General features: G+C 31.4%; 113 protein-coding genes, 1 tRNA gene and 1 riboswitch (2 of these 115 cut by a window edge). Of the genes, 53 read left to right on the top strand and 61 right to left on the bottom strand.

Features of this window, described 5'->3' with window-relative positions; translation table 11 throughout:
- The 3 genes from ACU4C5_RS00990 to ACU4C5_RS00980 form a co-directional block, all read right to left on the bottom strand.
- Positions 1-1,631, bottom strand: partial view of a 3-hydroxyacyl-CoA dehydrogenase NAD-binding domain-containing protein gene (locus ACU4C5_RS00990; RefSeq protein WP_446845189.1) — the 5' portion only. Its footprint begins 778 nt before the window's first position; the window shows 1,631 of its 2,409 coding nt (coding positions 1-1,631); its start codon is at positions 1,629-1,631; the stop codon falls past the left edge of the window.
- A 1-nt stretch (position 1,632) separates the two neighbouring features.
- Positions 1,633-2,088 carry a MarR family winged helix-turn-helix transcriptional regulator gene (locus ACU4C5_RS00985; protein WP_446845188.1) on the bottom strand — a complete coding sequence of 152 codons (456 nt, stop codon included), beginning with the start codon at positions 2,086-2,088 and terminating at the stop codon, positions 1,633-1,635.
- A gap of 125 nt (positions 2,089-2,213) precedes the next feature.
- A complete protein-coding gene (locus ACU4C5_RS00980; protein ID WP_446845187.1) occupies positions 2,214-3,983 on the bottom strand; it encodes an AMP-dependent synthetase/ligase in 1,770 nt (589 codons plus the stop codon).
- Positions 3,984-4,396: 413 nt separating this feature from the next.
- Here ACU4C5_RS00980 and ACU4C5_RS00975 point away from each other — a divergent pair, with 413 nt between their 5' ends.
- Together ACU4C5_RS00975 and ACU4C5_RS00970 are read left to right on the top strand one after the other, a co-directional pair.
- The gene (locus ACU4C5_RS00975; RefSeq protein WP_446845186.1) at positions 4,397-4,960 is read left to right on the top strand and encodes a hypothetical protein; all 564 of its coding nucleotides are present in this window, start codon (positions 4,397-4,399) and stop codon (positions 4,958-4,960) included.
- Positions 4,951-5,406 (top strand): hypothetical protein, encoded by a 456-nt coding sequence (locus ACU4C5_RS00970; RefSeq protein WP_446845185.1) that lies wholly within the window; start codon positions 4,951-4,953, stop codon positions 5,404-5,406. The genes ACU4C5_RS00975 and ACU4C5_RS00970 overlap by 10 nt, the downstream gene beginning before the upstream one ends.
- Before the next feature lie 87 nt (positions 5,407-5,493).
- Here the strand turns inward: ACU4C5_RS00970 and purL are convergent, their stop codons facing one another.
- The 3 genes from purL to ACU4C5_RS00955 form a co-directional block, all read right to left on the bottom strand.
- Entirely contained in the window at positions 5,494-9,180 is a 3,687-nt protein-coding gene (purL, locus tag ACU4C5_RS00965; protein ID WP_446845184.1) for a phosphoribosylformylglycinamidine synthase, read from the bottom strand.
- 157 nt (positions 9,181-9,337) lie between these two features.
- The gene (locus ACU4C5_RS00960) at positions 9,338-10,393 is read right to left on the bottom strand and encodes an endonuclease (RefSeq protein WP_446845183.1); all 1,056 of its coding nucleotides are present in this window, start codon (positions 10,391-10,393) and stop codon (positions 9,338-9,340) included.
- Between the two features lie 16 nt (positions 10,394-10,409).
- Positions 10,410-11,621, bottom strand: coding sequence for an RsmB/NOP family class I SAM-dependent RNA methyltransferase (locus ACU4C5_RS00955; protein ID WP_446845181.1), 1,212 nt, complete (start codon positions 11,619-11,621; stop codon positions 10,410-10,412).
- Between the two features lie 77 nt (positions 11,622-11,698).
- Between ACU4C5_RS00955 and ACU4C5_RS00950 the strand changes: the two genes are divergently transcribed.
- The 9 genes from ACU4C5_RS00950 (at position 11,699) to ACU4C5_RS00910 (ending at position 17,997) form a co-directional block, all read left to right on the top strand.
- Positions 11,699-12,277, top strand: coding sequence for an RNA polymerase sigma factor (locus ACU4C5_RS00950; RefSeq protein ID WP_446845180.1), 579 nt, complete (start codon positions 11,699-11,701; stop codon positions 12,275-12,277).
- Positions 12,278-12,318: 41 nt separating this feature from the next.
- Positions 12,319-12,642 (top strand): hypothetical protein, encoded by a 324-nt coding sequence (locus ACU4C5_RS00945; protein WP_446845179.1) that lies wholly within the window; start codon positions 12,319-12,321, stop codon positions 12,640-12,642.
- 7 nt (positions 12,643-12,649) lie between these two features.
- On the top strand, positions 12,650-13,153 hold the full coding sequence (locus tag ACU4C5_RS00940; RefSeq protein ID WP_446845178.1) for a Spy/CpxP family protein refolding chaperone: 504 nt from the start codon (positions 12,650-12,652) through the stop codon (positions 13,151-13,153).
- Positions 13,154-13,286: 133 nt separating this feature from the next.
- On the top strand, positions 13,287-13,580 hold the full coding sequence (locus tag ACU4C5_RS00935) for an EF-hand domain-containing protein (RefSeq protein WP_446845177.1): 294 nt from the start codon (positions 13,287-13,289) through the stop codon (positions 13,578-13,580).
- Between the two features lie 73 nt (positions 13,581-13,653).
- Positions 13,654-14,742 (top strand): YHYH protein, encoded by a 1,089-nt coding sequence (locus ACU4C5_RS00930; protein WP_446845176.1) that lies wholly within the window; start codon positions 13,654-13,656, stop codon positions 14,740-14,742.
- Between the two features lie 80 nt (positions 14,743-14,822).
- On the top strand, positions 14,823-15,575 hold the full coding sequence (locus ACU4C5_RS00925; RefSeq protein WP_446845175.1) for a YHYH protein: 753 nt from the start codon (positions 14,823-14,825) through the stop codon (positions 15,573-15,575).
- A 6-nt stretch (positions 15,576-15,581) separates the two neighbouring features.
- Positions 15,582-16,199 (top strand): toxin-antitoxin system YwqK family antitoxin, encoded by a 618-nt coding sequence (locus ACU4C5_RS00920; RefSeq protein WP_446845174.1) that lies wholly within the window; start codon positions 15,582-15,584, stop codon positions 16,197-16,199.
- A complete protein-coding gene (locus ACU4C5_RS00915; protein ID WP_446845173.1) occupies positions 16,177-16,872 on the top strand; it encodes an SCO family protein in 696 nt (231 codons plus the stop codon). The genes ACU4C5_RS00920 and ACU4C5_RS00915 overlap by 23 nt, the downstream gene beginning before the upstream one ends.
- A gap of 81 nt (positions 16,873-16,953) precedes the next feature.
- Positions 16,954-17,997 carry a WD40/YVTN/BNR-like repeat-containing protein gene (locus ACU4C5_RS00910; protein WP_446845172.1) on the top strand — a complete coding sequence of 348 codons (1,044 nt, stop codon included), beginning with the start codon at positions 16,954-16,956 and terminating at the stop codon, positions 17,995-17,997.
- A gap of 39 nt (positions 17,998-18,036) precedes the next feature.
- Here ACU4C5_RS00910 and ACU4C5_RS00905 read toward each other — a convergent pair whose 3' ends face one another.
- The 7 genes from ACU4C5_RS00905 to ACU4C5_RS00875 all read right to left on the bottom strand — a co-directional run bounded on the left by ACU4C5_RS00905 (position 18,037) and on the right by ACU4C5_RS00875 (position 24,911).
- Positions 18,037-18,483 (bottom strand): sensor of ECF-type sigma factor, encoded by a 447-nt coding sequence (locus ACU4C5_RS00905; protein WP_446845171.1) that lies wholly within the window; start codon positions 18,481-18,483, stop codon positions 18,037-18,039.
- Positions 18,483-18,986, bottom strand: coding sequence for a hypothetical protein (locus ACU4C5_RS00900; protein WP_446845170.1), 504 nt, complete (start codon positions 18,984-18,986; stop codon positions 18,483-18,485). The genes ACU4C5_RS00905 and ACU4C5_RS00900 overlap by 1 nt, the downstream gene beginning before the upstream one ends.
- A 32-nt stretch (positions 18,987-19,018) precedes the next feature.
- Positions 19,019-19,561 carry an RNA polymerase sigma factor gene (locus ACU4C5_RS00895; RefSeq protein ID WP_446845168.1) on the bottom strand — a complete coding sequence of 181 codons (543 nt, stop codon included), beginning with the start codon at positions 19,559-19,561 and terminating at the stop codon, positions 19,019-19,021.
- Between the two features lie 208 nt (positions 19,562-19,769).
- Entirely contained in the window at positions 19,770-21,596 is a 1,827-nt protein-coding gene (locus ACU4C5_RS00890) for an ABC transporter ATP-binding protein (RefSeq protein ID WP_446845167.1), read from the bottom strand.
- A complete protein-coding gene (locus ACU4C5_RS00885) occupies positions 21,596-23,323 on the bottom strand; it encodes a phospho-sugar mutase (RefSeq protein WP_446845166.1) in 1,728 nt (575 codons plus the stop codon). The genes ACU4C5_RS00890 and ACU4C5_RS00885 overlap by 1 nt, the downstream gene beginning before the upstream one ends.
- A gap of 62 nt (positions 23,324-23,385) precedes the next feature.
- Positions 23,386-24,333 carry a glycosyltransferase family 2 protein gene (locus ACU4C5_RS00880; RefSeq protein ID WP_446845165.1) on the bottom strand — a complete coding sequence of 316 codons (948 nt, stop codon included), beginning with the start codon at positions 24,331-24,333 and terminating at the stop codon, positions 23,386-23,388.
- Between the two features lie 44 nt (positions 24,334-24,377).
- Positions 24,378-24,911 (bottom strand): DUF4199 domain-containing protein, encoded by a 534-nt coding sequence (locus ACU4C5_RS00875; protein WP_446845164.1) that lies wholly within the window; start codon positions 24,909-24,911, stop codon positions 24,378-24,380.
- 161 nt (positions 24,912-25,072) lie between these two features.
- Here ACU4C5_RS00875 and ACU4C5_RS00870 point away from each other — a divergent pair, with 161 nt between their 5' ends.
- Both ACU4C5_RS00870 and ACU4C5_RS00865 read left to right on the top strand, forming a co-directional pair.
- Positions 25,073-25,324 carry a type B 50S ribosomal protein L31 gene (locus tag ACU4C5_RS00870; protein ID WP_446845163.1) on the top strand — a complete coding sequence of 84 codons (252 nt, stop codon included), beginning with the start codon at positions 25,073-25,075 and terminating at the stop codon, positions 25,322-25,324.
- A 136-nt stretch (positions 25,325-25,460) separates the two neighbouring features.
- Positions 25,461-26,636, top strand: coding sequence for a GlmU family protein (locus ACU4C5_RS00865; protein ID WP_446845162.1), 1,176 nt, complete (start codon positions 25,461-25,463; stop codon positions 26,634-26,636).
- On the opposite strand, the gene ACU4C5_RS00860 is transcribed toward ACU4C5_RS00865, so the two are convergent.
- Genes ACU4C5_RS00860 through ACU4C5_RS00850 form a run of 3 tightly spaced genes read right to left on the bottom strand, consistent with a single transcriptional unit; the run spans position 26,633 to position 31,137 of the window.
- On the bottom strand, positions 26,633-28,252 hold the full coding sequence (locus ACU4C5_RS00860) for an ABC transporter substrate-binding protein (protein WP_446845161.1): 1,620 nt from the start codon (positions 28,250-28,252) through the stop codon (positions 26,633-26,635). The two genes, ACU4C5_RS00865 and ACU4C5_RS00860, sit on opposite strands and share 4 nt — an antisense overlap.
- Entirely contained in the window at positions 28,228-29,976 is a 1,749-nt protein-coding gene (locus ACU4C5_RS00855; protein ID WP_446845160.1) for a hypothetical protein, read from the bottom strand. Before ACU4C5_RS00855 ends, ACU4C5_RS00860 begins: the two co-directional genes overlap by 25 nt.
- Positions 29,977-29,985: 9 nt before the next feature.
- Positions 29,986-31,137 (bottom strand): ATP-binding cassette domain-containing protein, encoded by a 1,152-nt coding sequence (locus ACU4C5_RS00850; RefSeq protein ID WP_446845159.1) that lies wholly within the window; start codon positions 31,135-31,137, stop codon positions 29,986-29,988.
- A 209-nt stretch (positions 31,138-31,346) separates the two neighbouring features.
- Here ACU4C5_RS00850 and mtaB point away from each other — a divergent pair, with 209 nt between their 5' ends.
- Entirely contained in the window at positions 31,347-32,657 is a 1,311-nt protein-coding gene (gene mtaB / locus ACU4C5_RS00845; RefSeq protein ID WP_446845158.1) for a tRNA (N(6)-L-threonylcarbamoyladenosine(37)-C(2))-methylthiotransferase MtaB, read from the top strand.
- Between the two features lie 128 nt (positions 32,658-32,785).
- Positions 32,786-33,286 carry a hypothetical protein gene (locus ACU4C5_RS00840; RefSeq protein WP_446845157.1) on the top strand — a complete coding sequence of 167 codons (501 nt, stop codon included), beginning with the start codon at positions 32,786-32,788 and terminating at the stop codon, positions 33,284-33,286.
- 58 nt (positions 33,287-33,344) lie between these two features.
- Here the strand turns inward: ACU4C5_RS00840 and ACU4C5_RS00835 are convergent, their stop codons facing one another.
- Complete coding sequence (locus ACU4C5_RS00835; protein WP_446845156.1) at positions 33,345-33,644, bottom strand: N-acetyltransferase; 300 nt, start codon at positions 33,642-33,644, stop codon at positions 33,345-33,347.
- Between the two features lie 207 nt (positions 33,645-33,851).
- Here ACU4C5_RS00835 and ACU4C5_RS00830 point away from each other — a divergent pair, with 207 nt between their 5' ends.
- Positions 33,852-34,514, top strand: a complete 663-nt coding sequence (locus ACU4C5_RS00830; RefSeq protein WP_446845155.1) for an alpha/beta hydrolase family protein — start codon at positions 33,852-33,854, stop codon at positions 34,512-34,514.
- A gap of 51 nt (positions 34,515-34,565) precedes the next feature.
- On the top strand, positions 34,566-35,507 hold the full coding sequence (locus ACU4C5_RS00825; RefSeq protein WP_446845154.1) for a lytic transglycosylase domain-containing protein: 942 nt from the start codon (positions 34,566-34,568) through the stop codon (positions 35,505-35,507).
- Positions 35,508-35,589: 82 nt separating this feature from the next.
- Here the strand turns inward: ACU4C5_RS00825 and ACU4C5_RS00820 are convergent, their stop codons facing one another.
- Positions 35,590-36,153: a DUF2892 domain-containing protein gene (locus ACU4C5_RS00820; protein WP_446845153.1), complete on the bottom strand. Its 564-nt coding sequence runs from the start codon at positions 36,151-36,153 to the stop codon at positions 35,590-35,592.
- Positions 36,154-36,341: 188 nt separating this feature from the next.
- Here ACU4C5_RS00820 and rpmH point away from each other — a divergent pair, with 188 nt between their 5' ends.
- The 5 genes from rpmH to ACU4C5_RS00795 all read left to right on the top strand — a co-directional run bounded on the left by rpmH (position 36,342) and on the right by ACU4C5_RS00795 (position 41,299).
- Entirely contained in the window at positions 36,342-36,503 is a 162-nt protein-coding gene (gene rpmH, locus ACU4C5_RS00815) for a 50S ribosomal protein L34 (protein WP_446845152.1), read from the top strand.
- Between the two features lie 117 nt (positions 36,504-36,620).
- Positions 36,621-39,473, top strand: a complete 2,853-nt coding sequence (carB, locus tag ACU4C5_RS00810; RefSeq protein ID WP_446845151.1) for a carbamoyl-phosphate synthase large subunit — start codon at positions 36,621-36,623, stop codon at positions 39,471-39,473.
- Between the two features lie 129 nt (positions 39,474-39,602).
- Positions 39,603-40,073, top strand: a complete 471-nt coding sequence (locus ACU4C5_RS00805; RefSeq protein ID WP_446845150.1) for an ankyrin repeat domain-containing protein — start codon at positions 39,603-39,605, stop codon at positions 40,071-40,073.
- A gap of 12 nt (positions 40,074-40,085) precedes the next feature.
- Positions 40,086-40,877 carry a T9SS type A sorting domain-containing protein gene (locus tag ACU4C5_RS00800; RefSeq protein ID WP_446845149.1) on the top strand — a complete coding sequence of 264 codons (792 nt, stop codon included), beginning with the start codon at positions 40,086-40,088 and terminating at the stop codon, positions 40,875-40,877.
- 113 nt (positions 40,878-40,990) lie between these two features.
- Positions 40,991-41,299 carry a T9SS type A sorting domain-containing protein gene (locus ACU4C5_RS00795; protein ID WP_446845148.1) on the top strand — a complete coding sequence of 103 codons (309 nt, stop codon included), beginning with the start codon at positions 40,991-40,993 and terminating at the stop codon, positions 41,297-41,299.
- Positions 41,300-41,303: 4 nt separating this feature from the next.
- On the opposite strand, the gene ACU4C5_RS00790 is transcribed toward ACU4C5_RS00795, so the two are convergent.
- The 6 genes from ACU4C5_RS00790 to ACU4C5_RS00765 form a co-directional block, all read right to left on the bottom strand.
- The gene (locus tag ACU4C5_RS00790; RefSeq protein WP_446845147.1) at positions 41,304-41,858 is read right to left on the bottom strand and encodes an acyl-CoA thioesterase; all 555 of its coding nucleotides are present in this window, start codon (positions 41,856-41,858) and stop codon (positions 41,304-41,306) included.
- A 6-nt stretch (positions 41,859-41,864) separates the two neighbouring features.
- Positions 41,865-42,218 carry a DUF8785 domain-containing protein gene (locus ACU4C5_RS00785; protein WP_446845146.1) on the bottom strand — a complete coding sequence of 118 codons (354 nt, stop codon included), beginning with the start codon at positions 42,216-42,218 and terminating at the stop codon, positions 41,865-41,867.
- 17 nt (positions 42,219-42,235) lie between these two features.
- Positions 42,236-43,621, bottom strand: a complete 1,386-nt coding sequence (locus ACU4C5_RS00780) for a DNA recombination protein RmuC (RefSeq protein WP_446845145.1) — start codon at positions 43,619-43,621, stop codon at positions 42,236-42,238.
- Between the two features lie 88 nt (positions 43,622-43,709).
- A complete protein-coding gene (locus ACU4C5_RS00775) occupies positions 43,710-44,504 on the bottom strand; it encodes an ABC transporter ATP-binding protein (RefSeq protein WP_446845144.1) in 795 nt (264 codons plus the stop codon).
- The gene (locus ACU4C5_RS00770) at positions 44,504-45,532 is read right to left on the bottom strand and encodes a FecCD family ABC transporter permease (protein WP_446845143.1); all 1,029 of its coding nucleotides are present in this window, start codon (positions 45,530-45,532) and stop codon (positions 44,504-44,506) included. Before ACU4C5_RS00770 ends, ACU4C5_RS00775 begins: the two co-directional genes overlap by 1 nt.
- Positions 45,533-46,675, bottom strand: a complete 1,143-nt coding sequence (locus ACU4C5_RS00765) for an ABC transporter substrate-binding protein (RefSeq protein WP_446845142.1) — start codon at positions 46,673-46,675, stop codon at positions 45,533-45,535.
- 69 nt (positions 46,676-46,744) lie between these two features.
- A riboswitch (cobalamin riboswitch) is annotated at positions 46,745-46,942 on the top strand.
- A 28-nt stretch (positions 46,943-46,970) separates the two neighbouring features.
- On the opposite strand from ACU4C5_RS00765, the gene ACU4C5_RS00760 reads away from it, so the two are divergent.
- Positions 46,971-48,821 carry a TonB-dependent receptor plug domain-containing protein gene (locus ACU4C5_RS00760; protein WP_446845141.1) on the top strand — a complete coding sequence of 617 codons (1,851 nt, stop codon included), beginning with the start codon at positions 46,971-46,973 and terminating at the stop codon, positions 48,819-48,821.
- Positions 48,822-48,833: 12 nt separating this feature from the next.
- A complete protein-coding gene (locus ACU4C5_RS00755) occupies positions 48,834-49,889 on the top strand; it encodes a YncE family protein (RefSeq protein ID WP_446845139.1) in 1,056 nt (351 codons plus the stop codon).
- A gap of 93 nt (positions 49,890-49,982) precedes the next feature.
- On the opposite strand, the gene ACU4C5_RS00750 is transcribed toward ACU4C5_RS00755, so the two are convergent.
- A complete protein-coding gene (locus ACU4C5_RS00750; protein WP_446845138.1) occupies positions 49,983-51,440 on the bottom strand; it encodes a GFO_1087 family putative carboxy terminal peptidase in 1,458 nt (485 codons plus the stop codon).
- A 158-nt stretch (positions 51,441-51,598) separates the two neighbouring features.
- Between ACU4C5_RS00750 and ACU4C5_RS00745 the strand changes: the two genes are divergently transcribed.
- The 4 genes from ACU4C5_RS00745 to ACU4C5_RS00730 are packed head-to-tail and all read left to right on the top strand — an operon-like array spanning position 51,599 to position 53,720.
- Positions 51,599-52,108, top strand: coding sequence for a GFO_1088 family ECF-type sigma factor (locus tag ACU4C5_RS00745; protein WP_446845137.1), 510 nt, complete (start codon positions 51,599-51,601; stop codon positions 52,106-52,108).
- Positions 52,095-52,577 (top strand): PG0215 family putative anti-sigma factor, encoded by a 483-nt coding sequence (locus ACU4C5_RS00740; RefSeq protein ID WP_446845136.1) that lies wholly within the window; start codon positions 52,095-52,097, stop codon positions 52,575-52,577. Before ACU4C5_RS00745 ends, ACU4C5_RS00740 begins: the two co-directional genes overlap by 14 nt.
- A 22-nt stretch (positions 52,578-52,599) precedes the next feature.
- Positions 52,600-53,169 carry a GFO_1090 family protein gene (locus ACU4C5_RS00735; RefSeq protein WP_446845135.1) on the top strand — a complete coding sequence of 190 codons (570 nt, stop codon included), beginning with the start codon at positions 52,600-52,602 and terminating at the stop codon, positions 53,167-53,169.
- A gap of 5 nt (positions 53,170-53,174) precedes the next feature.
- Positions 53,175-53,720, top strand: coding sequence for a GFO_1091 family lipoprotein (locus ACU4C5_RS00730; RefSeq protein WP_446845134.1), 546 nt, complete (start codon positions 53,175-53,177; stop codon positions 53,718-53,720).
- A 247-nt stretch (positions 53,721-53,967) separates the two neighbouring features.
- Here ACU4C5_RS00730 and purB read toward each other — a convergent pair whose 3' ends face one another.
- Positions 53,968-55,311, bottom strand: coding sequence for an adenylosuccinate lyase (gene purB, locus ACU4C5_RS00725; RefSeq protein WP_446846414.1), 1,344 nt, complete (start codon positions 55,309-55,311; stop codon positions 53,968-53,970).
- Positions 55,312-55,388: 77 nt separating this feature from the next.
- Positions 55,389-56,000: an adenylosuccinate lyase gene (locus ACU4C5_RS00720; RefSeq protein WP_446845133.1), complete on the bottom strand. Its 612-nt coding sequence runs from the start codon at positions 55,998-56,000 to the stop codon at positions 55,389-55,391.
- Positions 56,001-56,062: 62 nt separating this feature from the next.
- Between ACU4C5_RS00720 and ACU4C5_RS00715 the strand changes: the two genes are divergently transcribed.
- Positions 56,063-57,280 (top strand): glycosyltransferase, encoded by a 1,218-nt coding sequence (locus tag ACU4C5_RS00715; protein ID WP_446845132.1) that lies wholly within the window; start codon positions 56,063-56,065, stop codon positions 57,278-57,280.
- A gap of 14 nt (positions 57,281-57,294) precedes the next feature.
- Here the strand turns inward: ACU4C5_RS00715 and scpA are convergent, their stop codons facing one another.
- From scpA to udk, 5 genes are read right to left on the bottom strand one after another with little or no spacing between them, the layout of a single operon-like run.
- A complete protein-coding gene (scpA, locus tag ACU4C5_RS00710; RefSeq protein ID WP_446845131.1) occupies positions 57,295-59,418 on the bottom strand; it encodes a methylmalonyl-CoA mutase in 2,124 nt (707 codons plus the stop codon).
- A gap of 43 nt (positions 59,419-59,461) precedes the next feature.
- On the bottom strand, positions 59,462-60,058 hold the full coding sequence (locus tag ACU4C5_RS00705; RefSeq protein WP_446845130.1) for a hypothetical protein: 597 nt from the start codon (positions 60,056-60,058) through the stop codon (positions 59,462-59,464).
- Positions 60,059-60,062: 4 nt separating this feature from the next.
- Positions 60,063-61,424 carry a methylmalonyl-CoA mutase subunit beta gene (locus ACU4C5_RS00700; RefSeq protein ID WP_446845129.1) on the bottom strand — a complete coding sequence of 454 codons (1,362 nt, stop codon included), beginning with the start codon at positions 61,422-61,424 and terminating at the stop codon, positions 60,063-60,065.
- A complete protein-coding gene (locus tag ACU4C5_RS00695; protein WP_446845128.1) occupies positions 61,417-61,740 on the bottom strand; it encodes an FtsB family cell division protein in 324 nt (107 codons plus the stop codon). Before ACU4C5_RS00695 ends, ACU4C5_RS00700 begins: the two co-directional genes overlap by 8 nt.
- Positions 61,741-62,349 carry a uridine kinase gene (gene udk / locus ACU4C5_RS00690; RefSeq protein WP_446845127.1) on the bottom strand — a complete coding sequence of 203 codons (609 nt, stop codon included), beginning with the start codon at positions 62,347-62,349 and terminating at the stop codon, positions 61,741-61,743.
- A 346-nt stretch (positions 62,350-62,695) separates the two neighbouring features.
- On the opposite strand from udk, the gene ACU4C5_RS00685 reads away from it, so the two are divergent.
- The 5 genes from ACU4C5_RS00685 (at position 62,696) to ACU4C5_RS00665 (ending at position 65,891) form a co-directional block, all read left to right on the top strand.
- Positions 62,696-62,773: transfer RNA gene (locus tag ACU4C5_RS00685), tRNA-Pro, on the top strand.
- A 145-nt stretch (positions 62,774-62,918) separates the two neighbouring features.
- The gene (locus ACU4C5_RS00680) at positions 62,919-63,353 is read left to right on the top strand and encodes an RrF2 family transcriptional regulator (RefSeq protein WP_446845126.1); all 435 of its coding nucleotides are present in this window, start codon (positions 62,919-62,921) and stop codon (positions 63,351-63,353) included.
- Positions 63,354-63,411: 58 nt separating this feature from the next.
- Positions 63,412-64,131, top strand: coding sequence for an iron-sulfur cluster repair di-iron protein (ric, locus tag ACU4C5_RS00675; RefSeq protein ID WP_446845125.1), 720 nt, complete (start codon positions 63,412-63,414; stop codon positions 64,129-64,131).
- Positions 64,132-64,246: 115 nt separating this feature from the next.
- The gene (locus ACU4C5_RS00670; RefSeq protein ID WP_446845124.1) at positions 64,247-65,458 is read left to right on the top strand and encodes a hypothetical protein; all 1,212 of its coding nucleotides are present in this window, start codon (positions 64,247-64,249) and stop codon (positions 65,456-65,458) included.
- The gene (locus ACU4C5_RS00665) at positions 65,430-65,891 is read left to right on the top strand and encodes a hemerythrin domain-containing protein (protein WP_446845123.1); all 462 of its coding nucleotides are present in this window, start codon (positions 65,430-65,432) and stop codon (positions 65,889-65,891) included. Before ACU4C5_RS00670 ends, ACU4C5_RS00665 begins: the two co-directional genes overlap by 29 nt.
- 9 nt (positions 65,892-65,900) lie before the next feature.
- Here the strand turns inward: ACU4C5_RS00665 and ACU4C5_RS00660 are convergent, their stop codons facing one another.
- From ACU4C5_RS00660 to nirK, 4 genes are read right to left on the bottom strand one after another with little or no spacing between them, the layout of a single operon-like run.
- Positions 65,901-66,341, bottom strand: a complete 441-nt coding sequence (locus tag ACU4C5_RS00660; protein WP_446845121.1) for a hypothetical protein — start codon at positions 66,339-66,341, stop codon at positions 65,901-65,903.
- 51 nt (positions 66,342-66,392) lie between these two features.
- A complete protein-coding gene (locus tag ACU4C5_RS00655; protein ID WP_446845120.1) occupies positions 66,393-67,094 on the bottom strand; it encodes an SCO family protein in 702 nt (233 codons plus the stop codon).
- 3 nt (positions 67,095-67,097) lie between these two features.
- A complete protein-coding gene (locus tag ACU4C5_RS00650; protein WP_446845119.1) occupies positions 67,098-67,871 on the bottom strand; it encodes a formylglycine-generating enzyme family protein in 774 nt (257 codons plus the stop codon).
- 11 nt (positions 67,872-67,882) lie between these two features.
- Positions 67,883-69,325: a copper-containing nitrite reductase gene (gene nirK / locus ACU4C5_RS00645; protein WP_446845118.1), complete on the bottom strand. Its 1,443-nt coding sequence runs from the start codon at positions 69,323-69,325 to the stop codon at positions 67,883-67,885.
- A gap of 358 nt (positions 69,326-69,683) precedes the next feature.
- Here nirK and ACU4C5_RS00640 point away from each other — a divergent pair, with 358 nt between their 5' ends.
- The 4 genes from ACU4C5_RS00640 to ACU4C5_RS00625 all read left to right on the top strand — a co-directional run bounded on the left by ACU4C5_RS00640 (position 69,684) and on the right by ACU4C5_RS00625 (position 71,240).
- Positions 69,684-70,112: an FKBP-type peptidyl-prolyl cis-trans isomerase gene (locus ACU4C5_RS00640; RefSeq protein ID WP_446845117.1), complete on the top strand. Its 429-nt coding sequence runs from the start codon at positions 69,684-69,686 to the stop codon at positions 70,110-70,112.
- A 185-nt stretch (positions 70,113-70,297) separates the two neighbouring features.
- Positions 70,298-70,627, top strand: a complete 330-nt coding sequence (locus ACU4C5_RS00635; RefSeq protein ID WP_446845116.1) for a YtxH domain-containing protein — start codon at positions 70,298-70,300, stop codon at positions 70,625-70,627.
- Between the two features lie 3 nt (positions 70,628-70,630).
- Complete coding sequence (locus ACU4C5_RS00630) at positions 70,631-70,981, top strand: hypothetical protein (RefSeq protein ID WP_446845115.1); 351 nt, start codon at positions 70,631-70,633, stop codon at positions 70,979-70,981.
- 55 nt (positions 70,982-71,036) lie between these two features.
- Positions 71,037-71,240, top strand: coding sequence for a DUF6327 family protein (locus ACU4C5_RS00625; RefSeq protein WP_446845114.1), 204 nt, complete (start codon positions 71,037-71,039; stop codon positions 71,238-71,240).
- A 1-nt stretch (position 71,241) separates the two neighbouring features.
- On the opposite strand, the gene ACU4C5_RS00620 is transcribed toward ACU4C5_RS00625, so the two are convergent.
- Positions 71,242-72,606 carry an NAD-dependent succinate-semialdehyde dehydrogenase gene (locus tag ACU4C5_RS00620; protein ID WP_446845113.1) on the bottom strand — a complete coding sequence of 455 codons (1,365 nt, stop codon included), beginning with the start codon at positions 72,604-72,606 and terminating at the stop codon, positions 71,242-71,244.
- A 165-nt stretch (positions 72,607-72,771) separates the two neighbouring features.
- Between ACU4C5_RS00620 and trxB the strand changes: the two genes are divergently transcribed.
- On the top strand, positions 72,772-73,752 hold the full coding sequence (gene trxB, locus ACU4C5_RS00615) for a thioredoxin-disulfide reductase (protein WP_446845112.1): 981 nt from the start codon (positions 72,772-72,774) through the stop codon (positions 73,750-73,752).
- Between the two features lie 69 nt (positions 73,753-73,821).
- Here the strand turns inward: trxB and ACU4C5_RS00610 are convergent, their stop codons facing one another.
- The 5 genes from ACU4C5_RS00610 to ACU4C5_RS00590 all read right to left on the bottom strand — a co-directional run bounded on the left by ACU4C5_RS00610 (position 73,822) and on the right by ACU4C5_RS00590 (position 78,205).
- The gene (locus ACU4C5_RS00610) at positions 73,822-74,652 is read right to left on the bottom strand and encodes a GIN domain-containing protein (RefSeq protein ID WP_446845111.1); all 831 of its coding nucleotides are present in this window, start codon (positions 74,650-74,652) and stop codon (positions 73,822-73,824) included.
- Positions 74,653-74,760: 108 nt separating this feature from the next.
- Positions 74,761-75,489, bottom strand: coding sequence for a head GIN domain-containing protein (locus tag ACU4C5_RS00605; protein ID WP_446845110.1), 729 nt, complete (start codon positions 75,487-75,489; stop codon positions 74,761-74,763).
- Positions 75,490-75,589: 100 nt separating this feature from the next.
- Positions 75,590-77,368 carry a PspC domain-containing protein gene (locus ACU4C5_RS00600; protein WP_446845109.1) on the bottom strand — a complete coding sequence of 593 codons (1,779 nt, stop codon included), beginning with the start codon at positions 77,366-77,368 and terminating at the stop codon, positions 75,590-75,592.
- Positions 77,361-77,705, bottom strand: coding sequence for a PadR family transcriptional regulator (locus tag ACU4C5_RS00595; protein WP_446845108.1), 345 nt, complete (start codon positions 77,703-77,705; stop codon positions 77,361-77,363). Before ACU4C5_RS00595 ends, ACU4C5_RS00600 begins: the two co-directional genes overlap by 8 nt.
- 53 nt (positions 77,706-77,758) lie before the next feature.
- Positions 77,759-78,205: a DUF4870 domain-containing protein gene (locus ACU4C5_RS00590; RefSeq protein WP_446845107.1), complete on the bottom strand. Its 447-nt coding sequence runs from the start codon at positions 78,203-78,205 to the stop codon at positions 77,759-77,761.
- Positions 78,206-78,360: 155 nt separating this feature from the next.
- On the opposite strand from ACU4C5_RS00590, the gene ACU4C5_RS00585 reads away from it, so the two are divergent.
- From ACU4C5_RS00585 to ACU4C5_RS00570, 4 genes are all read left to right on the top strand, one after another.
- Positions 78,361-78,816, top strand: a complete 456-nt coding sequence (locus ACU4C5_RS00585; protein ID WP_446846413.1) for a DUF4442 domain-containing protein — start codon at positions 78,361-78,363, stop codon at positions 78,814-78,816.
- Positions 78,817-78,880: 64 nt separating this feature from the next.
- Positions 78,881-79,678, top strand: a complete 798-nt coding sequence (locus ACU4C5_RS00580; RefSeq protein ID WP_446845106.1) for a TIGR00266 family protein — start codon at positions 78,881-78,883, stop codon at positions 79,676-79,678.
- A 253-nt stretch (positions 79,679-79,931) separates the two neighbouring features.
- Positions 79,932-81,341 (top strand): T9SS type A sorting domain-containing protein, encoded by a 1,410-nt coding sequence (locus tag ACU4C5_RS00575; protein ID WP_446845105.1) that lies wholly within the window; start codon positions 79,932-79,934, stop codon positions 81,339-81,341.
- A 152-nt stretch (positions 81,342-81,493) separates the two neighbouring features.
- A complete protein-coding gene (locus ACU4C5_RS00570; RefSeq protein ID WP_446845104.1) occupies positions 81,494-81,691 on the top strand; it encodes a hypothetical protein in 198 nt (65 codons plus the stop codon).
- 60 nt (positions 81,692-81,751) lie between these two features.
- Here ACU4C5_RS00570 and ACU4C5_RS00565 read toward each other — a convergent pair whose 3' ends face one another.
- From ACU4C5_RS00565 to ACU4C5_RS00540, 6 genes are all read right to left on the bottom strand, one after another.
- A complete protein-coding gene (locus ACU4C5_RS00565; RefSeq protein ID WP_446845103.1) occupies positions 81,752-82,774 on the bottom strand; it encodes a cytochrome-c peroxidase in 1,023 nt (340 codons plus the stop codon).
- 68 nt (positions 82,775-82,842) lie between these two features.
- A complete protein-coding gene (locus tag ACU4C5_RS00560) occupies positions 82,843-83,649 on the bottom strand; it encodes an MbnP family protein (protein WP_446845102.1) in 807 nt (268 codons plus the stop codon).
- A gap of 26 nt (positions 83,650-83,675) precedes the next feature.
- Positions 83,676-85,661, bottom strand: coding sequence for a TonB-dependent receptor plug domain-containing protein (locus ACU4C5_RS00555; protein ID WP_446845101.1), 1,986 nt, complete (start codon positions 85,659-85,661; stop codon positions 83,676-83,678).
- Positions 85,662-85,665: 4 nt separating this feature from the next.
- Positions 85,666-86,589, bottom strand: coding sequence for a hypothetical protein (locus ACU4C5_RS00550; RefSeq protein ID WP_446845100.1), 924 nt, complete (start codon positions 86,587-86,589; stop codon positions 85,666-85,668).
- A 302-nt stretch (positions 86,590-86,891) separates the two neighbouring features.
- Positions 86,892-87,257: a hypothetical protein gene (locus tag ACU4C5_RS00545; protein WP_446845099.1), complete on the bottom strand. Its 366-nt coding sequence runs from the start codon at positions 87,255-87,257 to the stop codon at positions 86,892-86,894.
- 232 nt (positions 87,258-87,489) lie between these two features.
- A complete protein-coding gene (locus ACU4C5_RS00540) occupies positions 87,490-88,434 on the bottom strand; it encodes a LysR substrate-binding domain-containing protein (protein ID WP_446845098.1) in 945 nt (314 codons plus the stop codon).
- A 105-nt stretch (positions 88,435-88,539) separates the two neighbouring features.
- Between ACU4C5_RS00540 and ACU4C5_RS00535 the strand changes: the two genes are divergently transcribed.
- The gene (locus ACU4C5_RS00535; RefSeq protein WP_446845097.1) at positions 88,540-89,019 is read left to right on the top strand and encodes a Dps family protein; all 480 of its coding nucleotides are present in this window, start codon (positions 88,540-88,542) and stop codon (positions 89,017-89,019) included.
- 67 nt (positions 89,020-89,086) lie between these two features.
- On the opposite strand, the gene ACU4C5_RS00530 is transcribed toward ACU4C5_RS00535, so the two are convergent.
- The 6 genes from ACU4C5_RS00530 to ACU4C5_RS00505 are packed head-to-tail and all read right to left on the bottom strand — an operon-like array spanning position 89,087 to position 95,239.
- Complete coding sequence (locus ACU4C5_RS00530; RefSeq protein WP_446845096.1) at positions 89,087-90,418, bottom strand: DUF58 domain-containing protein; 1,332 nt, start codon at positions 90,416-90,418, stop codon at positions 89,087-89,089.
- A gap of 28 nt (positions 90,419-90,446) precedes the next feature.
- Positions 90,447-91,433: an AAA family ATPase gene (locus tag ACU4C5_RS00525; protein ID WP_446845095.1), complete on the bottom strand. Its 987-nt coding sequence runs from the start codon at positions 91,431-91,433 to the stop codon at positions 90,447-90,449.
- Positions 91,412-92,638 carry a DUF4350 domain-containing protein gene (locus ACU4C5_RS00520; RefSeq protein WP_446845094.1) on the bottom strand — a complete coding sequence of 409 codons (1,227 nt, stop codon included), beginning with the start codon at positions 92,636-92,638 and terminating at the stop codon, positions 91,412-91,414. The genes ACU4C5_RS00525 and ACU4C5_RS00520 overlap by 22 nt, the downstream gene beginning before the upstream one ends.
- On the bottom strand, positions 92,635-93,369 hold the full coding sequence (locus ACU4C5_RS00515; RefSeq protein WP_446845093.1) for a DUF4129 domain-containing protein: 735 nt from the start codon (positions 93,367-93,369) through the stop codon (positions 92,635-92,637). The genes ACU4C5_RS00520 and ACU4C5_RS00515 overlap by 4 nt, the downstream gene beginning before the upstream one ends.
- Position 93,370: 1 nt before the next feature.
- Positions 93,371-94,252 (bottom strand): hypothetical protein, encoded by an 882-nt coding sequence (locus ACU4C5_RS00510; protein WP_446845092.1) that lies wholly within the window; start codon positions 94,250-94,252, stop codon positions 93,371-93,373.
- A 9-nt stretch (positions 94,253-94,261) separates the two neighbouring features.
- Positions 94,262-95,239, bottom strand: a complete 978-nt coding sequence (locus tag ACU4C5_RS00505; protein ID WP_446845091.1) for a stage II sporulation protein M — start codon at positions 95,237-95,239, stop codon at positions 94,262-94,264.
- A gap of 36 nt (positions 95,240-95,275) precedes the next feature.
- On the opposite strand from ACU4C5_RS00505, the gene ACU4C5_RS00500 reads away from it, so the two are divergent.
- The gene (locus ACU4C5_RS00500) at positions 95,276-95,992 is read left to right on the top strand and encodes an RDD family protein (RefSeq protein WP_446845090.1); all 717 of its coding nucleotides are present in this window, start codon (positions 95,276-95,278) and stop codon (positions 95,990-95,992) included.
- Positions 95,993-96,036: 44 nt separating this feature from the next.
- Positions 96,037-96,642 carry a trimeric intracellular cation channel family protein gene (locus tag ACU4C5_RS00495; RefSeq protein WP_446845089.1) on the top strand — a complete coding sequence of 202 codons (606 nt, stop codon included), beginning with the start codon at positions 96,037-96,039 and terminating at the stop codon, positions 96,640-96,642.
- A 51-nt stretch (positions 96,643-96,693) separates the two neighbouring features.
- Here ACU4C5_RS00495 and ACU4C5_RS00490 read toward each other — a convergent pair whose 3' ends face one another.
- Both ACU4C5_RS00490 and ACU4C5_RS00485 read right to left on the bottom strand, forming a co-directional pair.
- Positions 96,694-98,850, bottom strand: a complete 2,157-nt coding sequence (locus tag ACU4C5_RS00490) for a M3 family metallopeptidase (protein WP_446845088.1) — start codon at positions 98,848-98,850, stop codon at positions 96,694-96,696.
- A 60-nt stretch (positions 98,851-98,910) separates the two neighbouring features.
- Entirely contained in the window at positions 98,911-99,621 is a 711-nt protein-coding gene (locus ACU4C5_RS00485) for a peptidylprolyl isomerase (protein WP_446845087.1), read from the bottom strand.
- A gap of 1 nt (position 99,622) precedes the next feature.
- Between ACU4C5_RS00485 and ACU4C5_RS00480 the strand changes: the two genes are divergently transcribed.
- From ACU4C5_RS00480 to ACU4C5_RS00470, 3 genes are read left to right on the top strand one after another with little or no spacing between them, the layout of a single operon-like run.
- Complete coding sequence (locus tag ACU4C5_RS00480) at positions 99,623-100,264, top strand: NUDIX hydrolase (RefSeq protein ID WP_446845086.1); 642 nt, start codon at positions 99,623-99,625, stop codon at positions 100,262-100,264.
- Positions 100,265-100,308: 44 nt separating this feature from the next.
- Positions 100,309-101,106: a lysophospholipid acyltransferase family protein gene (locus ACU4C5_RS00475; protein ID WP_446845085.1), complete on the top strand. Its 798-nt coding sequence runs from the start codon at positions 100,309-100,311 to the stop codon at positions 101,104-101,106.
- 50 nt (positions 101,107-101,156) lie between these two features.
- A complete protein-coding gene (locus ACU4C5_RS00470; protein ID WP_446845084.1) occupies positions 101,157-101,600 on the top strand; it encodes a hypothetical protein in 444 nt (147 codons plus the stop codon).
- Between the two features lie 24 nt (positions 101,601-101,624).
- On the opposite strand, the gene ACU4C5_RS00465 is transcribed toward ACU4C5_RS00470, so the two are convergent.
- Entirely contained in the window at positions 101,625-102,260 is a 636-nt protein-coding gene (locus tag ACU4C5_RS00465) for a DUF8845 family protein (RefSeq protein WP_446845083.1), read from the bottom strand.
- 4 nt (positions 102,261-102,264) lie between these two features.
- Positions 102,265-102,759, bottom strand: coding sequence for an RNA polymerase sigma factor (locus ACU4C5_RS00460; protein ID WP_446845082.1), 495 nt, complete (start codon positions 102,757-102,759; stop codon positions 102,265-102,267).
- 136 nt (positions 102,760-102,895) lie between these two features.
- Here ACU4C5_RS00460 and ACU4C5_RS00455 point away from each other — a divergent pair, with 136 nt between their 5' ends.
- Positions 102,896-104,167, top strand: coding sequence for an NAD(P)/FAD-dependent oxidoreductase (locus ACU4C5_RS00455; RefSeq protein ID WP_446845081.1), 1,272 nt, complete (start codon positions 102,896-102,898; stop codon positions 104,165-104,167).
- A gap of 93 nt (positions 104,168-104,260) precedes the next feature.
- Here the strand turns inward: ACU4C5_RS00455 and ACU4C5_RS00450 are convergent, their stop codons facing one another.
- Complete coding sequence (locus ACU4C5_RS00450; RefSeq protein WP_446845080.1) at positions 104,261-109,660, bottom strand: DUF8693 domain-containing protein; 5,400 nt, start codon at positions 109,658-109,660, stop codon at positions 104,261-104,263.
- Between the two features lie 356 nt (positions 109,661-110,016).
- Between ACU4C5_RS00450 and ACU4C5_RS00445 the strand changes: the two genes are divergently transcribed.
- Positions 110,017-110,355 carry a tRNA-binding protein gene (locus tag ACU4C5_RS00445; protein WP_446845078.1) on the top strand — a complete coding sequence of 113 codons (339 nt, stop codon included), beginning with the start codon at positions 110,017-110,019 and terminating at the stop codon, positions 110,353-110,355.
- Between the two features lie 76 nt (positions 110,356-110,431).
- Here ACU4C5_RS00445 and ACU4C5_RS00440 read toward each other — a convergent pair whose 3' ends face one another.
- Together ACU4C5_RS00440 and ACU4C5_RS00435 are read right to left on the bottom strand one after the other, a co-directional pair.
- Complete coding sequence (locus tag ACU4C5_RS00440; RefSeq protein ID WP_446845077.1) at positions 110,432-110,830, bottom strand: PUR family DNA/RNA-binding protein; 399 nt, start codon at positions 110,828-110,830, stop codon at positions 110,432-110,434.
- An 83-nt stretch (positions 110,831-110,913) separates the two neighbouring features.
- A complete protein-coding gene (locus tag ACU4C5_RS00435) occupies positions 110,914-112,674 on the bottom strand; it encodes an ABC transporter ATP-binding protein (RefSeq protein ID WP_446845076.1) in 1,761 nt (586 codons plus the stop codon).
- A 134-nt stretch (positions 112,675-112,808) separates the two neighbouring features.
- Here ACU4C5_RS00435 and ACU4C5_RS00430 point away from each other — a divergent pair, with 134 nt between their 5' ends.
- On the top strand, positions 112,809-113,912 hold the full coding sequence (locus ACU4C5_RS00430; protein WP_446845075.1) for a Glu/Leu/Phe/Val family dehydrogenase: 1,104 nt from the start codon (positions 112,809-112,811) through the stop codon (positions 113,910-113,912).
- A gap of 470 nt (positions 113,913-114,382) precedes the next feature.
- A protein-coding gene (locus ACU4C5_RS00425; RefSeq protein WP_446845074.1) for a hypothetical protein crosses the window boundary here: on the top strand, positions 114,383-115,343 show its 5' portion. Its footprint extends 221 nt past the window's final position; 961 of the gene's 1,182 nt are visible here — the first part of the coding sequence; the start codon lies at positions 114,383-114,385; its stop codon lies beyond the right edge, outside the window.

Genomic DNA, 115,343 nt, shown 5'->3' with positions numbered 1-115,343 from the left:
CCAACAGAGAAATTTGCGGCTTGGTTACCAACTACTAATCCTGCAAAATCCTTTTCGGCTAAATCAATAGCTTTATTTAATCCTGCTAAAACATCTCCACCAATGGTGTTCATTTTAGATTGAAATTCTAGGTTAAGGATACCGTCACCAATGTCTTCAATAACAACTCCTGAGTTTTTAAACACTTCGTTTGTTTTTCTGATATTATCTAAGATGATGAAACTGTCTTGACCAGGTATTTTTGTTTGTTTTTTAGAAGGAATATCGTAGAAATACGAAGCACCTTCTTTTACAGAGTAGAATGAGGTGTTACCAGAAGCAACCATATCGTTAACCCAAGCAGCAGGTTCTAAACCTTCTGCTTTCATTAACTCTATTCCTTTTTCAACGCCAATGGCATCCCAAATTTGAAATGGTCCGTGTTCCCATCCAAAACCAGCTTTCATGGCATCATCAATCTTGTAAAGTTCATCTGAAATTTCTGGAATACGGTTTGAAACGTAAGCAAATAATGCGGTGAAGCTTTTTCTGTAAAATTCACCAGCTTTATCTTTTCCTTTTACTAATACTTTAAAACGATCTACGACTTTGTCAATCGTTTTTGTCATTTCTAAAGTTGCAAATTTTGCACGTTTAGCAGAACGGTACTCTAAAGTGTTTAAATCGAGAGATAAAATTTCTTTTTTACCTTCAGCAGAAACCGTTTTTTTATAAAAACCTTGTCCTGTTTTACTTCCTAACCATTTATTTTCCATCATAGTATTGATGAAATCTGGTAATTTAAATAACTCTAAACGTTCATCTTTAGGGCAGTTTTCTCTAATTCCGTTGGCTACGTGTACTAAAGTATCTAAACCAACAACATCTACTGTACGGAAGGTTGCAGATTTTGGACGACCAATTACTGGTCCAGATAATTTATCGACTTCTTCAATAGTTAAATCTAAATCTTTAACGGCATGAAATAAACTTTGGATACTAAAAATACCAACTCTGTTTCCAATAAAAGCAGGTGTGTCTTTGGCTACAACAGATGTTTTTCCTAAGAATTTTTCACCATATTCGTTTAAGAAATCAAGTACAGAAGGATCTGTATTTGGTCCAGGAATGATTTCGAATAATTTTAAGTAACGTGCAGGGTTAAAAAAGTGTGTTCCACAGAAATGTTTTTGGAAATCTTCACTTCGTCCTTCATTCATGAATTTTATAGGAATACCAGAGGTATTAGATGTAATTAAAGTTCCTGGAGTTCTGTATTTTTCTAGGTTTTCAAACACCATTTTCTTGATGTCTAATCTTTCAACTACAACTTCCATAATCCAATCTACATCGGCAACTTTAGCAATATCGTCTTCTAAGTTTCCTGTAGTAATTCGACTAGCAAAAGCTTGACTGTAAATAGGTGATGGTTTAGATTTTAATGATGCGGTTAAGGCATCGTTTACTAATCTGTTTCGTACGACTTTGTCTTCTAAGGTTAACCCTTTAGCTTTTTCTTTGTCGTTTAGTTCTCTAGGAACAATGTCTAATAGTAATACATCTACACCAATATTGGCGAAGTGACACGCGATACCAGATCCCATAATACCGGAACCAATAATCGCAACTTTTTTAATTCTACGTTTGCTCATATTATTTTAAAATGTGTTCTTTTTGATTGTATATTTTTTTGTTCGAAATTAAATCGGTTATAATTTCTGCAACTTCATAAAAGCTTTCTAATTTATCTTGAGGGATATTTTTCTTAACGGCTTCATTAAAAGTAAGTACTTTATCTTTTGAATAGGTTCTTTTTTCACGACCAAATTCAGTAAGGTGAATTAAAACTCCACGTCCATCTTCTGGATTAGGTTTTCGTTCAATTAACCCTCTAGTTTCCATAGTTTTTAATATTCTGGATAGGCTAGTGGCTTCCATTCCCATTTTAGGACCAAGTGATGTTGATGGCGTTCCTTTTTCGGGATCAATACTTAACAATGTAAACCCTGTGGCCATAGTACTTTCAAACTTCGTAGCTTCTTCGTTATACATTTTATTAACGGCTAACCACGTGGTTCGTAATACATAATCTATGGTTTTATCTTTCATCTATATTTTTTCTAATCATTCAAATATAGTGAAATTTACTATGCATGCATAGTAAATAACGATAATTTAACATAGAAAAGATAAAAAAAAACTCCTTTCATATATAATGAAAGGAGTTAAGAGGTTTAAGGACGATATATTTTTTCAATAAGGTCTTTATAAATATTTTTAATTATTTTTCGTTTCATTTTTAGGGTAGGCGTTAAGTGCCCTGATTCTATAGTCCATTCGTCTGGAGTGATTTCAAATTTCTTAATTTGTTCCCAATGCCCAAATTTTTTGTTGGCTACATCAATTTCTTCTTGAATACGATTTCTTAGTTTTTCGTTTGAAGCAATATCTTGATTAGAGTTAAAAGTCAGTTGGTGTCTTTTTGCCCATTCTTTAACAAATTCATAATTAACTTGAATTAAAGCGGTAGGCATTTTTTCTCCTTCACCAATAACCATAATTTGTTCGATAAAACGAGATTGTTTAAATTGGTTTTCTAATAGTGCTGGAGCAACATATTTACCTCCAGAAGTTTTAAACATTTCTTTTTTACGATCTGTTATTTTAAGGAATCCTTCTGCGTCAATTTCTCCAATATCTCCGGTATGAAAATAGCCATCAGTCATTACTTCGGCTGTTTTTTCGGGATCTTTATAGTAGCCTTTCATTACGTTAGGTCCTTTTACAAGGATTTCTCCGTCTTTGGCAATTTTAACTTCTACGTTATCAATAACTCTTCCAACAGTTCCTACTTTGAAACCGCCATTTCGTTGATCGTTAACAGATATTACTGGCGAGGTTTCTGTTAATCCGTAACCTTCCATAATTGGCATTTCTGCAGCAGCAAAAATTCTTGTTAATCTAGGTTGTAGTGCTGCACTACCTGAAACCATTAAATCTAATTCTCCGCCTAAACCTTCTTTCCATTTACTAAAAATAAGTTTTCTAGCAAGTTTAAGTTGTGTTTCGTACCACCAACCATTAGCGCCATATGGTTCATATTTTAAGCCTAAATCTACAGCCCAAAAGAATAACATCTTTTTAATTCCGCTAAGGGCATTTCCTTTAGCTATGATTTTATCGTATACTTTTTCGTATAAACGAGGTACTGCTGTCATTACATGAGGTTGTAATTCCTTTAAGTTATCGCTCATTTTTTCAATAGATTCTGCAAAATAAATTTCTACACCACAATATTGGTATAGGTATAGAATCATACGTTCAAAAACGTGACAGATTGGTAAGAAGCTTAATGATTTAGATTTTCCGTAATCAAAAGGAACTCTTTTTTCACTGTTTAAAACATCCGAAACAATATTATTGTGAGATAGCATAACCCCTTTTGGTCTTCCGGTAGTTCCAGAGGTATATATCAAGGTTGCTAAATCGTCTGGTGAAACATTGGTTTTACACGTTTCAACATCATTTTGATTGCTGGTATCTTCTCCTAGGTCTAAAATTTCTTTCCAGCTTTTTTCTCCTGCAACGTCATCAAAAGTATAAATACCTTTTAGTTTGGTATTGTCTTTAACCTGATTTAGTTTTTCTAGGATATCAGCTCCAGAAACAAAACAGTATGTAGCTTCAGAGTGATTTAATATATATTCGTAATCTTCTTTACTAATTGTAGGGTAAATAGGTACGTTTAATGCACCAGTTTGCAAAATACCAATATCCATGATATTCCATTCAGTACGATTAGTTGTTGAAATCACAGCTATTTTGTCGCCTTTTTGAATACCTAAGCGTAATAAAGCTCTACTTACAGTGTTTGCTTTATTAATGTATTCTTGTGTTGATGTTGCTTTCCATTCACCATTATATTTGGTAACTAAAGCTTTTTCGAGACTATATTGTTCTAATTGATAGTAAGGAAAATCGAAGAGTCTTGTAACTTCTTGCATAAGAATTAATTGTATCTAGTGTTGCAAAGTAAGAAAAGGAATTCTTATTTTAAAATTAGATGCTTTAAAAAACATCTAAATTGTTATAGTTTTTTTTTATTTAAGACTAAAATGTTAAAAGGTAAAGAGTTATAATTTAATAAAAAAAACATATAAATATGAGTATTTGCTAATTATAAAGCAATTTTTTTAATAAATGCATAGTAATAGCCTCTTTTTACTTTAGCTGTAAAACTTTTTCTACTTTAAAATGAATTGAATATTTAAAGAATAAAGATATAAAAAATACTAATGGGAAATGATATAGTTTAACGCTATTTTAAGTGTTATTGAGTTTTGATGTAAAAAGCCTTCTTATTATGAAAGCTAGCGTTTTAATAATTTGTACTTTTGAAGTGTATTAAACAAGACACATGATTAAAAAGCACGTAAAACAGCTTTCTTTTATTTTAATAATAATTTCTCATTTAGGATTTTTAGCTGCCATTTTATTTGAAAAACAGAATAATCTTTTTGTTTCAGCTTTTATTATCCTATCACTAATACTACTTTTGGTTACCTATAAAAAAACTAATTTAAGTGCCGAGAATCATACTTTTGAGCATGTACTTACTATAGCTTTTGTGTTTTTTGGTGCGATTATAACTTATCTTTTATCGGTTTCATTTGGTTTGAGTAGTGTTTTATCTGCTGGTTTGGTAGGGTTGGTTGTTAGCTTTGTTCCTAATCTATTTAAAAATAATGTGTTTATTAAAGGGTTGCCAACCGCTGTATATTGTGGAGCTTTTGTAGGAATGACAAATGTGAGTGTTGCTCCAGATTATATTTTTATCTCTTTAGCGAGTGTTATTACTGGTTTATTATTAGTAGGTACAAAAGATGCATTTCATGGTGTAGGAGGTAAGTTGGGAACCTTAGCTTTTGGTGGGGTTGCGATTGCTTTTTTTATCACTTTTTTATTTTCACAATGGATATAAATCATTTTATACTTCTTGTTATAGGAGGACTCTCAGCAGTATTTACTTTTGTTTTACAGCACACCTATAAGCAAGGTGCTGTTAGAGCATCTTCAATTGTGGGTGTTTTGGTAGGATTATTTGTTTTAATATTCCCAAATGTATTGTCTCCATTTTTTACTAAAAACTTACCTTTAGTTTGTTTTGGTGCTTCATTTGTAGGAATGGTGTCTTCAAAAATATTATCAAATTATTTTTTAATAGGACTCTCTGGATCAGTATTTACAATAATATTCATCAATACCAGTGCCTTTTTTTATGGTTTTGGTGGCGGATTAGGATCTGCAGCATGTATTGCGTTATTGGTGATTTTAAGTATTCCTATTTTAAGGAAACGCGGAAAATTAACACATAGAATATTACAGTTAAAAAAACTAATTATTGATAGATTTAAGTCTGAAAAATAAAGATTTATTTCTTGAGATTGAATCATAAAAAAGCGGTTTAAGATATGAGTCTTAAACCGCTTTTTGCATATTATATGTCTTTGAATTTTATTTGTTTTGAGACAAAATCCATTCTTTAGCATTTACAAAAGCTTCTAGCCAAGGCGATACTTCATCTTGTCTTTCGGCAGGGTAATTTGCCCAGTTCCATTGAAAAGTAGAACGCTCAATATGTGGCATTGTTACTAAGTGTCTTCCTGATTTATCAGATAACATTGCTGTGTTAAAATCTGATCCATTTGGATTATTAGGATAACCTTCATAACCGTATTTTGCAACAATATTATAGTTGTCTTCAGATTCTGGTAAGTTGAATTTTCCTTCTCCATGAGAAATCCAAACTCCTAATTCTGTTCCTGCTAAACTAGATAGCATTATCGAATTGTTTTCCTGAATTTTTACTGAAGTAAAAGAACTTTCGTGCTTCATAGAATCATTATGAACCATTTTTCCGTGAACTTTATGTTCAGGATTAATTAAGTCTAATTCCATCCAAAGTTGACATCCATTACAAATACCAACAGATAATGTATCTTCTCTTTTAAAGAAATTCTTTAAAGCTGTGTTTGCTTTTTCATTATATAAGAAAGCTCCTGCCCAACCTTTTGCTGAACCTAAAACATCTGAATTAGAAAATCCTCCAACAGCTCCAATAAATTGAATGTCTTCAAGTGTTTCACGACCAGAAATTAAATCGGTCATGTGTACATCTTTTACATCAAAGCCAGCTAAATACATAGCGTTTGCCATTTCGCGTTCAGAATTAGATCCTTTCTCGCGAATTATTGCTGCTTTTGGTTTTTCTGCTGAATTTGAAATCACCGGTAACTTTCCTGTAAAGTTTTCAGGGAATGTATACGTTAAAGGTTGATTTTTATAATTATCAAACCTGTTTTGAGCTAAATTATTTGCTGTTTGTTTTTGATCTAATAAGAAAGAGGTTTTATACCACGTATCTCTTAGTTCTGTAACATTGAAAGCAAATTCATCGTCGTTATTTTTAATAGTAATTGTTCCTGAAGTATTCGCAGTTCCAATATTGAAAAATTCGATATTATTTTCAGTTAAAACAGTTTCAACCGAAGCATCTGCTTGAAAAACAAGTCCTGCATTTTCAGAAAAAAGAACTTTAATAGAGTCTTCTTCATTTAATTGAGAAAGATTATAATCTGCTCCTAAGTTTACATCAGCAAAACATAATTCTAATAATGTAGTAATTAATCCACCAGAAGCAACATCGTGTCCTGCTGTAATTTTATCTGCTTTTATTAACTCTTGGATGGTATCAAATGCATTCTTTACAAAAGCGGCACTTTTTACATCTGGAGTTTCATTCCCAATAGCATTTAAAGCTTGAAAGAAAGAACTTCCTCCTAATTTAAATTCATCTTGAGAGATATTTATATAATAAATATTTCCGCCTTGAGCGTGTAAAAGAGGTTCAACAACTTTAGAAATTTCATTACAGTTTCCTGCTGCCGAAATAATTACAGTTCCTGGAGAAATTACCTCTTCATTAGGATATTTTTGTTTCATAGAAAGCGAATCCTTTCCTGTAGGAACATTAATACCTAAATCTATAGCAAATTCTGAAACCGCTTGTACAGCTTTGTATAAACGTGCATCTTCACCTTCATTTTTACAAGGCCACATCCAGTTTGCAGATAAGGCCACACTTTTTAAATTATCTTTTAAAGGTGCCCAAACAATATTGGTTAGCGATTCGGTAATTGCATTTCTACTTCCAGCATCTGGATGAATTAATGCCGAAATAGGTGCATGACCAATACTTGTTGCAATTCCTTCTTTTCCGTTATAATCTAGTGCCATAACACCAACATTATTTAAAGGAATTTGTAACGGACCAACACATTGTTGTTTTGCAACTTTACCACCAACACAACGGTCTACTTTATTTGTCAACCAATCTTTACAAGCTACAGCTTCTAATTGTAATACTTGGTCTAAATAGATTTTTAAGTTTTTAGTTTTGTAGCGTGGGTTTTTATATTTTCTGATAACAGTTTTATCTGTCATTATTGTTTTTGGAGAAGAACCAAACATATCTTCTAAAGCTAAATCCATTGGTTTTTCACCAGTAGTTTTAGATTCAAAAGTAAAACGATCGTTTCCTGTAACATCACCAACGGTGTACATTGGTGAACGCTCACGTTCTGCAATTTTTTGTAATGTATCAATATGTTTTTCGGCAATTACTAATCCCATACGTTCTTGAGATTCGTTACCTATAATTTCTTTAGCCGATAGAGTAGGGTCTCCAACAGGTAATTTATCTAAATCAATTTTACCTCCTGTATCTTCTACTAATTCCGATAAACAATTTAAATGTCCACCAGCACCATGATCGTGAATAGAAACAATAAAGTTTTCTTCACTTTCAACCATTCCACGAACTGCATTTGCAGCACGTTTTTGCATTTCTGGATTAGAACGTTGTACAGCATTTAATTCAATTCCTGAAGCAAATTCTCCAGTATCTGCTGATGATACAGCAGCTCCACCCATTCCAATACGGTAATTATCACCACCAAGAATAACAATTTTATCGCCTTCTTTTGGTGTGTCTTTTAGTGCTTGATCTGCTTTCCCGTAACCAATACCACCAGCTTGCATAATTACTTTGTCGTAACCTAATTTTCTTGCAGGTGATGTACTTGATGATGCGTTTTCGTTATGTTCAAAAGTTAAAACAGAACCAGTGATTAATGGTTGACCAAATTTGTTTCCAAAATCTGAAGCTCCATTACTCGCTTTTATTAAAATATCCATTGGTGTTTGGTATAACCAAGGACGAGCATCTGTTTTTTGTTCCCAAGGACGATTTTCTTCTAATCTAGAATATGACGTCATATAAACTGCAGTTCCTGCTAAAGGTAAAGATCCTTTTCCTCCTGCAAGTCTGTCTCTAATTTCTCCACCCGAACCGGTTGCAGCTCCATTAAAAGGCTCAACAGTTGTTGGGAAATTATGAGTTTCTGCTTTTAATGAAATTACAGATTCGTAATTTTGAGTTTGATAATAATCTGGCTTATCTGCTGTTTTAGGTGCAAATTGTTCAACAACTGGACCTTTTACAAATGCCACATTATCTTTATATGCCGAAACAATATCATTAGGGTTTTTGTTAGATGTTTCTCTAATCATTTTGAATAAAGACACGTCTTTTTCTTCGCCGTCAATAATAAAAGTTCCGTTGAAGATTTTATGACGACAGTGTTCTGAATTTACTTGAGAGAATCCAAAAACTTCAGAATCTGTTAGCTTTCTACCGATTTTCTTTGAAACACTTTTTAAGTATTCAATTTCTTCGTCATTAAGTGCTAAACCTTCTTTTTGGTTATATGCTGAAATATCTTCGATTTCTAAAATAGCTTCTGGTTGTACCGAAACATTAAAAGCGTCTTGAGTTAAGCTTTCATATTTTTGAGAAATCATTGGATCGAAATCAGAAAAATCTTCAGCAACAGCTGTAAATTCTTCAATACGAATTATATCAGAAATCCCCATGTTTTGGGTAATCTCTACGGCGTTAGTACTCCAAGGCGTTATCATTGCTGCACGTGGGCCAACAAAAAAAGCATCTAGAGATGCTTGTTCAATTATAGGTTGATTACCAAAAAGCCATACTAATTTAGATATGGTTTTAGAAGATAATTCTTTTGTTGTTTGAACAGTAAATACTTTACCGCTTACGTTTCCAAAGAAATGAATCATTATATGTGAGTGTTTGTATTGTTGTAAAAATGCAAATTTACTTTTTTTAGACGTAATAAGAACTATTTATAGGTGTGAAAATTACGAGTTATTCACGATGTTTTAAACAAAAAAAAGCGACTGGTAAGAGTCGCTTTTTAGAATATGTGTAAAACACTTAGTTTTTAATCAGTTTTTTACTGATTGTTTTAGTGCCTTGTGTTAGTTTTAAGATATAAACACCAGAATTAAGATCTTGAATGTTTAATATTTCTGAGTGACTTGTTGTTATATTCATTACTCTTTGTCCTAGTAAACTATATATTTCAATAGCTGTTTCTGCTTGCGTATTTAAATCTACGTGAAGTAAATTGTTTGCAGGATTAGGATATATTTTAATGTTAGTAATTTCAAAATCAGTAGTAGATAATGTTCCCCAACGGTCTTCGGCAGCATCTCCACCCCAAATAAGTGTTGCTAAATAAGGATCGTCAATAAAAGGGTTTCTGTTACCTTGTCCGTAAGTATTACTAGTGTTTTCAATATAATCATTTCTTTGATCTTCTATACCGCCATCAACAACAGGATCTTCAGCATTCCACTCTAAAAACAAGTCAATCATTTCATCTGGTGTATTTGCAGTAGTACCAACTCCTGCATTTGATGGTAAGCATTGTTCGCCATAACGTAAATACATATACATTATAATTCGTGCAACATCACCTTTCCATTCATCTCCAGGATACCAGTTTTGGTTAGTGTTTACTTTTCCTGAATTTCCACTACCATCAGCAAAAGGTAAACTACCTCTAGTGTTATTTCTTTGTACATCACTAGCTCTTAAATGATGAGCATCTGCACCTGGACCAGAATTATTCAAGCTTGGAGTCGCTAATCCTTTGGCGTATACGTGTTCTCTATTAAATTCACAGTTATCACCACCATTTTCATTAATACCACGTTCTAAATCATTTGTACAGTCTGAATCTGAACCAGATTCCCAACCATATATTAAAAAGATGCTAGATGAGTCATCCGGATTAACATCTGTAGCTTGTACACTTCCCCAACCATATGATAATGTGTGGGTGTGAGTACTAATTATTTTTGTTGCTAACTCTTCTTTTAAGGCAACGCCAGTAAGTGTTAAGTCAACATTGTTATAATAAGCTTGTTGTGCAAATATATTTAAACTAAAAAAAGCAGTTAAAATAAAAGCGTAAATGTGTTTCATTGTATTTGAATTTTTTTTATTTCTTTTCTAATAAAGCCATGTAGAATCCGTCAAATCCAGATTCGTGAGCGTATACGTTTTTATCTTTTACTAAAGTGAAATCTTTTCCATCTTCAGAAGCTAAGAACGTTTTTACTTGATTTTGATTTTCAGAAGGTAATATAGAGCATGTAGCGTAAACTAATTTTCCACCAACTTTCACCATACGTGAGTATTGTTGAAGAATTTGTTGTTGCGTTTCTACAATATTTTGAATAAATTCAGGTTGTAATTTCCATTTAGCATCAGGGTTTCTACGTAAAACACCTAATCCAGAACATGGCGCATCAATAAGAACTCTATCTGCTTTACCGTATAATTTTTTAATTGGTTTTGTTGAATCTATAACTTTTAACTCAATATTATGAGCACCATTACGTTTGGCTCTAATTTTAAGTTTTTTAAGTTTTCCTTCATAGATATCCATGGCAATAAGTTGCCCTTTGTTCTCCATTAAATTGGCAAGATGAAGCGATTTTCCTCCAGCACCAGCGCAAGTATCAATAACTTTCATTCCTGGTTTTACATCCAGAAATTCAGCTACTAATTGAGAAGAAGCATCTTGTACTTCAAACCAACCTGAAGCAAAAGCTTCGGTTTTAAATACATTAGCACGTTCTTTTAGCTTTAAAGCTGAAACATGGTTAGGTAAAAATTCGGTTTCTATATCTTCCGATTGCAATTTAAGTTGCAAGTCTGTTTTGTTTGTCTTTAAAGTATTTACTCTAAGAATTACATCTGCTTGTTCGTTAAGCTTAGCAATTTCTTTAGTCCATAACTCCTCACCAAGTTCTTTAGCACCTAATTCATCCATCCAATCAGGAATAGAATCACGGAATCTTCTTGTTTTTGAAAGTTCATCAAAACGGCCTTTAATTTTTCTTGTAGGTGTTTTTTCAAAATACTTCCAATCAGGTAATTTAATACCTTTTAGAGTAGCCCAAACAGCAAAAAGACGCCAATTGTCGTCTCTACTAAACGGTTCTTTAACTTCTGCTATTTCAGCATACAAGCGTTTCCATCTTACAATATCGTAGGTGGTTTCGGCAACAAATGCACGATCTCGGCTTCCCCAACGTTTATCTCTTTTTAAGAGTTGTTGAATTACTTTATCGGCATAAGCCCCTTCATTAAATATTAAAGTTAAACCATCAATTGTGGCAAAACATAAGTTTCTATGTAAACGCATCGTAAAAAATTAAGCCTACAAATATACGCTTATTTTGTTGATTATTTTACCTAATTTTAGCCTTTCAAAATAAATTATTGGATTCTAAAACATTTATAGACGATTTAAAAGCAGGTTCGCAAATTGCGTATGGTAAATTGCTAGATGCTTTTCAGCAAAAAGTGTTTGCAACATGTATCTCTTTTGTGCCCAATAAAGAGGATGCCGAAGACCTTGCTCAAGATGTTTTTGTGGAAGTTTTTAACTCTATTCATAAGTTTAAAGGTGACTCTAAACTCTCTACATGGATTTATAGAATTACCACCAATAAGTGTTTAGAGTTTATTAGAAAAAAAAACACCAAAAAACGTTTTGCTTTTTTAGAATCTATAACCGGAAGAGTTGTTCCTATAGATAAAACTAATTATTTTACAGAAATTACGCATCCTGGGATTGTTTTGGAGCAAAAAGAAACTAGCGAAACTTTATTTTTAGCTATTAATAAGTTGCCAGAAGCACAACGTATTGTGTTTACACTTCATAAAATTGATAGTAAAAGTTATCAGGAAATTAGTGAAATTACCCAGAAAAGTATCAGTTCTGTAGAGTCTTTAATGTTTAGGGCAAAGAAAAATTTACAAGATATTTTAAAAAACTTTTATAAAAATAATAGTTGAGCGCAAGTTATTTAGAAAAATAGCATCTAAATTTTTAGATTATGAAAACACAAGAAGACATGAAAGGCATGCAACATAAAATTAACGCTATTATAGATAGCGCAGATCATCTTGAAAAAGCTGATTTATCGCCATTTTTTAAGGAAAAAACCATGCAACGTATGTTTGCAAAACAGTCCGAAAAACAAGCTGTAGTTTGGGCATGGTTTACACCAAAACTACAATTAGCAACTTTAGTTTGCTTTGTATTACTTAATGTATTTGCATTTATGAATTTAAATTCAAGTACTTATAATGATAATGTACAGGAATTTGCAGATTCTTACGGTTTATCCGTATCATCAGATTATTCTGTATTAAATTAATTTAGAAATGAAGAAAAATTTAATTCTCTATATACTACTCGTTTTTTTAATTTTAGCTAATGGCTTTTTTTTAGTTAACTATTTGGGACGACCAGAAGCTCATCAAGGCAATAAAGGGCCAGGAGATTTTTTAAGTAAAGAACTCAATTTTGATGCCGCTCAAATGCAGGAGTTTAAAAAGCTTAATAAAAATCATCATAAAAATATTGAAGATCTTTTAAAGGAATTACAAGAGTTAAAACACGAGTTATTTATCCGCTCGTATCAAGATATTGAAGATGCTATTGTAATAGATTCTATAGCATCTCGTATTGGTGAAAATGAAAAACAAAAAGATTTACTATCTTTTAAATACTTTAAAAGTATAAGAGCACTTTGTAACGATACACAAAAAAAAGAATTTAAAAATTTAATTGAAAAGTCACTTAAAGGAGGGGAAAGAGTAGGAGCTCCAGATCACGAAAGAAGAGGTCGAGATGAGAACGAAAACCCACCACCACCACGACATTAAACTTACTAATATTTACTAAAAAGGCTCTCATTAATTTAAGAGCCTTTTTTATTGTGATTTTTTTAACAAAAGCAGACACAAGTTTACCTAAAAGATATCATCTAAAGTTATATAACAATTAAAACACAATACCATGAACACTCAAAAAATTAAAACAGGAATTGCATTAGTAATGCTAATGTCATTATTTACAGTAACAACAAACGCACAATCTTCAGATAAAAAAGAAGGAAGAGAAAAACCGAGTTTTGAAAAATTATTAAAAGAGATGGATGCTAATGAAGATGGAAAATTATCTAAAGATGAAGTAAAAGGACCTTTAAAAGATGATTTTGCAACTATTGATACTGATGAGGACGGATTTATTTCAAAAGAAGAATTAGAAAATGCTCCAAAACCAAAAAGAGAACGTCCATCAAAAAGATAGTAAATTAAAAATATAGGATTACCTTCTTTAAATGAATTTTAGATAGCGAAGGTAATTTATAAACGAGGAAATTATGAAATATCTAATAATAGGAGCATTGCTATTTAGTTTTATAGGGTGTAATAGTAATAAAAATACAACTCAACATGATAATGATGGTCATACTCACAATGCTTCGTCACATCATCATAAAAACTATTTTGAGTCCTATACTTTAAATAGTGAAAGTTACGGAACCAATACAGTAGTTACGGTAGATGGTGATACGCGAACTATGATAACTAATTCGTTACCAGATCATAAAACAGGTCAATTTCCTAGTAAAGGAAATCCTAATACTATTTCATCTCAAAATGTAACCTATACATTTCCTGTTCATCCAGTTTACACAGGAAAACCAGAGTGGGTTAGAGAACCGAGTGTCGCTTTAAACGGTATTAAGTTTGAGCCAGGAACAGCTGAAGTTGTAGCCTGTGATACTGGTGAAAATTATAGAGTAGAAGCTTTACAAGATGTTATTGATTTAGGGCTAGATTTTAATCATGCTCACGTTCAGCCAACCGGAGCTTATCATTATCATGGTACACCAACAGCAGTTATTGAAGAGTTTGATATGGGGGAAGATTTGGTACATATTGGATTTGCTCATGATGGGTTTCCTATTTATTATTCTAAAACTAGCGCATATAAACCAAGTTATAAATTGGTTGATGGTCATAGAGATGGTGAAGACTGTACATATGAAAACCCTCATAATTCAATTGATCTTTCTGTAGGAGGACATCATGATGGAACCTATACTTCAGATTTTGAATTTATTGAAGGTTCAGGGGATTTAGATGAGTGTAACGGAATAAGTATTGATGGTGATTATATGTATTTGGTTACCGATGAGTTTCCGTACGTAAGTCGTTGTTTAATGGGAGAAGTTACTAAGGAAGCGCATCAAGGTCCACCAAATGGAGGTGAAAGATTAAGCGTTGATGATTTATTTGAACAGATGGATAGTGATAATAACGGAAAATTATCAAAAACAGAAGTAAAAGGACCTTTAGCTCAAGATTTTTCAAAAATAGATACTAATAATGATGCGTTTTTATCAAAAGAAGAATTAACTACACTTTCAAAAAGAGAAAATCAACGTCCAGGAGGTCGTCGTTAATCTTTTTAAGAAATAATTCGCAAGTTTATTTTTTTAAACACATCTAAAAGTAAAATACTAATTAATAAACCCTAAGATTTATGAAAAAATTAATTATAACAAGTGCAATATTAAGCCTATTTACGGTGATGTTGGTAGGTTGCGCAAGTGATGATACTAGTGATGCTTCAGAAGGTGATACAGCAGGAGGAGAAGTGACCACTTTACACGCTGCTTATGCGGCTTTTAATACAGATGCAACAACCATTTATTTAGATGGAAGTAACGTAGTTATAGAGAGCACAGGTATTCCAAACCATGAAACGGTATATTGGGGAGAGGGAAATGATTTATATCTAGATGAACCAACAGTAGAGGTGACTCCAAGTATCATGTCTAGTAATAATAATGCCGTAACAATTACGGTTGATGCAACTCCAAATTTAACAGGAAGTACCGTTGCAACAGATTTTGATACTATTGGAATTGCTGTTAGTGGTGCTTCAATATTTAACGATCAAGAAGGTGGAGGAGCTTTAGATGCAGCAGCTGCAAGTTTAGATTGGACTGGAGCACATATTGGACCAGGAGTATACCATTATCATTTAGAACCAAGAGCTTTTTCTGATGATGACGATGCTTTAGTTGGTGTATTATTAGATGGTGTTTTCCTTTACGGAAGAAAATGTAGCGTTACCGGAACATATCCAACAGATTTAGATAGTTCAGGAGGGCATACCTCTACAACTCAATATACAGATGGTGTAGAAGAATATCACTACCATATTATTAACGAATTATATTCAACAACAGGATCATATATTGCATTTGCAGGTCCGTACCAAGGTTATTAATTTATTATGAAACTTAATACTAACTTTTTTTTAGCGTTTGTTTTGTTGTTCATCTTTTATAATTGTAAAAATGAAGAACAACAGGAAAGTATTGCATTATTTACAGATCCTGTAAAAGAAATTAATGCACTTACTGTAAATAAAAAAGAGTTAGTGTTAAATCAAAATCAAGGCGTTTGGTATTATAATGATATACCATTTAATGGATATTCAGAAAAAATTAATGCTGCAGGAACTACTATAGAACGATTAGGGTTTTACAACGGAAAAAGAGAAGGTGTTGCTGAAACATGGTCTAACAATGGAAATCTCCGTATTCAATCATATTACAAACAAAATAAACTCACAGGACTTTATGAAAGTTGGTGGGAAAATGGTACGTTATCTTTACAAGTAAATTATGTAAAAGGTAAAAAAGAAGGTGAAGAACGACAATGGTTCTCAACTGGAGAACTTTCAAAAGTAAGACAATTGAAGGAAGGTAGAGAAAACGGCATTCAAAAAGCATGGTTAATTAACGGAAAGTTATATGTTAATTACGAAGCTAAAAATGGACGAATTTTCGGAATGAAAAGGGCAAACTCATGTTATAAATTAGAAGATGAAAAATTGGTTACAAAATAAAATATCAGGACTCCTTTTTATAGTTTTTTTTGCAATGTTTATTAGTTGTAATCAAAATATAAAAAAGGAAAATATTAAGGTTGAAGAAACTAGTAGAGTAGATTACTTGCCCTATTATAATGATGCGTCTTTTACACCACATTGGTTGGTGCCTAATAGTGATGCTGAAAAAAAGTTTCATAAGATTTCTGAATTTTCATTAACCAATCAGTTAGGTGAAGATGTGACACAAAAAACTTTTGAAAACAAGATATATGTTACTGATTTCTTTTTTACAAGTTGCCCAGGGATTTGTCCTAAAATGACAGGTAGTATGTTTACTTTACAAGAAGAGTTTTTAAATGATAACGACGTTAAATTCCTATCACATTCGGTAACCCCAACAAAAGATTCTGTTTCTGTACTATTAAAATATGCAAAAGAAAACGGAGTTATAGCAGATAAATGGCATTTGGTAACAGGTGATAAAACTGAAATTTATAACCTTGGAAGACATCAATACTTTATAGAAAACGACTTAGGTGAAACAAAAGATATAGATGATTTTCTTCACACCGAAAACTTTTTACTTATTGATAAAAATAAACATATAAGAGGTATTTATAACGGATTAAATAGAGCTTCTATTAAACAATTAATAACAGATATTAAAGCATTACAAGTAGAGGGGTAGTGCTCCTAGTAGTTTAATTGTAAAGTAAAAAGCTTCATGTGTATTCATGAAGCTTTTTATATATTTATAAAAAAAAACGTAATGCGGTTACTAATTATTTTCTTATTGAGTACTATTTTGGTGTCTTGTAATTCTGAAATAAAAACTAAAACGATATCTCAGGTTGAAATAAATCCTTTATTAAAAGACTCTACTTTAAATGTTCGAGCTTTTGAGATTGACGATAAAGGGCTTGGTGCTTTTGCTACATCTCAAGGCAAAATAGGAGGGGTAAGTAAGAGTTTAATTGATGAAGAGGCGCGTTTAACTTTTCAATTAAAAGAAGATACTATAATTCCAAATTTTAGAGCATTAGCAGTAACAAAAAAAGCTGGTTTTATATTAAGTATTGGCTCTCCGGCTCTATTATATAAAATTGATGATGATTCTTTAAAAATTGTTTACAGAGAAAATCACGAAAAAGTATTCTATGATGCTATGGATTTCTGGAACGATCGAGAAGGCATTGCTATTGGAGATCCTACAGATAATTGCCTAAGTATTATTATCACAAGAGATGCAGGAGAAACTTGGGAGAAATTATCTTGTAATGTTTTACCAAACATAAAAGAAGGAGAGGCTGCTTTTGCTGCAAGTGATACTAATATTGCTATTGTAGGTGATAAAACTTGGGTAGCCACAGGAGGAAAGGCAAGTAGAGTATTGTTTTCGCCAGATAGAGGAAAAACATGGACGGTTTTTGAGACCCCTATTGTACAGGGTTTAGAAACTACAGGTATATATAGTTTAGATTTTTATGATGAAGAAAATGGTTTCGCCATTGGTGGCGATTATACAAAACCAGAAGCCACATTAAATAATAAAATAAGAACTAAAGATGGCGGTAAAACATGGAAAGTTGTCGCTAATAATAAAGGTCCTGGGTATAGAAGTTGCGTACAATATGTGCCAAATAGTAATGCTAAAAAATTAGTAGCTGTAGGTTTTAAAGGAATAGATTGTAGTAATGATGCGGGAAATACTTGGCAACATTTAAGTGATGAAGGTTTTTATACCATTAGGTTTTTAAACGACTCAACCGCTTATGCCGGAGGAAACGGTAGTATTAGCAAATTGATATTTTAATAACAGATAATAAAAAAGCAGCCAATTGGCTGCTTTTTTTTAATTTGATTTTTTGTCTTCTTTATGACGGTTTTTATATTCTTCAAACATTTTTCGTCTAAAGTCTTCTTCGGCAAGTTTTAGTAATATAATTTTTTTATCACTAATTACTGTTTTCAAACTATCTATATAATCGAGTTTTAATGTTAGTTTTTCACTTTCAAACTTAATTAAATCGTCTAAGATAATTTTAGCTTTCGCTTCGGTGATATCGTCTTTTATTTGCTTTCTTTTTTCGTGAGCTGTTTTTCTTAGCATATCTTCTTCAAGATCAAAAGTATTATAAACAGGCCAAAATTGTTGTGCTTCTTTTTCCGAAAGGTTTAAACGTTCAGTAATGAAAGCGACTTTTAAAGTTTTTATACGCTGAGCTTTATCCTCGCTTTTTTGTGAGAATAGGCTAAAACTTATGCATAAAAAGAGTAGGGGTGTTAGTAGTTTTTTCATTAGTCTATTATTAAATCTTCAATAGATGCGTTTTCAATAAGGTATTCTTCAATTGAGGCATCTGTTAAACTATTATCTGTAAAGTTGCTATAACTTAATTGGTTTTCATTAATTAAAGCTGAAAAATCTTCGGTAGTAAAATCTTCTTCAGAAATATAACTTTCAATTGAAGCAGTTTCTATATCCGAAAATCCTAAGCTGTTTGTTGTTGAGGTTGACGACAGGTTAAACATTAGTAAAACTACTGCTGCTACTGCCGAAATAGCCATCACTTTTTGCCATGAAAATAAAGGAATCACTTTTGGTGTGTGTGCTTTTTCAATAGCGGTTGTAATTTTTACTTCAAGTGAATCAAAATAATTATCAGGGGTTTTAAATCCTGGTGTTTTTATGGTGTCAGACAATTTTGCGGCGTTACATATAACGTCTTCTATTTCGTTGAAATAGTTGTTGGGAGTTTTAAATCCTGAAGTTTTGACTGTATGTAATTTATTGTTATTCATTTGTTTCTTTGACTATTAAATAAGTAAAAGGTTTAATCTCTGGTTAAAAATTGTTCTATTTTTTTTACTGCAATATGATATGATGCTTTTAAAGCGCCTTCACTAGTTTCTAATATTTCAGACATTTCGGCGTATTTAATATCGTCAAAATATTTCATATTAAATACCAATTGCTGTTTTCTTGGTAATGTTGCTACGGCTTCTTGTAATTTTTGTTGAATTTCGTCAGCTTCAAAATATACATCGGCTTTTAAGTTATTGATCGCTTGTTGCTGGTATTCTTCGTTTGATATTTGTAAGCGTTTTGCTTTTTTATTTAAATGTGTAATCGATTCGTTGGTAGCAATACGATACATCCATGAAAATAATTTACTGTCTCCTTTAAAGTTGTGTATGTTTTTATACACTTTTATAAAAGTATTTTGAACTACATCATCGGCATCATCATGCGACAATACAATTTTTCTTATATGCCAATATAAGCGCTCTTTGTATTGTGATAAAAGTTCTCTAAAAGCCACCTCTTTGGTATGCTCATTAGTTAACCTTTGTAGTAAATCGTGTTCTGTATTCAAAAAAAATCTTTATTTTTTAGACTCACGGAAGTTATAAAAGTTTAATTAATAATCTGTTTATTTTTTTAAGTCTTATTAATTTGATGGTTTTTAAAAGATTAGGTTTGTCATGAAATTATCAATCAGTTATACCTAAAACTGATGATAAAAAAGAAAAGGATGCACTATTATAGTACATCCTTTTCTTTTTTATAAAATGAAGTTGTTTTTATTCGAAACTTTGCATCTCTACAAGTTTTTTGTAAACACCATTTTTAGATAGTAATTGGTTATGAGTTCCTTGTTCAACAATTTCTCCTTTTTGCATGACTATAATTTCATCTGCATTTTGAATAGTTGACAAACGGTGAGCAATCACAATAGACGTTCTGTTTTTCATCATGTTTTCAAGAGCAACTTGTACCAAACGTTCGCTTTCGGTATCTAGTGCTGATGTTGCTTCGTCCAAAATCATAAGTGGTGGGTTTTTAAGAACAGCACGCGCAATACTTAAACGTTGTTTTTGTCCTCCAGAAAGTTTTCCACCTGAATCTCCAATATTAGTATCAATACCTTTAGGTAGATCTTTTACAAACTCCCAAGCATTTGCTATTTTTAAGGCGTTAATAATTTCCTCGTCTGTAGCATCTTGTTTTCCGATAAGAATATTATTTTTTATTGTTTCATTAAATAGAATAGAATCTTGCGTTACTAATCCCATAAGGTTTCTTAGAGAGTGTTTAGTAAGATCTCTAATGTCTTCGCCATCAATAGTAATTTGTCCTTCGTTAACATCGTAAAAACGAGTTACTAGGTTTGCTATAGTACTTTTTCCACTTCCAGATTGTCCAACTAAAGCAATAGTTTTTCCTTTAGGAACAGTAATTGAAAAGTTTTTTAAGACGTAATCATCTTCGTATTTAAAAGAGACGTTATCAACTATAATTTGTTGTGTAAAATCGGCTTTTGTAATTGCGTTAGGTTTATCTTCAAGTGTTGAAGGTGTTTCAATAACTTCTAGCACACGATCTGCGGCAGCATTACCAGCTTTCACTTTATAACTCGCTTTACTAATAGCTTTTGCAGGTGTTAAAATTTGATATGCCAATGCCATATAGGTAATAAAAGCACCTCCAGAAAGACTGTGGTCTATTAAAACCATTGTACCACCATACCATAATAAAGCAGCAATTGTAGCAATTCCTAAAAACTCACTTGTAGGTGATGCTAAATTTTGACGGTTTAATAAAGTGTTTGAAAAATGGTAGAATTTATTTGTTGATTCTTGAAATTTAGTGTTGAATTTTTCTTCAGCATTAAAACCTTTTATCACTTTTAAACCACTAAGAGTTTCTTCTAAAGTAGATAAAAACACACCTTGTTCGGCTTGTACTTTTCCAGATTTTTTCTTTAAACTTTTTCCTATTCTAGAAATTATAAATCCTGCAACAGGAATAAATATAAATACAAAAATGGTAAGTTTTGTTGAAATTGTAAACATTGTAACAATTGCAAAAACAATAGTTAATGGTTCTTTTACAATCAGTTCTAATACGGCTAATAATGAGTTTTTAACTTCATTAACATCACCAGAAATACGCGCAATGATATCTCCTTTTTTCTTTTCGGAATAATACGAAATAGGCAAGGTAATCACTTTGTTGTAAATCGCATTTCTTAAGTCTTTTAATACGCCATTTCTTAGAAAGGTAATAAAATAAAGTGCGAGATAATTGAAAATATTTTTAAGTAAAAACAGACTTATGATTAATATAATCATGTACAGTAAGGTGCGTTGCGGTCCTTCGGCTGCATTTGTAGTGGTTACAAAATAGTTTAAATACCCTTCACCATACGCTTTAAGTTCTGTGATGCCTTGGTAGACAGGTTTTACTGTTAATTTTTTTGTTTCACCAAATAACACATTAATCATTGGCATTAATGCTACCATAGCTAATGTGCTAAATAGTGCGTAAAGTACATTGAAAAAAATGTTGAGATATCCGTATTTTTTATACGGTATTATAAATGGTGAGATTTTTTTGAGATAGTCCATTAATTTAATTTAAGATCTGTTAAGATCGCTTTTATTTGAGCATCCAATTTCTGTTCCGTAGCATTAAATACTGTCACATTGTCTAAAGTTGTGTTTACACTAATATAGAATTTAATTTTAGGTTCAGTGCCACTTGGGCGTAAGGCAATTTTACTACCGTCTGCTGTAAAGTAGATTAAAACGTTAGATTTTGGAATATCAATAGTTGTTTCTTCTCCTGTAAGGATGTTTTTTATAATAGATAATTGATAATCTTCAATTTTTACAACTTTAGATCCGTTCACTTCTTTTAATGGGTTTTTACGTGCATCAACCATCATTTGTTTAATTTCTTCTGCACCTTCAATGCCTTTTTTAGTAATAGATACTAAATGTTCTTTGTAAAAACCATACTTAGTATACGCTTCTAAAAGACCTTCAAAAAAGGAGCCTCCATCTGCTTTTGCTTGAGCTGCAATTTCACAAGCCAAAAGGGTAGAGGTTACGGCATCTTTATCTCTTACAAAGTCGCCAACCATAAAACCAAAACTTTCTTCACCACCACCAATAAAATCTTGGTTAGGGAAATCTTTAATCATTTTAGCTATCCATTTGAAGCCTGTAAGTCCAATTTTACATTCTACATTAAAGGCATCGGCCAGTTGTTGCATCATTGGAGTAGATACAATTGTGGTTCCAATAAACTCGTTATTGTTAAGTTTGTTATTGTTTTTCCATTTTTTTAGTAAGAATTCCGTCATCATTACCATGGTTTGGTTACCGTTAAGTAATACCATGTTATTGTTAAGGTCGCGTACGGCAATCCCTAAACGATCACTATCTGGATCTGTACCAATAACAATATCTGCTTGTGTTTTATCGGCTAATTCTAAAGCCATTTTTAAAGCTTCTGGTTCTTCTGGGTTTGGAGATTTTACCGTTGGAAAATCGCCATTAGGTACTGCTTGTTCTTCAACAATATGTACGGTTTTGTATCCTGCACGTTTTAAGGTTTCAGGAATAGCAGTAACCGATGTTCCGTGAAGTGATGTAAATACAATTGATAATTTATCTTTTGCATCTTGGGTTGTAAAACTTCCGTTTTTTACTGAAGCATCAATAAATACGTTATCAACATCTTCACCTATATAATGAATAAGATTTGTGTTTGCTTCAAATTTAATTTCGGCATAATCTAAAGCATTAATTTCAGCAATAGCTTCATGATCTTGTGGTGGTACTAATTGTCCGCCATCTTGCCAATATACTTTGTATCCGTTGTATTCTGGTGGGTTGTGAGATGCGGTAAGTACAATTCCGCAGTGACAGTTTAAATGCTTTACAGCAAAAGATAACTCGGGAGTGGTACGAAGATCTTCAAATAAATAGACTTCAATATTATTTGCTGAAAACACATCGGCTACCACTTTTGCTAGCGATTTACTATTGTGTCTGCAATCATAAGCGATTACTACTTTTAAAGGTTCGTTAGGAAATGATTTAGCTAAATAATTACTTAAACCTTGTGTGTTTTTTCCAAGCGTATATTTGTTAATACGGTTGGTTCCAACGCCCATAACGCCACGCATTCCACCAGTACCAAATTCTAAATTTTTGTAAAAACTTTCTTGAAGTTCGGTAGGGTTTGTTGCTATTAAATCTTTTATTTTATTTTGAGTATCTATATCAAAAGTTGAGGTTAACCAACTATTTACAGTTTTTAATAATTCTGGTTCAATATGTGTCATATACTGCGTTTTTTGAGATGTGAAATTAAGCAGATAGAATGCTATTCATTTTAATCTAAAACTTATAAGTTAAGTTTGCTTTGTATGGTGTAGCGTTTTCTGTCTTGTTTTGTACGTAAAATGATTTCGCCTAAAAATCCTGCAACAAAAAATTGAGTTCCAATAATCATGGTAACTAAGGCGATGTAAAATTGCGGGCGCTGTGTAATTAAACGGCCTGTTGGATTTAAAAATAATTTATCAATCCCAAGATACATAGAAAATCCAAAACCTATGGCAAGCATTATAAATCCTAAAGCACCAAAAAGGTGCATAGGGCGTTTTCCGAAGCGAGATAAAAACCAAATGGTGATTAAATCTAAAAAACCGTGTATAAAACGTTCCATACCAAATTTAGTATCACCGTATTTTCGGGCTTGATGTTTTACAATTTTTTCTCCAATATTAGAAAAACCAGCATTTTTAGCAAGTACTGGGATGTAGCGGTGCATTTCACCATTTACATCAATTTGTTTGACGACGTTTTTTTTGTACGATTTTAAACCGCAGTTAAAGTCATTAAGTTGTACTCCAGATGTTTTTCTAGCGGCCCAATTAAATAATTTAGACGGCATATTTTTAGAGAGTACAGAATCGTAACGTTTCTTTTTCCAACCCGAAACCATATCAAACCCCTCTTTTACAATCATGTTGTAAAGTTCAGGGATTTCTTCTGGGTTATCTTGCAAATCGGCATCCATAGTAATGACAACATCACCTTCTGCTTTTTCAAAACCTGCGTGTAAAGCTTGCGATTTTCCGAAGTTTTTAAAAAAACGAATCCCTTTTACATTGCTGTCTTTTTGTGATAATGCTACAATAGTGTGCCAAGATTTATCGGTACTTCCGTCGTCAATAAAAATTATTTCATACGAAAAATGATTGGACTGCATAACTTTAGCAATCCAATCATGGAGTTCTGTTAACGAATCCTGTTCGTTGAGTAGTGGTATAACTACTGATATATTCATGTAAATGATTTCAATATTAGAAGTATCAAAAATAAAGAAATTATTTAAGCTGCGTTAGGATCTTTCTTTTTCATTGAAACTGCAATAATTAATCCTATGATTACAAAGAAAATTAAACTCTGTGCTAAGGCACGAAATTGCGTAACAATAGCAAAAGTATCTTGCTCTTCTATAGTAGTAATTGCTTTTTCAATGTCGCTAGCTTTTGCTCCTAAATTCTCCATTAATTCTGTAGATTTTTGGATTGAAATTTCTTTAAGTTGAATTGCCGCATCCGGATCTATAAAGTTAAAAAGGATTACTGTAACTACTGTAGTTATTATTAATCCGATAGCAACAGTTATGAAATAAGAAGAAAATGCTTGCTTAAAAGAGATGAAAGTATTTAAAATACTTTTAGCTTTTAGGGCAGAAACAATACCAAAAGTAATTATTGTTAAGGGTAAAATGATAAGATTTAGCCAAAAGTTAACTAGTAATTCTAAGTTAGCAACATATGCTACTACTGTTATTAAAACAAGTAATACTCCAAGGTATACACCGTAATTTAGTGCTATTGATTTTAATTTTTTTTCCATAAAATGATGATTTATTAGTTATAATGTAATTGTTAGTATTCTTTTGTGTAAATTTGTTACAACAAACGTAGATAATAAAAAAACAAAAAAAAGGTTGCATATTTGGAAATAATCCTTAAATTTGCAACTCGAAAAAACGAAACGATAATAAAGCATTAGCGATGAAAAAAGGTATACATCCAGAAAATTATAGACTAGTAGCATTTAAAGACATGTCTAACGAAGACGTATTTTTAACTAAGTCAACGGCAAATACTAACGAAACTTTAGAGGTTGAAGGTGTTGAATATCCATTAATCAAATTGGAGATTTCTAGAACTTCTCACCCATTTTACACTGGTAAATCTAAATTAGTTGATACTGCTGGTCGTATTGATAAATTCAAAAACAAATACGCTAAATTCAAAAAATAATTTAGTACAAGATATTTTTGTTAAAGCCTTTCTATATAGAAAGGCTTTTTTATTTTTAATATTTAAGCTATTTTTGATTCCGCAGAACGTAGACTAATAATGACGTTGCGCCTTTTTTAACTTTTTAAACTTCAGTATGAATTATATTCTTTTTGACGGACCTTCACGTAACAATTTGTTACCATTTACTTACACAAGACCAGTTGCCGATATTCGCGTTGGGATTTTAACCATTAGAGAAAAATGGGAAAAGTATTTGGGAGGTACAATAACATCGGTCACCGAAGATTATTTAGCTGAGAAGTTTCCAATGGTTGAAATGGAAGAGAATGTAATGATTAACGCGTCTTATTTACCAAATAAAAAATTGGTGAATTTGGTAAAAGCACTTAAAGAAAACGAAGCTATTTTTAAAGGTGAAGATGTTATTGCATTTTTTACTAAAGACTCGCAAGAAGAAATAGATTTAGAAAGTTATAAAGCGATTGAGTTTGAAGATGCTGTTTTAACAATTGAAAACACGTGGGATATTTTTGCTAAAAATGGTGAAGCTATTGCTGAAGATTTTCAGTTATTAACTGAAGATGAAATATCTGAACCTATTCCAGAAAGTAATAATGTGATTGCTCCCGAAAATATTTTCATTGAAGAAGGTGCAACTCTAGAATTTGCAACTTTAAACGCATCAAAAGGACCAATTTATATTGGTAAAGATGCCGAAGTTATGGAAGGTAGTATTATTAGAGGTCCGTTTGCTTTGTGTGAACATGCCACTGTAAAAATGGGTGCTAAAATTTACGGACCAACAACTGTAGGTCCACATAGTAAAGTAGGAGGTGAGGTTAGTAACTCGGTTCTTTTTGGGTTTTCAAACAAAGGTCATGATGGCTTTTTAGGGAATTCAGTATTAGGAGAATGGTGTAATTTAGGTGCGGATACTAATAACTCTAATTTGAAAAATAATTATGCTGAAGTCCGTCTTTGGGATTATGAAACTGAAGGTTTTGCTAAAACAGGGCTTCAATTTTGTGGTTTAATGATGGGAGATCACAGTAAATGTGGAATTAATACCATGTTTAACACCGGTACAGTTGTAGGTGTAAGCGCTAATATTTTTGGTAGCGGTTTCCCACGTAATTTTGTGCCAAGTTTTTCTTGGGGTGGTAGTAATGGGTTTACAACTTACATCACTAAAAAAGCTTTTGAAGTTGCAACAGTGGTTATGAAACGTAGAGATTTGGAGTTTACTGAGCAAGATGCTGCTATTTTAGAACATGTTTTTGAAGAATCAAAAAAACACAGAAGAGATTAATTTCTCTTTTTTACTTGTTTTAACTCTAGCATGTTGATAGGATTAATACCTAAATTAATAATATTTTTTCTTGTAAATCGTACCACTTCATCATAAAACATAGGGATAATTGGTGCTTTTTGAAGTACTAAACTATCCATTTTTGAATATAGAATGGTTCTGTTTTCAATATTAGTTTCCAAATAGGCTTGTTCATACCAAGTATCAAACTGTGCATCTTTAAAATGCGTGTAATTAGGACCGTTAGGCGCAAAGTTTTTACTGTAATATAGAGATAGGTAGTTTTCTGCATCCGGATAATCGGCAACCCAACTCGCTCTAAACATATCTAATTTGCCATTGGCTTTAGAGTCTTTTAAGCTTGAAGGCGGAATCACATCTACGTGTACTTGAAGTCCAGTTTTTTGAAGTTCACGCTGTATGTATTCACAAAAACTTAAGTAATTACTAGTGGTTGTAATTGTGATTTCAGGAGCGTTATTTCCAGTTTCTGTTTTGTATTGTTGTACCAACTGTTTTGCTTTTTCTGGTTGATAATTAAAACCAACTTTACTATTAAATCCAGGTAATCCTTTTGGAATAAAACCTCCATTGGCAGGAATTCCGATACCATTTCTGAGGTAAATCATCATTTTCTGTCTATCAAAACCATAATTCACGGCTTTTCTAATATATTCAGATTGAATTTCTGAAGCTTCAGAATCCATAAAAAAAGCTAAATATTCAGTGTTTAAATACGGACCTCTAATCATGTTAACATCATTAGCGTATGATGATTTTAAAATTCCGTCTGCGGTCAAAATTTCATCTTTATAAGAGGCATCTAAACCTGAAATATAATCTATGTTTCCTTGTGAAAACTGTAAGAATTCATTCTGTTTATCAGGTAAAAAAGTGATGGCTACAGCTTCTAAATATGGTAAGGATGTTCCGTTCTTGTCAATCTCAAAATAATTATTGTTTTTTCTGAAGACTAATTTTATGTTTTCTTCCCAACGTTTAAACTTAAAAGGGCCGGTACCAATAGGATGAGCTCTAAAAGTGCTGCCGTAATGTGATACAATTTCTTTAGGAACAACAGAACAGTATTTCATAGTTAATAAACCTAAAAAAGCTGGAAATGGTTGCTTTAACTGTATTTGAAATACGCTATCGTTTACTGCTTTAAAATGACTAACCTTAGCAAGGACCCAACTTCCGGGTGACGCAATTTGTGGATCTTGTAATCTATTAAAACTGTATTGAAAATCTTTAGCGATTACCGTTCTGGTAGAATCTTTTCCAAATAAATGATGCTTATGAAAATACACATCGTTTCGCAATGTAAACGTATATGTGAGCGCATCTGGTGATATTAACCAATTTTTAGCTATAGAGGGTTGTACGTTAAGATTATCGTCCATTTGTACTAAACCATTAAATAGTTGGTTTGTGGCCCATATATCAGCTAAATCTTTTGAAAAAGCAGGATCTAAAGATCCAATATTTTTATGTTCGTTATATCTAAATACAAGATGATCCTTATTTGTGTCACGCTCATTTTTACAAGAAAAAACGAATGTTGTTAATATGATGCTGTATAATATGATGTTTAACCTTCTGCTAATGCTTTCCATTTTTTAATTATTGCGGTGTAAAAATATAAGAATACAAAACCTAGAACAAATAGTATATAGCTTAAATAGATGCCAAAACTATCAAATAGTGTAGAGCAATCTTTATAAGTGTTGGTAATATTATAAATGTCATCACAATAAGCTTGTTGGTGAAGAGATATAATACCTATAATTAAAAGGAGATAAGGCACAAATCCTAAAATAGATAAATTAACACAAATAGCTACAATTGATTTTTTTATAGTTTTTGAAAATTTAAGTGGAATTAATAAGATTGTTGTCGCAAGAATAAAAGTGAAATACGATAATAAAAATGCGACACTATTTCCAGATCCACCAACGGCAAAGCTAAAAAGAACACCTAATAACGAAATAAAGATACTTAAAACTCCTGTTGTGATTATAGTGAATAATAAAGGTTTTAAACCTGTAATACGAAAGCAAAATAAAATTAATGCGATAATAAATGATAACCAAAGAAAGATGTTTATTTCATGACTTATTATAGGTGTGTTTTTTATTTCATTAATGTTTTCAAAGGCATTTTTAAGGTTATCAGAACTTATGTAATAATCTGTAAAATGACTGTTATTGTATTTTTGTAACTCAGATTGCTCGCTGTGTTCTACACGAGAATATACTCTGTAATCCTGTTCAATTAATGAAGAAACTTCAAAATTTTCTGGATGATATATTTCTTTGAACCATTTTTCGGCCGTTAGATTGTGTTTTACTTTATAAATGTCTGAAATTTCTAAAAAGTCGGCTAATAACTGCTTTAATTCTTCCGTATTATTTCTGTCTAATAATAGGTGTGCTGTTTTATTGATTTGTAATTGTGCCTCCGTTTTATTTATATCCTGATAATCTTCATAATATAAATTAGAGTCGTAATTAAACTCTTTTAGGTCTGTATTATCATATTCATCAGTACCAAAAAACACATCAGAATAGTTGTAATATGAAGGTTGTGAAGTTTTAAAATGCTCAGATATGTTTATAACGCTATCTTTATAAAAATACGTAACAATAGTGTCATTCGTTTTTTTGTAAATATAACCAGCAAGTAGCATTGGTTCGTATACTTCTTCACTACTTTGTGTTTTAGTTTTAAGGGTATAAAACTGATAATCAAAATCTAAAAATGTAAAATGTGGTGCTTCTATATCTACAAAATCGCCTCTGTTTTCACAGTATAGTGGCGAGAAAATATTGGTGGGATATTTTCTTTTATTTACGGTGTAATCTTGTATGTCGTGTGATAAAAAAATAGCAGCTTTGTTAGCAATGGTAGTTTCTTTAGTAAAACGAGCATCACTATAATTGCCAGAAATATAGGTTTTTAAGCCTAAATTATAAGAGTAATAAAATGTTGTACTACAAAATATAATTACAAAAAAGTGAATAAATTGTGAAAACAGTTTAAATCTAGATACTGGATAAAAGTTTTTAAATGCATTGTTTTTAAACATGTTAATCACCCAAAACACTAAAATAAGTATGGATAAAATAACACTAAGAAATATTGAGCCATTATCAAAGAAAATATCTTTTGCTCCTCTGTCGTGAAGCAATTCTGGGTTGGTTAATGTAACTAGACCAAATAGAAAAAAAATAATATGAATAATAAGACTAATCGCTAAAATCCATACAATTTTGGTATTCCAAATAGTAGGATAGCGTTCTAATAAATACTGGTTGATATTGCGAATATATGTTTTCATTTGAATAATTTAGGATACAAAAAATCGACGAGTAGATTTAGAAATATTTCGGACATAAGTTACATGTAATTTATGCGTTCCTAAGGTTTCTAATACTGAAGAAAATGTGGTGCTTTTAGAAAAATACCCAACGTAAATACCACCGTTATAAATCAGTTTTTCTAAAGCAATTGGGTTTAGGATTGTTAATAAGTCTTCACGTTTGCTTTCACAGTCAATTTCAACAATAAGTTGCTCTTCTTCTGTTTCTATCGTGTGATCTTTCTCTTTATATTTTCCATTCTTAAGATAAATAACTTTATCAGATATTTTTTCAACTTCATAAAGTTGTTGCGAACTTAAAATTAAAGCAATTGGATTATTTAACGAGTTACAGATGGCTTTTAAATCTTCCAGAATAACTTGCTGCGCCAACACATCTAAATTAGCTAAAGGCTCGTCTAGTAAAAGTAATTCAGGTTGTCTTAATAGTGTTCTAGCCAACTCAAAGCGCATTTTATATCCAGACGATAATTCGTCCCATTTTAAATGCTTGTAATTCCATAATCCAAAACGCGCAATCATCATTAGAACGCGTGTTTCGTTTTCTTGAGGCGGCACACCGTAATTAGATAATACAAATTTAAGATTGTCTTTTAGGCTTCCGTACCAACGTTGTGTACGTTGTGGGATATACACGAGTTTTGAGCGTAAATCAAAACTGTTTTTATGAGGTTTGTCAAAATTATAATGCAGTTCGCCTTCGGTATAGTTTAGTTCGTTAGCTAAAACACGAAGTAAAGTAGTTTTTCCATTTCCATTTTCACCAACCAGACCATAAACCTGTCTTTTTTTGATTTCTAAAGTAATAGGTCCTAAAGAAAACCGATTGTTACCGTAACTTTTTATAATATTTTTAGCTTTAGCAATAGGAACTTCAGCATTATAAGTTGTGATGGAGAAATTCTCTAAATCTTCTAGGATTTCGCTTACTTTTTTATAAAGTTCTGTAGTTTCTGCAGGGTGTTTTTCTTTCCAGTCTGTAAGTGTAATCACCTTATCGTAAATTTTTAAATCTTGCGTATCTATAGCGCAATCCATAAATTTTCGATACCCTAAAACAACATCATCATTTTCAAAAAACGAACGGACGTCCTGTAGTCTTTCCTTAAAATCTAGCATATATAATTTCTATTAATAAGTATAAAAAAGGTTTCCCTGCAAGGATATGGCTTGTACTTTCAAACAAATGCGTAAATTTGCAGACCTAATTCATAAAAAGTAAATATACAGATAATGAATTAGTAATGAATTTTAATTGATAAAGAAATTTTTTTCAATGTAGAAAAGAGCAATTCTTAGACTATTTTGAAAAAATTAGGAAACGATATATGAAAAAGAAAGTCGCATTTTATACTTTAGGTTGTAAACTGAATTTTTCTGAAACTTCTACAATTGCTAGAGATTTTACGGAAGAAGGGTTTGATCGTGTAGATTTTTCTGAAACCGCAGATATTTATGTTATTAATACTTGTTCGGTGACCGAAAATGCAGATAAACGTTTTAAATCTATTGTAAAACAAGCTCAAAAAAATAATCCAGATGCATTTGTAGCTGCCGTAGGATGTTATGCGCAATTAAAACCACAAGAATTAGCCGACGTTAATGGTGTGGATTTAGTGCTTGGAGCGACTGAGAAATTTAAAATTAAAGATTATATAAGTGACTTGTCTAAAAATGATTTTGGAGAAGTACATTCTTGCGATATTGATGATGCCGATTTTTATGTTGGAAGTTACTCGGTAGGCGATAGAACGCGTGCGTTTTTAAAAGTACAAGATGGTTGTGATTACAAATGTACTTATTGCACAATTCCTTTAGCTAGAGGGATTTCAAGAAGTGATACGATGGAAAGTGTGATTAAAAATGCTAAAGAAATTTCGGCTCAAAATATTAAAGAAATTGTACTAACCGGTGTTAATATTGGAGATTATGGAAAAGGAGAGTTTGGAAACAAACGTCATGAACATACTTTTTTAGATTTGGTAACACAATTAGACACTGTTGAAGGTATTGAGCGTTTAAGAATCTCTTCTATAGAACCTAATTTACTTAAAAATGAAACTATTGATTTGGTTTCAAAATCACGAGCTTTTGTACCGCACTTTCACATTCCATTACAGAGTGGGAGTAATGCAATTCTTAAAAAAATGAAACGTCGTTATCTGCGTGAATTGTATGTAGATCGTGTTGAAAAAATTAAAGAAGTAATGCCTCACGCTTGTATTGGTGTAGATGTTATTGTAGGATTTCCTGGTGAAACCGAAGAACATTTCTTAGAGACTTATAACTTTTTAAATACGCTAGATATTTCATATTTACACGTATTTACCTATTCTGAACGTGATAATACAGAAGCAGCAGCCATGGATGATGTGGTGCCAAAAAATATACGTTCTAAACGTAGTAAAATGCTTAGAGGCTTGTCTGCAAAAATGCGTAGAGCTTTTTATGAAGCACAATTAGGAAGTACAAGAACCGTGCTTTTTGAAAGTGAAAATAAAGAAGGTTATATTAATGGATTTACTGAAAATTATGTAAAAGTAAAAACTCCTTGGAATCCCGAGTTGGTAAATACCTTACATAAGGTGAATTTAACCAATATTGATGAAGACGGATTGGTGCGTTTTGATTTTGTTTAAACAAGAGGGATTATTAAATACTTGAAAACTAAATTAGTTCAACCTAGTTTATTTGTCGATCATCTATTTTATTTTACCACGTTTAATTTGAGAGATACTTTTATAAGAAATCTAACACCTACTTATAAATGAGAAAATTAATTAACCTGTTTTTTGTACTGCCACTATTTGTGTTTTCAACATCATGTACAAAAGATGATATTAATACTAATATTGTTGGAGAATGGGAATTAATATCATGGGAAGCAAATACTGCTTTAGATTTAAATAAAGACTCAGTAGCACATCAAAATTTATTAGAAGAATTAGCTTGTGAAAATAACGAGACTTTAGAGTTTGAATCTGTAGGGGTTTACTCTAATGTAGATACGTTTAATCCAATGCTTAAAATAGCATTAACTGGAGCTCAAACTAATACCTACGATATAGATTTACAATGTAGCGAAGGTGCTATTGGTACTGCAGCAAGTTATATTGTTACAGGAGATGAAATAATTGTGAATAATAAAGTGTTAGGAACTTTACAAGGAGATATTTTATACACTTATAAAACATTAAATGTTTATAATGAAGATTTCTCTGAAGTAATTGAAACGATAGCAGTAAAAGTTATTTATAAGAAGAAGTAAAAAGAGAAATATATATAATAAAAAATCCGAAGTGTTAAGCTTCGGATTTTTTTTATGGTTAAATTCTAATGCCAACTGGCAACATTTTTTTGTAACGCCTGTTACGTTTCATAAATTTTACAATTTCCGGACTCGTAGGAACAACGCTAATATTATTGCGTTCTTCTATATTTTGAAAAACAACACATAAAAAATCATTTTCAAAATCTTCGGAAGTAATGTTTTCAGGAATAATCAATTTTGTTAAAAATATTTTTCGATCCTGAAGCGAATATTCAATGATTGCTAATTGATCTTCAATTTTAAATTCAAACTGGCGCAAAAAGTCATTGTCTACTAATTCTGTGGTATCAATCATAATTAAAATAATTTAATTTGAATAGCTATATAAATAACGAAGAAGACTGAAATTTGATACGTCTATTCTTACAAATTTAAGTAAAATTAGGATATAATGTGTTCTTGAAACTGTTAAAAGCTTAGTAAATAAGTTATTATAAGTGTTCTGAAGCATTTTATGAGAGATAATGTTTAATTTTGTAAATTAATAAATGCCCAATAATATATGAATAACGAAAAAATACACGTGTATTTGATGCCTGGTATGGCTGCAAATTCTTCGATATTTGAAAATATAAAATTACCTATAGATACCTTTGAGATGCACTTGCTAGATTGGATGATTCCTGTTAAAGGCGAAACATTACAAGCCTATGCAAAACGTATGACCGATAAAATTGAGCATGACAATGTTGTGCTTTTAGGCGTGTCGTTTGGAGGAATTTTAATTCAGGAAATGAGTAAATTTATTACGGTAAGGAAATTAATAGTCGTGTCTAGCGTTAAATCTAAATACGAGTACACAAAAGGCATGAAATTTGCTAAAGCTACCAAGATATACAAGGTGTTGCCAACACGATTTGTTAAAGATATTGAGAAGTTATCAAGATATGCTGTAGGAAAAACAGCAAAAAAACGTTTTGAGTTATATAAAAAGTACTTATCAGTAAATGATAAACGTTATTTAGACTGGGCAATTCAACAAGTATTATGTTGGGAGCAAGAGCAAGCTAATGAAAAAGCAGTGTATGTTTACGGTAAAAAAGATAGTGTATTTAGTTACTCTCCAGAAGGAAATACTATTGCTATTGAAAATGGTACACACATAATGATTATTGATAAGTATAAATGGTTTAACGAAAATTTACCAAAACTAATGTTGAGTTAATTTTGAAAGCTATTTTTATTATTATAAATTTATAAAAAGAGAAAAAAGAAGATGAAAATTTTAAAGAATATTTTTGCAGTCATAGGTGTTATGGCTGTTTCAGGATTATTTATTTTTGCAGCACAAAAAGCTCCAGAAGATAATAATATTGAGCCTGAAGGTACTGAGAAAATGGTTAACGATTACAATGTGTATGCGCTTGCGGTGCCAGAAGGCTTAAATTTTGCGGGTGAAAACTTGCCACTTCATAATCCAGATATTAAAGAACGTATGGATCGTGAGTTGTTGGTAAATACATATTGGCAATCTAATGGATTATTAATGTTTAAACGCTCAGAAAAATATTTTCCAATTATCGAGCCTATTTTAGCGAAACATGGTGTGCCAGATGATTTTAAATATTTAGCCGTTATTGAAAGCGGATTAACTAACGCGGTGTCTCCTGCCGGAGCAAGAGGTGTTTGGCAAATTATGCCTGCAACAGCAAGAGAAAATGGCTTGGAGGTTAACGATAATGTTGATGAGCGCTATAACTTAGAAAAATCTACAGAGGTTGCTTGCCAGTATTTATTAAGAGCAAAAAAAGAATTAGGAACATGGACGTTAGCAGCCGCAGCATATAACGCCGGAAATGCAGGCGTTTCTAGACGTTTAAAAGAACAAGGCGTTACTGGGTATTATGATTTGCTTCTAGGTGAAGAAACGGGACGTTATATGTTTAGAATTGTCGCTTTAAAAGAGATTTTAAGCCATCCAAAAACTTATGGTTTTAATTTTACAAGTAAAGATTTATATGCTGATGTTCCATCTTATAAAGTAGAAGTAGATACTGCAGTTACAGACTTTGCTAATTTTGCAAAAGGTTTTGGAATTAACTATAAGGTTTTAAAGCTTCATAACCCATGGCTAAGAGAATCACACTTAAATAACAGATCTAGAAAAGCTTATTTAATTGAAATTCCAAAAGAAGGTGTTTACTCATCTCAACCGTAATTTTTAAAAATGAATAAAAGCATATAAAAAAAGCGTCACAAATTAATGTGACGCTTTTTTTATGTTTAAATTTTAAGAGGTTTTAACGACGTCTCCCTTGTTTGTGTCCTCCAAAATGTTGTTGTGGCGCCTGAGCTTTTTTCATGTTGTCTTTCATCATTTTTATTTGATCAGTTAACATACCACGAGCATCTAGTTTTTGAGCTTCATTAAGTAATATTTTAGCTTCATGTACACGACGCTTACTAAAAGCTATTCCAGCTAAATTTAACTTTGCCATTGCTAAATCATGATCCATTGATAATCCTAAAGCGATAGATTTTTTAAAATATTTTTCAGCTTCATTCATATTTGATTGAGAAACCATAATACCATGTAAGTAATTAAAATAACCTTCTTGTTTTTTTACTAAAGCTCCAGATGGATTTTTAATTTTATCCAACCATTTTTTTGCACCTTCAAAATCTTGCTTTCGTAACTTTATAAACGCAAATAATATAAATTCGTTTTTAAAATAAAAGAAAATAAAGATTAATGATAATAGGATATACATAATTCCGTTACCAATATTACCTTCGGTGAATTGCCAAATAGCAACAGCTATAATTGCTCCTGCAATAAGTAGTTTAATGTTTTTGTTGTACATTTGTTGTTTAAATTTAAGATTGCAAAGAAACTAAATTTTTGTTTAAAACATCAAATAATCAAAATCAATTAAAATATTTTAGGTTTTGGTTTGTGTAAATAAAAACTCTTTGTATATTTGCCCGCAGTTTTAGGCAAAGTCTGAAGCTGATATTATAAGAATAAGAAGACTTTTAAAGATATACGACAATGAGTAAAAGAACGTTTCAACCATCAAAGAGAAAAAGAAGAAACAAGCACGGTTTTAGAGAGAGAATGGCTTCCGTAAATGGACGTAAAGTTTTAGCCCGTAGAAGAGCTAAAGGAAGAAAGAAACTGTCTGTATCTACCGAAACTAGACATAAAAAATAATGATTGACAATGATTAACATTTGTTAATATATAAAGGTGTTACTTAGGTGTAGCACCTTTTTTTGTACCCTATTGATAACTATTTTTGCAACTTAACATCATTACACAACTACTACGATGCCAAAAAATAAAAACATTAATTCAGTACTAATAATTGGTTCAGGACCAATTGTAATTGGACAGGCTTGTGAGTTTGACTACTCAGGAACCCAAGCACTGCGCTCACTTAGAGAAGATGGTATTGAAACGATTTTAATTAATTCAAACCCAGCAACTATCATGACCGATCCTACCATGGCCGATCATGTATATTTGTTACCATTAACTACAAAATCTTTAATTGAGATTTTAAAGAAACATCCACAAATAGATGCCGTTTTACCTACAATGGGAGGACAAACTGCTTTAAATTTATGTATTGAAGCAGATGAAAAAGGAATCTGGAAAGATTTCGATGTCGAAATTATAGGGGTTAATATAGACGCTATTAATATTACAGAAGATAGAGAGAAGTTTAGAGAGTTAATGCTTGACATAGATATTCCTATGGCACCACAAGCTACTGCTACTTCTTATTTAAAAGGAAAAGAAATTGCTCAAGAATTTGGCTTTCCTTTAATAATTAGAGCCTCTTTTACTTTAGGTGGAGCAGGAGCTTCATTTGTACATAAAGAAGAAGATTTTGACGAGTTATTAACACGTGGATTAGAAATTTCTCCTATCCATGAGGTTATGATTGATAAAGCCTTAATAGGTTGGAAAGAATACGAATTAGAGTTACTTAGAGACTCTAATGATAATGTTGTTATTATTTGTGCTATTGAAAATATGGATCCTATTGGTATTCATACTGGAGATTCTATAACAGTTGCTCCAGCAATGACATTAAGTGATAGCACGTATCAAAAAATGCGTGATATGGCAATCCATATGATGCGTAATATTGGTGATTTTGCAGGTGGTTGTAATGTGCAATTTGCTGTAAGTCCTGATGAAAATGAAGATATTATTGCTATCGAAATTAATCCTCGTGTGTCTAGATCTTCTGCATTAGCTAGTAAAGCAACAGGTTATCCTATTGCTAAAATTGCAGCAAAATTAGCTTTAGGTTACCACTTAGACGAATTACAAAACCAAATTACAAAATCTACTTCTGCTTTATTTGAGCCTACTTTAGATTATGTAATTGTTAAAATTCCACGTTGGAACTTTGATAAATTTGAAGGATCTGATAGAACTTTAGGTTTACAAATGAAATCTGTTGGAGAAGTTATGGGAATTGGTAGAAGTTTCCAAGAAGCACTTCACAAAGCAACGCAATCTTTAGAGATTAAGCGTAATGGATTAGGAGCAGATGGTAAAGGTTATAAAAATTACGATCAAATTATAGAGAAATTAACCAATGCAAGTTGGGATCGTGTATTTGCTATTTACGATGCGATACAAATGGGAATACCATTAAGTCGTATTCATGAAATCACAAAAATAGATATGTGGTTTCTTAAGCAATATGAAGAATTATATTTCATAGAAAAAGAAATTTCAACGTTTACAATAGATACTATCCAAAAAGATTTATTGCTTGAAGCAAAGCAAAAAGGTTATGGAGACAGACAAATAGCACATATGTTGAGCTGTTTAGAAAGTCAAGTCTATAATAAAAGAGAAGAATTAGGTGTAAACAGAGTTTATAAATTAGTAGACACTTGTGCTGCTGAGTTTGAAGCAAAAACACCTTATTATTATTCTACTTTCGAAAGTGATGTTGAAACTACAGATGGTAAACGATTTGCTGATAATGAAAGTATTGTTTCCGATAAGAAAAAAGTAATTGTTTTAGGATCTGGACCAAATAGAATTGGACAAGGTATCGAGTTTGATTACTGTTGTGTACATGGAGTTTTAGCTGCTGCTGAATGTGGTTACGAGACTATAATGATTAACTGTAATCCAGAAACTGTTTCTACAGATTTTGATACCGCAGATAAATTATATTTCGAACCTGTATTCTGGGAGCATATTTACGATATTATTAAGCATGAAAAACCAGTTGGTGTTATTGTACAACTTGGTGGGCAAACAGCATTAAAATTAGCAGAGAAATTAGAACGTTATGGTATTAAAATACTTGGTACTAGTTTTAAAGCTTTAGATTTAGCTGAAGATAGAGGGTTGTTTTCTAATATGTTAAAAGAAAATAATATTCCTTATCCAGAGTTTGATATTGCAACAACTGCAGATGAAGCAGCTGCAATTGCAGATGTTTTAGATTTTCCTATACTAGTAAGACCATCTTACGTATTAGGAGGACAAGGCATGAAAATTGTAATTAATAAAGAAGAACTTGAAAAGCATGTTGTAGATTTATTAAGACGTATGCCAGGAAATCAACTTCTATTAGATCATTATTTAGATGGCGCAATAGAAGCTGAGGCAGATGCTATTTGCGATGGCGAAAATGTTTACATTATTGGTATAATGGAACATATAGAGCCTTGCGGAATTCACTCTGGTGATAGTAATTCTTTACTTCCTCCTTTTAATCTTGGACCTTTGGTAATGCAACAAATTAAAGATCACACTAAAAAAATTGCTTTAGCACTAAATACGGTAGGTTTAATAAATATTCAATTTGCTATAAAAGATGATACGGTATTTATCATTGAAGCCAATCCAAGAGCATCTCGTACTGTGCCTTTTATTGCAAAAGCTTATGGAGAACCTTATGTTAATTACGCGACTAAAGTAATGTTAGGAGAGAAGAAGGTAACAGATTTTAATTTCAATCCGCAATTAAAAGGTTATGCAATTAAACAACCAGTTTTCTCTTTTAATAAATTTCATAACGTTAATAAACAATTAGGACCAGAAATGAAAAGTACTGGAGAAAGTATTTTATTTATTGATAGTCTTAAAGACGATGAGTTTTACAATTTATACTCAAGACGTAAGATGTATTTGAGCAAATAGCATTTATACTCGATAAACGGGAGTGTGTAATTGGTTTATAATTACTACTTTAGCTTCTGTATTATTCAAGTATATGTTATGATAAAACTAAAATATGTTTTTTTAACCTACTGTCTTGCAATGTCAACAATGGCATTTACTCAAAAAAGTATTTTTGATATTGCAAGATCAGGTAGTGTTAATGATGTAAAATATTTAATGCAAATCAACCCTGATACAATTAATAGTATCGCATCATCGGGTTACTCTCCCTTAATTTTAGCATGTTATAATGGCAATACTCAAGTTGCTCAATTTTTAGCAGAACATGTTACTACTATCAATGGTACAAGTAAATACGGTACGCCACTAATGGCAGCAGTTTACAAAAATGATAGTATCATCACTCAAAAATTATTACATCTTAAAGCAAATCCTAATACAGCAGATGTAAACGGAACAACACCTTTACATTATGCTGTAATTGCAAAAAACAATGCGCTTATTAAGCTTTTAATAGCTGCCGGTGCACGTACTGATACTAAAGATAATAGAGGGAAAACTGCTAAGGATTATGCCCTAATGACTAAAAATGTAGCTATTATAGAAATCATCAATTAAGAAGGAAGCCTTATGAAAAAAATTACATTTACAATACTAAGTCTATTATTAACAGCTTTAACTTATTCTCAAACTTATTCAACAGGTGTTATTGACTTATCCACAGAACCAGGTTTGGAATATTCTGTACAATTAGATGTCACTAGTACAACAGTTACTATGACTTTGGTAGGGCCAAGCGACAGATGGTTAGGGATTGGTTTTGATACCACTAATATGTATGCCGGTAAAGACGTGCTTATTTTTGATGGTACTTCACTTAGCGATAGACATTACGGCTATCCAGGTCAACCAGATGGCGAATTATCACAAGGTATTGTACCAACTATCGATGATAGAGAAGATTGGACTACAGTTTCAAATACGATAATGTCTGGAGTACGAACAATTGTAGCGACTAGAGATCGTGATACAGGAAATGTACATGATCATGTGTTTTCGGCATCAGCAAATGTATTAAATATAGCTTGGGCTAGAGGAGATGGTAATTTTACGTTACAATATCACGGCACTACAAACAGAGGAGTAACCATGCAAGATTTTACATTGAATACTAAAATATTTGATATTTCTGAATTTAAAATTTCACCAAACCCATCAAGTTCAAAACTAGCTATTTCATTACCAATGGTACTTGATAATGTGTCTTTAGAAGTTTTTGATATCTTAGGAAAAAAAGTATACTCAAATATGTTAAATGGTATGCAAACAACACTCAATGTATCCCAATGGAATAATGGAATTTACTTGGTTAAAATTTCAACAGATAATGAGTCTCAAATTAAACGGTTTGTGAAACAATAAGCAGGGTTTTAGTGTAAATATTTAAAGGTCAGTTGTTTTAAAAACAACCGACCTTTGTTTTTTATATAAAAGTTAACATAAGATTTATTATCTTTACTAATAAGATAAAGCTTATGAACCTAAAACTACTCTTAATTTCATTTTTATTGATGTCTACATTAGTAGTAGGACAAACCCCTACAAAAAAGACAAGTTTTTCAATATCTCCAAACCCTGCAACTACCAAATTAAACGTGCATTTACCTGCAAGTTATAAACAAGCTGAGGTTATTGTTTATGATGTGTTAGGAAAACAAGTTTATAAAACTGATTTAACAACATTACGTTCAAGTATTAACGTTTCTAAATGGAATAGTGGTGTGTATTTAGTAAAAATTACTTCAGGTGAAGTTTCACAAACCAAGCGTTTTGTAAAACAGTAAGTTGTTATTCTCCATCAGGTAATTCAATTCTTATTTTATAGTTTTTAAGATCATCCAAATAATTGTCAAGTTCAAAAGAAGCACTGTCAAACTCTTGCTGACGATGTAGTTTAGTTTCTTTACGTTTTAGTGCTCTTAAAAAACGTTTAACCTCCATTTTGTCATTCAAAATTAATCCAGGAACCGCTACAGATTTTCCATGATCATCTTTAGCAACCATTGTAAAATAAGACGAGTTACAATGTTTTATTTCTCCTGTTCTTATATCTTCAGATTCTACTCTAATCCCTACAACCATTGATGTTTTACCAACAAAATTCACTGAAGCCTTCATGGTTACTAATTCTCCAATTTCAATAGGATTTAAAAAATCAACAGTATCAACAGAAGCTGTAACACAATATGTTTTGGAATGTTTTGATGCGCAAGCAAACGCAATTTGATCCATGAGGTTTAAAATATATCCTCCATGAATTTTACCTCCAAAATTAGAATGCGAAGGTTGCATGAGTTCAGATATACTTATCCTCGAGTCATCTACAGGTTTATAATTAGACATACTATTTTAGTTTTTAGGGGTGTTAAGTTCTACTTTTGTGACATAATATTTAGTATCACCCATCCAAAATAATGTTTTATATCTTTCAAAATAAGTTAGTTTTACCATTTGGCCTTGATAATTTGTTAAAGCTTCAATAACTTCTTTATCTTTTTCTTCTACCGAAAATTTAAAAATTTGAGCTTCACTAACACCTTGGCTAATTTCACCTTCCCAAGTTTTAAAAAGATACCCTTTACTTGTAAATTTTACTAATTCTCCGGCGCGTACACCTTCACTATAAGAGGCGTAATATATAAAAGCAAAGTAACCAGCAGATACAAGAAGTAGTGCTATAATTGTTTTAATTAAAAATTTCATTTAATGTTTTTTATGGATTAATCTTCATTATTAGCACGTTTAATAATCGCTTCAGGTAGTGCTTTTTTTGCCTTGGCGCCTAATTTTTTAATTTTTTCAACACTAGTAATCAGGTTTCCTTTTCCTTCTACGAGTTTATTCATTGCTGCTGAATAGTCTTTTTTTGCATCATCAATACGTTTGCCAACGCCAGTTAAATCTTTTACTAAACCTTCAAATTTATCATAAAGTGCACCAGCTTGTCTAGCAATTTCAATAGCATTTTGTTGTTGTTTTTCATTATTCCACATGCTATCAACCGTTCTTAATGTGGCTAAAAGTGTAGATGGTGTTACAATTACAATATTCTTTTCAAAGGCTTTATTATAAAGTGAATTATCGGCATTTATAGCAACTGCAAAAGCAGGTTCAATAGGAATAAATAATAATACAAAATCCGGACTTTCTATATCGTATAAATCTTCGTATTTCTTTTCAGAAAGCTGATCTACATGTCGTCTTATTGAATTTATATGTGCTTTTAAATATACTTCTCGTTCATCATCTTCCGCATTCACGTAACGTTCATAATCGGTTAAAGATACTTTACTATCAATAATCATTTTTTTATGATCTGGTAAATGTAATACGATATCAGGTAACACTCGAGATCCATCTTCTCTTGTGAAATTTTGCTGTACAAAATACTCTCTGTCTTTTTCTAATCCCGATTTTTCAAGCACACGTTCTAAGACCAATTCGCCCCAATTTCCTTGCATTTTACTATCACCTTTTAAAGCTCTAGTAAGGTTGGTTGCTTCTTTTGTCATTTGTTGATTTAAATCTTTAAGACCTAAAAGTTGCTCTTTTAAAGCCGAATGCATACTAATACTTTCCTTTTGGGTGTCATCAACTTTCTTTTCAAATAATTGAATTTTTTCTTGTAAAGGATTTAAAATTTGAGTGATATTTTCTTTATTCTGAAGGGTGAATTTCTCAGATTTCTCGTCTAATATTTTAGTTGCCATCAGCTCAAAATCTTTACGCAGTTGTTCTTGCTGAATTATAAGTTCTTTATCACGTTTTTGAGATTGTTCTTGTAGGTTTTCAAATTCTGCATTCTGACGCGCCAATTCAAAACTTAAATCATCTTTTTCGGTTCTTATGGCTTCACGTTCGGTTTCAATTTTAAGAATGGTTTGTTTTAAATCTTGAAATTGTTGATTAAAATTAGCTTGTTGTTTTTCTAATTCTGAATTTGAAGCCTGTTTTAAATCAATAAGTTGTTGCTGTAAATTAGAGTTACGTTCCTCTAAAGTGCTTTTTTCTCCTTTATTTTTTAGTTTAGAAATGAGCATGCCCAAATATCCGCCAATTACTGCAGATACGATAATAGCCAATAAAAGAATGATGGTGTTGTTCATGTAAGAAATTGAATTTTATCAAATATAATTAATTTGTTATTGTGAATGTAATTTGTGTTTCAATTAGAAGAATAAAACGTTAAAAGGGTTATTTATTCACCTTAAATCGTCCTGAAGTCTTATCAAATGAAATTAAATCTTTTGGAAAAAGGGTTTCAAAAACACCTTGCTCAATAAGTTGACATGGTGAACCCGATTGTACTTTATTTGGTGTCATTACAATCATTTTGTCACATAATTGAATGGCTAAATCTATTTCGTGAGATGAAAATAAAATAGTTTTCCCGGTCTCTTTAGCTAATTTTTGTAACAGTTTTAAAATGTATGCTTTGTGATACATATCTAAGTGGGAGGTAGGCTCATCTAAAATGATTAAACTGGTATCTTGAGCCAAAGCGCGCGCAATCATTACTTTTTGAAGTTGTCCGTCGCTAAGTTCAAAACATTTTTTGTGTTTTAAATCTTCAATATTAGTTTGAGATAAAGCCTTTTCAACAATTGTAATATCGTTTTCCGATAAATTTCCTACCCAATTTGTATACGGTTGACGTCCCAAGGCAATCAATTCAAACACCGATAAGTTTTTAGATAGCACAGGTTCAGTAAGTACTAAACTTAAAACTTTAGCCAGATCAATAGCTTGGTAATTAGTAATGTTTTTATCGTTTATAGCTACAGTTCCAGCAATAGGATCTTGTACTTTACTGAGAGTTCTTAATAAGGTTGATTTTCCAATACCGTTTCCTCCAACAAGACCAATAAGTTGTCCTTTTTCTAAAGAAATATTAACCTGATCTGCGATAATAATCTGCTTTTTCTTAGAGGTATAACCAATACTTAGGTTTTCAGTTTTAAGAACAATATGTGTTGAGTTATCTCCCATTAAAACATCATTTTACGTTTTCTAACGAGTAACCAAATTACAACGGGAGCTCCAATTAAAGAGGTAATCGCATTAATAGGTAAGGTGTAATCGCTTGTTGGTAGTTGCGCAATGCTATCACAAATAAGCATTACAATAGCACCAAATAAAAATACGGCAGGTAATAATATTTTATGATCTGATGTTGGAAATATTTGACGTGTTATATGCGGAATTGCCAAACCTATAAAGGCAATTGGGCCTGTAAATGCTGTAATTGTTCCGGCTAATAAACTAGTGGCTATGATAATTATAAGTCGGTTTTGTTTGATATTTAAACCTAAACTTTTAGCATAATTTTCACCCAATAATAATGAGTTTAAAGCTTTAATAGATAAGATACTTAAAAGAAAACCAACAGCATAAATGATAAAGAAAATAAGGAGTTCATACCATGATAAGTTTCCTAAACTTCCAAATCCCCAAAAGATGTATTGTTGTAATTTTTCAGCAGAACTAAAATAAGACAATACACTCACAACTGCCGATGTGATACTCCCAAACATTAACCCAATAATTAAAATTGCCATGGTATCTTTTACTTTAGATGAGACAGTTAATACAGCTAAAAGCACTAAAAAACTACCTAAACTAGCAGCAATTACAATACTCCATTTTGAAACCAGTAAACCTGTAAAAGCGGTACCTAAAAAACTAGCTCCTAATATAATGATGGCTACACCTAAACTCGCTCCCGAACTAATACCAAGTACAAACGGACCAGCAAGTGGGTTTCTAAAAAGGGTTTGCATTAATAAACCAGAAATACCTAAGCCTGAACCTACCAAAATTGCCGTAAATGCTTTTGGTAAGCGGTAGTTTATAATAATGTACTGCCAAGATTCATTATCGATATTGCTAAACAGGCTTTTAAAAATCTGGGTAATAGGAATAGACACCGACCCCAAACTAATGTTTGCGAAAAAACAGAGGATTAATACTAAAATTAATACCAAGTATGAACGTTTGTATGTGTTGGTGTTATGCAATTATTTTAATTTTTGAAAAAAATGAGGTTCGTAATCTTTTAATAATTCTGGATGGCAAATTTTAATTAAATCTTTTAACACTAAATCGGGTCTTGCGGTTCCTAATTCGTAATAAGTAACGCCGCCTGTTTTTCCGGTATTATTAACAAACGTATAGATGTTATTATTTTTAAAAGCGTCAAATTGTGTGTAATGTGTATTTGCTTTTTCTAAAGCTTCTAACGAATTGTAATAAGAAGGACTCAACCAAATTTCAGCCGATTTTCCTTTAGTATAGACAGCTTCAAAACTTAAAGCAATACTTCCGCTTGCGGTAGTTTCAGACCATAAATAATTTACATTGGCATCTTTTAATAATTGCGCTTCTGGGCTTGTACCATTTGGTAAATACCACACATCTTTATACATGGCACCACTTAAAATACTTGGTTTGCTTTTTACTGTTTTTGCAATGATTTTTGCTTCTAGATAATCTTTTTCAATAGTCTTAAAAATGGAATCTGCTTCTTTTTCTTTATTGTAAAGAACGCCAAAAAACTTAATCCATTCGGCTTTTGCTAAAGGTGATTTTTCTACCCAATCTCCATTATATATCACAGGAATATTAGATTTTTTAATCGTTTCGAAAGATTTATTGTTACCATCAATTCCAAAACCAACCACAAGATTAGGGTGTAATTCTAATAAAACTTCGGTATTAATCCCTTCGTTTTTACCTAGTTCTCTAATGCTCTTATTATCAATTAAAGTTCTTGTTTTTTCAGACGATACATAATCTGTTCCGGGGAAACCTACTAAAGTGTTTTCTACACCTAAAAGCTCTAAGGCAGGAATGTGAGTGGTAGAGGTAACCACAATTTTTTGGATAGGGATAGTAATAATACCATCAAATTCATCTTTATTTAAAGTGATTTTTGACGCTACATTTTTATGAACTAATGCGTATTTATAATCCTCTTCAGCATTTGGCCATGGATTTTTTATTGTTAATATTTTAAAATTCTCAGTAGAGGTAATTGTAAAACCTGTAGCATGAGTAAGTGTAGCAGTGCTAATATCTTGTTTGGCTATTGGATTTTGTACGGAGTTATTTTTACAAGCAATAAAACTTATTAAAATAAAAAGGGATAGTAAATGTTTCACAATGATAGGTTTTAAAATTCAAAAGTAATATTATTTAACCTTTAACTCATTATAGTAAACAAAATGTTTATTTTTGCAGCGAATTTTGGTTCTCGTTAACGCGAGATTAAAAGGGAATCTGGTGAGATTATAATAATTAATTCCAGAACTGTTCCCGCAACTGTAAGCTATAAAGCTTCGTGTACCACTTCTATAGTCACTGGAGATTTCTGGGAAGACCAACACGAAGACGCAAGTCAGGAGACCTGCCTCAATTTGTAATCCATATTACTTTCGGGAGAAAAGTGTTTGAATTATGAGAGATAAACTATTTTTATTTTTAGGAATTGCTTTGTGCTATATGTCACATGCGCAGACACGTCTAGATTCTATTCAAAAATTAGATGAAGTGATACTGAGTGATGTAAAACTGAAGCAAAATGCAGCAGGTTTTAAAGTTATGGTTTTAAACGATTCTGTATTAAAGAAAAATAACAGCTCTTTTACAGATTTGTTACGTTACAATTCTACCATTTATTTTAAAGAGAATGGTTACGGCATGGTGTCTTCGCCTTCTTTTAGAGGAACAAACGCCTCACAAACGGCTGTAATTTGGAACGGAATTTCAATTAACTCACAACTTACTGGTCAAACAGATTTTAATACCATAAATACCACAAATTTTAATAGTGTAAGTATAAGATCGGGTGGAGGATCTGTACAATACGGTAGCGGTGCCATTGGCGGAAGTATTCATTTAAATAATACGCTAAACTTCAATACACATTTTAAAAACGAAGTGCGCATTTCTTACGGAAGTTACACTACTAAAAACCTGAGTTATCTGTCTTCCTTCGGAAAAAATAAATTCTCAGGAACTTTTGGTGTTAATTATGTAGATTCGGATAACGATTATAAATATTTAGGGACTGATAAAAAGAACCAAAATGGCGCTTATAACAATTTGAGTTTTAATGCGAATTTAGGCTATATTTTATCTGATAAAGATGTAATTAAATTGTATCATCAAAATTTTATTGGAGAACGCGAATTTTCTGGAACAGCATCATCACCATCTTTAGCGAAATATGAAGATGATAATTTTAGAACCATGTTAGAATGGTCTAGACATGGAAATAATGTGACTTCAAAATTAAAAGCAGCCCATTTACAAGAGCAATTTAAATACTTTGGTAATAAAAACACTGATAATTATACCTTCGGAAAAGTAAATACTTTCTTAGTTAATTATACAGCGGATATTGCATTAGCTAAAGATTTTAAGCTAAAACCAATTGTAGAGTATACTTATTATGATGGTAGCGGAAGTAGTTTTGGATCGCCCAACCGAAAAGCATTATCTACCACAGCATTATTACAATATCAACCTAATACAACTTGGCAATATGGCGTTAATTTAAGACAAGATTTTACTTCAGGTTTTGAGAGTCCGTTATTATTTTCTTTTGATGTGGCTTATGCGGTTTCAAAAAAATATACACTTAAATTAAATGGATCTAAAAATTATAGAGTACCAACATTTAATGATTTGTATTGGCAACCAGGAGGGAATTTAGATTTGGTTCCTGAAACCTCATATCAGTTAGATTTAGGACATGAATTTAGTTTTAAAGATGCTAAACTTTCGTTGAATACGTATTATATAAAAACCAAGGATCTTATTCAATGGAAACCGGGAACCTCTGGGTTTTGGACACCTCAAAACATTGCAGAAACTCAAAATTATGGAGCTGAAGCAAGTTTAGAAGTTTTTAAAACGTTTAAAGAACATCAGTTTTCGTTACAATTTAATTACGCTTATACGGTTTCTGAAGATTTAGAAACCAATAAGCAGCTTATATATGTACCGTATCATAAGGTGAACGCTAATTTGGCCTATAACTACAAACGCTTGTCTGTATTTTTTCAGCATTTATATAATGGCGAAGTTTTTACCACGCAAGAAAATAAAACGGGCCCATTTTATAGCATAGATCCGTATCAAGTTACAAATACCGGGATTGGGTATCAATTATTAAAAACCAATTCTCAAACTATAGATTTAAATGTAAAGGTGAATAACCTTTTTAATACCGTATACGAGAACGTGGCATTCAGACCCATGCCAGATCGTAATTTTAATATTCAAATACACTATAAATTTTAAAAATTAATTACAATGAAAAAAGTTATTTTATCAGTTTTATCTCTATCATTATTTTTCGCATCTTGTTCAAATGATGACGATAATAATGGACCATCAGAGCCATTAGGAGCTTATGAAGATGGAATTATAGTAAGTGGAGAAAGTTCTCCAGCAGGAACTGTGTCTTTTATTTCAGAAGATTTAGCTACAGTTGAAAATCAAGTTTATTTTAACGTAAATAATGAGTCTTTAGGAATGTTCTTACAGTCTATGGCTTTTGAAGATGGTTTAGCTTACATTGTTACAGATAACTCAAATACAATTACAGTTGTTAACCGTTACACTTTTGAAAAACAAGCAACAATTACTACAGGATTATCTACACCAAGATATATGACTATTGAAGATGGTAAAGGATATGTAACTAACTGGGGAGATCCAGCTGATGCTACAGATGATTTTATTGCTGTTGTAGATTTAACGACAAATACGGTAACATCTACAATTCTTGTTGGTGAAGGACCAGAACAAATTATTGAAGAGGATGATGTATTATATGTGTCTCATAAAGGTGGTTACGGTTCAAATAATATTATTTCTGTAATTAATACGAATACAAATACCTTAACAACAACGATTACAGTTAATGATAATCCAGATGAAATGGTGTTTAACGATAATAATGAATTGGTTGTGTTATCTAGCGGGAAAGCAGCTTGGACAGGTGCAGAAACTTTAGGAGCGATTACAAAAATTAACCCAAATACAAATGCGGTTATTAGTACTATGGAATTTGCTATGGGATCACACCCTGAATTAATGGCATATAGCGATGGAAGTTTGTACTATAATGTAGGAAATACAATTTATAGTATTTCGGATAATGCTACAGCTTTAGCTACAACTGAAGATTTTAGTGTTGCTGCAGCTTACCTTTACGGAATGTCTGCAGATGATGGATTTATCTATTTAACAGATGCTACAGATTTTGGAAGTGCTGGAAAATTACTTATTTATAATGATGCAACATCTACATTAGTAAGTACTTTGGATGTTGCTGCTGCAGCTTCAAAAATTTATTTCAACTAATAATTTTATTTGCATTTTTGGATGTGATATATTTTATTCTGAAAGCAAAAAAGCCACTCATATGAGTGGCTTTTTTTATAGTATTAAATTATATTAATCTCTAGAAAACTGAGGAGCAGTTTCTAGATCAATATACATATTATCATCAAACGCTTTACGGTTTACTTTAGTTTGTATAGGCGCAACAGCTTCCTGTGTGGTTGTAGTTGCAATTCTACCATTGTTACCTTGAATATCTGCAATAGCAGTTGCTAAAAGAGGCTCATCAACATTACCTAAAACGCCAAAGTTTAAAGCACTTTCGTTTTTCTCAAAACCAGTGGTTGGCACTAATCCTGTTGCTGGCACTTGTCCGTCATTTACATTTACAGAAATAGCTACAAGCGGTTGCATCGCGTAAGTGTGACTAGGGTTGATATCTTCCGAAGAAAAATCAGGAGAATCATAAATAGTAATTGATGCTTGTGATTTTCCGGTAGTTGTACTTCCTATTTGTACCACATCAATATATTCTTTTAAACTATTTATAATCATCTCACTAGCAGAAGCTGTACGACCTGTAGTTAGTACATAAATTTTATTAAGATTTACACTGTTTATAGTGTTTCCGCTAAAGCTAGTTGTAAAATTATAGTTGGTATTATTGTCTTGTAAATTATCATTGTATTGTAATTTAGAAAATATTTCGCCAGTAAAATTGCCTGTAATCATACTTCCTAATAACGCTGCTGTGTTTACAGAACCTCCTGGGTTGTATCTTAAATCTAATACTAAATGTTGAATGTTGCTTGCGGCAAACTCGGAGAAAGCATCATTTAATTGTGTGTTAAAATCGGCAGTAAATCCATTATACATTAAGTATCCTAAATTTTCGCCACCAAGATCAATCACTTCAGTTAAGTGTACAGGGTTTTCTGTATAAGCTGTTTTTGTTAAACTGATAGACGTTCCATTTTCAGTAACCGCATCATCATTAGTATCGTCTGCGGTACCATTATCATTATAATTAGCAAAATTTAAAGTGTAAGTATCTTGATTTAATAATTCAGTGACATTACTTTCTGTTAATGTAACATCATCAACGGCAGTAAATATTTGTCCGCGTTGTAAACCTAAATCATCAGCAACACTATTATTTAAAACAAGTCTGATAATTCCGTATATTTCAGTAGTACTTCCAGGAACGTAATAAAAATTATATTCTAATCCGTTACTTTCACTCACACCACTTAACTGTTGTTGTAAGGCAATATAATCGTCGGTAATCCAACTAAAACGATCTACAGTTGCTCTTTCATGAATAAGGTTTTCAAATAAAGCCTCGGGTGTATCATAGCTGTATATATAATTTAAATAATCTGAAGTATTTGAAAAACGATCATCTGCTAAGTCTGGTTTTTCAGCTTTATACAGGTAAACAGCGTTCATTCCTTTCCAAACAAAATCATTAACATCGGTATCTGCAATGGTATTATCATCTCTATCTTCAAAACAACTTGTAGATAAACCACTTGCTATAGCTGCTATAAATAGCATTTTTAAAATTTTCATAGGCTTCTTTTTCTTTTCTTAGCTAATAGTATATTGTACTATTAAACATTAAATTTACTTACAATATTGCAAATTAAAAATTTATTGTAACAAAATTACAAGTGCCTCGTCGTATTAATAGAGGCAACATAAAAAGTGCTTTAACCAACCAATAAAAAATGACATCAACTGATTTTACAAAATTAGTATTACCTTTTAAAGATAAAGTCTTTAGGTTGGCAAAGCGTCTTTTAGTTTCTAAAGAAGAAGCCGAAGATGCTACGCAGGAAATTTTATTGAAATTATGGAATAATAAAGTGAACATTGCCAAGTACAAAAATGTTGAAGCATTTTCAATGACTATGACAAAGAATTTTTGTTTAGATCGTTTAAAATCAAAACAAGCACAGAATTTAAAAATTGTACATAGCAACTATCAAGATCATAATGTATCGTTACAAAAAGATATAGAAAATAAAGATAGTGTAGATTGGGTAGCTAAAATTATTGACGGTTTACCCGAACAACAAAAAATAATATTACAGCTTAGAGATATAGAAGAATATGATTTTGATGAAATTGCAAAAGTAGTAGATATGAATCCTACAGCAATTAGAGTTGCACTATCAAGAGCTAGAAAAACAATACGAGAACAATTAACTAATACACATAAATATGGTATTAAATAATATAGAAACATTACTAGAAAAATATGATAATGGCGAAACAAGCCTAAAGGAAGAGCAGCAACTAAAAACCTATTTCGCTCAAGAAAACGTTGCGCCCCATTTAGAATCTTACAAAGTCATGTTTCAGCATTTTAATAGTGAAAAACAAGAACAGTTTACCAAAAACGTGCCATTACAATCTAAGAAAGTAAAATTAACTAGATGGCTTTCGGTTGCAGCAGTAGCGGTTCTTATGGTTTCAATTTATACGCAAGTTGACACCAAAAAAGGGTTAGATAGTTTATCAAAAGACGAATTGTTAGCTTATAACCAAACTATAAAAGCTTTAAACCTTGTATCGACCAAACTGAATGAAGGCTCAAAAGGATTAAACACTTTAGCCTTAGCTACCGAAAATTTCGAAAAAGGCGCCAAACACATTTACTATGTAGATGAGTTTACAAAAACAACAAACAAAATTTTAAAATAATAACAAGAAAAACTCAACAATCATGAAAAAAACAACTCTAATACTCGCACTTGCTTTAATGCCAATACTAAGTTTTGGACAAAGCATTTTTGATAAATTTGAAGACGAACAAGCAGTAACTTCAATTGTATTGAATCAAAAAATGTTTAGCATGTTATCTAAAATAAACATTGATTTAGATGATCCAGAAGCACAACAATACTTAGAAACGGTAAAGAAAATTACAGGATTAAAAGTGTTTACTACTGGAGATGATAAAATTTCAGAAGAAATGAATTCAGCAGTAAATTCATATTTAAAAACATCAACTTTAGAAGAGTTAATGCGAATTAAAGATGGCGGACAAACTGTAAAATTCTATGTAAAAGAAGGAAGCGATGAAAACCATGTAAAAGAACTTTTAATGTTTATTAATGGTTTAAAAGAATTAACTGCAGATCAAGATATTACTATCAACGGAAAGAAAAGAGAAGTTGAAACGGTACTATTATCTTTAACAGGAGATATTGATTTACGCCAAATTTCAAAAATTACTAACTCAATGAATATTCCAGGTGGTGAACACTTAGAAAAAGCAAGCAAGAAAAACTAAGCACTATGAAATCATCAATCAAAACAATCATGATGTTAGCGATTTTGATTACAACTCTAGTAAGTTGTAATCAAGATCCAACATTGCAAACTTATTATGTAGATAATGAGTTACAGTCAGGTTTTACCTCTTTAGATGTGCCAACAAGTTTTTTGAAAATTGACGAAAGCACCCTAACCGAAACACAATTGGAAGCCTACAATTCTGTAGATAAATTAAATATGTTGGCTTTTGTAATTTCAGAAGAAAACAAAGCAACTTTTACTACTGAATTGGCCAAACTACAAACCATATTAAAAGATAGTAAGTACCAAGAGTTAATTAGAGGAGGAAATGCCGAAGATGGCAGATTTGCAATAAGCTTTATAGGAGAAGAAGACGATATAGATGAACTTATATTGTTTGGCTATTCTAAGGATAAAGGTTTTGCTACCGTACGCGTATTAGGTGATCATATGAGCGTTAATAAACTTATGACTTTATCTTCAGTCCTTGATAAAGCAAACTTAAACGAAGACGATTTTAAGCAGTTTTCGGAAATTTTTAAATAACTGAATCTTATTTAAAATGTTAATAGAAAAACCCTTGAAGTAATTTACTTCAAGGGTTTTTTGTTTTTTATATCCTTAACTATGATCCATATTAAATAAGCTAAAAAGCACAAAACACTTGTGATAAGTAGTATTTTAATAATCATGTAATTTAAGAATCCAAATGCGCCAGCAAAGAAAAAGACAACACATACCGCACAGGTATAGATTAATCCTATATAATCTTTATTTGGCATAATTGTAATATTTATATTCCTGTATAATTACTTGGCGTAATTGCTTTTAATTCTGCTTTAATAGTATCAGACACCTCTAAGGTATTAATAAAATCTGAAATAGAGGCTTGTGTAATTTTAGTATTCGTTCTAGTTAAACCTTTTAAAGCTTCATAAGGGTTAGGATACGCTTCTCTACGTAATATAGTTTGAATAGCTTCGGCTACAACAGCCCAATTATTTTCAAGGTCTTCAGCAAATTTGCTTTCGTTTAATAATAATTTATCTAAACCTTTTAAAGTTGATTTAAATCCAATTAATGTATGTCCAAAAGGTACGCCAACATTACGTAAAACAGTACTATCTGTTAAATCACGTTGTAAACGAGAAATAGGAAGTTTTGCAGATAAATGCTCAAAAATAGCATTAGCAATTCCTAAGTTCCCTTCAGAATTTTCAAAATCAATAGGGTTTACTTTATGCGGCATTGCGCTACTACCAACTTCACCAGCCTTAATTTTTTGTTTAAAATAATCCATTGATACATACGTCCAGATATCTCTGTCTAAATCAATAAGAATAGTATTAATACGTTTTAAAGTATCAAAAAGAGCAGCTAGATGATCGTAATGCTCAATTTGTGTGGTTGGAAAAGAATGGTGTAAGCCTAATTTTCCTTTTACAAACTCACCTCCAAAAGCTCTCCAATCAATAGATGGGTAAGCCACTTTGTGTGCGTTGAAATTTCCTGTTGCTCCACCAAATTTTGCAGCACTAGGAATATCATTTAATAAATTAAATTGCGCTTCCAAACGTACAACAAATACTTCAATTTCTTTTCCTAAACGTGTAGGAGAAGCTGGTTGTCCGTGAGTTCTAGCCAACATTGGAATATCTGCCCAATCTTTTGCTAATTCTTTTAAGCGGTTTACTACCGAAAAATATTCAGGAACATAAGCCTCATTCATCGCATCCTTAATACTTAAAGGAATTGCTGTATTGTTAATATCTTGAGACGTTAATCCAAAATGTATAAACTCTTTATATTTCTGAAGGTTTAAAGCATCAAATTTTTCTTTTATAAAATATTCAACGGCTTTAACGTCATGATTCGTAACGCTTTCAATATCTTTAATTTTAAGTGCATCTTCCGAAGAAAAGTTCTTGTAAATTCCTCTTAATTCTTCAAATAAATCAGTGTTAAAATCAGCAAGTTGAGGTAACGGAATTTCGCACAAAGCGATAAAATATTCAATTTCAACTTGTACTCTGTATTTAATTAACGCTTCTTCAGAGAAAAAAGGCGCTAAACTATTTACTTTATTTCTGTAGCGACCATCAATAGGTGAGATGGCGTTTAATGGTGATAATTGCATGTGTTGTGTTGTTTTTTTAGAAGTAGCGAAGATAATCTTTTTAGGCATAACACTGTAGGTGTAACTTTAAACTTTTGTTATGAATTCTTTTTTATTTCTTTTAAAACATGGCGAGCTCTAGCTTTAAAAGCAGCGCTTTGTGATGAGGAATCGCGTTCTAAAATCATAACTAATTCTGGGTGTACCCAATCATGATGTTTACCAAAAAGAGATAACGTAATCATTGCATAAGCTTTTGGAGCTACTTTTTGGTCGCTAATCATATAATCAAAACAAAGTTCTATGATTAAGGTTTGATGCAACGGTTGTAAAGCGGTCTTAATAGCGTTATCCGCTTTACTGTAATATGCTTTCGCTAAATATTCGCACACTTTTGCAACCGGTCTTACTGCCGAATCTAAATGAACTTTATGCATATGTTTAGTAAAATAATCTAAATGCGGAATGGCAGCCTCTAGGTTTTCACCACATAAAAACTCAAAAACCCAAGCAGCTCTACATGATATTTTATCATCAACCATAAATACAATATCTAATAAAGGTTTTGTTAACTCCGGATTATCTAGAAGTAAATTAGCGTAATATAAACGTTTTTCTCGCGAATGATTTACATAACTTAATTCATCATATAAGGCTTTTACAGTCACTTGTTTTTTGCTTTTGAAACTTAAAAGTAAGCAAATTTTCAATGTTGAAAAAATAGCGTATTAATTTAAGTAACTTTGCAAACGTAAAAACTAAATGCTCACCAATGACTCATGTTTTAATTATAGGTATTGTATGGCCAGAACCAAAAAGTTCGGCAGCAGGAAGCCGAATGATGCAACTTATAAACCTGTTTTTAGCACAAGATTATAAGGTGACTTTTGCAACGGCTACAGCCAAAAGTGATAACGCATTTGATCTTGAAAGTATTGGAGTTGCTGAGGTTGCGATTGCATTAAATTCGGAACGTTTTGATGCTTTTGCTTCAGAATTAAATCCAAATATTGTGGTTTTTGATCGTTTTATGATTGAAGAACAATTTGGATGGCGCATCGCTGAATATTGCCCAAATGCCTTACGAATTTTAGATACCGAAGATTTGCACGCATTAAGGCGCGGACGACAACAAGCGTTTAAAGATCAGGTAGAATTTGATGATAGTTATTTATTTAATGATACCGCAAAACGTGAAATAGCAAGTATTTACAGATGTGATTTAAGTTTAATTATTTCTGAAGTTGAAATGGATTTGCTTAAAACTAAATTTAAAGTCGATGAAAGTCTGTTACATTATTTACCGTTTATGCAACAACCTATTGATGAGGTTACGGTTTCAGAATTTCCTGATTTTGAAGCGCGAGCACATTTTGTAACTATCGGAAATTTTTTCCACGAACCTAATTATAATATGGTCTTGTATTTAAAAAATATCATCTGGCCATTAATAAAAGCCGAATTACCAAAAGCTGAATTACATATTTATGGTGCGTATGCAACTCAGAAAGTGACACAATTACATAATAAAAAAGAGCGTTTTATAATAAAAGGTTTTGCTGAAAGTGTAGATGAGGTTATGAAAAATGCACGTGTTTGTGTGGCGCCAATTCGTTTTGGAGCAGGATTAAAAGGTAAATTATTTGATGCCATGAAAAACGGAATTCCATATGTAACAACTGCAGTAGGCGCAGAGGGAATTGCCGGAGCAGAAAGCTATAATGATCCACAAGAGTTTGCCAACCAAGCTATTTTACTTTATAAAGAACATTTACTTTGGAAAAATGAACAAGAAAAAGGTGTTTCGGTTATAAATGAAGGATTTGATATTACCATATTAGCTCCTTTATTTTTAGAAAGAATAGCGACGCTTAAAAAGAATTTGAACGCTCACCGAATGGCTAATTTTACAGGGCAGATATTACAACATCATTCACTTCAAAGCACAAAATATATGAGTAAGTGGATTGAAGTGAAGAATAAATTGTAAGTTAAAATTGAGGCTTAATCAATTAATATTTCTAAAATTTTAATAGCTGCATCGCTAATTTTGGTTCCAGGACCAAAAACAGCAACAGCACCAGCATCAAATAGATATTGATAATCTTGTTTTGGAATTACACCTCCAACAATTACCATAATATCATCTCTACCACGCGCTTTTAAAGCTTCAATAACTTGAGGTACTAAAGTTTTATGACCAGCAGCTAAAGACGAGACACCTAAAATATGTACATCATTTTCTACAGCTTGTTTTGCAGCTTCTTCTGGGGTTTGAAATAACGGACCAATATCTACATCAAAACCAACATCGGCATAACCTGTAGCGACTACTTTTGCACCACGATCATGACCATCTTGTCCCATTTTTGCTATCATAATACGAGGTCTTCTCCCGTCTTGTTCTGCAAATGCATCGGCAAGTTCTTTTGCTTTCTGAAAACTTTTATCGTCTTTTATTTCTTTACTATACACGCCTGAAAATGATTTTATCTGTGCTTTATAACGTCCGAAAGACACTTCTAAAGCATCACTAATTTCTCCTAAAGTTGCACGCTCACGAGCAGCAATTACAGCTAAAGCTAATAAATTTTCTTCACCCGATTTTGCTGCGGCTGTTAAATTAGATAAAGCGGTGTTTACGGCTTCAGTATTTCTGCTTGCTTTAATTGAGTTTAAGCGTTCTATTTGTGATTTTCTTACCGTTTGATTGTCAACTTCCAAAGTGGTAATTGGATCTTCTTCTTTTAATCGATATTGATTTACACCAACAATAATATCTTGGTTAGAGTCTATTCTGGCTTGTTTTCTAGCTGCCGCTTCTTCAATTCTAATTTTAGGAATACCAGATTCTATAGCTTTGGTCATTCCGCCAAGTTCTTCAACTTCTTCAATTAATGACCAAGCTTTTTGAGCGATATCATGTGTTAATTTTTCAACATAAAAACTTCCAGCCCAAGGATCTACAGTTTTTGTAATTTGAGTTTCTTCTTGTAAATATATTTGTGTATTTCTTGCTATTCTTGCCGAGAAATCTGTTGGTAAAGCAATCGCTTCATCTAATGCGTTAGTGTGTAAACTTTGTGTACCACCAAAAGCAGCAGCAGAAGCTTCAATACAAGTTCGTGCTACATTATTAAAAGGATCTTGCTCGGTTAAACTCCAACCTGAAGTTTGACAATGTGTTCGTAAAGCAAGTGATTTTTCGTTTTTAGGGTTGAATTGTTTTACCATTTTTGCCCACAACATTCTTGCGGCGCGCATTTTGGCAATTTCCATAAAATGGTTCATTCCAATGGCCCAGAAAAAAGATAATCTTGGTGCAAAAGTGTCAATATCCATTCCTGCGGCAAGTCCTTTTCTAATATATTCTAAACCGTCGGCTAGGGTGTAAGCTAATTCAATATCGCCTGTGGCACCAGCTTCTTGCATGTGATATCCAGAAATACTAATACTATTGAATTTTGGCATGTTTTTGCTCGTGTATTCAAAAATATCAGAAATAATTTTCATTGAAGGCGTAGGTGGGTAGATGTAAGTATTACGCACCATAAACTCTTTTAAAATATCATTTTGAATTGTTCCAGCTAAAGTATCTTTGCTAACGCCTTGTTCTTCTGCAGCAACAATATAAAAGGCCATAATTGGTAACACAGCGCCATTCATGGTCATAGAAACCGACATTTTATCTAAAGGAATTTGATCGAAAAGAATTTTCATGTCCTCAACACTATCAATAGCAACTCCAGCTTTTCCTACATCACCAACTACACGATCGTGATCTGAATCATAACCTCTATGCGTTGGTAAATCAAAAGCAACAGAAAGTCCTTTTTGTCCTGCCGCTAGATTACGTCTGTAAAAGGCATTACTTTCTTCAGCTGTTGAAAATCCTGCGTATTGACGTACTGTCCAAGGACGTCTAACATACATTGTACTGTATGGTCCACGAAGGTTTGGTGCAATACCTGCAACAAAATTAAGATGTTCTAGATTTTTAAGATCGGCTTTGGTGTAGGTTGATTTTACTGTAATATCTTCTGCAGTTAAAAATGTAGTTTCAGAATTTGAAGCTATATGTTCAGTGTCAGGTTTTAAGGTTATATGTTGTATGTTTTTTCTTGTCATTACAATATTTTTTTTTGAAGATAAGAATCAATATTTTTTAATATTAATGTTTCACAGGACTTAAATAAATGTCGAATAATTTTCCGTAGTATAAATCTAAAGCTATGAAAAGACCTAAATATTTATCTTGAGATGCTAAAATAGTATTGCGTCTTAATTCTTCGTCATACATTCTAAAACTTAAACTGTTTGTATGTGCTAAAGCTTTAAAAGTGATTGTGAATTCACTTGGTTTTATGTTTTCAATAATACAAGCTATGATAGGGTTTTGATAATTTAAGGTGTTTGTTTTGTTTTTTAAACTCCAAAGTTTATCATCTTGTTTTAGGATTTCAAAAATAGCTTTTGAGTGTGGTGAAACTATACTTGAGTAATCAATACTTCCATTTCTAATAGCACTTAAAAACTTAGTATATGCTCTGTTTGGACTTTTGTTTTCTGGATCATAAAAATTAATAAGATCGTTTTCAAAAGATAATACAGCTTCGTTAAGTAATTGTGTGTTTGGAGTTGATTTACATTCTGAGATAACATTTTCAGAAGCGTAAATGTACTCCAAATCTGATGCTTTAGGTTTATTTTTGCAATTTAGCATTAAAAAACCTGTAGCGAGTGTGATTAGAAATAGTTTTGCTGCCATAACCTTAAGATATTTCTTCGGTTTTAAGACGTTCTTGCTCTAATGTTTCGGCAAGGCGTTTTTCAATAACAGGAACAATAAGTGTTTTTACTGGATTGGTTTTTACAAATGGGTATAACTCTAACTCGTTACTCATTTTATCATTAGGGTTTGGGTGTTTGTTGGTTCCTAATAATGTAATTTCGTTACAGTCAAATTGTTCTTGCTCTCTAGTGGCGCTTTCTTTTATTTTACGTTGAATTGTGCCTTCTTTCAGCTGACTTAAAAAGCCATTATTTTTTTCGATATCCTTAAAAAGTGCTAATGCTTTTTCTGCTAATTGTGTTGTTAAGCTTTCAATATAATAAGCACCATCAGAAGGGTTATTTACCTTATCAAAATAACTTTCTTTCTTTAGAATTAATAATTGATTTCGGCTAATACGCTCGCTAAATTCGTTGTTTTTGTGATAAATAGCATCATAAGCTAAATTGCAAATGGTGTTAGCGCCACCAAGCACAGCACTCATACACTCAGTAGTGGTACGAAGCATATTGGTGTTATAGTCGTATAGTGTTTTGTTACGTTTTGTAGGTGTTACAAATATTTGGCAATCTTGTGTGATATTATATTCGTTAGCAAGTGTTTTCCATAGTAAGCGTAATGCTCTAAGTTTTGCAATTTCAAAGAAGTAATTGGTACCAACTGCTACGTTAAAAGTAACATTAAGTGTGCTTTTAGGCGTTTGTAATTGGTTTAAATATTCGTTGGTATGTGCTAATGCATATGCAAGTTGTTGTACAATTGTTGCGCCTGCATTTTGATATAGATTAAGATTAATACTTAATGAGTTTGTATGATTTACAATAGCTATAAATTGAGAGAAATCGTCATTTAAATTTGTAAACCAATTTCCTGTTTTAGCGAGGTTTCCAATTACATCTGTGTGAATAGTAGCCTTCAGGTTAGCGGTAGTTTTAGTTATTGTTTCTACATAATTTGCGTCTAAAAACTGTAAGTGAAAATGAATAACTGTTCCTATTTCAATATCTGTAATTAATGAAGGTATTGAAATATCTTTTGAAGGAATGATAAACCTGATACTCTCAGCGCCTCTTGCAATAGCATCTAAAGCTTTTTTATTTGAAAGATTAACATCTGCAACAAATATGGTTTGACAAATATTCCATTTTGTAGCTTTACAACTAGAGGTTTTAAAGGCCTCATCAAAGTTATTAGCATGATAAAAAGGTTTTACATCAATGCCTTCATTTGTCTTCCAAATGAGAGTTTTGTTGTAATCTGCACCTTTTAAATCGGCTTGTATTTTTTGTTTCCACTCTTTTGCAGAAGTTTCAGCAAAATTGTTAAATAAAAGTTTACTCATTATCTTTTTGTTTTACTATGCTATCTTCATATTCAATGATATAAATCTCTTCATTATCCTTTTTCATGTAATATTTTTCTCTAGCTAACTTTTCTATTCCGTCTTCTGTACTTAGGGTTTTTATTGCTTTTTTATCCTTTTCTATTTCGTTTTTGTAATATTCTTTTTCGTTATTTAAATCGTTAATTTCACTGTTTAATTCGTGATGAATTAACCAGGAATTAGCATCAAAAAAGAGCATCCATATTGTAAAACTAATAATGGCTAATACAAATATGTTTTTAAAAGGTTTTATATGTTTTTTCTTGAGTTTCAATTATACTAAACGTTGATTAATAATTGTTTTAACAATATCAACAGCTACGGTGTTGTACTTGTTGTTTGGTATAATAATATCAGCGTATTCTTTCATAGGTTCTATAAATTGCTGATGCATTGGTTTAAGCGTGTTTTGATAGCGCGATAAAACTTCGTCAATATCTCTACCACGCTCTGTAATATCTCGTTTTAGTCGTCTAATAAGACGTTCATCGCTATCGGCATGAACAAAGATTTTGATATCAAACATATCTCTTAATTCTGGATTTGTAAGAATTAAAATACCTTCTACAATCATTACTTTTCTAGGATGTGTTTTAATCGTATCACCTGTTCTGTTATGCTTAACAAAAGAATATACAGGTTGTTCAACAGCATGTCCTTTCTTTAAATCCTTAAGGTGCTCTTCTAATAATTCAAAATCAATAGAGCGCGGATGGTCAAAATTTATTTTTATACGTTCTTCGTAACTTAAGTGAGTTGTATCTTTATAATACGAATCTTGAGAAATAATTCCAACTTCACCTTCTGGAAGTTGAGATAGAATTTGATTCACCACTGTAGTTTTTCCACAACCTGTTCCACCTGCAATACCTATAATTAACATATGTTTTGTTTATAATTTTACAGCAAATTTAACTATTTACAGCAAAAATTAAGGATGATTTATCGAACTTATTATTACACGACTATTTTAATGTCATTAGTGTAGGGAAAGAGCGCTTTAAAAACGTTATATTTCCACTTTAAAAATGATGTTATCAATATAGTGTTTTTTTTAGAATATGCATACACTCTTAAGTAAATTTAAAAGGATTTTAGAGGCTTTCAATCAGTGTTTTTTAATAGCTATTTAAACACTTTTAATAATTTTTTATTTTTTTTCAAAATAAATAGTGCTTGTTTCAATAAAAGTCATATATTTGCAATCCTAAATTGATAACCAATTTACTCGGGGTGTAGCGTAGCCCGGTTATCGCGCCACGTTTGGGACGTGGAGGCCGCAGGTTCGAATCCTGCCACCCCGACCAAAATTAACCTTATAAATCTTTTGATTTATAAGGTTTTTTTATGCCGTATCATTTTATTGAAAAGGTGAGTTAATATTTTTTTAAATAGGATTCTTTTGTCTTAATTGATAAAAAGATTATATTTGTATGTGTAAAAAGATATATAATGTTTTCAAAAGCCTGCGAATACGGTATTAGAGCTTCTATTTTTATTGCGAAAAATTCGTATGAAGGTAAGCGAGTATCTCCTAAAGAAATTTCTACCGAGATTAATTCTCCTCAAGCATTTACTGCTAAAATTTTACAAGCATTGGTAAGACATAACATTATAAATTCAGTAAAAGGTGCATATGGCGGATTTGAAATTGATAAAAAAGATATTGCCTTCATAAAACTATATCAAATTATTGAGGCTATCGATGGTGATTCTATTTTTACAAGATGTGGCTTAGGTTTAGATGTCTGTGACGCTAATCACCCTTGTCCGGTACACGATAAATTTAAGGTTGTAAGAGCTGAATTGAATGATATGTTACAAAATACAAATTTAGAAGAGTTAGCATTAGGCTTTAAATCTGGAATATCATTTTTAAAAATTTAAAAAAATTTAAAAAAAATTAAATACAAATAGGATGTTTTTATCCGAAATAAATTTAATTATGAATATAACACATAAACTAATAGGGGAGTATGTTACAGATGATTTTAGAACTGCATCTGTTTTTTCTAAACATAAAATAGATTTCTGTTGTAATGGAAATCGTACTATTAATGAAGCTTGTAAGCAAAAAGGGATAGATAGTCAATTATTATTGAAAGAATTGGAAGACGTTATGAGTGTTAATTCCATCTCAGAGACAGATTACAAATCATGGTCTTTAGATTTTTTGGCGCAATATATAGAGAATACACATCATCGTTTTGTTGAAGAAAAAACTCCTATTATACGCCAGTTTTTAGATAAATTATGTAAAATTCATGGTGCATTACACCCAGAACTTTTTGAAATTAACAAATTGTTTTCAGAATCGGGTGTAGAATTAGCATCACATATGAAAAAGGAAGAACTAATTTTATTTCCTTTTATAAAAAAAATGGTGCGTACAAAAGAAGATGGAATTGAGATTGATACACCTCATTTTGGTACTGTTGAGAACCCAATAAGCATGATGAAAGAAGAGCATGAGAACGAAGGTAGACGTTATAGAGCAATTGCTAAATTAACTAATGAATATACTCCTCCTTTAGATGCTTGTAATACCTACAAAGTCACATTTAAAATGCTAAAAGAATTTGAGCAAGACTTGCATTTACATATACATTTAGAAAACAATATTTTATTTCCAAAAGCTGTGAAAATGGAACAAGATTTTAATTAGAGTAACTAGTATGCTATAAAATAATGTTTTCTGAGATTAGTGGTGTAAATACAGTATAAAACACAATGTATAGGTTTTATTTGTCTATGTTTTTTTATAAGTTAAATTATATTTAATGTTTAAAAGTCAGGTTGTTGTTTGTGTTGTTAATTTTTTAATAGCCGCTTTCATGGGGTTGGCACTTCGTTTTTCATTTTTAGAAAATATAGGTATAAATTATCGTTTTTTAACGCATGCTCATTCACATACCGCAATGTTAGGTTGGACATGTTTAATGCTGTTTACTTTAGTTGCACATTATTTTGTACCTCATAAAAAAGTAATTTACAATCGATTGTTTTGGGTGACAGAACTAGCTGTAATAGGTATGATATTAAGTTTTCCTTTTCAAGGATACGCAGTAGTTTCAATCTTTTTTTCTACACTACATATATTTTGTAGTTATTATTTTGCATACATAGTTTTTAAACATCATAAAACTAACTCTAAAGCAATTGAGTACACCTTAAAGGTATCACTTATATTTATGCTCCTTTCTACTTTAGGTGTATGGTGTTTAGGGCCAGCTGTTGGTTTATTAGGACAAGCTTCTGCTTTTTATCAAATATCAATTCAGTTTTTTTTACATTTTCAGTTTAATGGTTGGTTTTTAATAGGAGTAATTACGGTACTTTTTCATCTGCTTAAAATTGAATATTCAACTCTTTTTTGTAGCTTTTTAAAGCTATTAGTGGTATCTACAATACTTAATTTTGCTTTTACTCTTAATAGTTTAGTGCCTTATAAAATACTATTGTATATTAATGTAATAGCCGCTTTTTTACAACTTATAAGTTTATTTCTGTTTGTGAAATTAGTGAAGACAAAGTTGCTGTTGTTATTAAAAAAACAATCTAAATTAGTTATATCTCTGTACTCTTTTAGTCTATTCTGTTTTGTGTTAAAAATGCTGTTACAAATACTTTCTATAATACCTGAAGTCTCTAAAATGGTTTATAACCAACATAACTTTATCATAGGTTTTATCCATTTAATAATGTTAGGAATCATTTCTGGATTTTTATTTGTTTTCATCATAAATGAAAAATTGATACAGCGCACTAGGTCATTATATTTTGGAGTTTATAGTTTTGTTATAGGTTTCGTTTTGACTGAAATTATATTAATTATTCAAGCTTGTAAATTTTACTTTGCAAGTGGTTTTATACCAAATTATTATTTAATACTTTTTGTGTTTAGTATATTATTGCCACTAGGGATCTTTTTTATTTTATTTAATATTATTAAAACAAATTATTATGAAATTAAAACCTCAAAAACGACATAAGGCATTACATTCATTGAGTAGGGAGCATCATCATGGATTATTGTTATCGTGGAAAATAAGATCTGGATTTAGTAAAAACATAGCTATAAGCCGAATACAAACTTATACTAATTGGTTTTTTAAGACCTATTTAATTCCTCACTTTGAATTAGAGGAACGTTATATATTTAGTGTTTTAGGAGCCGATAACGAGTTTGTTAAAAAGGCATTAGAAGATCATCAATACATTAAGTTTTTGTTTTTAGAGGCTGAAACTAGTGTTAAAACATTAAGTAATATTGAACAGGAATTAGAACAGCATATTCGTTTTGAAGAAAGAATTTTGTTTCCAGAAATTCAGAAAATTGCAACAGAAGCACAACTGCTTTATATAGAAAAAAATCATCAGTCAAAAGATTTTATAGATAATCTTGAAGATGAATTTTGGAGATAAATAAAAGTTTTATTCTAGCTCAAAATGAGAGAAATAGTTAGAAATTAAATTTTCTAAACGTTTAAAAATATGTTCTTTATTTTGTTTGTCGTCAATTTTTAAATTATCAATTTCATCAAGGATAGGTAATAGTATAACATGTAGTTGGTTATGTGCATCTCCAGTCATAGTGCAATTTGTGATGATGTAATTTGTTTGCTGAGATAATTTTTTTCCTAAGTCGTTATAAGCTGTGTTGTGTTTAAATTTTTTAATAATAGAATCTATATTTTTTATCCCTTGATGTGTTTCTGGGTTAACCGTCCATTTTTTATTGTGATTTAGTTTGAGTTGTAAAGTATCTAGTAATGAAACATCTTTTTGCATTGGCGCAACCTTAAGTTTCTTTTCATAATTAGGCTTACATCCTATAAAAATTAATATAAATAATATGTAAAATTGTAGTTTCATTTTTAATATTTTTTTTGTTTAAATGCGGTTTTAAAATTGTTAGTATTGCTTTTATTTTATAAGTTTTAAAACTTCATTTACTGTTTCTTTATTATTAACTCCCAAACCTTCTTGTTGATGTACTAATTCTCCTTCAGGGTTAAAAACACTAATTATGTTTGAATGCGAAAAATCTATCGGAGAAATTTGTTTGTATTTCATTGCAAGTACATTTGCAAATTCACGAACACTACTTTCTGTACCTTGTAAAAATGTCCATTGTTCATCATCCATATAGTTTTCTAAAGCAAATGCTTTTAAACGTTCTGGTGTATCTGTTTTAGGATCGATAGTTATTAATACAAAATTTAATTTTTCGAGACTTTCAATTGGAATTTGAGCCTCAATATTTCGCATATCTGCAACCAAACGCGGACACGCAGCTTTACATGATGTATAAATCATAACAACTACTAAGGTTTTTCCTCTTAAGCTTTTAAGTTGAATTTCGTTACCCTCTTCGGTGTGCCATTTTGAGGTTAAATTAAAAATAGATGCTTGTGAAATTTTATCGTTGTTTTTAATTGAAGTATCTTTTATCAATTTCATATCCATTTTACAAATAGGACAAGTTGTTATTTCAGAATATATTTTATCACCCTCACATTGCATTGGACATTGGTAGGTATCTGTGTTTTTTGGTGCTTTTGAATTGCACGATATTATTGTTATAGTAATAATAAAGACTGATAAGACTAGTTTTAAATATCTCATTTTTTAATTTTTTATGGTTTTAACACATCTAAACCCAAGATTTCTCATGGCATATCTAGCTTTTAGGCTACCTCTAATTGCATAACGCATAAACGCAGCATAATTCATTAAATCTGTTGCATTTATTGCTGCACTTCCGCAAAACAGGTTACTATCTTTATCTACATCTTTACGAGATTCTCCGGTGATTAATACCGAATTAAAATCTAATGTCCATTCCCAAACTAAGCCATGTAAATCATAGATGCCCCATACATTTTTGGGATGTAAACCAACAATATTTTGATTTGTTTTTGGTGCTTCATACCAAGATAAAATTTTTGCATTATATTCTGGTTTTACTCTTGCGTCTTTAACTGTTTCATCTGCCATAGCAGCATATTCCCATTCATCAACTGTAGGTAAACGTTTGCCTTTACACTCACAATAAGCGTTTGCTGCAAACCACGAGATATAGGTTGCGGGACTATTTGGTTTTTCTGATGATTTAATTATATCATCTGTTTCCCAGTTAATTAGATAGCTTTTATCAGCAAATAAACTGATGACTTTAGATTTTTTCCATTTAGGATTTTTTTTAAGAAAATCAATATATTCAGTATTTGTAACTGGGTAAATATCCATTTCAAAATCACCAACTTCTACAACGGTTGAATCTCTTCCATATAGGGGAAGATAACGACCACCTTTAACTAAAGCCATGTCTCTAGTTTGTGCGTAAATAGTTGTTTGTAACACTAAAAAAACAATTATTATTCTAGAGACTTGACTTTTCATGATAGTATAAATTATTTGTTGTTTTTAACTTTTTCAACCATATCTTTGGTTATTACTTTTTTTGAATTTCCCCAACTGTTGTATACATAGGTTAGTACATTTGCAATCTCATCTGATGAAAGCATTTGTTTAGTCATTACGCTATTATATTTTTCACCATTAACTGTGATTTCACCCGTTTTACCATGTAGTACAATACCAATAGCACGATCAACGTCTGCATTTAAATAATCAGATTTGGCAAGAGGAGGGAAGGCATTTGGTACACCTTGTCCTTCGGCTTGATGACAAGCAAAACAGGTTTGCATGTATGCTTGTTTTCCAAATTCCATTTGTTCTTCAAATGTTTTAGCAGGTACTTCTGAAGCTGCAATTTCATTAGTAGTTGGCATTTCTTGTATCCCTGGTCCTTCAGGAAGGTAAATGTCATCTCTAATTTCTCCTGAATATAATTTTTTGTTCTCTTCACCTTCTACTTTTAACATTCCTAATGCACCTTTATTGAATGCTCTAAATATGGAATGGTCTACTAAAATAAATGTTCCAGGAACTTCTACTTTAAATTCTATCATTGCTGCTCCACCTGCAGGAATCATGGTAGTTTGCACATTTTCGTTAATAAGACTACCTCCTTCAACATGTACTTTGTCAAATATTTCTCCAATAACATGAAAAGAAGATACAAGTCCAGGGCCTCCATTTCCAACAAAAAGTCTTATTGTTTCTCCTACTTTTGCAGTAAGGGCATTATCACCAGTTAAAGCACCTACTTTACCATTAAACACCACGTAATCGGCATTCTCATCTACAGCTTTTTGCATATCAAAAGGCTGTAAACCTCTTTCACCATTTGCGCCTTTAGTATAAAAATCACCTTGCATAATATAATATTCTTTATCTACAATTGGTAACCCGCCTTCTGGTTCAACTAAAATTAAGCCATACATCCCGTTAGCAATGTGCATTCCTACAGGTGCTGTTGCACAGTGGTATACGTATAATCCTGGATTTAAGGTTTTAAAAGAAAATACTTTTTCGTGACCAGGTGCTACAAAAGAAGATTCTGCACCACCACCAGGTCCTGTAACAGCATGCATATCTATATTGTGTGGTAGTTTATTATCTGGATGATTTTGTAAATGAAACTCTACTTCATCTCCAACACGTGTTCTTATAAAGCTTCCTGGTACCGATCCGCCAAAGGTCCAATACACATATTTTACGCCATCTGTAATCTCTCCTTCTTTTTCAAGAATTTCCATTTTAACAATTAGTTTTTTAGCCTTTCTGCGACCTACAGGTGTTGGTACATTTGGAGGAGCGGTTAGCTCAGCAGTCATTTCTCTATGAACAATAACGTCTTCACTGTTAGTTGTTTTGTTTTCTTCTTTGTCACCACAATTATATATTGATAATGCAAAAAGAACTGATAGTAGTTTTAGTGTTGTCTTCATTTTATCTGATTTTATACATCAAAAATAAAATAATATTATGTGTTAAAACATGATAAATATCATAATTAGGATAAATTTATCCTAATTAAATTTTGTGACTAATTTAAACCTGTTTTAGCATCAAAAAATATGCGGTTTTAGGTTTTTAACGTATGTTTTATGAAGTGTAAAATTGTGGAAACAAATTAAAGAAGATCTTTTAAAGTTATAAAAGGCTTAATTTCATGATTATGAAGTGTTTTAGTTGTGAAATACATGTTAAGATTCTCTTAATAAGATTATATTTTTTGAATATTATGCATTGATTTGGCTTATAAATGATAGTTTTGCATTGATTTTTTAACAAAAAAAATATTTTATGAGTCAAGTAAAAGCAAATGATACTGTAAAAGTTCATTACACAGGAAAATTAAGTAACGGTCAAGTATTTGATAGCTCTGCAGATAGAGAGCCATTAGAAGCAACTCTTGGTCAGGGTATGTTAATTCCTGGTTTTGAAAATGCAATCATTGATATGAAGGTAAACGAAAAGAAAACCATCAATATCGCTAAAGATGATGCATACGGTGATGTGCAAAAAGAATTATTTCACGAAGTGAAAAAAGAACAATTGCCTCAAGACATGAAACCTGAAGTAGGTATGGCTTTAGCATCTAGAAATGCTGAAGGTGTTGAGCACCAATTTAGAATTGCTGCAGTAAACGATGATCATATTATTGTTGATGGAAACCACCCATTAGCTGGTCAAGATTTAACTTTCGATTTAGAATTGTTAGAGATAAAATAATCTTATTTTATAGATATATTTAAGAAGCCTGAGGAAACTCAGGCTTTTTTTTGCGCTAATGTTAAAGTAAGATTAAAGGTCTTGTATTTGTGGAGATAATATGTATATTATTGATAAGTCAATCGGTATTATATTAGTTTTTAATAGATAACGATTATTATATTAACAATTTAAAACCACAAATTATGAGTAAAGAAAGCAATGTAATTTTAGGACTTTTAGCAGGAACAGCAATAGGGGCAACGTTAGGTATCTTATTCGCACCAGATAAAGGATCTAATACTAGACAAAAGATTTCAGACGAGACCATAGCCGTTAAAAATAAGCTACAAGATAGTGCACATGATTTAAAAGAAAAAGTAACTAATGATGTGTCTCATACGAAAGAAAATTTAGATGATAAAATTGAAACAATCGTTTCGGATGTGAGCTACAAAACTGAAGATGTAATTACGTCATTAGAGAAAAAACTAAGCGAATTAAAAAAGAAAAATAAAACCTACCAAAAAGCCTAATCCATGAATATTTTAGATGCTATAACTGATACTTCAGATAAGTTCTCAGATGCAGGGGAGCGGTATTTGGAAAAATCTCAAGAGTATTATAAACTCAAAGTATTTCAGCAATTAACCATATCAATTAGTTTGGTAGTAAAAGCTCTTGCTATAGGTGGTTTTTTGCTTGTCGCTTTGTTTTTTTTAGCCTTTGCTGCAGCTTTAGCAATAGGACAGTGGTTGGATAATGCCGCTTTAGGATATATTATAGTAGCTGCTATATTTTTTATATTTACAATTATTATTTATATAAAAAGAGGCTTTATAAATAAGAAGATTATAAGTACACTTTCAACTAAGTTTTTTGAATCTTAAAATTTATTTTAAGTTGAAAATACAATTAAAATCACGCAATTAAATATTCAAAGACATGAAACATTATGAATCTTTTAATGATATAGATCAAGCTTTAAAAACCTTAAAGCTAGAGCGAAATATTGCTTTAGAAGAAATGAAACTACTCAAGAACGAGTTTAAAGATAATTTAAAACCCGCCTCTTGGGTAGAAACATTACTTAGTGTTGCTGGTAAATACGGAGGATATGTCCTTTTAAAGCGTTTTTTTAAGCGTTAAATTATTTATTAGCATATACTGTTTTTTTGTTGGTAAACTCCAAAATACCTTCTCTAGAAAGCTCGCGACCATACCCTGAGTTTTTAGTACCACCAAACGGTAATCTCACGTCAGATTTTACAAGACTGTTTATAAAAAACGCACCATCTTCAATATCACTAATTCTATCAAGTGCATCATCAATATCTTCTGTAAACACCATTGCTCCTAAGCCTAATAAGGTGTTACTAGCCATTTGGTAAGCTTCATCGGCGTCATTTACTTTCGTAATTGATGCTACAGGACCAAAAGTTTCCTCATCAAAAATAGGCATTCCAGGAACTGAATTTGTAATGATTGTAGGTTGAAAATAGGCTCCTTTTTTAATATTTCCTGTAATTACCTTAGCGCCTTTTTCTACCGAATCGTTAACTTGTTTCTCTAGAATATCGGCTAAATCTGGTCGTGCTAAAACAGTAATTTGTGTATCTACGTCTAATGGGTTTCCTTGTTTTAAGGCTTCAACCTTTACAGTAAATAGCTCCATAAATTTATCATAAATTGGTGCTTCAACAATAAAACGTTTTGCAGCAATACAACTTTGTCCTGTATTTTGCATTCTAGCATTTACAATAGTATCAATATGAGTCTCTAAATTGGCATCTTTAAGGATAATACAAGCATTGTTTCCGCCAAGTTCTAAAACACATTTTTTAAGGTTTTTTCCAGCAATGGCTGCAATAGTTCGTCCTGCTTTTTCACTTCCAGTAAGCGAAACAGCTTTCACTCTTGGATCTTCAATAACGGTCTCTATTTGTGTATGATTTACTAAAAGTGTTTGAAAACAACCTTCGGGAAATCCTGCGGCTTTAAACAAATCTTCAATAATTAATGCACAACCAGATACGTTGGCTGCGTGTTTTAATAATACGGTATTTCCGGCCATTAATGTTGGTATGGCAAATCGTAGCACTTGCCAAAATGGGTAATTCCAAGGCATAATTCCTAAGATAATTCCTAAGGGATCGTAGCTTATAAAACTTTCATATGCTTCGGTTTCTATCACTTCATCAGCTAAAAGGTCGTCGGCATTTGTGTCATAAAACTCACAAAGCGTCATACATTTTTCAATTTCAGCAATACTTTGAGAAATTGGTTTTCCCATTTCATTACTCATTAATTCGCTATACTGTTGTTTGTTTTTTTCGAGAAGCGCTGTAATTTCTTCTAAAAGTTCAGTACGGTCTTCAATATCTAATAATTTCCATTCTAAAAAAGCTTCTTGAGCTTTATCTAATGCTGTATTTACAGCGTTATCAGTGAATAGGTTGTACGTTTCTAAAGTTTTTCCGGTAAACGGATTAATAGAATTTAGGGTTGTAGCCATGAGTTTTTTTTGTTTTAATAAAGGTCTTAAAATTTAAAAAAAGAACAAAATTATTTGAGGTATTATAGTTTGAATTTATAAGATGATAATAACTTTTAATAAAGTAGATTGTAAGGAATTGAATAAAAAACCTACTTTTGTTATGATTCAAACAATGAAAAAATTATGTCAGATACAATAGAAAAAGTAAAATGCCTAATAATAGGATCTGGACCTGCGGGGTATACAGCTGCTATTTATGCAGCCAGAGCTAATATGTCGCCAGTTTTATACCAAGGAACACAACCAGGAGGTCAATTAACAACAACTAACGAAGTTGAAAATTTCCCAGGTTATCCAGAAGGTATTACAGGACCAGCAATGATGATTGAGTTACAAAAACAAGCCGAACGTTTTGAAACAGATGTACGCGATGGTTGGATAACTAAAGTTGATTTTTCTGGAGATGTACATAAAGTATGGGTAAATGAAACTAAAGAAATTCATTGTGATACTGTAATTATTTCTACAGGAGCTTCTGCTAAATATTTAGGATTAGAGTCTGAACAAAAATATCTAAAATTAGGTGGTGGAGTTTCTGCTTGTGCGGTTTGTGATGGGTTTTTCTACAGAAATCATGAAGTAGTAATTGTTGGAGCAGGAGATAGCGCTTGTGAAGAAGCTCATTACTTATCTAAATTATGTAAAAAAGTAACTATGCTAGTAAGACGAGACGAGTTTAGAGCGTCTAGAATTATGGCTGAAAGAGTTGCTAAGACTGAAAACATTGAAATCTTATTCAACACAGAAACTGAAGAGGTTTTAGGTGACGGACAAGTTGTAACAGGAGTGAGAGTTGTAAATAGAACATCTAAAGAAACTTTAGATATTCCTGCAACAGGATTTTTTGTAGCTATTGGTCATAAACCAAATACAGACATTTTTAAAGGTTTTATTGATATGGATGAAACAGGATACATTAAAAATGTACCAGGACGTGCGTTAACTAATGTTGAAGGTGTATTTGTTTGTGGTGATGCTGCAGATCACGTATATCGTCAGGCAGTAACAGCAGCAGGTACAGGATGTATGGCCGCTTTAGATGCAGAACGTTATTTAGCTGCAAAAGATGCTAATTTTGAAACTAGCACTTCAAATTATAACTAAACCTTAGTTTTATAGTATAAAAAAAGCCGAAGCATTTGCTTCGGCTTTTTTATGTTTAAATGTATTTCTTTATTTCTTTTGAAGCTTTGCAGCATCTGCAAACTTATTAATAGTAATTTGCGGTTCACCATATAAGTACACTTCGCTATTTCCTGCAGCCTCAATATTAATGCTTTTAGAAAAGTTTACATAGGCATCACTTTCTAATTCACTAATAAGCGTTCCTGTTTGTGCTGTAAAATTTTTCCCATTAAAATCGGCATTGTTATCTATACGAAGTGTGGCATCAATAACATCTCCTTCAATATTTGCAATAGTACGTTGGTATAAATCTATAGTTGCAGTTTTAGCATTAATTAAAGCTTCTAATTTACAGTTATCACTAAGTGTTACTTTAGCAGTTTTAGTAGTAAGATTTAATTTTGTTTTAGATTTTCCACTACTAATATATTCAAAGTTATTAGCATTTATATTTAAGTATGCTTTTGCAGAACCTGATGTTTTTAAAGTGATGTTTGTTAACTCTAAAGATGTTAATGATCTTATTTCTGCATCTTCATTAACTTCAATAAGCTGTAACGGATCACTATAATTTACAATGATATTTAGTTTTTTACTAGACGTAATACGGTGTGTAGCGCTAAATACTAAAGTACTATCTGTAATACTAAATTTTATAACCTCATGTAGGTTTTCATCAGTTTCAATTTCAACAGACGATTTTGTATTGTAAATAAGTTGGATAGAAAATTCATCACCTACCACAATTTTATTAAAAGGATCTAAATACGTTTGTTTTACAGTTACGTTTCTATCTCCTTTAATTTTTTCTAGATCTTGTGAAAAAGACGTCGCTACAAAACTTATAGCTATTAGAAATGTGAAAAGTATTTTAGTCATTGTATATATATGTTATTGTAAAACAAAGATAATACAAAAACCATCCCAAACTCTAAGAATAGGTCTGAAATGGTTTAAAATACAGCTTATTGATGTGTAAAAAGACTATTATATCTTCTTTATGCTTCCCGAAACATTATTTGAGACTTCCACATGTTCTGGATTTCCTTGGTAAGTTATACTTGCGCCACTTGTTGCTTTGGCGGTAATTTTACTTGACACATTTACATTTGCACTAGATCCAGATGTTGCTTTTATCTGCGTAATTTCACTTTTTAAATCTTCGGCAGCTAATATACTTCCACTTGTAGCTTGCGCGTTAAGGTTTTTTGTGGTTCCTAATAATTGTAAATTACTTCCGCTGGTAGATTTACAAACTATAGTTTGTGCTGTAACATCTATTGTCATTTTACTTCCGCTAGTAGATTTTAACTCTAAATCTGTTACCAATATATTATTAGTTGTGTTAAGGTAACTTCCGCTTGTTGTGGTAATTTTACTAAGGTCATTAAAGTTAAGCATCACTTTTTTAGATTGCGAACTGCTAATGTTGTCTTCAGCATAAATACGTAGTACATTATCTTCAACAGCGGTGATAATAATTTCGTGTAAATTTTCATCGGCTTCAACAGTAATACTAGGCGTATCGTTATTTTGAGTAATATAAACCTCAATACCTTTACTTACTTTTATAACGGTAAAACTGTTATCAATAGGTCTAGTTTCTGTGGTAACATTGCCGTTACCTTGTACACTTTTTGTTGAAATATTTACATTACAAGAACATACTAATAAGGTAAATAAAGTTGTAATTATAATTTTGGTTAGCGTAGTCATAAGCGTTCGTTTTTTGATTGATTAATAGTTGAAAGGTATTTTAAAATTAGGTTGATGAGACATTTAAAATACCCAATTGTTGATTGTGTATGATGAGTTGTTAATTATTATCGGTACTAATATTAATACCGTTTTCATTGATGTTAACTTTCACCTCTTCTTGATGTGCTTTTATACCATCGGCATTAATTTCTATATCAACGTTATCGTTTTTTATTTTGATACCATTTTCGTCAATTTTAACTCCAGATGTCTCATTATTAACATTCACTTTTACTTTAAAATCATCACTTTCACAGTCTAAGCATTCTAAAGCATCTTCTTTTACTTTTAAACTATGATTAGCGTTAGATCTTGTACTAATATTTTGACTATCTCTATAGTAGTTTAAATAACTACTTGTATTTTCATGTAAGTTAATTACAGTATTTTCTGGGAGATATACAAACACTTCAACCGATTGATCTCTGTATTTATTTTCGTAATCTGTCAATAAAAAGTTACTTAATAAAAGCGTATTGTTTTTTAATGTATAGGTATAATTAGTATTGTTAGCACGCGCTTTAGCTTCTATATAATTTTTACCTTTTGAAGTTTTAAAAATTTCAATAAAAGCGATTGAATCTTTTGTTGAGCGTATAGTTAATGTAACATTTTTACTAAATATCACTTTTTCATCGGCATCATTATACATGATTTCAAAACCACTAGTATCGTACATGTTTCCTCTATTTTTTTCAAGAGAACTTTGTACCATTTTTATATTTAAAGTATCGTTGGTAATCATAACAATCTCTTTTCTGTCTAATACCGAAGATTCTAAAGCATAATCTGTAGCTTGTTTTACAGAGATTGTAATAATTCCGATAAGGGAAATTAACCATAATCCTAAAAGTGTAAATTTTGCAATACGTCCAATAGATTTTAAGTTGTTAATTAATATTTTTAAACCTAGATATAGGATGAAGAAAAACGGAATTCCGAAAGTAAAAAACACAAATAACGATCCCAACCACAATGGTAATCCTGTTGTGTTTAAAGCATCTGGATAATCCATCCACCACGGGCTAAAAAATGTTGAACTTCCAAAGGAAACTAAACTTATAAAAAGTCCGAAAATTGAAGCTGCTCCAGTAACTACAAGAATAAGCCCTACAAATTTTGCAAACATTTTTAAGATAAACATTATAATGCTTGCAATGGTATCAAAAAAAGATTGAGAACTCGATTTTATGCGATTACCTTGTTTTTGTAAATCGATATCTTTTACGGTATCCGATACGGTTTGAGACACATTACCAAAGCCATCTTTAATTTTTTTTTCGATGTTGCTAATATTTACAGGTTCGCCTGTCATGGTTAGCTTTTCGGCAGTTGTTTTGGCTTCAGGAACTAAAATCCAAAATAAAATATAAATAACAATAAATGTACCGCCAGAAGCAAAGGTTAATAGCACTAAAAGTAAGCGCATCCAAATAGCATCTATCCCTAAATAATGACCTAAACCTGCGCAAACTCCAGCAATATATGAGTTTGAGGTGTCTCTAAATAATTTTTTTGAGTTCGGATTTTTGCGTTCTGGTTGTGGCGTTGGTTCGTCTTCAAAAATGTCGTCATCTACAAGGTAATCTTCAGGTTGCCCCATAATGTTTATCACATCATCCACCTCTTTGGTGCTAATTACTTGTTTGTCGTGAGTAATACGTTCTGAGAAAATTTCGGCAATTCGCGCTTCAATATCAGCAATAATTTCTGCACGTCCTTGCGAGTCGGTAAATGAACGTTTTATAGCCTCAAGATAGCGTTGTAATTTTAGGTATGCATCTTCATCAATATGATAAAAAATACCGGCTAAATTTATGTTGACTGTTTTATTCATTGGTTTTGTTTTTTTGGCTGGTTACTAGGTTAACGGCATTTTGTAATTCGCTCCAAGTGCCATTTAATTCGTTTAAAAATAATTTTCCGGTCTCTGTTAACCCGTAATATTTACGTGGTGGTCCAGAAGTAGATTCTTCCCAGCGGTAGCTTAGCAACCCTGCATTTTTAAGTCTTGTTAATAGCGGATAAATAGTTCCTTCTACAACAAGCATTTTTGCGTCTTTTAGGGTGCTCAAAATTTCTGCAACATAAGCGTCTTCATCTTTTAAGACCGATAGTATGCAGTATTCTAAAACGCCTTTACGCATTTGTGCTTTGGTGTTTTCGATCTTCATGTTTTACTGACATTTAATGTGATACTGTTCATTTTTTGATTGATTTTTGATGATTATTTGATGAAATTGATTGTTAATGGGTAATTGTATAATTTGCCTTCTCTAGCTGTTAAACTTGCTTTTATTATGAAAACTATTTCTAATATAAAACCTAAGATTCCTACAATACTTAAAAATCCTGTGATATAAAGTAGGGGAGATGGTTTTGATATATTTATATGAATACTCTCAAATACATTGAAGTCTAAAAAGTTGAAATCACTAAAAATATTGAAGACAAAAAATGGCACACTTACCGTTCCTAAGATAATTGCATATATAAAAATGCTCATCTGAAAATTGATAGCCTGTTTACCGTGCGCATCTATAAATTGAGATTTATTTTTATTAACAATCCATAATATAATTGGTGCAATAATATTTCCTAATGGAAAAATAAACCGACTAAAAGTAGATAGATGAATAAAAGTTGCAATGTTTTTTTGATGAGAATTTTCCATGATTTTTTGAGTGATAATAAAACGTATAATAGTTTCTTATGCAAATATATATCTTTTAAAAGGTATTATGTAATGCAAAGTACTAAATATTAACAAAAGATTAACATTTGTGAGTTCAATTATTTTCGATATTTTTAATGAAATATAAAAAGCACATGAAATTAACACCTCAAAAAATTAACCTATTCAATATCTTTAAGTTACCATCGGTTTACTTAACAGGAATTAGAGTAAAAACGCTAACAGATACAATATGTACAGCAACAGTAACTCATCGTTGGATAAGTCAAAATCCATTTAAATCTATGTTTTGGGCAGTTCAAGGAATGGCTGCCGAATTAACAACGGGCGCATTATTAATAGGAAAAATTAGAGAAACAGATAAAAATATTTCTATGCTTGTGGCTAATAATAAAAGTAACTTTACCAAAAAAGCGACAGGAAAAATCACGTTTACATGTACAGATGGTGATCTTATTAATACCGCTTTAGATAAAGCAATTGCAACAGGTGAGGGGCAAACATTCTGGATGACTTCTGTAGGAAAAAATAAAGAAGGTATTATTGTTTCTACTTTTAATTTTGAATGGAGCATTAAAGTAAAAAGTTAAAATGGACTGTAACAAAATCAAGTTTTTTACAACCTATAAAAAAATCAATTAAAACTGAATACTTATGACATCACATGAAATAGACTACAAAATTTACGGAGAAGAAATGCAATATGTAGAGATAGAACTTGATCCGCAAGAAGGTGTAATAGCCGAATCTGGGAGTTTTATGATGATGGACGACGGTATACAAATGGAAACTATTTTTGGAGATGGCTCTGAAAAAAACAAAGGGTTTTTAGGTTCTATTTTAGGCGCAGGAAAACGTATTCTTACAGGTGAAAGTTTATTTATGACCGCTTTTTATAATAACTTATCAGGAAAACGTAATGTGAGTTTTGCAGCACCATATCCTGGAAAAATTGTACCTATTGATTTAACCGAATACCGCGGAAAATTTATCTGTCAAAAAGATGCTTTTTTATGTGCCGCAAAAGGCGTTAGTGTAGGTATTGAGTTTTCAAAAAAATTAGGACGTGGTCTTTTTGGAGGGGAAGGTTTTATTATGCAAAAACTAGAAGGTGACGGAATGGCTTTTGTACATGCAGGAGGAACAATGGCAAGAAAAGTGTTGCAAGCAGGAGAAACCTTACGTGTTGATACCGGTTGTATTGTTGGGTTTACACAAGATATAGATTATGATATTGAGTATGTAGGTGGTATAAAAAATACAGTATTTGGAGGAGAAGGTTTGTTTTTTGCAAAACTTCAAGGTCCAGGAATAGTTTACATACAATCATTACCATTTAGTAGATTAGCAGGACGCATTTTATCGGCATTACCAAGAGGAGGGAATTCTAAAGGCGAAGGAAGTATTTTAGGAGGTATTGGTGATTTACTTGACGGTGATAATAGGTTTTAATAACTAATCAATTATTTTTAAGTTTTAGTAGTATATGCTTTAAGGAGCATACTATCAGGTTTTTATGATTTATTCTGTTTTCTTTTTCAGATACATAATTATATAATTTATATTTTTTTTTAACGATATAAAATTTTCATTTACAAAGAGTTGTTCTATTAGCAGCTCTTTTTTTATGCTAAATTTTTAAATTCCTTATTCTTATTTAGTCTAAATAAGTATATTTGCGGCATTAATTTTAAAAGCAAAACCAATGCGCAAAAAATACTTTTTATTAGCACTATTAGTGTCAACATTAGCCTATTCGCAACAATTTAATCAGTTTGCAGAAAATAGTGTTGACGGAATTTTATACGGAGAAGCTCTCTGGATTGATATTGATAACGATGGCCCGAAAGAGCTGTTTGTTACAGGATATGATGAAGACTACAATAATTTTACAGAATTGTATGTTTGGGAAAATGAAGCCTTAGTTTTATCGGAAAATGATTTTGAGGCTTTTGGAACTTCAACAGTGGCTCAATTTGATTATAATTCAGATGGTTATATGGATTTAATTGTTGTAGGAAACGGAGAAGATGACTCAAGTAAAACCAATTTGTATGTTAATAATACAGATGGAACTTTTACAGAAAGCACTTTAATAATTCCTGGAGGAACTACCGGAAGGGTTAAAGCAGCAGATTTAAACAATGATGGTCTTCAAGATTTAATTATTTCAGGTGTTGTTGATTATGAATATGCTACTACATTGTATTTACAAAATACTTTAGGAGAATTTATTGAAACTACAGCACCATTTTTTGGAACTTCTTATGGATCAATAACTATTTTTGATGCAAACGGAGATACATTTGAAGATGTATTAATTACGGGATTTAGTAATAGTTACGCACCAGAAAGTAAACTATATATCAATGATGGGGCAGCAGTTTTTACAGCAAGTACTACCGAGATTGAAGGTGTTTATTTTTCTGGAGCTGCTACTGGTGATGTAGATAACGATGGTGATTTAGATGTATTGATTACAGGTTTTAATACAGGATATAAACCATTTTCTGCAATGTATTTAAATGATTCTAATGGGAATTTTACACCACAAGCTGAAAATGCTGTTTTTAAAGATTTATACTTTGGAACATCAAATCTTGTGGACTATGATAACGATAATGATTTAGATGTATTTATAACAGGAACAGATGTTGATAACAATGTATTTGCTATAATGTACAAAAATAATAATGGTGCATTTACTGAAGAAACAGAAGTTACACAAATATTTCAAGGTAGTTATATTAGCTCAGTGTCGTGGGATGATTTTGATAATGATGGTGATTTAGATGCAGTTGTTACAGGATTAAATAGTGCGATGTCTGCAAAAACTAATGTTTATGAAAATAATTTAGAAACTTTAGGTTTAGATAGCCTTCAAACTATTACTTCAATTAGTGTTTATCCAAACCCAGTAGCTTCAAAAATCACAATCAATACAACACAACCTATTGATGGTGTAAACATGATTGAAGTAAGTGGAAAACATATCGCTATTACAATAGATAGTAACAATCAAATTGATGTGTCTCAATTAGCTGAGGGGACTTATTTTCTTCAAATTCAATCAGGAAATCAAAGTACAGTTCATAAAGTACTTGTTAAAAAATAGTGGGATAAAGTTTGCGTTTTTAGTCTTAATTTTTGTTAAAGTTTTGTTTAAAATAGATGAACAAGCAAAATTTTCAGTATTTTTATAAGGAACAAAAAAAATATTTAGCCTATAAATTAAATCTACTTTTATAACACTTAAATTAAAAACACATGGCTAGAGCAATGTTTGAGTACACCAAAACTATACTTAATAAAGTGAGTTTTGATTCCGTATTGTTCTGTAAAGAAGTACAAAAAGCAGTAAGCAGATTATTGCCTTATGAGGTTGATGAACTTAGAATTTACATTCAATCTCTTGTATTACAGAACCCCGATTTAAATCAATGTATGATTTATTTAAAAACATAAATAAAAAAAAGCAACCTTATTATAAGGTTGCTTTTTTTAGTTATAATTAAGAAGATTAAATTAATTATTGCTTACAAATTGGTTATCACTTAATGTTTTCATAAATGAAATAAGATTAAGTTTTTCTTGTTCTGTAAGTGAAATTCTATTGTTATTATCTTTTAAAATAGGATCTAAATTATCAGCTTCTATAACGCCATCATCTAAATAATCTAAGAGATTTTTTAGAGTCGCAAATTGACCAAAACTACCATAAGGTGCTGTATAATCAATATTTCGTAATGATGGTACACGAAATTTCATATAATCGTCATTTTCACCTGTAACTCTAGCACGACCAGCTTCATCTGTATCTGGGTTTAAAGGAAAACCAATGTTTCTAAAACTTTGATCGGTAAATAACTCGGTACTATGACAACTAATACATTTATCTTGAAAAACTTGATATCCTAAAGCTTCTTCAGTGCTAAAAGTATCGCCTTCATTTCGTTTTACACGATCATATTTACTATTAACAGAAATTAAAGTGTATTCGTACTGTGCGATACTGTTGTAAATTCTATTACCCGTTATATCATAATCTCCAAAAGCATTATAAAATAAATCTATGTAATCTTCATCTTGTTCAATTTTACTAATAACTTCTAAAATAGATGAATCCATTTCTACATGTGTAATAATAGGAACTAGTGGTTGACTTTCTAGTTGGGTTTTATTACCATCCCAATTATAAAATTGCATAAAAGCTAAATTTTGAATAGGAGGTGTATTTCTAAATCCAATGCGACCTTCAATACCAATTGCTCTCGCATTATTATCAGCAAAAGCATTTGCTTGTATATGACAACTTGAGCACGAAATAGTGTTATTTGTACTTAATTGTTTATCAAAAAAAAGTTTTTTACCCAATTCAACACCATATTGTGTAGGTAAATTATCGTAAAAAAAAGTATTTAAATTAGGGAAGTTAACCGGAATATTTAATGCTATTTCAGGGTTGTTATAAGGAACATATTCAACATCGTCTGTATTACAAGATGAAAGTGTTAGTAAAATTAAAAAACTCCTTATTAAATTTTTCATTTAATTGTTTATTAGGCTATAAAAAAAGCTAGTTTTATTTTAGTTAAAACTAGCTTTTAGGTTATGTTTTAGTTTTCTACATTTTCAATAGAGAACATTTCTTTAAGGTTTTCAACAAATATTATCATATTGATAGAAGTATGTACGCTTGGTGTTGCATTTCCATCACCTAGGGTAATGTCTGATGTTCCACTTAATAAAGCATCAAAATCTGCTTTAATTGTAATTACTGGAGCACTATTTCCAACTTTAGCACTTGTAGTTAAATCTAATGTAACTTCTCTGTAAGCATCTACACCTTGGTCTCCATCGTCAGTACTTCCTGTGTGAATAGATAATACGTCGTTAGCAGCACCATAAAAACCTTCAATTTTTGTAAAACGGTATCCTGTTCCCCATTCCCAATGCATTTCAGTATCATTTTCTCCTGCTGCAGCATAAAAATTAGGAAAGCTTTCTTGATCTAAAGTATTTAAGTCAGTTTTTATTCCTAATCCAAATTTTATTTGTGTGTAATCAGCAGTTGGAATGTCATTCAATACATATTGTAATGTTGATATTTCAGCTTGATTAACAACTGTTGCTCCATTATCTAAATCGTTTACATTATAAACAATCTCGTCTCCATTTTCTTTAATAAGACGAATATTGCTAATCACATATTTTAATTCCTCAAAATGGTGTGTTTGTCCTACAGTTGAAGTGTTTTCTGTTGCAACTGCAGATGTAGCGTCTCCTAAAACAATAGTATTGTCTCCAAAAGTGTTGTTAAACTTTAACGTTACATTGTTTGCTACGGGGATGTCATCACTACTGCATGATACGATTGCTAATGCGACTACTGGTAATAAAATATATTTTTTAAAATTTTTCATTTTATATTAATGTTTATTGGTATTGTTTATAAATTTATTTTTAAAGACGTAAAAACGTTACGTCCCATTCTTGGGATATTTCCCCAATCTGCATAGGTACTATAATATTCATTGAATATGTTTTCGGCACCTACCTGAAATACTGTTTTTTTATTTTTAATATAAAAGGTATAATCTGCAGATAAATTCCAGTTTTGATAAGAAGGTGTTTCATCTTCTCCATATTCTGGACTGTAATTATTTTGTTTTAAATCTCCATTAAGAGATGTTAAAAAGCTAAATTTTTTATATGAAAAGTGCAATGACGTTTGGTAACTTAGCGGACGTATAAAGGGTAGGTTATTTAAATTATCATCTAGCCCTTTTGCATAAGTAAGTGTTCCTTTCCAATGCAAATTTTGTAAAATATTATATTTAGCGTTTAATGAAAAGTTAAATAATGTAGCCTGATCTAAAGAGGTATAGCCTTTTACACCAATAGATTGATAGTTCATTGGGCTGCCTAAGCTTAAAATTCTTCCAATAATATAGTTTTTAATATAGAAGTAATTTACTTTAGCTTGAATACTTGCTTTGTTAGTTTTAAAACCAGCACTAGCGTTAATTTCATGAGAAATCTCATTTTTCAAGTTAGGGTTTCCTATATAATCATAACGGTCAAAACTGTTATATATATAGTAGCCATATCCCTCAGAAACTGAAGGTGCTCTGTGTCCATAACCACCACCAATAGAAAAATTATAATTACCTAAATTAAGATTGTAGCCTAAATTTAAACTTGGTAAAAATCGTGTTTTTTCTTGAGGTGCTCCTGGATGAAAAATCCAATTAAACTCAACATACTTAGAGAAGTTGTAATTAACTCCTAATGTACCTCCAAAAGTAATTTGACTTTTATTAGATACATCCCAAGCATTATGTGTTGAAAGTCCAGCATAACGAGTAGTTACCCAAGGCCAACTGTAAGCAAACATGGTGCGCTCGCTTCGGTCTTGTGGATACATACGCATTTCAGCAATAGATAAATTATCGTAGGCGTTTAGCTGTACTTCTGAAGCAAAATTGTCTTTCTTCAAATTCACTTTAGAAACTAATCCGTAAGTAGTACTCCAACCAGGCATATCCATATGTACTAAGTTTTCTGGTCTTGTAGTATCATCCATATAATGCTCTACCGCATTATAATACAATTTGGCGTCCCAAACTTTAACGATACCTTTTTCAAAAAACTTTTTATACGCTACCGATGTGATAAGTGCTCTAGAAAGTGATAGATCCATAGGGAGTGCAGGAAAACCAACATCTTGAGCTTTGTCAAAAATAGCATCAACTCTTAGCGATGATAAATCACCAATTTTGTATGCTAATCCTAACGAAGTGTTGAATTTATTGTATTGCGAGTGATTTACTTCATTGGTATTACCATCAAAATAATTTTCTGCTTTTCTATATGAAACACTTCCTTCAGCTACCAATTTTTCTCCCGAATACGATAGGTTTCCAAGATTGAAAAATTGATTGTTATTAAACTCAACCCCTGTTTGATAGGCTCCATTCCATTTTTTACTAAGTCCAAATGCTGTATTTTTCCTTTTTAAATCAATACTTCCAGCTATAGTTGCGCCATGTAGGCTTCCTGATTGGCCAGATTGAATATCAATTTCCGAAAGGTTATTACTTTCAACATAAGATGTAACAGGATCCATTTTATCTGTACAAGCGCCAAAAATATGCATACCATCTATGGTAATTACAGAACGTTCTGTACTCATATTATTGAGTAAAGGTTCCCACGCATAGGCACCACGTTTAATAAAACTGATATTATCTGAAGACGCTAAAAACTCATCTACAGAAACGGCCATTTTCATGTCGGTCTCTATTTTCTTTTTCTTAGCGGCTATAATTACAACTTCCTCTAATTGTATATCCAAAGTGTCTTTTTGGGTTTGTACAACTTGAGCGTTTGCAAATGTTCCTAATAAAAGGATGATTATTAGTATGCTTTTCATTTATTTAAAATAAAGTGTCAATAAAAAGTTCACCTTTAGCACCTTCTATTCCAGGCGTAATTTCAGTTGAAACTTCTGTTCCTTTTATAGTTTGTCCATTTTCATCCTGAAAGATTAAATTTAAGGTCCAATTTCCTGTCATGGTATAATTTACTACACCGTGATAAAGGCGATCAGTTCCTTGTGTTAAATCTTGATTGTTGGGTGACGAATGGTTTCCCATAGAAGGTTCTGGCATTCTTGGATCTAATAATAATGTGTGATTTTCTACTATTGAATATGAAAACTGTGACGGATCAGGAAAAACTCCTGCCGAATTTGTAGGTTGATTGTATGTATAAATTCCAGCAACCAAATCATTTTGAGCAACACTAGGGCTTTGAGGTGCAACTAGAGCTATAAAATATTGCTCATCGTTGTTACCTGTAAAAGCAGTCATGTTGAGGTTCATGTTGGTTTGTTCTTCAATAGTTATAGGGGTATTAACAGAAAGTGTTTCATTATTATCTGTAACACTAACATATAATTCCCAACTTACTGTTGAATCGCTTTCGTTGGTAAATACAGAATACCCTAAATAATACTCGTTTGTAGTATCATAATTTAAATTAAACTCATGTGGACATGATGTTTTATTACCATTGGCGTCTGTCATTATAGGTAAAAAGGTAACCTCTAAATTTTCTAAATTTTCATTAGTTTGTGTATTTCTAACTTTTAGATGAATCTCGTTATAACCTTTAAAAAACTCCCCATTTAATGCTTCAATAGTAATTTCATAATATCCGTTACTTATAGATGTCACTTCTTCAAACTCAAAATACTCTGTGATTTCAGTGCTTATTTCTGAGTTGTAATCTGTTTTATCTATCGTACAAGAGGTAATTACAACAGAAATTGCAATTACAATAAAATGTAAATGTTTCATTATTTATTGACGGTTTATTAATAAACTGTTTTAAAATATAGCAGTACTAATACTTAGCTAATACTATTAAAAAAATAAAGTATAGCTTAATATTAAACACACATAATGTATGCGTTACCGCTGAAAAATAATTAAGAAACTTACCCACTATAATAAGTTTATAGCTTAGGTATATTACTGTAAATACATAGAGATATTACTTATGATTATTTCTAATTATAAGTGTACAAAGTAGCCTTAAATTAACTAGTATTATTTAGCTAAGTTTATGTAATTATAGCGTTTCTTGTTTTATGAAGACATTAAACAATAGGTGGGTGGAAAATAAAATTTGAATAGTGAAATTTGTAGATCGTATTATTCAAACGATTTATTTTTACAGCTTGTTTTTTTTGAAAAAACAATTGGTAATCTATAGTTGTATTTTGAAAATAAACAAAAGAAAGCTCTACTGTCTTAGATTGATTTTTGTCGTTACTTTTTTCAGAGTTTGAGGCTTTAGCTAACTCTTTTTTAAGATGACATTTTCCATTACATTTTAGCTCAGGAAGATCTTTATTCTCACAGAGTTCATTTTTAATATAATCATAAAAAGCCGCATATTCAAATAAAGGAATTATGGGTTTAATGAATAAAAATAGAGATAATATGAGTGCTGCTGTTTTCAATATTGCAAATATCCATTTATTTTTTAAATAAATGGATGAATAACTTTATTTTTTGTAAAAGAAGAAGTAAGTTAATTTGCAGGTAAAGTAGACGCTAAAGCACAATTTAGTTTATATCTTAACTATTCAATTTAATAGAAAAACTCCAGAAAGAATATTAAAAAAATCGGCGATCTCAAACTCATAGTGTTTAAGGTCGCCATTTTTTTATATGTTATAAAAACTGCGTTTACTATTGTTTTTTAGCAATCGGACTTATTATTTCAACATTTTGAAACGCAATAGCACCTCTAATAATTCCTGAAATAACATCGTGCAACGCATTAATAATTTGCATTTTTAATTCACTTTTATGATAAATAATACTTACTTCTCTTGCAGGAGAAGGCTCCACAAAATGATGCAAGTTTGGTTTTAGGTTATCATTCAAGTCTAAGGTGTGTAGGTAGGGTAAAAGTGTCATTCCTAAACCTTCATTTGATAATTTTATAAGCGTTTCAATACTGCCGCTTTCAATTTGAAAACTATCATCAGATTGATTTTTAAACGTTTTACAAAGGTTAATCACACCATCCCTAAAACAATGTCCGTCTTCAAGAAGTAACATGTCATCAATTTCTAAATCGGTCACTTCAATTTTAGTTTTCTTACTTAACCGGTGAGTTTTTGGAATGTAACCTACAAAAGGTTCGTAGTATAAAACACGTTCTTTAATAGTGCTGTTTTCTAACGGAGTTGCAGCAATAGCGGCATCTAAATGACCGTCACTTATACGAGAAATGATTTCTTCGGTAGTTAATTCTTCTATCTTAAGTTTTACTTTTGGATGCTTTTTAATAAATGCTTTTAAAAACATTGGTAATAAGGTAGGCATCACCGTTGGAATAATTCCAATCTTAAATTCTCCTCCAATAAATCCTTTCTGTTGGTCTACAATATCTTGGATTCGGTCAGATTCATTAACTATATTTTTTGCTTGATCTACAATTTTTTGCCCAACATCTGTCAATTCAATAGGTTTCTTACTACGATCAAAAATTAAAATATCAAGCTCGTCTTCTAACTTTTGAATTTGCGTACTCAACGTGGGTTGAGTCACAAAACATTTTTCGGCAGCTTTTGTAAAATTTTTATATTCAGCAATCGCTAAAACATAATGAAGTTGGGTAATTGTCATAGTTATTCATTTAAACTATAAAAATATAAAAAGTATCAATAAAAACTATATTGTAGAGTGTAATTTATCCCTTAAATTTGTAATAACAATAAACAACATAAAATTATGACATTCAATAGCATTGGTTTAGATACTAAACAGACACAAGAAATAGCAGGAAATTTAAACAGTTTATTAGCTAATTTTCAGATTTACTACCAAAATTTAAGAGGTATTCACTGGAATATTAAAGGGAAACGATTTTTTGATTTACACGTGAAGTTTGAAGAACTTTATACAGATGCAAATGTGAAAGTTGATGAAATTGCTGAACGTATTTTAACTTTAGGTGCAACACCTTTACATACGTTTGAAGATTATACCAAAACGGCAACAGTGCCAGTTGGAAAAAATATTTCTCAAGATGAAAAATCTGTACGTTTAATTGTTGATTCTTTAACTGAATTATTAAAATTAGAGCGTCAGATATTAGAAGCTGCAGGTGAAGCTAATGATGAAGGAACAAACTCAATGATGAGTGATTTTATTACTGAACAAGAAAAAACAATCTGGATGATGAAAGCTTGGTTAGATGAAACTATCTAATTGCTAAATCATTTATATTTTACAAAAAGACTATCTCAAGAGGATGGTCTTTTTTTTGTGATTAATTTTACAGTAATCCGCGCGATTTAATTTCTAAGTATTTATTAATTGTATTTACGGTTAACTCTTCTGGAGCTGTTAAAATACTTTGTATGCCGTGTTTTTGAAGTTCTTTAACCATTAAACGTTTTTCGTAGCTAAATTTTTCGGCAATCGTTTTATGATAAATAGTTTGCACATCTTGAGCATCTGTATTTATTAAATCATCCAATTCGGTGTTTTCAAACAAAATAACCACCAACATATGCTTTTTAGAAATGGCTTGTAAATAAGGTAACTGACGTTTTAAAGCACTAATATGTTCAAAATTTGTATAGAGTAGGAGTAAACTTCTATGTGTAACTTTACGTTTAATTTGCGCATATAATAAGCCGTAATCACTATCTGTAAATTGTGTGGTAACGTTATAAAGTGTTTCTAAAATACGATTTAAATACGTGAGTTTATGAACAGGCGGTAATACGTTTTCTATAGATTTTGAAAACGTAAGCATTCCTACTTTATCATGTTTTTTTAAAGCAACATTACTAAAAGCTAAGGTAGAATTTATAGCGTAATCTAATAGTTTTAATCCGTTAAAAGGCATTTTCATAACACGACCTGTATCAATAATTGAAAATACGGGTTGTGATTTTTCATCCTGATACTGATTCACCATTAACTGACCACGTTTTGCTGTTGCTTTCCAGTTTACGGTTCTAAAATCATCACCATTTACATAATCTTTTATCTGTTCAAATTCTTGAGTATTTCCGATTTTTCGAATCTTTTTTAATCCAAATTGCGTTAAATTGTTGCTTATTGCAAGAAAATCGTATTTCTGCATTTGAATAAACGATGGATAAACTGCCACCATTTGTTCGTTCTGAAATTGGTATTTACGTTTTACAATTTTTAAGCTTGAAGACGCGTAGATATTTAAATTCCCAAACTTATATTCCCCACGTTCTACCGGACGTACATTATAACTAAAATCGTGTGTTTGTGTAGAATTTAAAGTTGTTTTATAAGAAAAATCACGCTTTTGAAATTGTATAGGTAATTCATCAACCACATCTAAAATCACCGAAAACGGATACGCATTAGTTATGGTTATTGGTACCGGATTTTCATCACTATTAGAAAATTTATCGGGTAATAAACGTCTTGCGGTAATAGCGGTTTTAAAACGATATAATAATAAGAGATCTACAAAAAATAACACACCAAGTACGATCACTAATATCCAAGCTATGGCAAACAAAATGGGTAGCCAATACGCCGCTAAAAAGCACAACGATATGATGGCCATATAGACGTAAAACCCAGCGTGGAGATATAATGATTTTATAAATTTCATAAACAGTTTTAACGAGTGTGGTTAAATTTTAACGAGGAATTTCAACAGATTGAACAATCATTTCAATCACTTGCTCGGTAGTCATTCCTTCCATTTCGCGTTCTGGAGTTAAAATAATACGGTGATTTAAAACAGGACTTACTGCTTTTTTTACATCCTCTGGTGTTACAAAATCACGTGCGTTAATTGCAGCAAATGCTTTTGCAGTATTTAAAATAGAAATTGATGCACGTGGTGATCCTCCTAAATATAAATGCGGATGATTTCTTGTTTTGGCAACCAACTGCGCAATGTATTTTATAATTTTTTCTTCAACTAAAACCTCTTGTGTTTTAGCTTTGTATTCGGCTAATTTTGTAGCGTCTAAAACGGTGTTAATTAACGTATCTGGATTTTTACCTTTACGTTGGTGATGGGTTTCTATAATTTGTATTTCTTCTTCTAAAGTTGGGTAATCTACTTTTATTTTGAAGATAAAACGGTCTAATTGTGCTTCTGGTAAGGCGTAAGTTCCTTCTTGCTCAATAGGATTTTGAGTTGCCAATACCATAAAAGGCGTTTCAAATTTATAAGTAGTACCGTCTACGGTTGCCTGACGTTCTTCCATAGTTTCAAACAAAGCGGCTTGTGTTTTTGCTGGGGCTCTGTTAATTTCGTCAATTAAAACAATGTTTGAAAAAATTGGTCCTTTTTTAAATTCAAATTCCGAAGATTTCATATTTAAAATAGACGTTCCTAAAACATCACTTGGCATTAAATCTGGCGTAAACTGAATTCTACTAAAATCTGTTTTTAACACTTTAGCAAACAGTTTTGCGGTTACCGTTTTTGCAATTCCAGGAACACCTTCAATAAGTACATGTCCGTCTGCTAAAAGGGCAACAATTAAAAGTTCAACAAAATTATCTTGTCCTACAATTACTTTGCGAAGTTCTTCTTTTATAGCAATTACAGCATTTTGCAAATCCTCTAATGGGATGCGGCTGTTAAAATCTACTTGGTCTTGGTTTTCCATTTGGTATTGGATTTAAATGTTTCAATTAAGCGATTAAGTCGTTCTAGCTCTACAGTTTTAAGTTTTCTGTCTTCACTACAACTCGTAATTACATTAAATAATGTTTGGGTGTCTTCAACCGAATTATTACTTCGTGCTGCCAGATTTTTTATAAATTCGGTATCAATAGTATTTGTGTTGAGGTACAATTGTGTACGAATAAACTCTAACAAATGCTGAATTTTATGTTGTGCAATATCGTGATGTTTCCCTTTTTCGTAATACATATTAGCGATGGTTCGGGTAAAATCAATAGTTTTATTTTTTAGAGGTTCTACTATTGGAATAGCGCGTTGTTTTCGTTTTCCTTCAAAAATAACATAGAAAAACACTCCAATAAGCATCATATAATAGGCCCATTTAAGCGTTTTATTATTCAGTAGAATAAATAAAGGTGAGGTGAAAAATGGCTTTCCGGCTTTGTAATAATTGTCAAAATAAATAGGTTGACTATCATCAATATAAGATAATAATCCGGCCGTGTAATTTTTGTTTTGTGACTCTAAAATAAAGTAATTAGTAAATGCCTGCGGAAAATTACTTAATATAATTTGTCCTTCTCCAAAGGGTTGACGTATAGCATTGGCATGTGCAGTTTCAATACCTAACGGATATTCTTTATTATCAGAAACACTAATAATTGAAGTTTTTAAAGTATCTATTTTATCAAAATAAGTAAGAAAATCTGCTTTTTCATAGCTAACAATAGTCGTATCTAAATTTTTGTTTTTCAGCTTAAAAATATAATCACCATCATAGTTATCAAAACTATTTACGGTAGATGTTTCAAGATTTAAGGTGTCTAAAACATTAGATTCAAAACCTGAAGAGGCTACAAATAGCGTGTTTCCTTTAGCGGTCCATTCTAAAAGTATATCAAATTCTTCGGCACCAAAACTCACTTGGTTATTTACAAAAAGATAAGTTCCGTTAATGTCATTATCATTTAAAAACTCATACGGCGGTCGCTCAACATCAATAACATTGTCTTTACCAAACAGGCGTTCTAATTGTTCGTAAAATACAAACGTACCAAACGGAATTTTATGTTTTTTTACGTATGATGGAAACCAGTTAATTTCTTGAGGTTTAGAGTTTTCTAAAACCACAATACTAATAACTGCAATGATAACTAGGGCGATATATAGTTTGCCGCGTTTGCTCAAGATTTTAAGATGGTTTTATCTAGTTTGTGAAAGGCTGTTTTTAAGCTTTCAAATTTTATTTCATCAATTTCAAATTCGCCATACCATACATAATCGTAAATTTTTGTGATGGCTTTAAAGTCGGTTTTTAAAGTGGCGGTTTCAATTTCAGAAATATAATCGGTGTTTGTTTTTTGTTGTTGCCACAGAATTAATTCTTTATCGGTTAATGATTTTAACGATAATAAGTAATAATATCTAATGGCTAAACGGAAATTTTGTTGTGCTATCGCCTCTAAAATTAAAGCGTTTATATCTTCGTTTTTAATAATGTGTTCGTCTTCTGTAAATTTTACGGTTGCCGATTTTTGTTTTCCAGAAATGATAGATCTAGAGTTGACTTTTAAAAAGAATTTTACTAGAAAAAACAATAATATGGCTAAGATAATATAGGGGACAATATTGAAAATAAAATATAAAATTCCGCCAACATTTCCTACACCAAAAAGGGCTTCAAGGACTCTTTGAATTACGTTTCTTAACCATCTTTTAATGTTATCAATAATGGTGTTATCAGCAACGTCTTCATTATAATTAAAAGCTTCATCGTTTTTATAACTCTCTAAATCGTCTTCGGTAATTTGTTGTACATGCAGCGGTGTATCGTCATACTTTACGGTAAGCGAATCTTGTTGTGCAAACGACAATGAAGATAATAAAACGAGTATTAAAAAGACTTTTATAGCGTGCATTTTAGTGGTTTGAACGTCCTAATTCGTCAATTTGCTCTAATGTTCCTGTAAAGTTTCTGCGTTCGTTAATGTTGAAGTAAATAAAGGCTCCTGCAACTATAGAAATTAAATTCAGAATAAAATTAAATAAATAGTTGATAAGGTTTAAAACTACATAAACAGGATCTGTAAACGTATTCATATTTGCTGGATCCATTTCACCAGAGAAAATCCCCATTTTTACCATGCTGTAAATTCCTGCAGGAAGTCCAAAAGCATATCCTGCAACGGTAACAATAATTCCCATTACAATAATAGTGGCTAAAGTAATCCAGTAATCATCTCGAATAAAAGAAAAACTATAACTAAAAGAGTCTGTTGCACTGCGTTCTTCAAAAGTATAAATACTAAAAGCTACTGCCATTGGTACAATTACATAAAACATTGGTAAAAGACAAAACATTGCAGCTACAAAAATTGTAACCCATTTTAAAAGTCCTAATCCAATAAAAGGCATTAATGATTTGTTGACGTTTGTTTTTACTTCATCTTGATTTACTTCACCATTATTTTTAATATATAATTTTATATAATGAAGTGCTGTTGCTTCGGCAGATACATAGGATAGAATCCCAAAAACAGCCACCGCTAATACTGCGGAAATCATTCCCACAAAATCAATGTCATCTGCATAATCTGCTGAGTAGGTATTTGTAAAATCAAAAATATCACCTACGGTATATAAGTAGAAAGCCATTGAAAGTAGGAAAAGTATTAAATAAATTCCCGAAACTTTAAAAATAGTAGATAAAAAGGGCTTAAATTCTTGTCTTAAAAATGCAAAAGTATCGGTGATGATATCTCCTAATTCGCGTTGTTTTTTAAATTGAATATACTTTTTCATGTGATTATTTTATGATTGAATTTGTTGTGATTGAATTTGTTTTTTGTGTAATTGAATAGGGTAAATGACGTAATAAAAAACGATAATAAATAATGAAACCCCAATAATTAATAAAGCTAACCAATTGGGCATTTCAGTATGTCTGGTTACAAAGCCTTCAAGAAAACCCGCTATTATAAAAAATGGAATTGTACTTATTAATATTTTGAGTCCGTTTTTTACACCACGTTTAAAAGACTCTAACCTTGTGTAAGTTCCGGTGAATAAAATACCATTACCAAGTACCAACCCAGAAGCTCCAGCAATTATAATAACTGCAATTTCAAAAGTACCATGAATCCAAATGGTTCTTGCCGACTCCCAAAGTAAACCTTGTTCGTAGAAAAAATACTGAAAACTCCCTAGCATAATTCCGTTTTGCAACATAATATATAGTGAGCCAATACCTAGTAAAATCCCATAAGCAAAAGCCATAAGGGCAACTTTGATATTATTTATCGTAATTCCTAAAAACATATTAAACTCTCCCATTTGTTTATAAACAGCCATGGGGTCGTTATTTTGTATGTTTTCTAAAGTCATGTTTACATAGCCATCACCCAAAATAGAACGTACAAAATCACCATCGTGAGCAGCCGAATAGGCACCAACTATTGCAAAAAGAGCAAAAACTAAGAAGGCGATAAGCAATTCACGCAGATGTTGATAAAACATGGTGGGGAATTCGGTCTTAAAAAACGTAAATATTCTGTTTTTAGACTCTTTTTTGGTTTTATAAATTTTTTGATGCGCTTCTGAAGCCAGTTGATTTAAGTAACGTTCAGTATTGCTATTACTGTAAAAAGTCTTGGCATAACTGAGATGATCCGTAATTTCTATGTAGAGATTAGAGAGTTCATCTGGATTAATAGTTGTTTTATTTGAAAGAACGCTTTCAAATTTTAACCATTTATCTTTATTTTGCTTCACAAAAGCAGCTTCACGCATATAAAAAAGTTAATTTGCTTTCAAAGAAAAGAAAATATGGATGAATTTCAAATAGAAACCGCTCAAAATGTAGCAATTCAACAAAATGTAGCTAATATTGGCGATAGATTGTTGGGATATTTAATAGATAGTCTTGTTGTAGGATTTTATATTGTAATAATGGTCTTACTTTTAATATCATTAGATATGGAAATGGGCGATTTTTGGGCACTTTATTTATTAGTGTCTTTACCCGCTTTTTTATATCACGTTTTGTTAGAAACATTTTGGAATGGGCAAACCGTAGGGAAATATGTTGCAAAAACTAGAGTGGTAAGATTAGATGGTGCAAAACCTACATTTGCCAATTATTTTGTACGTTGGATTTTACGTATTTTAGATATTTCATTAAGTAGTGGAGGAATTGCGGTGTTAACCATTTTAATTAACGGAAAAGGGCAACGTGTAGGAGATATTGCCGCAGGAACAACTGTGGTGAGTGAGAAAAAACGTTTTTCGGTAAATGATACTATTTTAAAAACATTACCGGATGATTATGTACCAACGTATAGTAACGTGACTTTGTTTAAAGATAAAGATATGCAGACCATTAAAAGTTTATATGAAAATGCAAAACGTAACGGAAACCATAATATAATAGTCTCATTACATGATAAAATTGTAACTGTTATGGAGGTTGAAGTCTCGCAAACCCCTTATGATTTTGTGGATACTGTAATTAAAGATTATAATTATTATACACAAAACATGTAGTTTTTTGAGTAATAGATTATAGTTTAATATTAAATGATACAGATATGTTTTTTCAAATTGTTGATATATTAGGAATTATTGCCTTTTCAATTTCTGGAGTTTTAATTGCGTTAAATAAACGCATGGATCCTTTTGGCGTGTTTATAATAGCATTTGTTACTGCTGTTGGTGGTGGTACATTACGTGATGTACTTATTGGAACCACTCCTGTATCTTGGATGACTAACATGACTTCTGTATATGTGATTTTAGGTTCCACTATTTTTGGTGTTATATTAAAAACTAAAATAAATTATTTACGCACTTCCCTATTTTTATTTGATACTATTGGTATTGCGCTTTATACGGTTATGGGAATTGAAAAAGGGTTAAATGCCGATTTGCATCCTTTAATTTGTATCGCATTAGGAACAATGACCGCTTGTTTTGGTGGTGTACTTCGTGATATTTTATGTAATGAAATTCCTGTTGTTTTTAGGGAAGAAGTTTATGCTACGGCTTGTATTGCTGGAGGAGGTGTATATTTCATATTACGAGAATTTCCTATTGATAATAATTTAGTTTTTGTGTTTGCAGGTATGGTTGTTATTATTATAAGATTGGTTGCGGTAAAGTTTAAAATAAGTTTACCTAGTTTGTATAAAGCATAAAAAAACCACGCTATAAGCGTGGTTTTTTGTAAATCTATTAAAAGATATTAATTATTTCTCAGTTGTTATAGGGAAACCTCTATCTCTCATTAGTGCTTCAATTTTAGCATCACGACCTCTAAATAGGCGGTAAGCTTCAGCAGGATCCATAGCGTTTCTTGGTGCAAATAAATACTTCACAAGTTTAGTAGCAACATCTTTATCATAAAAACCACCAGGAGATTCAGCAAAAGCTTCAGCTGCATCGGCAGTTAAAACATCTGCCCACATATATCCGTAGTATGCAGTAGCATAACCTTCACCAGAAAATACGTGTCCAAATTGAGGTGTTCTGTGACGCATTGGTAATTCTTTAGGCATTTTTAATTCAGCTAAAGTTTCACGCTCAAATGTGTCAACATCTAATTTAGATGGATCAGCAAGGTGTAATTTCATATCCATTAAAGCTGATGCTAAATATTCAGTAGTACCAAAACCTTGATTAAAAGTTGATGCTTTTTTAATTTTAGCAACAAGATCTTCAGGAATTGGTTCTCCTGTTTTGTAGTGCACTAAAAATTGATTAATGACTTTATCTGTAGATAACCAACGTTCTAATAATTGCGATTGAAATTCTGTATAATCTCTTACACCTCCATTTAAAGTAGGGTATTTTACATTTGCAGAGAAAAAGTGTAATGCATGCCCGAATTCATGGAAAAAAGTGGTAGCATCATCCCAAGAAACTAAAACTGCTTCACCAGGAGCTGGTTTTACAAAGTTAGAGTTGTTTGAGGCTAATACATTTGTTTCACCTTCAAAAGATGTAGAACTTCTGTATGTTGTAGCCCAAGCTCCAGAACGTTTTCCTTCACGAGCAAAAGGATCTAGATACCATAAACCAATATGTTTTCCTGAAGTTTTATCTGTAACTTCCCATACTTTTACATCTTCATGAAATACAGGAACACTTCCTTCTTTTACAGGTGTAAAATTGTAGTTAAATAATTCGCTAGCAGTAAAAAATAATGCTTCGGTAAGTTTATCTAATTGTAAGTATTGTTTTACCTCATCACTATCTAAAGCGTATTTGTCTTTACGTACTTTTTCAGCATAAAAACGGTAATCCCAAGGTTCAATAGTTAATTTTTTGTCTTTTCTATTTGCGATTTCTTGCATATCAGCAACTTCTTCAGCAACTCTAGCAATAGCAGCAGGCCAAACAGCCATCATTAAATTCATAGCATTTTCTGGTGTTTTAGCCATACGGTCTTGTAAACGCCATTCTGCATAATTATTGTAGCCCATTAATGCCACACGTTCTTTACGTAGAATTAAAATTTTTGCAATGATATCATTGTTATCAAATTCATCGCCATTATCTCCACGAGAGTAATAGTTAGTCCATACTTGTTTACGTAATTCTCTGTCTTGAGAATAGGTAAGAAAAGGGTCTATTGATGATCTTGTGTTAGTGATAGCATATTTACCATCCTGTCCTTTATCAGTTGCTATTTTTGCAGCAGCTTTTACAAATCCTTCAGATAATCCATCTAATTGTTTGTTATCAAGATAAGTAACATAGTTTTCTTCGTCATGTAATATATGGTCAGAAAACTGATTGTAAAGTGTAGATAGTTCTTTGTTAATGGCTGCATAACGTACTTTTTGAGTTTCGTTAAGGTTAGCGCCATTCATTTCAAAACGTTTATAAGTCAGTTCTACAACACGTTGTGCTTCTGTTTCTAAAGGTTTTTCTTGAGAAGCTTCGTAAACTGTTTTTATACGTTGAAATAATTTTTCGTTTTGAGAAATTTTAGAACTGTAATCTGATAATTCTGGAGCTAATTCTGCTTGGATAGCTCTAAACTCAGGAGAAGACATGTTGCTACCTAAAATACCGTAGTAAGTAAATACACGATCTAAAGTTTTTCCTGAAGCTTCCATAGCTACAATGGTGTTTTCAAATGTAGGCGCTTCTGGGTTATTTGCAATTTTTTCTATTTCAGCAAGACTTTCTTTCATTCCAACTTCCATAGCTGGTTTGATGTCTTCTAATTTCATTTTATCAAATGCAGGAACACCTTGATAAGGACCTGTCCATTCTTGTAATAATACATTGCTGTTTGCGGTGTCATCTTTTTCTTGACCATTTTTACAGCCTGTAAAAGTGACTAAAGCACATAAACTTAAAGCAGTTATGTGTTTAGAAATTTTTTGTTTTTTCATTTAGGATTCTTTTATTTTAGTAATGTCGAAGATATTAAAATCTGTGTTAAATTTTCTTAATTATTCTATAATTTCTATACTTCTAATGAACACATTATGTAGTGGCCATTCGGAGCCATCGGTTTCTAAGGCTGCAATTTCATCAACTACATCCATCCCTTTTGTCACTTTCCCAAAGGCTGTATAATTGCCATCTAAATGATATGCTCCATTGCGACTTTGCACAATAAAAAATTGGTAAGGTGATGCTAATTTGTGAGGGTTTTCAATATCACTACTTGGCATGCTAAGAACTCCTCGGTTGTGTTTGTAACCTCTTTTTGTATCTCTAGGTAGTAAATAGCGTCCAATTTCTGTGCGTTTATTGGTTATTTCTCTGTCATCTGAAGAGCCGCCTTGAATGATAAAATTATTTACTATGCGATAAAATTGTGTGTTATCGAAGTAGTTTTGTTTGGTAAGAAAAATAAAATTTGCACGATGAAATTTGGTTTTATCGAACAATAAAATATCAATAGTTCCATAATCTGTGGTGATGCGTACTTTGTCTTCTTTGTTTTCTTTTTCATACTCTAAAAAGAAATCCATAGCATTGGCGTCATTAAGAAGCGGAAATTTTCTTTCAGGTATAACAATGGTATCTTTCTCTTTAATAGGTTTTTTTACTGTTTTTACAGAATCTACTACCGAAGTATTATTTTTTTTCTTAGATTGTTCATCTTGACAATTACATAAAGTTAAACAAAGGCATATTAATAAAAGAAATCTCATAATGAATTTTGAAGCGTTTTTAAAATTAGTATCAAAAATAGAACAGTTACCACTTCCGGGCGAAGTTTCTCAATTAAAAATGTCTCCACCTTTTAGAGATAATTTAATAGATAATCATAAAGAACTTATGAAAACATCTAGAAAAGCAGGAGTTATGGCATTATTTTATCCTGATGTTACTGCGGATACAAAATTAATACTAATCTTAAGAAAAACCTACAAAGGTGTGCATTCAGGACAAGTAGGTTTTCCAGGTGGTAAGCATGAAATTGAAGATGCTAACATGAAAATTACTGCGCTAAGAGAAACCGAAGAGGAGGTTGGTGTGCCAATTAAAAATATAACGGTTATTAAAACCTTAACACAATTATATATTCCTCCAAGTCATTTTACAGTACACCCATTTTTAGGATATGCCACTAAAACACCAAATTTTGTAAAACAAGATAGCGAGGTTGAAGATTTAATTGAAGTAAGTTTACAAGATTTTATAAATGATAGTAATGTGATTAATACTTATGTTACAACATCTTACAGTGATAAAACAGAAGTCCCAGCTTTAAAATTAAACGATTTTATTGTTTGGGGAGCTACTGCAATGATGCTGAGTGAACTTAAAGACTTGTTAAAACAAGTATTATAAGCACAGTTTTGTTACATTTGTAGCTTACTAACTAAACAAATTTTATGGGATTATTTAAGAAAAATCCTTTCGGACATATCCTTTTTCTAAAGAAATGGCTCATCAGAATAATGGGGGCATTAACGCATAGACGTTTTAGAGGGTTTAATGAACTTCAAATTGAAGGTTCGGAACATATAAAAAACTTACCAGATACAAACGTATTATTTATATCTAATCATCAAACTTATTTTGCTGATGTGATTTCTATGTTTCACGTTTTTAATGCGAGTTTAAGTAATAGAGAAGATAATATTAAGAATATAGGTTACCTATGGAATCCTAAACTTAACATCTATTATGTAGCTGCAAAAGAGACTATGAAATCTGGGATATTACCAAAAATATTTGCTTATACAGGATCTATTAGTATTGAACGTACTTGGAGAAGTAAAGGTGAAAATATAAACCGTCAGGTAAAAATGAGTGATATTTCAAGTATTGGAAAAGCACTAGATGATGGTTGGGTAATTACATTTCCTCAAGGTACAACAACGCCTTTTAAACCTATTAGAAAAGGAACTGCACATATTATTAAACGTTACAAGCCAGTAGTAGTACCAATAGTTATAGACGGATTTAGACGTAGTTTTGATAAAAAAGGATTGCGTGTTAAAAAGAAAAACATTCTTCAGAGTTTTGAAATAAAAGCACCTTTAGAAATTGATTATGATAATGAATCAATTGATGATATTGTTGAAAAAATAGAATATGCTATTGAGCAACATCCTTCGTTTTTAAAAGTAATTTCTCAAAAAGATTTAGCCGAACAAGAAGCGCTTAACAAAAAGCGTGAATGGTAATTTTTAAATAGAGATTAAAAGTAAAGCGGCTTTTTTAAATTCACAAAAAGATGATAAAAATTTGCTTATTTGTAATTACACTATTACTTTTTTTTACGGCTTGTAATCCAAGAATACAAAATGATGAAGAAACTTTAGATAAGGTTTTTACTATGCAAAATTTTGACATTCAGATTATAAATGGTGGTTGTTTTGGGGAAGATGAGTATTTGTTTGATATCTCAAAATCAAACAAAGGATACACGCTAACATCACAAAATTCAAAGAAGAGTCATCTTATTTCAGAAGATAAATTTAACGCGTTTAAAGCATATTTAAAACCTAGAATTGGTGCCAATGCTTATGGTGGCTGTACTGCTCACTTTTATATACGAGTAGGAACTCTTTTTAATTCAGTTGAATACACACATAGTTTTTGCAGCGGTCCGGAAGCTTTTATGTTAGATAGTTTATTAAACTATAAAGCGCTTTCTGTAAAAGAAAACGCTTTGTAATATATCTAGTAGTTTCTACTAAAGTTACACTTCTAATTTTTTCAACTCTTTATAGTTTCGGTTTAAACGTCTTAGTAATACACCGTATATTAATCTGTAAAATAACCAGATTACAAATATAAAGACTGCAAAAAACACAATAATAAAAGCTGTAAATACAAACATTTCTTTATTCCCAAATTGCGCTACTTGTTGCGATAATATAGGATCGTGAGTGATGGCAAAATACATTCCAATAGTAAGCGAAACAAAAGCCATAGCCAAATTATATATCACGTAGTATTTAATCACCTTTCGGGTTTTTATAATACTTTCCATGAGTTTTTTTGCACTATCGGTTACCGAAATTGATTTGTGTGACTTAAAAAGTAAGTACACAAACAGTAAAATTACGGCATAACTTATTATAGTAATTACGGTAATAAGTCCACTATCTCCATAAGTAGCTTCTAATTTAGCTCTGTATTCAGCCGAAGAAAAATAAGGAATACTATTAATAAGTACCCATAAGACTAACTCACCTAAACTAATGTAAAATAATGTTTTTACAATAGAAGACGATTTCTTTTTCATTAACGGATAAATTTCCTTCGATGTTAATGGCGTATGTGTGGTATCGGCACGTTGCCAATCTTTTTTTAATATATCTAATTCATCCATAGTGTTACGGATTTAAAATTGTTCTTAATTTTGTTTTTACTCTATTCATTTTCACTCGGGCATTAACTTCAGAGATTCCTAAGGTTTCACTTATTTCGCTGTAGTTTTTATCTTCCAGATACAAAAACACTAATGCTTTTTCAATGTCATTTAATTGGTGTACGGCTTTATACAATACTTTAAGTTGCTGCTCTTCGGTATCATCATACTCTTCAGCTTTAATTTTAAATTGTACGGTATCAAAAGCTTGAGTGTTTATAGTACGTTTTGATTTTCTATATAAAGTAATGGCAGTATTTAAGCCTACTCTATACATCCAAGTACTAAACTTTGCATCACCTCTAAATTTTGGATACGCTTTCCATAACTGTATTGTTATTTCTTGAAACAAGTCATTGTGAGCATCCTGATTATTGGTGTATAATCGGCACACTTTATGTACAATGTTTTGATGCTTCTCGAGTAATTCTACAAAGCTATTTTCAAGCGTTTTATCCAATGATATTGATTAGTTAGTTACCTATTAGTAGTATGTTTTTGTAAAAAGTTACACCCTAATGAAACTTTTTAATTAAAAATAGCGAATAAGTAAGTTAAAGGCTACTTTTGTATATACCATTTTTATAAATTATTGAATGAAGATTCCTGAATCAAATTACCCTCGAGTAGTTATTATAGGGGGAGGTTTTGCTGGCGTAAATCTAGTAAAATCGTTAGCTAAAAAACAGGTGCAAGTTGTTTTAATAGACAAGCACAATTACCACACATTTCAACCGCTTTTATACCAGGTATCTAGTGCTGGTTTAGAACCAGATTCTATCGCATATCCTCTGAGGAAGATTATAAAAAAGCATAATAATATTTTTTTTAGATTAGCTACTGTATCTTCTATTGATGCTAAAACTAATCAAGTCTTTACAGATATTGGTTCACTGACTTACGACTATTTAATTATTGCCACAGGAACAAAAACTAATTATTTTGGCAATGCAGCTATTGAGAAGAATAGTATGCCTATGAAAAGTGTTCCGCAGGCTTTAAATATAAGGAGTTTAATTCTTCAGAATTTTGAAAAAGCAGCTATTGCTAAAACATTAAAAGAACGCCAGTCATATTTAAACTTTGTGATTGTTGGTGGAGGACCAACAGGAGTAGAACTTGCTGGAGCTATTGCCGAACTTAAAAACCATATTCTGCCTCGCGATTATCATGATTTGGATAGTAAGGATATGGAAATTCATTTACTAGAAGGTGCCGATAGGGTGTTGCCACCAATGAGTAAGCATGCTTCAGCAAAAGCTGAAGAGTTTTTAAAAAAACTAGGTGTACAAATTCACTGTAATACATTTGTTACAGATTATAACGGCGTACATGTTACTACAAATTCTGACTTATCCATGGAATCTGAAACCTTAATTTGGGCAGCAGGAGTTACAGGAGCGCCAGTACAAGGTTTAAACGCATCGGCTATTGTAGATCGCATAAACCGTTACAAAGTGAATAGATTTAACCAAGTAGAAGGTTATGATAATGTTTTTGCACTTGGTGATATTGCGCTTATGGAAACCGAAGCGTATCCTAAAGGGCATCCACAAGTAGCGCAACCAGCAATTCAACAAGGCCAATTACTTGGAAAAAACATCTTAAAATTTATAGCTAATAAACCTATGACACCTTTTACGTATCGCGATAAAGGATCAATGGCAACTATTGGGCGTAATAAAGCGGTGGTAGATTTAAAACATTTTAAGTTTGGTGGGTTTTTTGCTTGGTTTATCTGGATGTTTGTGCATTTAATGTCTTTAGTTGGTTTTAGAAATAGAGTAGTGGTCTTATTTAATTGGACCTATAGTTATATCAATTTTGATAAAGCAGCTCGATTAATTATCAGACCATTTAAAAAGTAGATTTTATATTTATTATATAGAAAAACAAAAGGGTTGACTATTAATAGTCAACCCTTTTTATATGTAAAAAACAATACTAGATAAAAAACAGTTTTAATTTATAATCAATTTTTTAGTTAATGTATGGTTGTTTTTGTCTTGTAGTTGCACAATGTAAGTTCCTGAACTTAATTTAGAAACATCAATACCTGTGTTGTTTAATATTTGTGCATCTACATTAGTTTTAGATAGCATAACTTGTCCTAATACGCTAAACAATTGTATAGATTGAGCTGTTGTATTAAAGTTTTTAATGTACAGTTTCTTTTCGCTTTTATTAACATAAACAAGTGTGTTTTCAAATATATCTGTTTCTGTGTTTAATGTGTTATCCTCTCGGAAAACAAGAGTAAAACGATCTGTAAAAGTTCCTGCTTCAGAATAAAAATTATAAGTGTCAAAATTTATTAAACTGAAAGAAACGCCTAAGTAATTATCTTTTAAATAAATGTTCTGATAGTTTTCAAAGTTTTCAATTGTTGAAGCACTAATACTTAAGTTTTCGTTTTGATTTGCAATATATGTTAATGGAATTTCAGTATCATTTTCAAACATTTCAAAAGCTTGAATACTCATACTATCTCCATTGAGATTAGTGTAAATATCATCTTTTTGTACTTCAAATAACTTTCCATCGTAACCATAATCAAAATTATTAGTGGTTGTATTATTAAAACCTATAGCAATTTCTCTTTGTGCATTACTAGGTAACGTAAGGCGTAGTTTAATAAGTTTTATTATATCTTCTTCTTCAACCTCTTCAGAGGTATTACTTTCTGTAGCTGTTCTAAAGAAAACAGACTCATCATTAACTTCCGTTTTAAATACTCGTTGATTGTTGTTAAAAACAATATCACCATCGTTAAGAATTTCGGTCATAAATCCTTGTCCTACGGCAATGTATCCTGTAGGTGTTTTTATACCTAAAATACTGTTGTTGTTTTCTCCATCAATACCTACAAATTGATAAGCAACAACTGAGGCTGTTTTATTTACAGTTGCGTAACCTCCTTGATAATCGTTTAAGATATGTGTGTTGCCAGCCCATTGATCCCAAATGTAAAGTGTACCGTTTATTACGCCTTCATTATCAGTAATAAATTGAGTAACATCTAAGCTAGAGGGGTAGGGGTTTCCTACTAAAGTTGTGGTAAGTGTTACGGCGTTTTCACTTTCGTTTTCACTATCATTTGGCACATCACTTGCTGCAACAAAAATGGTTCCGTTGTTTGGGCGACCTTCAAAAATATATTGTTGAGTATCTCCAGTATTACCCGTTCCTTTTTGTGTGTATCCAACTCCGGGAGGAATAGCTGTATTTTGATTGATACCTATCCAATCATAATATGTTATTCCGTTTAGGTAGGTGTAAGTCCAACGTGTGCTAATTTTTCCTGTTTGATTATTTGCTCCTGTAAATAGAAACGTATTATCATTACTGTCTTTTAAATTTGATAATTTAAAACTAGAGTTATTAGGGTTATTTATGTTCGCTGAATCGTCTATTAAGCTTGTTGCTATTGGAGTTCCTACAGGAGAAGCCCAATAATTGTAGCGGTATGCGCTACTGTGTCCTTCTTGACGGCGCAATATTTTACCAGTACTTGAAGTTATTAGGTCACTTTTTGTAGTTTGTAATAGTTGAGAATCATCTAATAAATTGATGGTTCCGTTTAATTCTAAATACCATGAATTTACGAGAGCGTGATTATCAGCTAAAATAAATTCGGCATCAGTATCTACTATAAAACCTAAACTATATTGGTTTTTGCTTGAGGTTACTTTGTTTTTTATGTTTACAATTATCCAATCTTTATTATTGTCTTGGTCAGTAATATCCCAAGCATCTCCATATAGCCATGTTGCATTAGAGCTCCAATCACCATTAGCGTTACTTTGGTACGGCATTGGTGCAGATTGTTCTTGAGTTGATGTAATATTGTATAAAACAAGATCGTGTAAATTGTTAGATAGACCAATTGTTTTACCATCGGCAACAGTTGCCATATCAAAATATGCCTGTAAGTTGTTCCACGGAATAAGTGCATTGGAAGTTCTATCTTCTATATTTTTAGAAATTACTTTTCCTACAACATTATCTCCATCTTTTTTAATTTCCTGATATACCATTTGTTGTATTTGGTCATCAGTAAGTGCTAAGTTAAAAACACGAACTTCATCAATTGCTCCAAAGAAATAATCAATATCATCGGTGTCATTTGCACCTATAGAGAAATGTTGTTTAGTGTATATTTCATTTGTAGATAATGAACTTGAAGGTACGTTTGTATTTGTACTTTCTAATTCGCCATTAACATATAGTTTTAGTGTTTCGTTACTTCCAGAATATACAGCGGTTATATGATACCAAATTCCTTTTTCAATGGTAGAAGTAGATAGGGTTTGGTAATTTGTGTTAGAGCTATTTGTTATAAGATTAGCTTGTGCAATACCTGAAGCATCAATTGTAATATTGAAAAGTTCTTCACCTGCAATATATCCTTTAGTACTTATAGAAGGATCTCGTTTTACCCATGTCATTAATGTGACATCTTGATAACCTGAAAGAAAACTTTTTGATGCTGCAAAATCATCAACACCATCAAAATCAATAGAGGTAGGGATGTAACAAGCAGTACTTATTGTACTGTCTAACGCTTCGTTATTGTATGCGTTAAGTCCGTTTCCAGTAGTATATATGCTATTGTTTAATGTAGCTGTTTTTGTATCGTCAGACTCTATACTATCTGCCAATCCATTTTCACCGTAAGGTCCTGCTACTTGTCCGTATGCAAAAGTTTCTGTTCCGTTAGGTTGTGTGGCATCTTGTAATTCTAGACGATTTATTGCCGCCTCCATAGCATCAGCACATCCGTCACCATCACTGTCTAAATCTAGGTGGTTAGAAATGTTATCGTTGTCTAGATCACAAAAAGCATAACTATTAAAAGTAGGACTTTCAATTTCTAACTCAATAGTACTTTGGCTTCCTAATGATAAAGCCCAATCTTCTGTAGGAAAACCTGTTTTTTCTAAAATCATTGAAATTTCACTTCCTGTGTTGTCTATTTCCCATAACTGTACAGTTGCTGTGCCATCACCTGCATCAAATATTTCTATTTTCCAACGCGAATCATTTGTACCTATATAAGGAGCACCTATATATATGAGTCCTAATGGGAGTAGTCTTGATGAGTTTTCATTTGATCTTAAGGTTATCGCATCTGGGTTATCATATCTTGGATCAAATGCACCAATTTGCGAATAAGGAAAAAGGTTAAGCCAAAATTCGTGCTTTTCTATTTCGTACCATTTAATAGTAAGAGGTAGGCTTAATGCTATAGGTAAAGTTTGACCTATACTATAATTATTAGTTTCTATTTTTAAACTTGTACTATTTCCTGTGATTTGTTGAGGTTTTGATACTTTTCCTGAATCATCTAACCATTGCTCATTATATTCTGAGAAATCATTTTTAACTCCAGGTATCAGGCAATTTTCTAATTCTTTAGTATCTAAAATTCCATCATTATCGTCATCAATATCATATACATCTGTAATGTTATCATTATCAGTATCGGTACACGCATTTATACCTGTATTCATAGCGAAATTACTATAAGTAGAACTGTAGTTGATTGTTCCTGTGGTACCATCTTCAAAAATATCCAATAATCCGTTTTTATTTAGATCATCACCTGTATTAAAAGTGGTGGTGTTACTATTGTTGTGACTTGTGTTTCCTGCTTCAATACTATCAGAACAACCATCTTCATCACTATCTAAATCTAAGTTATTTGTAATGTTATCATTGTCTGTGTCTGTTGAAAATGATAAATCACTACTGTAATGGTTAAATTGTATGTTTTCTAAAGATTTTAATTCATCTTTATTATTTGTAGAAACGTATAACTTATAGTTTTCTGTGGTTGAAAGATCTGATTGTGTATAGATAATTGTGTTGTTAACATACAGGGTTAGGTTTCCTGCTTCATCAATTTTAATACGATGAATTTTTCCTTTAGAGTTTGGTGAACTAATAGAGACACCTGCACTTCCTAGGTTATGCATAGCAGAAGTTACAACACCTGCTATTTGAAAGCCAAAAGTATTACTAGAACTATGTTTACCAGGAAGTAATGTTTCTTCTGGTGAAAACCCAAATATAATAGTACCGGATGTTACTGAATATGTGAAACTAAGATCTACAGGAAGGTTAAACGTTTGAGTTGTTATTGCGGCCTGCCAGTTATATTTAACACCTCCTGAAGATATGTTAATATTATTATCTATAAATCTATCAGTATTTGATGGTGTAAAAGATGTACTGTTATCAGACAAAATAGTTAAGTCTGGTTCAGTTCGCCATGTTAAGGTAGATATATTGTAACCCATGTATTCTCCTCCTTCGTTAATATCTAAAACGCCATCATTGTCATCATCAATATCTATAACATCAGATATGCCATCGCCATCAGTATCTACACAACCATTAATTGTTGCGTTTAAAACAGCGTTAGTGTAGTTTGCTTTATAGTTTATGTTTCCTGTGGTGCCATCTTCAAAAATATCTAATAGTCCATTGTTATTAGTGTCAAGTCCTGTGTTATAAGTTGTAATATTATTTTCGCTCACCAATGTGTTTCCTACTTCAACACTATCTGAACAGCCATCACCATCACTATCTAAATCTAAATAATCTGGAGTATTATCTCCATCTGTATCTTTTGCGTTAATAGTTGTTTTTGGGTAATCACTAGCTTGGTAGTTTCTAGATAATAAAAACACCTCTCTTATTCTTGCTCCAGCAATTTGCCCCATTCCTGTTATTCTAAATTTTGAATATACAGTATTGGGGTGAGCTGTATTTGTGAATGTTTGTGATTGGTTTTTAAAGTATCTATTGTTTAACCCATCTAGATTTTCCCAAGTAGTTCCTGTCCAACCCTGAAGTTGTAATCTGTTATTTGGGTCTTGGTCAATATCTCCATCGCCATCTTCATCAATTCTATCGTATGTAAAAGCGATATCGTACATGTAAAATCTTACAGATTCTAGCTTTATAGGATTTCTAGGTGTAATTTCGTATACCGTAGTTTTTGTAGTACTAAAGCTTTGATCTGGTACTAATGCTGTAAAGTTAGTAATGTCATCAACACCATTTATACCATCAAAAGCGTAGCTAAGCGGATTTGCAGAAGCGTTTTCTAAAGCGAAATCTGTAGTCACATTAATAACTTGTTCTGATTCTTGTTGCGTGTAAAAACAACTAGGACATTCAATAGTATCTAAAATACCATCATTGTCATCATCAATATCTATATCATCAGTGATGCTATCGCCATCAGTATCTATACTGGTGAAGATTGAAAAATTTTCTGTTTGACTAAAAATTTGATAAGGTAATGCAAATAAAAGCATTAAAATAATTAAGATTTGGGGATCTTTTTTCATTTAATAATTTAGTTTTTAAATAGGTCAACTACCGTTAAATATCAGTAAAACAATTATTTATGGTAGATGGTTAAATTTGTCAAGGCTACAAAAGTACAGATAAAATGTAGCAAATATGGTTAAAACAGTAATTTTATAAAGAAATTTCCTACACTTAAAGTGTTTGTTGTGATTTGTTTATGAGGTTTTCCGTACAATTATTAGGCGTGTTCTTGCTTTTACTTTTTAATCACTTGTGTTAATTGAACATTAAAAGACTGTTAAATGATTTGTTTCTTTAAGCAGAAAACATTTTTGTAATAAGAATTTTTTAAAATAATATTTAGCATTTTACTAATAACATGTATTTTTATAAGATGAATAAGACAATAATAACTTTTGACGATTTCGCGAAAATAGATTTGAGGGTTGGAACTATAATTGAAGTTAACGATTTCCCTAAAGCACGAAACCCAGCTTATCAATTACTGATTGATTTTGGCGCATTAGGATTTAAAAAAACATCAGCACAAATCACCACTTTATATACAAAAGAAGATTTATTGAACAAGCAAATTATAGCTGTTGTAAATTTCCCAAAAAAGCAAATAGCCAATTTTATGAGTGAATGTTTGGTTGTTGGAGCAGTAAAAGAAAACGATGTGATGTTATTACATCCTGAGTGTGGTATTAAAAACGGGCAAGCAGTAAGCTAGTTTTCTAGCTAATTATAAAGCATAAAAAAGCCGTTACTTTAAATAACGGCTTTTTTATTATATATGAAATTGGTTTTTAAATATCTTCAAAACTAATGTCTGTAAATCTTTCGGTTGGCTTGTCAGCCTCCATAGTTGTTTCGTTTTCTTCAAGATCGGTATTTACATACTCATCTTTCTTAAAATCTTTTTGGTGACGTTCACTAATAACTTCGTCTCCTTTTTCGGTAACAATATAGTTAGTCATTTCTTTTAAGATTTCATTAAACTCAGTAAAATCTTCTTTATATAAATAGATTTTGTGTTTTTTATAATGAAAAGATCCGTCGTCATTTGTGAATTTTTTACTTTCAGTAATAGTAAGATAGTAATCTCCTGCCTTTGTAGCTCTCACATCAAAAAAGTAAGTGCGTCGTCCTGCTCTTAATACTTTCGAAAAAATTTCCTCTTTTTCCATCATTCCTTGATCACTCATAAATTGTATATTATAATTTAGTTGCTATTAACGTTTCAAAAATCCAAAAAAAAAGGATAGTAACCAACAAAATTATAAGATAATTAGTTGTCGTTACTTTCAGTTAGCTGTTTTAAATATAATTCTTTATAGTAACCTTCTGTATTTAAGAGATTTTCGTGTGTGCCGTTTTGTACAATCTCCCCATTATCAAGCACAATAATTTTATCGGCATTTTTAGCCGATGATACTCTGTGACTCACAATGATAGTTGTTTTTCCTGCAGTAATTTTGTTGAGGTTTGTTAGTATTTTTTCTTCAGTCTCCGTATCAACTGCAGATAAGCAATCGTCAAACAGTAATATTTTTGGAGATTTAATAATAGCTCTTGCAATTGAGATACGTTGTTTTTGTCCCCCAGAAAGTGTAATACCTCTTTCTCCTAAAACAGTATCATAACCATTAGTAAATCCTTTAATATTTTTATGAACATCTGCGTTTTTAGCTGCTGCAATAACTTCCGCTTCTGTAGCGTCTTCTTTTCCAAACATAATATTATTTTTTATGCTATCAGAAAACAAAAAGGCATCTTGTGGCACGTATCCAATATTATTTCTAAGATCGTTGAGGTTTAATTGGTCTATTTCTGTGTTGTCAATTATAATTTCACCACTACCAATATCATACAAACGTCCAATAAGATCTAAAATAGTAGATTTTCCCGAACCTGTTTTACCAAGTATCGCTAATGTTTCTCCTTTGTTTAAAGAGAAACTTACATTTTTAAGCGCTGTAATATTAGTGTCAGGATAAGTAAATGATACATTTTTAAATGTAATATCACCAGTAATAGGTGTATGAGTTGTGGTTTTGTTTTTTATACTAGGTTCTTGTTTTAAAAACTCATTAATACGTTTTTGCGAAGCTTCGGCACGTTGTACAACAGAGGTTACCCAACCTACAGTTGCTACTGGCCATGTAAGCATATTTACATAAATAATAAATTTCGCAATTACACCAAGGCTTTCAATTTCTCCGTCTATATATTGTTTTCCTCCAATGTAAATAACAATAATATTACTTAATCCGATAAGGAAAATCATAAGCGGGAAAAACAAAGCTTGTACCTTAGTTAAATCTATATTTCTGTCTTTGTTTTTAGTAGAAAGCTCATTAAACTCTTGGTCGGTTTGTCCTTCAATTCCATAAGATTTAATAACACTAATTCCACTAAAAGCTTCTTGAGTATAAGTTGATAAGTTAGATAAACTTTCTTGTACAACCGTACTGCGTTTATGTATAGCTTTACTTAAAACATATATAAAATACGATAATATAGGTAAAGGAATTACGGTGTAAAGCGTAAGCAAAGGTGCCGATTTAAACATTAAAAACAAGGCAATAACAAACAATGTAAGCGTATTTATACTATACATAATTGCAGGACCAGTATATTCTCTAGCTTTTCCAACATCCTCACTAATACGATTCATTAAATCTCCTGTGCGGTTAGATTTGTAAAAACTTAAGCACAAACGTTGATATTGTTGGTACACTTCATTTTTTAAATCGAATTCAATATGACGCGATACATTAATAATCGTTTGGCGCATTAAGAAAGTGAAAATTCCTCCAATTATTGCAGCACCAACAATATATAAGATATTAATAAGTAGTTGGTGTTTTACAATGTCTATATCTGTAATGATACCTTTTCTGTAATCATCTATAATATCTACCGAAGACCCAACAAGTTCAGGGGTGAAAAGTAAAAATATTCGCGCAATAATAGTAATTGCAATTCCCGAAAGTAGCTTGTATCGGTATTTAAAAAAATATTTATTAAGGTGTTGTAATTCTTTCATTTAAAAGGGGCAAACAGATTAAATTTTTGAGAATAATTTATTTTATCTGATATATTTTGTTAATACTTTAATATTGGTTTATTTTTGCAAAATGTTTAGAAAATCTAACATAAAAAACAACAAATAAAATATACATGGTTTCAGACGTTATTAGTTCTAAAGATCTCGCAAAGATCGATCCAGTTTTTGGTCAATTATCTTTTGATAATCACGAGCAAATTGTGTTTTGCAATGACAAAGATACTGGTTTAAAAGCAATAATTGGTATTCATAACACAGTTTTAGGACCAGCTTTGGGTGGTACAAGAATGTGGAATTATAATAATGAATGGGAAGCCTTAAATGATGTACTACGTCTATCAAGAGGAATGACCTTTAAATCAGCTATTACAGGATTAAATCTTGGTGGTGGTAAAGCCGTTATTATTGGTGATGCAAAAACTCAAAAAACTCCAGAATTGATGAAAAAATTTGGAGAATTTGTACATTCTTTAAGTGGACGCTACATTACAGCAGAAGATGTTGGTATGGCAACATCAGATATGGATTTGGTAAGAGAAGTTACACCTTACGTAACTGGAATTTCAGAAAGTAAAGGAGGAGCGGGTAACCCATCTCCAATTACAGCTTATGGTGTATTTATGGGAATGAAAGCCGCAGCTAAATTCAAATTTGGATCTGATGTTTTAGAAGATAAAAACGTTTACGTACAAGGAATTGGTAACGTAGGTGAAGCATTAGTTGAACACTTAGTAAACGAAGGCGCTAACGTAACTATTACAGATATTAGTGAAGAACGTTTAGAAGAAGTAAAAAGCAAATACGGTGTAAACATATATAGAGGTAACGATATTTATAGCGAAACTATGGATATTTATGCACCATGTGCTTTAGGAGCAACTATAAATGACGATACTATCAATAAAATTAAAGCACAAGTAATTGCTGGGGCTGCAAATAACCAATTAGCAGACGAAAACATTCACGGTAAATTATTACAAGATCGTGGTATTGTTTATGCACCAGATTTCTTAATTAACGCTGGAGGTATTATTAATGTATATGCCGAATTAGAAAACTACGGAAGACCAGAAATTATTCGTAAAACAGAAAACATATACAATACCACTCTAGAAATTTTAGAGAAAGCAAAAGCAAGCACAATTACAACAAACGAAGCTGCTTTACAAATTGCTAAAGAACGTATTGCAACAAGAAAACAAGAAAACGCTAAATAAACTTATATAGCTTTTTGAATAAAAAAAAACACATAAATATTTGATTTATGTGTTTTTTTTTATGTTTACAATTCATTAATAATGAGTCATGTAAATGGTTTACTTGCTTGTTTAACAAGCAAAATATTTTGCTAAAAAATATAATTATGATTATAAAAAAAACAATGATTTTTGTGTTAATGGTTTTTGTCTTTTATTCTTGTACAACAGAAACAGTTAAAATTAATGAACATGTTACAGTAGAAGATGTAAGTTATGAAATGTCAGGTTTTCTTGAAGAGAATAGTAGGGAATTGGTAAGGAATTCAGTTTTAGAGATGACTGAAATGATGAAAAATATTGTCAGTAACCACCCTCAAGCATATGAAGAACTTTTATTTATATTCAAAAGTGACTTTTATTATGAATCATATGTAGGTCTATTTGAGTTATTAGAACCAGAAACAGCAGTAATTTATCAGAGGATAAATATGGATAGTAGGTTGAAAGGTAGTTTTAAGAAAGCATTTGAAGAAGAATTAAGAAAAAATTATTTAGAATATCCTAATTTGTCAGTTATTTCATTAAGAAAGAGAAATAATTTTAATTCTTATAGAGTAGCCAGTAATCTTGAAGATTTTGATTTAACTTTTTATGATGAGGCAGCAATTGCTTTTTATGCACCATATATTGAGGATTTGAATGATAATGAGTTTGATTTATCTGATGAACCAACATTAATTCCAGGGGTGATTGATGCAGATTCAGGATTAGGATATAAAAAAACAAATGATAATTGGGAAGTGAAAACTGTGGATGATGATTATTCGGAGAGTAATTTTTCAATAATGATTGAACCGAATAATTTTCAAGCATGTGGTGGTCCAAATGAGATTCAAGGAGCATCAACATCTTTCGCTTCGGCAATTTCAGATTCTAATAATGATTTATTACAAACATATCAACCATGTTTAATGACAAGTACAAGTGGCACAAGTGGAGCACCTACAAGTGGAGGGAGTACAGTAAATATCTATAATGGTAATTGTGACTGGTTGGAGCCTAAGACTACAAATGGATATATTAGACAAGTATTTATAGGGCACGCTAAAATTAATAATAAAAAACAGTATGATAAGTTTATATCTTTTACAGGAAATGGTGGAGGAAGCGAGATAAGAATAGGAATGCTAGATAGTAGAGGACAAATTACTATTGATAGTATTGGTGATATTTCTGAAAATCAATGGGATAATATAATAAATGTTAAGTTTTCTAGAAAAGATATACGTAAAGGTAAAAAGAAATGGGTTGGATCTCTTTGGCATAAAAATTGGCAGTGTAGTGGAGATGTTCATGAGGCTTTATTTGGTGTTTATGAGGAAGATAATGAAGGTGATATTGTTTTTGATGACACAATTACTTGGCAAGATGACGAACTGTTTTCAGTAG

Source organism: Lacinutrix undariae (assembly GCF_052934785.1).
This window is presented reverse-complemented; position numbering and strand designations above follow the sequence as displayed.

Coding starts and splice junctions, on each gene's coding strand:
- rpmH (WP_446845152.1), top strand. CDS start 36,342: ATGAGTAAAAGAACGTTTCAACCATCAAAGAGAAAAAGAAGAAACAAG.
- ACU4C5_RS00785 (WP_446845146.1), bottom strand. CDS start 42,218: ATGAAATTTTTAATTAAAACAATTATAGCACTACTTCTTGTATCTGCT.
- ACU4C5_RS00480 (WP_446845086.1), top strand. CDS start 99,623: ATGAATTTTGAAGCGTTTTTAAAATTAGTATCAAAAATAGAACAGTTA.
- nirK (WP_446845118.1), bottom strand. CDS start 69,325: ATGAAGACAACACTAAAACTACTATCAGTTCTTTTTGCATTATCAATA.
- ACU4C5_RS00665 (WP_446845123.1), top strand. CDS start 65,430: ATGAAATTAAAACCTCAAAAACGACATAAGGCATTACATTCATTGAGT.
- ACU4C5_RS00715 (WP_446845132.1), top strand. CDS start 56,063: ATGACTCATGTTTTAATTATAGGTATTGTATGGCCAGAACCAAAAAGT.
- ACU4C5_RS00900 (WP_446845170.1), bottom strand. CDS start 18,986: ATGAATAACAATAAATTACATACAGTCAAAACTTCAGGATTTAAAACT.
- ACU4C5_RS00800 (WP_446845149.1), top strand. CDS start 40,086: ATGAAAAAAATTACATTTACAATACTAAGTCTATTATTAACAGCTTTA.
- ACU4C5_RS00660 (WP_446845121.1), bottom strand. CDS start 66,341: ATGAAACTACAATTTTACATATTATTTATATTAATTTTTATAGGATGT.
- ACU4C5_RS00580 (WP_446845106.1), top strand. CDS start 78,881: ATGACATCACATGAAATAGACTACAAAATTTACGGAGAAGAAATGCAA.
- ACU4C5_RS00755 (WP_446845139.1), top strand. CDS start 48,834: ATGAAAAAAGTTATTTTATCAGTTTTATCTCTATCATTATTTTTCGCA.
- ACU4C5_RS00960 (WP_446845183.1), bottom strand. CDS start 10,393: ATGAAACACATTTACGCTTTTATTTTAACTGCTTTTTTTAGTTTAAAT.
- ACU4C5_RS00465 (WP_446845083.1), bottom strand. CDS start 102,260: ATGGATGAATTAGATATATTAAAAAAAGATTGGCAACGTGCCGATACC.
- ACU4C5_RS00530 (WP_446845096.1), bottom strand. CDS start 90,418: ATGAAATTTATAAAATCATTATATCTCCACGCTGGGTTTTACGTCTAT.
- ACU4C5_RS00595 (WP_446845108.1), bottom strand. CDS start 77,705: ATGAAGATCGAAAACACCAAAGCACAAATGCGTAAAGGCGTTTTAGAA.
- ACU4C5_RS00935 (WP_446845177.1), top strand. CDS start 13,287: ATGAACACTCAAAAAATTAAAACAGGAATTGCATTAGTAATGCTAATG.
- ACU4C5_RS00470 (WP_446845084.1), top strand. CDS start 101,157: ATGATAAAAATTTGCTTATTTGTAATTACACTATTACTTTTTTTTACG.
- ACU4C5_RS00670 (WP_446845124.1), top strand. CDS start 64,247: ATGTTTAAAAGTCAGGTTGTTGTTTGTGTTGTTAATTTTTTAATAGCC.
- ACU4C5_RS00445 (WP_446845078.1), top strand. CDS start 110,017: ATGAATAAGACAATAATAACTTTTGACGATTTCGCGAAAATAGATTTG.
- ACU4C5_RS00850 (WP_446845159.1), bottom strand. CDS start 31,137: ATGCTAGATTTTAAGGAAAGACTACAGGACGTCCGTTCGTTTTTTGAA.
- ACU4C5_RS00605 (WP_446845110.1), bottom strand. CDS start 75,489: ATGACTACGCTAACCAAAATTATAATTACAACTTTATTTACCTTATTA.
- scpA (WP_446845131.1), bottom strand. CDS start 59,418: ATGACAAGAAAAAACATACAACATATAACCTTAAAACCTGACACTGAA.
- ACU4C5_RS00610 (WP_446845111.1), bottom strand. CDS start 74,652: ATGACTAAAATACTTTTCACATTTCTAATAGCTATAAGTTTTGTAGCG.
- ACU4C5_RS00450 (WP_446845080.1), bottom strand. CDS start 109,660: ATGAAAAAAGATCCCCAAATCTTAATTATTTTAATGCTTTTATTTGCA.
- ACU4C5_RS00930 (WP_446845176.1), top strand. CDS start 13,654: ATGAAATATCTAATAATAGGAGCATTGCTATTTAGTTTTATAGGGTGT.
- ACU4C5_RS00905 (WP_446845171.1), bottom strand. CDS start 18,483: ATGAAAAAACTACTAACACCCCTACTCTTTTTATGCATAAGTTTTAGC.
- ACU4C5_RS00985 (WP_446845188.1), bottom strand. CDS start 2,088: ATGAAAGATAAAACCATAGATTATGTATTACGAACCACGTGGTTAGCC.
- ACU4C5_RS00875 (WP_446845164.1), bottom strand. CDS start 24,911: ATGGAAAAAAAATTAAAATCAATAGCACTAAATTACGGTGTATACCTT.
- ACU4C5_RS00780 (WP_446845145.1), bottom strand. CDS start 43,621: ATGAACAACACCATCATTCTTTTATTGGCTATTATCGTATCTGCAGTA.
- ACU4C5_RS00940 (WP_446845178.1), top strand. CDS start 12,650: ATGAAGAAAAATTTAATTCTCTATATACTACTCGTTTTTTTAATTTTA.
- ACU4C5_RS00910 (WP_446845172.1), top strand. CDS start 16,954: ATGCGGTTACTAATTATTTTCTTATTGAGTACTATTTTGGTGTCTTGT.
- ACU4C5_RS00975 (WP_446845186.1), top strand. CDS start 4,397: ATGATTAAAAAGCACGTAAAACAGCTTTCTTTTATTTTAATAATAATT.
- ACU4C5_RS00630 (WP_446845115.1), top strand. CDS start 70,631: ATGAATATTTTAGATGCTATAACTGATACTTCAGATAAGTTCTCAGAT.
- ACU4C5_RS00820 (WP_446845153.1), bottom strand. CDS start 36,153: ATGTACAACAAAAACATTAAACTACTTATTGCAGGAGCAATTATAGCT.
- ACU4C5_RS00735 (WP_446845135.1), top strand. CDS start 52,600: ATGAAAAAAACAACTCTAATACTCGCACTTGCTTTAATGCCAATACTA.
- ACU4C5_RS00570 (WP_446845104.1), top strand. CDS start 81,494: ATGGCTAGAGCAATGTTTGAGTACACCAAAACTATACTTAATAAAGTG.
- ACU4C5_RS00575 (WP_446845105.1), top strand. CDS start 79,932: ATGCGCAAAAAATACTTTTTATTAGCACTATTAGTGTCAACATTAGCC.
- ACU4C5_RS00790 (WP_446845147.1), bottom strand. CDS start 41,858: ATGTCTAATTATAAACCTGTAGATGACTCGAGGATAAGTATATCTGAA.
- ACU4C5_RS00860 (WP_446845161.1), bottom strand. CDS start 28,252: ATGGAAAGCATTAGCAGAAGGTTAAACATCATATTATACAGCATCATA.
- ACU4C5_RS00635 (WP_446845116.1), top strand. CDS start 70,298: ATGAGTAAAGAAAGCAATGTAATTTTAGGACTTTTAGCAGGAACAGCA.
- ACU4C5_RS00650 (WP_446845119.1), bottom strand. CDS start 67,871: ATGAAAAGTCAAGTCTCTAGAATAATAATTGTTTTTTTAGTGTTACAA.
- purB (WP_446846414.1), bottom strand. CDS start 55,311: ATGCAATTATCACCATTAAACGCCATCTCACCTATTGATGGTCGCTAC.
- ACU4C5_RS00955 (WP_446845181.1), bottom strand. CDS start 11,621: ATGCGTTTACATAGAAACTTATGTTTTGCCACAATTGATGGTTTAACT.
- ACU4C5_RS00510 (WP_446845092.1), bottom strand. CDS start 94,252: ATGAAAAAGTATATTCAATTTAAAAAACAACGCGAATTAGGAGATATC.
- ACU4C5_RS00590 (WP_446845107.1), bottom strand. CDS start 78,205: ATGGAAAATTCTCATCAAAAAAACATTGCAACTTTTATTCATCTATCT.
- ACU4C5_RS00485 (WP_446845087.1), bottom strand. CDS start 99,621: ATGAGATTTCTTTTATTAATATGCCTTTGTTTAACTTTATGTAATTGT.
- ACU4C5_RS00980 (WP_446845187.1), bottom strand. CDS start 3,983: ATGCAAGAAGTTACAAGACTCTTCGATTTTCCTTACTATCAATTAGAA.
- ACU4C5_RS00435 (WP_446845076.1), bottom strand. CDS start 112,674: ATGAAAGAATTACAACACCTTAATAAATATTTTTTTAAATACCGATAC.
- ACU4C5_RS00870 (WP_446845163.1), top strand. CDS start 25,073: ATGAAAAAAGGTATACATCCAGAAAATTATAGACTAGTAGCATTTAAA.
- ACU4C5_RS00515 (WP_446845093.1), bottom strand. CDS start 93,369: ATGCACGCTATAAAAGTCTTTTTAATACTCGTTTTATTATCTTCATTG.
- ACU4C5_RS00600 (WP_446845109.1), bottom strand. CDS start 77,368: ATGAATAAAACAGTCAACATAAATTTAGCCGGTATTTTTTATCATATT.
- ACU4C5_RS00970 (WP_446845185.1), top strand. CDS start 4,951: ATGGATATAAATCATTTTATACTTCTTGTTATAGGAGGACTCTCAGCA.
- ACU4C5_RS00500 (WP_446845090.1), top strand. CDS start 95,276: ATGGATGAATTTCAAATAGAAACCGCTCAAAATGTAGCAATTCAACAA.
- ACU4C5_RS00560 (WP_446845102.1), bottom strand. CDS start 83,649: ATGAAAAATTTTAAAAAATATATTTTATTACCAGTAGTCGCATTAGCA.
- ACU4C5_RS00550 (WP_446845100.1), bottom strand. CDS start 86,589: ATGAAACATTTACATTTTATTGTAATTGCAATTTCTGTTGTAATTACC.
- ACU4C5_RS00505 (WP_446845091.1), bottom strand. CDS start 95,239: ATGCGTGAAGCTGCTTTTGTGAAGCAAAATAAAGATAAATGGTTAAAA.
- ACU4C5_RS00490 (WP_446845088.1), bottom strand. CDS start 98,850: ATGAAAAAACAAAAAATTTCTAAACACATAACTGCTTTAAGTTTATGT.
- ACU4C5_RS00855 (WP_446845160.1), bottom strand. CDS start 29,976: ATGAAAACATATATTCGCAATATCAACCAGTATTTATTAGAACGCTAT.
- ACU4C5_RS00430 (WP_446845075.1), top strand. CDS start 112,809: ATGGTTTCAGACGTTATTAGTTCTAAAGATCTCGCAAAGATCGATCCA.
- ACU4C5_RS00455 (WP_446845081.1), top strand. CDS start 102,896: ATGAAGATTCCTGAATCAAATTACCCTCGAGTAGTTATTATAGGGGGA.
- ACU4C5_RS00925 (WP_446845175.1), top strand. CDS start 14,823: ATGAAAAAATTAATTATAACAAGTGCAATATTAAGCCTATTTACGGTG.
- ACU4C5_RS00835 (WP_446845156.1), bottom strand. CDS start 33,644: ATGATTGATACCACAGAATTAGTAGACAATGACTTTTTGCGCCAGTTT.
- ACU4C5_RS00920 (WP_446845174.1), top strand. CDS start 15,582: ATGAAACTTAATACTAACTTTTTTTTAGCGTTTGTTTTGTTGTTCATC.
- ACU4C5_RS00840 (WP_446845157.1), top strand. CDS start 32,786: ATGAGAAAATTAATTAACCTGTTTTTTGTACTGCCACTATTTGTGTTT.
- ACU4C5_RS00680 (WP_446845126.1), top strand. CDS start 62,919: ATGTTTTCAAAAGCCTGCGAATACGGTATTAGAGCTTCTATTTTTATT.
- ACU4C5_RS00885 (WP_446845166.1), bottom strand. CDS start 23,323: ATGACACATATTGAACCAGAATTATTAAAAACTGTAAATAGTTGGTTA.
- ACU4C5_RS00865 (WP_446845162.1), top strand. CDS start 25,461: ATGAATTATATTCTTTTTGACGGACCTTCACGTAACAATTTGTTACCA.
- ACU4C5_RS00745 (WP_446845137.1), top strand. CDS start 51,599: ATGACATCAACTGATTTTACAAAATTAGTATTACCTTTTAAAGATAAA.
- ACU4C5_RS00625 (WP_446845114.1), top strand. CDS start 71,037: ATGAAACATTATGAATCTTTTAATGATATAGATCAAGCTTTAAAAACC.
- ACU4C5_RS00495 (WP_446845089.1), top strand. CDS start 96,037: ATGTTTTTTCAAATTGTTGATATATTAGGAATTATTGCCTTTTCAATT.
- ACU4C5_RS00730 (WP_446845134.1), top strand. CDS start 53,175: ATGAAATCATCAATCAAAACAATCATGATGTTAGCGATTTTGATTACA.
- mtaB (WP_446845158.1), top strand. CDS start 31,347: ATGAAAAAGAAAGTCGCATTTTATACTTTAGGTTGTAAACTGAATTTT.
- ACU4C5_RS00880 (WP_446845165.1), bottom strand. CDS start 24,333: ATGAATATATCAGTAGTTATACCACTACTCAACGAACAGGATTCGTTA.
- ACU4C5_RS00915 (WP_446845173.1), top strand. CDS start 16,177: ATGAAAAATTGGTTACAAAATAAAATATCAGGACTCCTTTTTATAGTT.
- ACU4C5_RS00890 (WP_446845167.1), bottom strand. CDS start 21,596: ATGGACTATCTCAAAAAAATCTCACCATTTATAATACCGTATAAAAAA.
- ACU4C5_RS00750 (WP_446845138.1), bottom strand. CDS start 51,440: ATGAAAATTTTAAAAATGCTATTTATAGCAGCTATAGCAAGTGGTTTA.
- ACU4C5_RS00705 (WP_446845130.1), bottom strand. CDS start 60,058: ATGGCAGCAAAACTATTTCTAATCACACTCGCTACAGGTTTTTTAATG.
- ACU4C5_RS00760 (WP_446845141.1), top strand. CDS start 46,971: ATGAGAGATAAACTATTTTTATTTTTAGGAATTGCTTTGTGCTATATG.
- ACU4C5_RS00555 (WP_446845101.1), bottom strand. CDS start 85,661: ATGAAAAGCATACTAATAATCATCCTTTTATTAGGAACATTTGCAAAC.
- ACU4C5_RS00620 (WP_446845113.1), bottom strand. CDS start 72,606: ATGGCTACAACCCTAAATTCTATTAATCCGTTTACCGGAAAAACTTTA.
- trxB (WP_446845112.1), top strand. CDS start 72,772: ATGTCAGATACAATAGAAAAAGTAAAATGCCTAATAATAGGATCTGGA.
- ACU4C5_RS00565 (WP_446845103.1), bottom strand. CDS start 82,774: ATGAAAAATTTAATAAGGAGTTTTTTAATTTTACTAACACTTTCATCT.
- ACU4C5_RS00535 (WP_446845097.1), top strand. CDS start 88,540: ATGACATTCAATAGCATTGGTTTAGATACTAAACAGACACAAGAAATA.
- ACU4C5_RS00945 (WP_446845179.1), top strand. CDS start 12,319: ATGAAAACACAAGAAGACATGAAAGGCATGCAACATAAAATTAACGCT.
- ACU4C5_RS00585 (WP_446846413.1), top strand. CDS start 78,361: ATGAAATTAACACCTCAAAAAATTAACCTATTCAATATCTTTAAGTTA.
- ACU4C5_RS00830 (WP_446845155.1), top strand. CDS start 33,852: ATGAATAACGAAAAAATACACGTGTATTTGATGCCTGGTATGGCTGCA.
- udk (WP_446845127.1), bottom strand. CDS start 62,349: ATGTTAATTATAGGTATTGCAGGTGGAACAGGTTGTGGAAAAACTACA.
- ACU4C5_RS00655 (WP_446845120.1), bottom strand. CDS start 67,094: ATGAGATATTTAAAACTAGTCTTATCAGTCTTTATTATTACTATAACA.
- ACU4C5_RS00640 (WP_446845117.1), top strand. CDS start 69,684: ATGAGTCAAGTAAAAGCAAATGATACTGTAAAAGTTCATTACACAGGA.
- ric (WP_446845125.1), top strand. CDS start 63,412: ATGAATATAACACATAAACTAATAGGGGAGTATGTTACAGATGATTTT.
- ACU4C5_RS00825 (WP_446845154.1), top strand. CDS start 34,566: ATGAAAATTTTAAAGAATATTTTTGCAGTCATAGGTGTTATGGCTGTT.
- ACU4C5_RS00440 (WP_446845077.1), bottom strand. CDS start 110,830: ATGAGTGATCAAGGAATGATGGAAAAAGAGGAAATTTTTTCGAAAGTA.
- ACU4C5_RS00775 (WP_446845144.1), bottom strand. CDS start 44,504: ATGGGAGATAACTCAACACATATTGTTCTTAAAACTGAAAACCTAAGT.
- ACU4C5_RS00805 (WP_446845150.1), top strand. CDS start 39,603: ATGGCATTTACTCAAAAAAGTATTTTTGATATTGCAAGATCAGGTAGT.
- purL (WP_446845184.1), bottom strand. CDS start 9,180: ATGATTCATTTCTTTGGAAACGTAAGCGGTAAAGTATTTACTGTTCAA.
- ACU4C5_RS00795 (WP_446845148.1), top strand. CDS start 40,991: ATGAACCTAAAACTACTCTTAATTTCATTTTTATTGATGTCTACATTA.
- ACU4C5_RS00475 (WP_446845085.1), top strand. CDS start 100,309: ATGGGATTATTTAAGAAAAATCCTTTCGGACATATCCTTTTTCTAAAG.
- ACU4C5_RS00740 (WP_446845136.1), top strand. CDS start 52,095: ATGGTATTAAATAATATAGAAACATTACTAGAAAAATATGATAATGGC.
- ACU4C5_RS00700 (WP_446845129.1), bottom strand. CDS start 61,424: ATGAGTAAACTTTTATTTAACAATTTTGCTGAAACTTCTGCAAAAGAG.
- carB (WP_446845151.1), top strand. CDS start 36,621: ATGCCAAAAAATAAAAACATTAATTCAGTACTAATAATTGGTTCAGGA.
- ACU4C5_RS00525 (WP_446845095.1), bottom strand. CDS start 91,433: ATGGAAAACCAAGACCAAGTAGATTTTAACAGCCGCATCCCATTAGAG.
- ACU4C5_RS00540 (WP_446845098.1), bottom strand. CDS start 88,434: ATGACAATTACCCAACTTCATTATGTTTTAGCGATTGCTGAATATAAA.